The 115,343-nt window shown below is 51.6% G+C and carries 91 protein-coding genes, 1 other RNA gene and 1 pseudogene (1 of these 93 running past the window's edge); 44 read left to right on the top strand and 49 right to left on the bottom strand.

The annotated features are described in order from the left end of the window. A protein-coding gene (locus Q0W37_RS00460; RefSeq protein ID WP_297697718.1) for a hypothetical protein crosses the window boundary here: on the top strand, positions 1-60 show its end. The gene continues 852 nt to the left of window position 1, outside the view; 60 of the gene's 912 nt are visible here — the last part of the coding sequence; its start codon lies off the left edge, out of view; its stop codon occupies positions 58-60. A gap of 91 nt (positions 61-151) precedes the next feature. After that, positions 152-580 carry a hypothetical protein gene (locus Q0W37_RS00455; protein WP_297697716.1) on the top strand — a complete coding sequence of 143 codons (429 nt, stop codon included), beginning with the start codon at positions 152-154 and terminating at the stop codon, positions 578-580. A gap of 11 nt (positions 581-591) precedes the next feature. On the opposite strand, the gene Q0W37_RS00450 is transcribed toward Q0W37_RS00455, so the two are convergent. From Q0W37_RS00450 to Q0W37_RS00440, 3 genes are all read right to left on the bottom strand, one after another. After that, positions 592-2,184 (bottom strand): hypothetical protein, encoded by a 1,593-nt coding sequence (locus Q0W37_RS00450; protein ID WP_297697714.1) that lies wholly within the window; start codon positions 2,182-2,184, stop codon positions 592-594. Beyond that, entirely contained in the window at positions 2,184-3,218 is a 1,035-nt protein-coding gene (locus tag Q0W37_RS00445) for a hypothetical protein (RefSeq protein WP_297697712.1), read from the bottom strand. The genes Q0W37_RS00450 and Q0W37_RS00445 overlap by 1 nt, the downstream gene beginning before the upstream one ends. Before the next feature lie 68 nt (positions 3,219-3,286). Beyond that, positions 3,287-4,141: an outer membrane protein assembly factor BamD gene (locus tag Q0W37_RS00440; protein ID WP_297697710.1), complete on the bottom strand. Its 855-nt coding sequence runs from the start codon at positions 4,139-4,141 to the stop codon at positions 3,287-3,289. Between the two features lie 65 nt (positions 4,142-4,206). Between Q0W37_RS00440 and Q0W37_RS00435 the strand changes: the two genes are divergently transcribed. The 9 genes from Q0W37_RS00435 (at position 4,207) to Q0W37_RS00395 (ending at position 15,896) form a co-directional block, all read left to right on the top strand. Then, complete coding sequence (locus tag Q0W37_RS00435; RefSeq protein ID WP_297697708.1) at positions 4,207-5,619, top strand: LptF/LptG family permease; 1,413 nt, start codon at positions 4,207-4,209, stop codon at positions 5,617-5,619. After that, positions 5,616-6,755 carry an LptF/LptG family permease gene (locus Q0W37_RS00430; protein ID WP_297697706.1) on the top strand — a complete coding sequence of 380 codons (1,140 nt, stop codon included), beginning with the start codon at positions 5,616-5,618 and terminating at the stop codon, positions 6,753-6,755. The genes Q0W37_RS00435 and Q0W37_RS00430 overlap by 4 nt, the downstream gene beginning before the upstream one ends. A 10-nt stretch (positions 6,756-6,765) precedes the next feature. Further along, on the top strand, positions 6,766-8,586 hold the full coding sequence (locus Q0W37_RS00425; RefSeq protein ID WP_297697704.1) for a sensor domain-containing diguanylate cyclase: 1,821 nt from the start codon (positions 6,766-6,768) through the stop codon (positions 8,584-8,586). A 92-nt stretch (positions 8,587-8,678) separates the two neighbouring features. Beyond that, a complete protein-coding gene (locus Q0W37_RS00420) occupies positions 8,679-10,184 on the top strand; it encodes a sodium:solute symporter (protein WP_297697702.1) in 1,506 nt (501 codons plus the stop codon). Beyond that, entirely contained in the window at positions 10,174-10,956 is a 783-nt protein-coding gene (locus tag Q0W37_RS00415) for an SIMPL domain-containing protein (protein WP_297697700.1), read from the top strand. Before Q0W37_RS00420 ends, Q0W37_RS00415 begins: the two co-directional genes overlap by 11 nt. Positions 10,957-11,356: 400 nt before the next feature. Beyond that, entirely contained in the window at positions 11,357-13,687 is a 2,331-nt protein-coding gene (locus tag Q0W37_RS00410) for an anaerobic ribonucleoside triphosphate reductase (RefSeq protein WP_297697698.1), read from the top strand. Positions 13,688-13,778: 91 nt separating this feature from the next. Next, the gene (gene nrdD, locus Q0W37_RS00405; protein ID WP_144264974.1) at positions 13,779-13,925 is read left to right on the top strand and encodes an anaerobic ribonucleoside-triphosphate reductase; all 147 of its coding nucleotides are present in this window, start codon (positions 13,779-13,781) and stop codon (positions 13,923-13,925) included. Position 13,926: 1 nt separating this feature from the next. Next, positions 13,927-14,496 carry an anaerobic ribonucleoside-triphosphate reductase activating protein gene (gene nrdG, locus Q0W37_RS00400; RefSeq protein ID WP_297697696.1) on the top strand — a complete coding sequence of 190 codons (570 nt, stop codon included), beginning with the start codon at positions 13,927-13,929 and terminating at the stop codon, positions 14,494-14,496. A gap of 113 nt (positions 14,497-14,609) precedes the next feature. Continuing rightward, positions 14,610-15,896, top strand: a complete 1,287-nt coding sequence (locus tag Q0W37_RS00395) for a hypothetical protein (RefSeq protein WP_297697694.1) — start codon at positions 14,610-14,612, stop codon at positions 15,894-15,896. Positions 15,897-16,090: 194 nt separating this feature from the next. Here the strand turns inward: Q0W37_RS00395 and Q0W37_RS00390 are convergent, their stop codons facing one another. Continuing rightward, complete coding sequence (locus tag Q0W37_RS00390) at positions 16,091-16,732, bottom strand: hypothetical protein (RefSeq protein WP_297697692.1); 642 nt, start codon at positions 16,730-16,732, stop codon at positions 16,091-16,093. Between the two features lie 172 nt (positions 16,733-16,904). Here Q0W37_RS00390 and Q0W37_RS00385 point away from each other — a divergent pair, with 172 nt between their 5' ends. The 4 genes from Q0W37_RS00385 to Q0W37_RS00370 all read left to right on the top strand — a co-directional run bounded on the left by Q0W37_RS00385 (position 16,905) and on the right by Q0W37_RS00370 (position 21,128). Next, positions 16,905-18,101, top strand: a complete 1,197-nt coding sequence (locus tag Q0W37_RS00385; protein ID WP_297697690.1) for a hypothetical protein — start codon at positions 16,905-16,907, stop codon at positions 18,099-18,101. A gap of 201 nt (positions 18,102-18,302) precedes the next feature. After that, on the top strand, positions 18,303-19,136 hold the full coding sequence (locus tag Q0W37_RS00380) for a TIGR02147 family protein (protein WP_297697688.1): 834 nt from the start codon (positions 18,303-18,305) through the stop codon (positions 19,134-19,136). After that, positions 19,129-19,941 carry a hypothetical protein gene (locus Q0W37_RS00375; protein ID WP_297697686.1) on the top strand — a complete coding sequence of 271 codons (813 nt, stop codon included), beginning with the start codon at positions 19,129-19,131 and terminating at the stop codon, positions 19,939-19,941. The genes Q0W37_RS00380 and Q0W37_RS00375 overlap by 8 nt, the downstream gene beginning before the upstream one ends. Continuing rightward, on the top strand, positions 19,938-21,128 hold the full coding sequence (locus Q0W37_RS00370) for a hypothetical protein (protein ID WP_297697685.1): 1,191 nt from the start codon (positions 19,938-19,940) through the stop codon (positions 21,126-21,128). Before Q0W37_RS00375 ends, Q0W37_RS00370 begins: the two co-directional genes overlap by 4 nt. Here Q0W37_RS00370 and Q0W37_RS00365 read toward each other — a convergent pair. Continuing rightward, on the bottom strand, positions 21,125-21,790 hold the full coding sequence (locus tag Q0W37_RS00365; protein ID WP_297697684.1) for a hypothetical protein: 666 nt from the start codon (positions 21,788-21,790) through the stop codon (positions 21,125-21,127). The genes Q0W37_RS00370 and Q0W37_RS00365 overlap by 4 nt on opposite strands. Before the next feature lie 212 nt (positions 21,791-22,002). On the opposite strand from Q0W37_RS00365, the gene Q0W37_RS00360 reads away from it, so the two are divergent. The 3 genes from Q0W37_RS00360 to Q0W37_RS00350 all read left to right on the top strand — a co-directional run bounded on the left by Q0W37_RS00360 (position 22,003) and on the right by Q0W37_RS00350 (position 28,803). Then, positions 22,003-25,161, top strand: coding sequence for an FISUMP domain-containing protein (locus Q0W37_RS00360; RefSeq protein WP_297697682.1), 3,159 nt, complete (start codon positions 22,003-22,005; stop codon positions 25,159-25,161). Between the two features lie 273 nt (positions 25,162-25,434). Further along, positions 25,435-28,356: a fibrobacter succinogenes major paralogous domain-containing protein gene (locus Q0W37_RS00355; RefSeq protein ID WP_297697681.1), complete on the top strand. Its 2,922-nt coding sequence runs from the start codon at positions 25,435-25,437 to the stop codon at positions 28,354-28,356. 228 nt (positions 28,357-28,584) lie between these two features. Continuing rightward, on the top strand, positions 28,585-28,803 hold the full coding sequence (locus Q0W37_RS00350) for a hypothetical protein (protein ID WP_297697679.1): 219 nt from the start codon (positions 28,585-28,587) through the stop codon (positions 28,801-28,803). A gap of 374 nt (positions 28,804-29,177) precedes the next feature. On the opposite strand, the gene Q0W37_RS00345 is transcribed toward Q0W37_RS00350, so the two are convergent. Continuing rightward, positions 29,178-30,716 (bottom strand): RNA-binding domain-containing protein, encoded by a 1,539-nt coding sequence (locus tag Q0W37_RS00345; RefSeq protein ID WP_297697677.1) that lies wholly within the window; start codon positions 30,714-30,716, stop codon positions 29,178-29,180. A gap of 525 nt (positions 30,717-31,241) precedes the next feature. On the opposite strand from Q0W37_RS00345, the gene Q0W37_RS00340 reads away from it, so the two are divergent. Together Q0W37_RS00340 and Q0W37_RS00335 are read left to right on the top strand one after the other, a co-directional pair. Then, a complete protein-coding gene (locus Q0W37_RS00340; RefSeq protein ID WP_297697676.1) occupies positions 31,242-31,904 on the top strand; it encodes a hypothetical protein in 663 nt (220 codons plus the stop codon). Positions 31,905-32,051: 147 nt separating this feature from the next. Then, positions 32,052-32,624 (top strand): BspA family leucine-rich repeat surface protein, encoded by a 573-nt coding sequence (locus tag Q0W37_RS00335; protein WP_297697674.1) that lies wholly within the window; start codon positions 32,052-32,054, stop codon positions 32,622-32,624. A gap of 78 nt (positions 32,625-32,702) precedes the next feature. Here the strand turns inward: Q0W37_RS00335 and Q0W37_RS00330 are convergent, their stop codons facing one another. After that, positions 32,703-35,837 (bottom strand): GH116 family glycosyl hydrolase, encoded by a 3,135-nt coding sequence (locus tag Q0W37_RS00330; protein WP_297697672.1) that lies wholly within the window; start codon positions 35,835-35,837, stop codon positions 32,703-32,705. A 286-nt stretch (positions 35,838-36,123) separates the two neighbouring features. On the opposite strand from Q0W37_RS00330, the gene Q0W37_RS00325 reads away from it, so the two are divergent. Both Q0W37_RS00325 and Q0W37_RS00320 read left to right on the top strand, forming a co-directional pair. Beyond that, positions 36,124-36,885 (top strand): hypothetical protein, encoded by a 762-nt coding sequence (locus Q0W37_RS00325; RefSeq protein WP_297697670.1) that lies wholly within the window; start codon positions 36,124-36,126, stop codon positions 36,883-36,885. 3 nt (positions 36,886-36,888) lie between these two features. Then, positions 36,889-37,770: a hypothetical protein gene (locus tag Q0W37_RS00320; protein WP_297697669.1), complete on the top strand. Its 882-nt coding sequence runs from the start codon at positions 36,889-36,891 to the stop codon at positions 37,768-37,770. 279 nt (positions 37,771-38,049) lie between these two features. On the opposite strand, the gene Q0W37_RS00315 is transcribed toward Q0W37_RS00320, so the two are convergent. From Q0W37_RS00315 to Q0W37_RS00235, 18 genes and pseudogenes are all read right to left on the bottom strand, one after another. Beyond that, entirely contained in the window at positions 38,050-39,483 is a 1,434-nt protein-coding gene (locus tag Q0W37_RS00315; RefSeq protein ID WP_297697667.1) for an NADH-quinone oxidoreductase subunit N, read from the bottom strand. A gap of 6 nt (positions 39,484-39,489) precedes the next feature. Continuing rightward, positions 39,490-40,986, bottom strand: coding sequence for a NuoM family protein (locus Q0W37_RS00310; protein ID WP_297697665.1), 1,497 nt, complete (start codon positions 40,984-40,986; stop codon positions 39,490-39,492). Positions 40,987-41,000: 14 nt separating this feature from the next. Further along, positions 41,001-42,956 (bottom strand): NADH-quinone oxidoreductase subunit L, encoded by a 1,956-nt coding sequence (gene nuoL / locus Q0W37_RS00305; RefSeq protein ID WP_297697663.1) that lies wholly within the window; start codon positions 42,954-42,956, stop codon positions 41,001-41,003. Beyond that, positions 42,949-43,254 (bottom strand): NADH-quinone oxidoreductase subunit NuoK, encoded by a 306-nt coding sequence (nuoK, locus tag Q0W37_RS00300; RefSeq protein ID WP_072798596.1) that lies wholly within the window; start codon positions 43,252-43,254, stop codon positions 42,949-42,951. The genes nuoL and nuoK overlap by 8 nt, the downstream gene beginning before the upstream one ends. Further along, positions 43,251-43,832, bottom strand: a complete 582-nt coding sequence (locus tag Q0W37_RS00295) for an NADH-quinone oxidoreductase subunit J (RefSeq protein ID WP_297697660.1) — start codon at positions 43,830-43,832, stop codon at positions 43,251-43,253. Before Q0W37_RS00295 ends, nuoK begins: the two co-directional genes overlap by 4 nt. Beyond that, on the bottom strand, positions 43,832-44,305 hold the full coding sequence (locus Q0W37_RS00290; RefSeq protein WP_297697658.1) for a 4Fe-4S binding protein: 474 nt from the start codon (positions 44,303-44,305) through the stop codon (positions 43,832-43,834). Before Q0W37_RS00290 ends, Q0W37_RS00295 begins: the two co-directional genes overlap by 1 nt. Positions 44,306-44,339: 34 nt before the next feature. Next, entirely contained in the window at positions 44,340-45,458 is a 1,119-nt protein-coding gene (locus tag Q0W37_RS00285) for a complex I subunit 1 family protein (RefSeq protein WP_297697656.1), read from the bottom strand. A gap of 3 nt (positions 45,459-45,461) precedes the next feature. After that, the gene (locus Q0W37_RS00280) at positions 45,462-46,604 is read right to left on the bottom strand and encodes an NADH-quinone oxidoreductase subunit D (protein ID WP_297697653.1); all 1,143 of its coding nucleotides are present in this window, start codon (positions 46,602-46,604) and stop codon (positions 45,462-45,464) included. Continuing rightward, positions 46,601-47,011, bottom strand: coding sequence for an NADH-quinone oxidoreductase subunit C (locus Q0W37_RS15370; protein WP_367186217.1), 411 nt, complete (start codon positions 47,009-47,011; stop codon positions 46,601-46,603). Before Q0W37_RS15370 ends, Q0W37_RS00280 begins: the two co-directional genes overlap by 4 nt. A gap of 366 nt (positions 47,012-47,377) precedes the next feature. Further along, positions 47,378-47,860: pseudogene (locus Q0W37_RS15365) on the bottom strand (NADH-quinone oxidoreductase subunit B); the annotation flags it as partial. Between the two features lie 4 nt (positions 47,861-47,864). Continuing rightward, a complete protein-coding gene (locus Q0W37_RS00270; protein WP_297697649.1) occupies positions 47,865-48,245 on the bottom strand; it encodes an NADH-quinone oxidoreductase subunit A in 381 nt (126 codons plus the stop codon). A 30-nt stretch (positions 48,246-48,275) separates the two neighbouring features. Further along, a complete protein-coding gene (locus tag Q0W37_RS00265; RefSeq protein WP_297697647.1) occupies positions 48,276-48,869 on the bottom strand; it encodes a hypothetical protein in 594 nt (197 codons plus the stop codon). Then, a complete protein-coding gene (locus Q0W37_RS00260) occupies positions 48,866-51,016 on the bottom strand; it encodes a bifunctional (p)ppGpp synthetase/guanosine-3',5'-bis(diphosphate) 3'-pyrophosphohydrolase (RefSeq protein WP_297697646.1) in 2,151 nt (716 codons plus the stop codon). The genes Q0W37_RS00265 and Q0W37_RS00260 overlap by 4 nt, the downstream gene beginning before the upstream one ends. A gap of 451 nt (positions 51,017-51,467) precedes the next feature. Next, entirely contained in the window at positions 51,468-52,628 is a 1,161-nt protein-coding gene (locus tag Q0W37_RS00255) for an FISUMP domain-containing protein (RefSeq protein WP_297697644.1), read from the bottom strand. Between the two features lie 51 nt (positions 52,629-52,679). Further along, positions 52,680-54,071: a hypothetical protein gene (locus Q0W37_RS00250; RefSeq protein WP_297697642.1), complete on the bottom strand. Its 1,392-nt coding sequence runs from the start codon at positions 54,069-54,071 to the stop codon at positions 52,680-52,682. 170 nt (positions 54,072-54,241) lie between these two features. Further along, positions 54,242-55,318: a TIGR04133 family radical SAM/SPASM protein gene (locus tag Q0W37_RS00245; protein ID WP_297697640.1), complete on the bottom strand. Its 1,077-nt coding sequence runs from the start codon at positions 55,316-55,318 to the stop codon at positions 54,242-54,244. 48 nt (positions 55,319-55,366) lie between these two features. Further along, positions 55,367-56,185, bottom strand: coding sequence for a hypothetical protein (locus Q0W37_RS00240; RefSeq protein WP_297697638.1), 819 nt, complete (start codon positions 56,183-56,185; stop codon positions 55,367-55,369). An 18-nt stretch (positions 56,186-56,203) separates the two neighbouring features. Continuing rightward, complete coding sequence (locus Q0W37_RS00235) at positions 56,204-56,953, bottom strand: hypothetical protein (RefSeq protein ID WP_297697636.1); 750 nt, start codon at positions 56,951-56,953, stop codon at positions 56,204-56,206. A gap of 494 nt (positions 56,954-57,447) precedes the next feature. Between Q0W37_RS00235 and Q0W37_RS00230 the strand changes: the two genes are divergently transcribed. The 4 genes from Q0W37_RS00230 to Q0W37_RS00215 all read left to right on the top strand — a co-directional run bounded on the left by Q0W37_RS00230 (position 57,448) and on the right by Q0W37_RS00215 (position 62,723). Beyond that, entirely contained in the window at positions 57,448-58,896 is a 1,449-nt protein-coding gene (locus tag Q0W37_RS00230) for an anthranilate synthase component I family protein (RefSeq protein ID WP_297697634.1), read from the top strand. Between the two features lie 174 nt (positions 58,897-59,070). Further along, the gene (locus Q0W37_RS00225) at positions 59,071-60,666 is read left to right on the top strand and encodes a bifunctional anthranilate synthase component II/anthranilate phosphoribosyltransferase (RefSeq protein ID WP_297697632.1); all 1,596 of its coding nucleotides are present in this window, start codon (positions 59,071-59,073) and stop codon (positions 60,664-60,666) included. Positions 60,667-60,878: 212 nt separating this feature from the next. Next, positions 60,879-61,166 (top strand): helix-turn-helix transcriptional regulator, encoded by a 288-nt coding sequence (locus tag Q0W37_RS00220; RefSeq protein ID WP_297697630.1) that lies wholly within the window; start codon positions 60,879-60,881, stop codon positions 61,164-61,166. Continuing rightward, positions 61,167-62,723 carry an SO_0444 family Cu/Zn efflux transporter gene (locus Q0W37_RS00215; protein WP_297697628.1) on the top strand — a complete coding sequence of 519 codons (1,557 nt, stop codon included), beginning with the start codon at positions 61,167-61,169 and terminating at the stop codon, positions 62,721-62,723. 26 nt (positions 62,724-62,749) lie between these two features. Here Q0W37_RS00215 and ispD read toward each other — a convergent pair whose 3' ends face one another. Further along, positions 62,750-63,439 (bottom strand): 2-C-methyl-D-erythritol 4-phosphate cytidylyltransferase, encoded by a 690-nt coding sequence (gene ispD / locus Q0W37_RS00210; RefSeq protein ID WP_297697626.1) that lies wholly within the window; start codon positions 63,437-63,439, stop codon positions 62,750-62,752. Positions 63,440-63,473: 34 nt separating this feature from the next. Continuing rightward, positions 63,474-64,913 (bottom strand): sodium:alanine symporter family protein, encoded by a 1,440-nt coding sequence (locus tag Q0W37_RS00205; RefSeq protein ID WP_297697624.1) that lies wholly within the window; start codon positions 64,911-64,913, stop codon positions 63,474-63,476. Between the two features lie 117 nt (positions 64,914-65,030). Between Q0W37_RS00205 and gltX the strand changes: the two genes are divergently transcribed. The 4 genes from gltX to queA all read left to right on the top strand — a co-directional run bounded on the left by gltX (position 65,031) and on the right by queA (position 69,901). Continuing rightward, a complete protein-coding gene (gene gltX, locus Q0W37_RS00200) occupies positions 65,031-66,503 on the top strand; it encodes a glutamate--tRNA ligase (RefSeq protein ID WP_297697622.1) in 1,473 nt (490 codons plus the stop codon). Positions 66,504-66,621: 118 nt separating this feature from the next. Then, entirely contained in the window at positions 66,622-67,860 is a 1,239-nt protein-coding gene (locus Q0W37_RS00195) for a BON domain-containing protein (RefSeq protein WP_297697620.1), read from the top strand. Positions 67,861-67,869: 9 nt separating this feature from the next. After that, the gene (locus Q0W37_RS00190) at positions 67,870-68,853 is read left to right on the top strand and encodes a WYL domain-containing protein (protein WP_297697618.1); all 984 of its coding nucleotides are present in this window, start codon (positions 67,870-67,872) and stop codon (positions 68,851-68,853) included. Position 68,854: 1 nt separating this feature from the next. Next, positions 68,855-69,901, top strand: a complete 1,047-nt coding sequence (gene queA, locus Q0W37_RS00185; protein WP_297697616.1) for a tRNA preQ1(34) S-adenosylmethionine ribosyltransferase-isomerase QueA — start codon at positions 68,855-68,857, stop codon at positions 69,899-69,901. Here the strand turns inward: queA and Q0W37_RS00180 are convergent. The 4 genes from Q0W37_RS00180 to Q0W37_RS00165 all read right to left on the bottom strand — a co-directional run bounded on the left by Q0W37_RS00180 (position 69,890) and on the right by Q0W37_RS00165 (position 72,751). Then, entirely contained in the window at positions 69,890-71,212 is a 1,323-nt protein-coding gene (locus Q0W37_RS00180; protein WP_297697614.1) for a phosphotransferase, read from the bottom strand. The genes queA and Q0W37_RS00180 overlap by 12 nt on opposite strands. 15 nt (positions 71,213-71,227) lie before the next feature. Further along, positions 71,228-71,575 (bottom strand): hypothetical protein, encoded by a 348-nt coding sequence (locus Q0W37_RS00175; protein ID WP_297697612.1) that lies wholly within the window; start codon positions 71,573-71,575, stop codon positions 71,228-71,230. A gap of 17 nt (positions 71,576-71,592) precedes the next feature. Then, on the bottom strand, positions 71,593-71,724 hold the full coding sequence (locus Q0W37_RS00170; RefSeq protein WP_297697610.1) for a hypothetical protein: 132 nt from the start codon (positions 71,722-71,724) through the stop codon (positions 71,593-71,595). Between the two features lie 205 nt (positions 71,725-71,929). Next, positions 71,930-72,751 carry a nitrilase-related carbon-nitrogen hydrolase gene (locus tag Q0W37_RS00165; protein WP_297697609.1) on the bottom strand — a complete coding sequence of 274 codons (822 nt, stop codon included), beginning with the start codon at positions 72,749-72,751 and terminating at the stop codon, positions 71,930-71,932. A 124-nt stretch (positions 72,752-72,875) separates the two neighbouring features. Between Q0W37_RS00165 and Q0W37_RS00160 the strand changes: the two genes are divergently transcribed. Further along, the gene (locus Q0W37_RS00160) at positions 72,876-75,236 is read left to right on the top strand and encodes a hypothetical protein (protein ID WP_297697607.1); all 2,361 of its coding nucleotides are present in this window, start codon (positions 72,876-72,878) and stop codon (positions 75,234-75,236) included. Beyond that, positions 75,237-75,956, top strand: a complete 720-nt coding sequence (locus Q0W37_RS00155; protein ID WP_297697605.1) for a M15 family metallopeptidase — start codon at positions 75,237-75,239, stop codon at positions 75,954-75,956. A gap of 61 nt (positions 75,957-76,017) precedes the next feature. Here the strand turns inward: Q0W37_RS00155 and priA are convergent, their stop codons facing one another. After that, positions 76,018-78,306, bottom strand: a complete 2,289-nt coding sequence (gene priA, locus Q0W37_RS00150; RefSeq protein ID WP_297697603.1) for a primosomal protein N' — start codon at positions 78,304-78,306, stop codon at positions 76,018-76,020. 127 nt (positions 78,307-78,433) lie between these two features. Between priA and Q0W37_RS00145 the strand changes: the two genes are divergently transcribed. Then, entirely contained in the window at positions 78,434-81,358 is a 2,925-nt protein-coding gene (locus tag Q0W37_RS00145; protein ID WP_297697601.1) for a DUF349 domain-containing protein, read from the top strand. A 91-nt stretch (positions 81,359-81,449) separates the two neighbouring features. Beyond that, on the top strand, positions 81,450-82,409 hold the full coding sequence (locus Q0W37_RS00140) for an L-threonylcarbamoyladenylate synthase (protein ID WP_297697599.1): 960 nt from the start codon (positions 81,450-81,452) through the stop codon (positions 82,407-82,409). Here the strand turns inward: Q0W37_RS00140 and gmk are convergent. After that, the gene (gene gmk / locus Q0W37_RS00135) at positions 82,406-82,969 is read right to left on the bottom strand and encodes a guanylate kinase (RefSeq protein WP_297697597.1); all 564 of its coding nucleotides are present in this window, start codon (positions 82,967-82,969) and stop codon (positions 82,406-82,408) included. The two genes, Q0W37_RS00140 and gmk, sit on opposite strands and share 4 nt — an antisense overlap. A gap of 69 nt (positions 82,970-83,038) precedes the next feature. Between gmk and Q0W37_RS00130 the strand changes: the two genes are divergently transcribed. Then, complete coding sequence (locus Q0W37_RS00130; protein ID WP_297697595.1) at positions 83,039-84,298, top strand: hypothetical protein; 1,260 nt, start codon at positions 83,039-83,041, stop codon at positions 84,296-84,298. A 9-nt stretch (positions 84,299-84,307) separates the two neighbouring features. Continuing rightward, on the top strand, positions 84,308-85,789 hold the full coding sequence (locus tag Q0W37_RS00125) for an FISUMP domain-containing protein (protein WP_297697593.1): 1,482 nt from the start codon (positions 84,308-84,310) through the stop codon (positions 85,787-85,789). Positions 85,790-85,848: 59 nt separating this feature from the next. Here the strand turns inward: Q0W37_RS00125 and Q0W37_RS00120 are convergent, their stop codons facing one another. From Q0W37_RS00120 to Q0W37_RS00110, 3 genes are all read right to left on the bottom strand, one after another. Continuing rightward, complete coding sequence (locus Q0W37_RS00120) at positions 85,849-86,763, bottom strand: glycosyltransferase family 2 protein (RefSeq protein WP_297697591.1); 915 nt, start codon at positions 86,761-86,763, stop codon at positions 85,849-85,851. A gap of 8 nt (positions 86,764-86,771) precedes the next feature. Then, positions 86,772-89,342 carry an NPCBM/NEW2 domain-containing protein gene (locus Q0W37_RS00115; RefSeq protein ID WP_297697589.1) on the bottom strand — a complete coding sequence of 857 codons (2,571 nt, stop codon included), beginning with the start codon at positions 89,340-89,342 and terminating at the stop codon, positions 86,772-86,774. Between the two features lie 87 nt (positions 89,343-89,429). Beyond that, positions 89,430-90,512 (bottom strand): hypothetical protein, encoded by a 1,083-nt coding sequence (locus Q0W37_RS00110; RefSeq protein ID WP_297697587.1) that lies wholly within the window; start codon positions 90,510-90,512, stop codon positions 89,430-89,432. 210 nt (positions 90,513-90,722) lie between these two features. On the opposite strand from Q0W37_RS00110, the gene Q0W37_RS00105 reads away from it, so the two are divergent. The 5 genes from Q0W37_RS00105 to Q0W37_RS00085 all read left to right on the top strand — a co-directional run bounded on the left by Q0W37_RS00105 (position 90,723) and on the right by Q0W37_RS00085 (position 97,740). Beyond that, a complete protein-coding gene (locus Q0W37_RS00105) occupies positions 90,723-92,795 on the top strand; it encodes a transketolase (protein WP_297697585.1) in 2,073 nt (690 codons plus the stop codon). Positions 92,796-92,951: 156 nt separating this feature from the next. Next, positions 92,952-93,395: a transcriptional regulator NrdR gene (gene nrdR / locus Q0W37_RS00100; protein WP_072977912.1), complete on the top strand. Its 444-nt coding sequence runs from the start codon at positions 92,952-92,954 to the stop codon at positions 93,393-93,395. A 152-nt stretch (positions 93,396-93,547) separates the two neighbouring features. Continuing rightward, entirely contained in the window at positions 93,548-94,501 is a 954-nt protein-coding gene (locus Q0W37_RS00095; protein WP_297697583.1) for a class I SAM-dependent methyltransferase, read from the top strand. Between the two features lie 52 nt (positions 94,502-94,553). Beyond that, positions 94,554-97,190: an FISUMP domain-containing protein gene (locus Q0W37_RS00090; protein ID WP_297697580.1), complete on the top strand. Its 2,637-nt coding sequence runs from the start codon at positions 94,554-94,556 to the stop codon at positions 97,188-97,190. A gap of 25 nt (positions 97,191-97,215) precedes the next feature. Next, on the top strand, positions 97,216-97,740 hold the full coding sequence (locus Q0W37_RS00085; RefSeq protein WP_297697578.1) for a PD-(D/E)XK nuclease family transposase: 525 nt from the start codon (positions 97,216-97,218) through the stop codon (positions 97,738-97,740). A 95-nt stretch (positions 97,741-97,835) separates the two neighbouring features. On the opposite strand, the gene Q0W37_RS00080 is transcribed toward Q0W37_RS00085, so the two are convergent. From Q0W37_RS00080 to Q0W37_RS00055, 6 genes are all read right to left on the bottom strand, one after another. Further along, positions 97,836-98,807 carry a hypothetical protein gene (locus Q0W37_RS00080; RefSeq protein WP_297697576.1) on the bottom strand — a complete coding sequence of 324 codons (972 nt, stop codon included), beginning with the start codon at positions 98,805-98,807 and terminating at the stop codon, positions 97,836-97,838. After that, a complete protein-coding gene (locus tag Q0W37_RS00075; protein WP_297697574.1) occupies positions 98,800-100,320 on the bottom strand; it encodes a phosphopantothenate--cysteine ligase family flavoprotein in 1,521 nt (506 codons plus the stop codon). The genes Q0W37_RS00080 and Q0W37_RS00075 overlap by 8 nt, the downstream gene beginning before the upstream one ends. A gap of 240 nt (positions 100,321-100,560) precedes the next feature. Beyond that, positions 100,561-102,324, bottom strand: coding sequence for a 30S ribosomal protein S1 (gene rpsA / locus Q0W37_RS00070; RefSeq protein WP_297697572.1), 1,764 nt, complete (start codon positions 102,322-102,324; stop codon positions 100,561-100,563). Between the two features lie 35 nt (positions 102,325-102,359). After that, entirely contained in the window at positions 102,360-103,028 is a 669-nt protein-coding gene (gene cmk / locus Q0W37_RS00065) for a (d)CMP kinase (RefSeq protein WP_297697570.1), read from the bottom strand. A gap of 183 nt (positions 103,029-103,211) precedes the next feature. Beyond that, a complete protein-coding gene (locus Q0W37_RS00060) occupies positions 103,212-103,760 on the bottom strand; it encodes a TlpA disulfide reductase family protein (protein ID WP_297697569.1) in 549 nt (182 codons plus the stop codon). A gap of 330 nt (positions 103,761-104,090) precedes the next feature. After that, entirely contained in the window at positions 104,091-105,848 is a 1,758-nt protein-coding gene (locus Q0W37_RS00055) for a hypothetical protein (protein ID WP_297697567.1), read from the bottom strand. 71 nt (positions 105,849-105,919) lie between these two features. Between Q0W37_RS00055 and rnpB the strand changes: the two genes are divergently transcribed. Then, positions 105,920-106,307, top strand: an RNA gene (gene rnpB, locus Q0W37_RS00050) — RNase P RNA component class A. Positions 106,308-106,599: 292 nt separating this feature from the next. Beyond that, entirely contained in the window at positions 106,600-106,905 is a 306-nt protein-coding gene (locus Q0W37_RS00045; protein ID WP_297697566.1) for a hypothetical protein, read from the top strand. On the opposite strand, the gene fliB is transcribed toward Q0W37_RS00045, so the two are convergent. From fliB to Q0W37_RS00025, 4 genes are all read right to left on the bottom strand, one after another. Then, a complete protein-coding gene (fliB, locus tag Q0W37_RS00040) occupies positions 106,902-107,870 on the bottom strand; it encodes a flagellin lysine-N-methylase (RefSeq protein ID WP_297697564.1) in 969 nt (322 codons plus the stop codon). The two genes, Q0W37_RS00045 and fliB, sit on opposite strands and share 4 nt — an antisense overlap. Before the next feature lie 68 nt (positions 107,871-107,938). Next, on the bottom strand, positions 107,939-108,694 hold the full coding sequence (locus tag Q0W37_RS00035) for a fibrobacter succinogenes major paralogous domain-containing protein (RefSeq protein WP_297697562.1): 756 nt from the start codon (positions 108,692-108,694) through the stop codon (positions 107,939-107,941). Positions 108,695-108,765: 71 nt separating this feature from the next. Then, positions 108,766-110,319, bottom strand: coding sequence for an SLC13 family permease (locus Q0W37_RS00030; RefSeq protein ID WP_297697560.1), 1,554 nt, complete (start codon positions 110,317-110,319; stop codon positions 108,766-108,768). 56 nt (positions 110,320-110,375) lie between these two features. Next, complete coding sequence (locus Q0W37_RS00025; protein ID WP_297697559.1) at positions 110,376-111,281, bottom strand: hypothetical protein; 906 nt, start codon at positions 111,279-111,281, stop codon at positions 110,376-110,378. Positions 111,282-111,404: 123 nt separating this feature from the next. On the opposite strand from Q0W37_RS00025, the gene Q0W37_RS00020 reads away from it, so the two are divergent. Beyond that, positions 111,405-112,310: an MBL fold metallo-hydrolase gene (locus Q0W37_RS00020; RefSeq protein ID WP_297697557.1), complete on the top strand. Its 906-nt coding sequence runs from the start codon at positions 111,405-111,407 to the stop codon at positions 112,308-112,310. Between the two features lie 8 nt (positions 112,311-112,318). Here Q0W37_RS00020 and Q0W37_RS00015 read toward each other — a convergent pair whose 3' ends face one another. The 3 genes from Q0W37_RS00015 to Q0W37_RS00005 all read right to left on the bottom strand — a co-directional run bounded on the left by Q0W37_RS00015 (position 112,319) and on the right by Q0W37_RS00005 (position 115,188). Further along, a complete protein-coding gene (locus tag Q0W37_RS00015) occupies positions 112,319-112,939 on the bottom strand; it encodes a formate/nitrite transporter family protein (protein WP_297697555.1) in 621 nt (206 codons plus the stop codon). Between the two features lie 148 nt (positions 112,940-113,087). Further along, on the bottom strand, positions 113,088-114,194 hold the full coding sequence (locus Q0W37_RS00010) for an iron-containing alcohol dehydrogenase family protein (RefSeq protein WP_297697554.1): 1,107 nt from the start codon (positions 114,192-114,194) through the stop codon (positions 113,088-113,090). A gap of 67 nt (positions 114,195-114,261) precedes the next feature. Then, positions 114,262-115,188 (bottom strand): DUF4421 family protein, encoded by a 927-nt coding sequence (locus Q0W37_RS00005; protein ID WP_297697552.1) that lies wholly within the window; start codon positions 115,186-115,188, stop codon positions 114,262-114,264. Between the last annotated feature and the right edge of the window lie 155 nt (positions 115,189-115,343).

The raw sequence follows: 115,343 nt of genomic DNA, 5'->3' as shown, positions 1-115,343 counted from the left end.
TTCAAGAGCCAGGTGACGCTTGAAAGACTTTACACGGTGAAGAAACCAGAAGGAAATTAAGAATTAAAAATTAAGAATGAAGAATTGATTTCATTTTTAATTCTTCATTTTTCATTTATTGAAGTTTATGCGTAAGTTTTTTTGTGCACAATTGTTTTTCTTAGTAACCCTTATCCTGGTGGGGTGTGCGTCTCATCCTTCCCCGCAGCAGACGATGGTGGATGACCGTTACATGGTCTATAAGGAAATGGAAAAGGCGTACCGCGCCGCCGAAGAGGATTACTTGAACCTGCTCTTCAACATCGAGCGTATGCCCGAAGAAGAGGAACTGTGGATCATGAAGCGCGACAGGATGCTTGAGCTGATGCAACTTAAGGAGCTGATGCTCAATGCCCGTGCGGAACTGGACCAGGCGATGCAGGAATGGGAACGTCACATGATCGACCTGCAGGCTGAACAGAAAAAGGCGAAGGTCAAGCAGTTCAGTCCGAATTTGAAGGGAAAGGATGCGGAACGTACCAGCCCCGGACAGTTGCTCCCAAGCGACATGAAACCTAAGGAAAAGTACGGCGAACTTTAATTGAAATGCGGCTAGAGTACGGCGGCCGATGTCAGGGCGAATCTGCCCGAAGCCGTTTCGCATTCTGCGCGCAAGTAGGCGAAATTGTCCGCATAGACTGTAATGTCAGTCTTCTCGGGGGCGGCGACTAGGCTTTCCATGCAGAGGGTTTCCTCGGTAGCCAACTTTCCGTTGGCGGCTCGGCGGCGCCCGTAGATGCGGATGTAGCGGAACGCGCCGCCGAAATCTGCGGTGTTACGCGCGTGGAATATGATTTGCTTTTCGCCACGTTCCCACCAGAGGGCGGGCCCGTCGGTAATGTAGCAGTTGTCGCCCGCGAAGGCCTCGTTTATGGCGGCGAGCGTGAGCGGTCTCTCGTCTAACTTCACAACTGTTCTGACTTTCCCGAAAACATGATCGCGGCTATGCCTGAGCGAAAACAGCGGCATACTGACGGATGTTGTGTCGTTCATGTCTCCGTGGGCGTCGTTTCCTCCAATGGGGAGTAGGTCGTTTCCCTTGCCGAGTTCCTCGATCCACCATTCATATCCGAGCTTGAAACCTTCATCGCGGATTCCGTTCCAGAACTGGATGCCGCGAATTTTATGAGGACGGTCTAGGTTTAAATCCTTGTGACTCCAGTAACCGCGTCTGAAGATGAACTTTTCGAGGTAGCCCATGGGTTGCATCGGGTGCGCCGCGAAACAGTGTGCCGTTGTCATTTCCAGATGCTTTGGAATTTTGAACGTGGGCTTGTTGTTGAGCCAGTTCCGTCCGCAGTCGCCGAGTCCGGGGAGGTATCCCTCGGGGCCAAGGACTGTCATGTGGACGTTTTCGCCTTTTGAATTTCCTGCGGAAACCTCTTCGCTTGCGACCATGAGCGGCATTCCTTCGGCCTGGTTCAGCGCTTTGATTTCTTCGCGGAGGGAATCGAAGCGGGGAAGAGGCGAGTCCGCTTCCTTGGTGTAGTCTTCCGTTGTATAGGCGAAATCGTAGGCGTGGTCGGTGCAGCTCACAAAGTCGAGTCCGACGGCTTTTGCCGCGTGCTGCAAGACTTCCGGTGAGGCTCCGTGTTCCACGTGGTCTGCCGAATAATGTGTATGGCAGTGCATTTCCCCGGCGACAAATCCCGGTGCCTTGGGAAGAACTTCGGCGAGAACCTGAATTCTTAACGGGGCGGGCTTTAATCCGGGGTAGTTCCAGCGGCTAAACTTTTTGGAGGCCTTTAATGTTTCTCCTTCGCTTTCTCGGCGTACGGTCAGGGTACTGGCGATTTCGTAGTTTCCGGGAGGGAGTGCGCCGATTTTTAGGGGGTGAAATTCGAACTGCTCCTTGGCATGAATCTGAAGGTCGATGGTCTTGCGTATAACCGTTTCTTCCTTAGTCTGCGATATTCCGCTAGGATCACTGACGCTCTTAATGGATAGCTCCATTTCTTCGAGAAGTGTCGGAAAACGGTGGGCATCGCGAATGACGATCCATAAGGTAGGTTCTGTTCCGGGAACGAACTGAAACGGGGCGTCCACAAGTATTTCGGGCCACGGTTTATAGAGAAGCGACCAGGGAAGCTTGAACTTGAAATGCGTCTCGGCGTAGTGTAGCCGTTCTCCGGGAAGAAAGCTCATTATTCCTCCGGGGAATTCTTGTCGGTCGAGGGTGCTGCGGTCGGCTCTTTTTCTGCGGCGGGTTCGTTCTTTTCTACAGGTTCTTTTGCTGCCTGTTCCACGGGTTCGCTGGCAGGCGGTTCTGCAGGTTTTGCGCTTTCGCCTGTGGTTGCTTCGTCTACGGAAGCATTGTTTCCGGGCGGTGGCGGCGGCAACGTTGTTTGGGTAACCTTTTCGGTCGTCTGTTCCGTCGGCTTGTCGTTATCGTCATCTTCTTCGATGGGTTCAGGTTCGTTCCAAAGGCCAAAGCCTATGCGCACCTGCATCGTAAGTCCTCCGATGTTCCACTTCGCCTTCTTTTCGGGACCGTCGGGAACGATGTCGGAAAACATTTCGTTGGATTGCACCTTGATGGAACTGTAGCCGATATCCCCGTAAATGTTGAAGTTCTTCCAGTTCGCGATAAGATAGCCGATGCTTACGCCAAAGCCTGCTCCAAGTAGGGGCGTTTCCGCTTCGAGCCCACCCCAGGTGGTGTAGATTTCTGTGCCGGGAAGCACCCAGTACCAGCGCACGGCGACGCTGAACAGGCTTTCTCCCGAAAGGGTCATGAGATTTCTCGGAATGCCGATCCTGTATTCCAGGAAAAGGGGCATGCCCTGAATGGTGTAGCTGTAGTTGTGGGAACGGCTTTTGCGGTCCGTAAGGACCACCGATTCGTGGTCGTAGATAAAGCTTACCCCGACGCTTACGAAGTTATCCGGAAAAATCTGGTACTGGAGTCCGGCCGAAAGGGGAAAGCAGAAATTCACCTTCTGAAAATCCTGCTTTGCGACGTTTAGCGATTCGCTTTCGGTCAGGGCGTCTTCCTTAAAGCTGTAGTAGAGCGTATCGACGGCGTTCTGGAAATATTCACGTTCGGGAAAATCCAAAAAGGAAACGGCGGGCTGCAAAAAGACGGACAGCTTGGAACGGTCGCGAGTCGAAGTCTCTTCGTCGGCCATGACTGTTGCGGCTAAGACTGCCACAAGGAGAATGTGTAAAAGAATTCTCAACTTCTTAGATCCTTCGACTCGTTACACTCGCTCAGGATGACACTCCAATATTTTCAATCCGAATTCCCTTAGTTCTGCATCTGCCGGTCTTCTTTCCAGAATCTCTTCTTCTGCGAATCCTTTTTCATGCGCTTGGCGAAGGCGATTTCGGACTTGTTGATCGCCTTTTCGTTCTTTTCGATTCTCTTCTGGATGTCCTTGTCGTCGGGCGAGGCCTCGTTGCGCGCAATGTTCAGGTAGAGTTTTGCCGTTTCGAACTGGTCGAGTTCGTTGTAGGCCTCGGTAATCATGAACAGGGCTTCGGTGTGGCGCTTGCTGTTGGGGTAGGTTTCCAAAAATTCCTTGAGGTATATGACTGCAGCCTGGTACTTGTCCATTCGCATATAGAGCCTTGCGGTCTGGAATTCCTTTTCGGCGAGGCGCTCCACCAGCAGGTTGTAGTAGTAGTTCACCGAGTCACGTAACGGGGATTCGGGGTAGTTCGACAGATAGCGTTCGAAGTCCTTCATGGCAACGGTCGTATTCGCTTCGTCGCGGCTCACGCGGAATTCCATGTTGAACGAGGAAACGGCCTTGCGGAATTCGGCGGTCTCGATAAAGGGAGAACCCGGGAAGTTCAAGATGAAGCTACCGTATTCGCCACGCGCCTCGATCCAGTCTTCCATGTTGAAATAGCTTTCTGCCATCAGGAACTGGGCCTGTTCCATGTATCCCGTGCCGGCACAGGTCGAAAGAATTTCTTCGAGTTTGTCTGTTGTACGTCCGTACTTTCCTTTCTTGAAAAGTTCTTCGGCGTTTTCGAAACGGATCCTGCACCATTCGGTATGTTTCATTTTGGTCTGTCCGCTGGAGGAACAGCCGATCAGGGCTACGGCGGACGCCAAAAGGTAAAGGAATAGGGGGATATTCTTGAACAGCTTCATTTTTTTTCTTTGGTTAATTCTAATTTTACACCCGTAAAGTAGAAAATTTTGTAATTCAAGAAAAGATGATTCTAGTCCGCTATGTGTTGAAAGAGCTGATAGCCCCATTTTTGGCGGCCCTTTTCGGCATAACGTTCCTGTTCGTGGTGGACTTCCTTGTAAAAATCCTCGACAACGTGCTTTCCAAGGGGCTTCCGGCCTCGACGGTTCTTGAAATTTTTGCCTTGAACCTCGCCTGGATGCTTTCGCTTTCGATTCCGATGGCGGTCCTTGTGGCAAGCCTTATGGCGTTTGGACGTCTTTCGGGAGACCAGGAAATTACGGCCTGCAAGGCGGCGGGCGTTTCGCCTCTTTCGCTGATGCGCCCGGTGCTGATTGTCTCGATGTTGATATCGGTCCTGATGGTGGTCTTTAACAACTGGGTGCTGCCCGAGGCAAACCACCGTTCGGTGGAACTCATGAATGCCGTGTCGCGAAAGAAACCGCACGTGTTTATCGATGCGGGTAGGCTTATCACTCAGTTTCCCGATGTACAGCTGTGGGTGAGCCATATCGATCCGGTGTCGGGAACTTTGTACGGAATCCAGATCTTTGAAATGGAACGGCGCGGGGCTCCGCGCATTGTGTACGCCGATAGCGCGACCATGGAATATGCCGATAACGGGGCAACGCTCATGCTCCGCTTGCGCAGTGGCGAAACGCACATGACCGATGCGGACAACCCCGAAAACTATTTCCGAATCCGCTTCTTCTCGCAAGACCTCGCCATGAAAAACGTCGATGACCGCCTGGAACGCCGTAGCAGGAACTACAGGAGCGACCGCGAAATGCCTATCGAAATGATGACGGAAGTCGTGGAAGATGCCGAAAAGAAATACGACGAGGCCAAGACGCAGGCTCTCGAGTCTCGCTTGAGTACGCTAGTTGCAATGAAGGAAAATATCCTTGGGGATTCGATTGTCCCAAGCGAGGTGAAAAGCGGCGTAGCCCTGGATTCCATCCAGCGTCGCAGGTCCTTGCAGCGCATTCGCATCCAGGAAATTTCTTCCCTTCGTACCACGGAACGCCTGTACGGTCGCATGGAAGCGGAACTCAAGCGCAAGGCGCAGTACACGGTCGAAATCCACAAGAAATACAGTACGGGCTTTGCCTGCTTTATCTTTATCCTAATCGGGGCGCCTCTCGGTATCATGGCTCGCAAGGGTGGCATCGGTACGGGTATCCTTTACAGTCTTTCGTTCTTCGTGATTTACTGGATTTGCCTGATCGGGGGCGAAAATATGGCGGATAGGTTGCTTATCAATCCGATTCTTGCCATGTGGGCGTCGAATATCATTATCGGTTCGTTCGGTATATTCATTACGATTGCGATGGTTCGTGACCGGTTCTCGGGGGATTCCAAGTTCTTCAGGGCGATTCGTGCCGTGGGGCGTTTCTTCAAGAACATCTTCGGCTTTTTCGGCAGGAGGTTCGGATGAAGTTCACCCGTTACATGATGTGGAACTTCATGAAGATGTTCCTGCTGGTGCTTCTGGGCGCAATCCTCATGTTTGCGGTCATTGACTTTGTTGGAAATATCAAGACCTGGCTTGCCCGCGATACCAAGGATGCGGTAGAATACTATGTAAGCTACATTCCCTACATGGTGTACCTGATTACGCCGGTCGCCCTTTTTATCGCCGTGCTGGCCTCGGTGGGGAATATGGCGCGTCACCTGGAGACGAGTGCCATGCAGAGCTCGGGGCAGAGTCCCCTGAAAACGCTTTTCCCGATTTTTATTTTCGGTGTCCTCGTGTCGATAGGCTCCTACGAAATGAGCGAACTCTGGCTCCCTGACGCAAACCACAAGCGCCTCGAAACGATGGAAACCAACGCCCAGAAAAAGAAGAATCCGCGCATCAAGGAAAAACGCGATTTTACCTTTATCGATAGCGAACGCGCGAGCTGGTTCTTTAGGCATTATTCGGGCAAGAGCCGCCTCGGCCGTGACGTGGTGCTGCTCTTGAGGGACCAGGGGCGCCTGCAGGAACGCTATGACGCCAAGATGGTCCGTTGGGTAGAAACACCCCCTGCCGATTCCCTCGACTCGCTGGCGAGGCTCGAAAGTGTTGACCCGCCACCGGGATGCTGGCAGTTCGAAAAGGGGAACCGTCGCGAATTCAACAAGGACGGCTCGGTGAACGTCTACCCGATTACGCATGAAAAGATTTGCAATAAGGTAGGAACCCATCCGAACGACCTGATTAACGAGCGCCAGACGGCAGACGAAATGGATTCCAAGATGGTGAAGGCGCGAATCAACGTGCTGCGCCGTTCCGGTGAAGATACGCGTGCCATGGAGACCGCCCTTGAGTTTAAGAGATCCGCTCACTGGATGAATTTGATCGTTCTTTTGATCGGGGCCGCCCTTTGCCACCGGTATAGCCGTTCTGGGGGCCTTTCCCAGAAGTTCGGGGTTGGCCTGTTGATTGTTTTTAGCTATTATATCCTTGAAAGAATTGGTTTAAAGATGGGAGAAAATGGTGCACTATCGCCTTTCTGGGCGGCGTGGATTAGTCACTTTGTTTACGGTGGCGTATCTGTCGTGATGCTGTATCGTTCTTTCCGGTTATAATGGGATAAATATGGCTGTTGCTGAGGTATTGTTCGTCGTTGCGGGGCTCTTTATTGGCCTTGCGTTCCAGGGGGGAATGCTCCTGTTCTTGATTCCCTTTGCGGTGGTGGCCTTTGTGCTTGCCTGCCTGAACCGTCCGCGCCTCGCGGGTCCGTCGTCGACGGGTTCCCTTCCGATGATTATCAAGGGACGTGCGACGGGGGCCATTCCCGAGGTTGCCCCCGATCTGCGTTCGGAATTCCGCAACAGTAACGGCATGGCGAACGAACCCGAGGCCGCCCTCAAGGTGAGCCAGGTGTGGGCGCGTGCCAATGCCGACATTAACCGTGCGATGACCGATATGCTCCTCGCCCTCAAGTCGGTCGTGCCCCATGTGAATTCCGCTCTGGTTTTTACCCAGTTCGACAACCCCAGGGAATGGGGGGTGCGTAACTTTGTGAACGACAAGGAAATCTCGGTGAACCCCTCCGCCCGTATTTCGGAAACGTCCGGGCTCTTGAGCCAGCTTTTCCGTTCCGGTGTGACAAGGCTCCTTGAAGGGGATTTGCCGGGAGCGAAAAGCCTGCAGTATTACGTGGATTCGACCCCGATCAAGTCCGTGGTGGCCGTTCCCCTGGTGGATCACGGTAGCGGCATCCGCGTAGGTGCCGTGGTGCTGGATTCTACTTACCCGAATGCCTTTAATGACATGACGGCGCGTGCACTCAGCTTTGTGGCTAGTGCCATCTCCATGCTCGACTACAAGGGATTCTATTCGGCGCAGAAGCATATCGCCCTGCAGCAGTATAGTGGACTTTACAACTACTTGCGCAAGTTCTTCAAGACCATGTCAGTCAAGGATATCTATAAGGAAATCATCAATTACGTCAAGGCGAATATGGCCTACGACCGCCTGACGATTCTTGCTCTCGACAAGGACGAAGAGATGAATGGCCGCGTGGTCTTCTGTGACGGCGTGGATTCCGAACAGTTCCTGAACAAGCGCTTCACGCTTTCGGACAAGGGCATTTTCGTGCTGTCGATCATGCGCAACCGTCCTATAGAACGTAGCTTTGCGCCTGGGTTCAAGGATTACGTGCCGCGCCTGAACGATTCCGAAAAGAGGAACCTGAACCTGCGCCAGATTTTTGTGATGCCTATTGCGGCAAAGCACGATGCCGAAATGGCCGAAATCGCGATTTGCCTTGAAAGCAGCAGCCCCATGCCCTATAACGATCATGAAAAGGAGCTGCTCAAGGCGTTTGCGAGTGTGGCAGGCTTTGCATACGACCGTGCCTGCAAGTTTGAACAGGGCTGTGAACAGGCCATGCGCGACGGACATACCGGGCTTATCAACAAGAAGACGATGTTCGAAAAGCTGCGTGCCGAAAAGAGCCGCGCGGACCGCAACCAGTACAGTATCGGTGTTTTGATGATGGATATTGACCATTTCAAGAGTGTAAACGATACGTACGGGCATCCGATTGGCGATGTGGTCATCAAGGGAATTGCCGACACCATCAGCAAGGAAATCCGCGGCGATATCGACATCGTGGCGCGTTTCGGTGGCGAAGAATTCGTGGTTGCCCTGATCGACACCGATGCCGAGGGGATGGTCGAAACGGCTGAACGCATCCGTAAGTCGGTGCAGAAACTGGTCTTTGACGTGCACCAGGCGGAACCTTTGCGCGTAACGGTGAGTATCGGTGCGTTCCTTCTTTCGCCGGGCTTTAACGGGGACTTGCAGAAGGCGGTCAACAATGCCGACCAGGCGCTTTACCGTGCCAAGGAAGGCGGCCGTAACCAGGTAGTGCAGTTCCAGGCCACTGAACCCGAACCTGCGGCAGTTTAACTAGAAACGTCATTCTCGACCGCAGGGGAAAATCCTGTGCTGGATCCCGTTGCTGCGCTCCAGGATGACATCCTTAATTCCTACTTCCAACTATGTTTACCCTTCTCGATTGGATTGTTCTTGTCCTTTACCTGTTGCTCTCCGTTGCCATAGGCCTGTTCGTCTCTCGTGGCAACAAGAACCTTAAGGAATACATGCTCGGCGGCGGTTCCATTCCGTGGGTGGCCGTGGGCATCAGCCTGATTGCAACGTCGGTGAGCGCGACGACTTTCCTCGGGGCGCCTGCCGATGTGTATGGCGACAACATGACGTTCCTGATGTTCCAGATAGGAGCGCTTATCAGCATCGTGGTTGTCGGCTTCGTCTTTATCCCCCGATTCCGCAGTTCGGGAATCAATAGCGCCTATGAGCTGTTCGAGGTGCGTTTCTCGAAATCGGTCCGCAGGCTTGCTGCCGTTTTCTACTGCCTGCATTTGCTACTCCGTACGGGAATCCTTTTGTTTGCTCCGTCGCTGGTGCTTGCGCAGATTCTGCATATCGACCTTAAACTTGCCACTATCGTGTCTGCCGCGGTGGCCATATTCTATACGTGGTTTGGTGGCATCAAGGCGGTCATCTGGACCGACGTGATGCAGTTCTGCGTGTTCTTTGGTGGCGGCGTCCTGGTGCTTTTGGTGATTGCGAATTCTGTCGGCGGATTCGGCGAAATGGCCACACTCGCCTCCGAGGCGGGAAAGACCAAGTGGTGGGATGCCTCGATGGATATTTCGAATGCCCGTACGCTGGTGTCGGCGGGGCTTGCCTACGCGATTCTTGAAATTGCGATCCGTGGCTGCGACCAGCAGTTCGTGCAGCGTTACCTCAGTTGCAAGGATGTCAAGGCGGCGAACCGTTCGAGTGTGCTTTCGATGGTGCTCGGCTGTGCGGTCTCTATTCTCTTTTACTGGGTGGGCGCCGCCCTCTATGTCTACTACCAGAAGGCGCACGTGGCAAGCCTTCCCGAAGGTCTGGGACAGAACGACGTCTTTCCGTATTTCATTGTGAACGGGCTTCCGGCGGGCGTTACTGGCCTTATCGTGGCGGCGATTTGTGCCGCGGCCATGAGTAGCCTTTCGAGTGCCATCAATTCGCTGGGGAACACCTCCGAACGCGATATCCTGGGCTGGGGTGAAAACGAGGGAATTGGCGGCCTCAAGCGAGCTAAGATTTGGACGGTCGTATGGGGTGTTCTCGGTATCTTTTTTGCACTTTTTGCCGCAACCCAGCAGGGGAGTCTTCTCAAGAATGCCCTGTTCTTTACGGGGCTGTTCACGGGGCCGCTCCTGGGCATGTTCCTGCTCGCCTTCTTTGGCGATAAGCTCTTTGGCGTAGGTATGAACAAGCTTCGGGGATGGGTCGTGATTGTCGCTGTTCTTTGCGGCATGGGAAGCCTGATTCTTGTGCAGGGGATTCCTGCGTTTGGAGTGCCTGCCGTGTTGGGCGGAATCTTCAGCTGGCCCTGGATGCCCTTTATCAGCATGACGACGACTGTCGTTGTTGCTATGCTTGTCAATGGAATTGCAAATCTGTTTAACAATAGGAGTAACCATGTCCAATAAGTTGCTGCCCTTCGTTATTGTCCTCTTGATTTTTGTCGCCTTCATCGTGGTTTCGGTGGATAGGGATGATTCCTCTGCGGAAAGGCTTTCGCAGATGATTCCGCGTATGGGGAACTCCTCTGCGGTTCCTTCTGTCGAGGTACAGGTGTCGGAATCCAAGAAGTACGAGGCGAACGAGTTCGTGACGGTTGCCATGCTGGAGCTGCATGGTAAGGACAAGGAACTTCTGTTTAAGCAGTTGACTAGCCGCCGTGCGTCTATCTTTAGTCAGTTGAATAGCCTGGACGTTACGGAAGGGGACATTGAACAGAACAGTGTCGAAATGCGTAAGGAATGGTCCTATGACAAGGGGACGCGCAGCCTTACGGGCTATGTCGTGTGTCAGTATTTTGCTATCAGGACTTCTTCCAGGGTAACGGCGGCTGCCGTTATTGCGGTGCTTTCTGCCGAACTGGATGTCGAAATCAACCATACGACGGCATCTCTCAAGAACGAGGCCGAACTGAAAAGGGAAATTATCCATACGGCCGGGAAAAAGGCGCTTGAAAAGGCGACCAGCTATGCCGAAAGTGTGGGGGGCAAGTTGGGACGAGTCCTTTCGGTGAGTGAAAATGGCCCGAGCGGGGTAGTCTATGGACGTTCTCTCATGGGAAATGTTCTGGGTGCGAAATACGCGTCCTTTGATGCGGCCGGTGCCGACAACCTTACTGCAGTGGCGGATTCCGTGGAAATCCGTGCGTCGATTCATCTGGTTGCAGAATTGCTCCAATAGGGGTGCTAAAACAAGTTTTTGATTTTGTCAAGATGTAACATACAAAAAACTTTCATTTTTCTGTTGATAAACATTTGTTTTTGTCAAGATTGCTAACTGCTTATAAATAAAGGGGTTAGCTTTTTTTGTCGTTGAATTTATCAAAAGTATCGCCGGGGTCCGTTGTTCGGATTGTTGATAAGTTGCTTTTTGTAAAAATATTTTTTACTTAAATTTGATAAAAATCGCGAAAAATACCTTCCATTGACTTAGACATTTATTATATTGTTTTCCATATCTTGTGTTTATGAAAGCTTCAAAGGCACAAGATATAGTAAAGAATGGAATTGAAAGAAAATTGTATGTTCGATACGGAATTTGCCCACAGGGGGCCGATTCCGCCGGACTCAAGGATTGGTAGATGATTGTTTCTGTAAGGAAGCGTGACGGCCGTGAGATGCCGTTCAACATTGAAAAAATCGCCGATGCTATTGTCAAGGCTTTCCGCGCCTCGGGTGAACTTGATGAACAGATCAAGGCCGCCCAAAGTCAGTTAAATTTGTTGGGTAGCGATGACGTGCTTACGAGCACGGCTCTCAAGGTGTCTGCCGATGTAGTGGGCAGGCTCGAAGCCGAGGGCAAGACCGTTCCCGAAATCGAAGAAATCCAGGATGCTGTAGAAAAGTCTCTTACCGAAGGCGGCTACGCCGATACCGCGAAGAGCTACATCTTGTACCGTGCCGAACGTACCCGCGTGCGCGAAGTGAACACTCGCCTCATGCATACGCTCCGCGACATTACTTTCAGTTCTGCCAAGGAATCCGACCTTAAGCGTGAAAACGCGAACATCGATGGCGACACCGCCATGGGCACCATGCTCAAGTACGGTTCCGAATCGGCCAAGCATTTCTACACGATGATGATGCTCAAGCCCGAGCACAGCCGTGCCCACATGGAAGGCGATATCCATATCCACGATCTGGATTTCTATTCCCTTACCATGACCTGCTGCCAGATTGACCTCAAGAAGCTTTTCAAGAACGGCTTCAACACCGGTCACGGTCATCTGCGTGAACCCAAGGATATCCGTAGCTATGCCGCATTGGCCGCTATCGCAATCCAGTCTAACCAGAACGACCAGCACGGTGGCCAGTCCATTCCGAACTTTGACTACGCCATGGCCGACGGCGTGCGTATCACGTACCGTAAGAGCTATTTGGCCAACATGGTTAAGGCTCTTATGCTCCTGACTTCCAAGACCGAAGAAGAAATTCTGCCGGTCGTCAAGAAGCTCCATTCCGAAATGGCCGAAATGGGCATGGTGGCAACACTCGTGCCGAACGAAAAGTTCCAGGATACCGAAGCCCGTGAACTTTCCAAGACTTATGGCGAAGAGGTGGTGATCAACGCCCAGAAGTTTGCCGAAAAGATGGCTTACGAAGAAACCGACAAGGCGACCTTCCAGGCCATGGAAGCTTTCGTCCACAACCTGAACTCCATGCATAGCCGCGCCGGTGCCCAGACTCCGTTCTCTAGCATCAACTACGGTATGTGCACGGAGCCCGAAGCCCGCATGGTCATGAAGAACTTGCTCCTCACGACCGAAGAAGGCCTCGGCGGTGGTGAAACGGCTATCTTCCCGATTCAGATTTTCCGCGTCAAGGAAGGCATCAACCTGAACCCGGAAGACCCGAACTACGATTTGTTCAAGCTGTCTTGCCGCGTGAGCGCCAAGCGTCTGTTCCCGAACTTCAGCTTCCAGGATGCCCCGTACAACCTGCAGTACTACAAGCCGGGCCACCCTGAAACCGAAATTGCCTACATGGGCTGCCGTACCCGCGTGATCGGTAACCACTACGATCCGTCCCGCGAAATCAGCTTCGGCCGTGGCAACCTGAGCTTTACGTCAATCAACCTTCCGCGTATCGCCATCAAGATGAAGTCCGTGGACCTGTTCTTCAAGGAACTCGACCGCATGCTTCAGCTGGTGAGCGACCAGCTCATGGAACGCTTTGCCGTCCAGAGCCGCCGCAAGGTCAAGAACTTCCCGTTCCTTATGGGACAGGGCGTGTGGATTGATTCCGACAAGCTCGGCTGGGAAGACACCGTGGGCGAAGTCATCAAGCACGGTACGCTTTCGATCGGCTTTATCGGACTTGCCGAAACGTTGGTGATGCTCACGGGCAAGCACCACGGCGAATCCGAAGAATCCCAGAAGCTCGGCCTCAAGATTATCGGCCACATGCGCGAATTCTGCGACAAGGAATCCGAACGTCTCGGCCTCAACTTCAGCTTGCTCGCTACGCCTGCCGAAGGCCTGTCCGGCCGTTTCGTGCGCATGGACAAGAAGAAGTTCGGTATTATCCCGGGCGTCACCGACCGCGACTACTACACCAACTCTTTCCACATTCCGGTGTACTACAAGATTTCCGCTTTCAAGAAGATTTCGCTGGAAGCCCCGTACCACGCGCTTACCAACGCTGGTCACATCAGCTATATCGAACTTGACGGCGACCCGACGCAGAACCTGGATGCATTCGAAAAGATTGTGCATCACATGGCGAAGTCCGGTATCGGTTATGGATCCATTAACCACCCGGTCGACCGCGACCCGGTGTGCGGATTCGTGGGCGTCATCGGTGACTGCTGCCCGCGTTGCGGCCGTACCGAAGGTCATGCGATTGCTCCCGAAAAGATCGAGGAACTTCGCAAGCTGTACCCCGGCATGCCCGTATTCAAAGGAATCAGGTAAGTTTAGAATGCGGAATTCAGATTTCGGAATTGAAAAATAATTCTGAATTCTGAAATCCGAAATCACAATTTTCTAGCAAGGAGAAACAACAATGTCCGAAAAAGAACTGAACAAGTATGGTGAAGGTGTTGGATTCGAACGTATCCGCCGCATCACGGGTTACCTCGTCGGTACCGTCGATCGCTTCAACAACGCCAAGCGTGCCGAAGTGAACGATCGCGTGAAGCACGGCGTATAGTATGGACGAATACCCTCGCTTGCGGATTGCCGGAATCGAACCCGAATCGTTCGTGGACGGTCCCGGAATCCGCATGACAATCTTTACTCAAGGTTGTCACCATAATTGCCCCGGGTGCCAGAACCCGCAGACCCACGATTTTAACGGGGGTCATTTTATTGATATTGAAGAAATCCTCGATATGATCGAGGAAAACCCGTTGCTCGACGGCATCACGTTTAGTGGCGGTGATCCGATGGACCAGGCGGCAGCCCTGATCCCTTTGGCGCGTGAAATCAAGGAACGGGGCATGAACCTGGTGATTTTCACCGGCTACACCTACGAACGCCTGATGGAACTGACGCACGAGCGTCCCGAAATGTTCGAACTCTTGACTTTTGCGGACATTTTGATTGACGGCCCGTTTATCTTGGCAAAGCGCTCCCTGGAACTCAAGTTCAGGGGCTCCAGCAACCAGCGCATTATCGATGTGCAACAGAGCCTGCTTGAAGGCCATGTAGTGCTTCACCAGATTCAACTGGACGAAATGAAGGCCCGCCCCGACCTGGTTCCGGAGTTCGCCACCTGTTGATTCCATTTTAAGTAGAAATGCTAGGAATCGCGCCCTTTTCGGGGCGCGATTTTTGTTGACGGGGAGTACTTTGTTTGTTATATTTTGTGCGTATTTTTTATGTAGGAGGACAAATGCGTTTTTATCATGCATTTTCTTTTGCTGCCGCAACGGCATTCCTGGTGGCCTGTGATAGCACCGTGACCAATGTCAACGACGATGCTAAGAATACGGGTACGATTACAATCAAGGCGGTCGATAACCATTCCGGTGCAGCCCTTTCTGGCGTCACGGTCTATTCCGTGGTAGACGACGAAACTGTTGTTTCCGATGAACTTGGCCTTTCCGTGTGGAGCGACCAGCTCCTGGGCGACCATAGCTATCAGGTTTCCAAGGATGGCTATGCTACGGTTCATGCCTTCGTTACCCTCCAAGAACAGGGTAAGGGCGATGTTCCTCGCGTGGGCGATGTCATTGCGACCGTTCCGATGTACAAGGCCGGTGTGCAGGCTAAGGGTATCGTTCTTTATCACGACGACAAGGGCAAGCTGAAGGCCGCCTCGGGCGTGACCGTCTATGCCAAACTGCCCGACATTTTCGTTCCGTCCGAACTTACGGAAAAGACGACTGAAAGCGGTGAATATTCCTTCAACAACCTTCCTGAAGGTACCGAAGTTTCCATTTATGTGGGACAGGAACAGATCGATTCCAAGAAGTATGTCGGCGGCGAGGCTATTCTCATTGGCGGCGAAACCTTTAGGGCCGGTGATGTTGTCAACGTGGCATCCATCAACCTCTCCAAGAGCACGCAGCAGGTGGTCCGTGTTGCTGACAACACTACCGAAATTGACACGACCTCCGATGTCACCTTCACCTATGCAACCGAACTCGAACGCGATTCTGTTACGACTGCGAACTGGAGTGTTGAAACCAGTGCTGGCAGGAACGTGCTGATTTCTGTATCGCTGAGCTCCGACAAGCGAACGGTCTCTGTTTCTCCCTACTCCGGCAAGTGGACCAAGGGTAGCTCCTACACCGTTACCGGTACCGTTTACTCTGTCGATGGCGCCTCCTCTAAGGTGAGCACCTCGTTCGTGGTGGGTCAGCACGCTAGCAGCGAAAAGCCCGATAACGTCAAGGGCTTGAAGATCGAACCGGATGAATTCTACGATGACGAAGTCGTTCTCTCCTGGAATGAATCTAAGGAAGATGTCTATCGCTACAACATCTATCGCAAGACGAACGTGGCGAATGACTTCTCCTATGTCACCTACACGACCGATACGACCTACACGATCGATCTGGATGACTTCAGCTCGTCCGTGACGACTCTGTACTACATTGTTCTTCCGGTCAACGATGAAGGTGTCGAAGCCGATATCGAAGACGCAGAATTCGTGAAGTACACGATCGAAAAGTAGCAAGCCTCATTTTTACTCCTTAGACAAGAAGGCCTCCGGATATTCCGGAGGCCTTTCCTTGTTATACACAAAATTGCTATGCCCAGAATTGTTATGCACAAAAAAATCCTGGCGAAGCTGCCAGGACTTTTCAATAGAAGATGGATTGTTGCTTGTGTAGCAGGAAACCGTTCCTGTGGTTCTAGTCGAATCCGTTAGTCGTTTTCGTCAGGAATCGGCTCGCTAGAATCCGAACTTCCAATGACCTCTTCTTCTTCGCTGGAGCTAGATTCCAGTTCTTCTTCTTCGGAGGAGGAACTTTCGATTTCTTCCTCTTCGCTGGAGCTGGATTCTAATTCTTCTTCTTCGGAGGAGGAGCTTTCGATTTCCTCTTCTTCGCTGGAGCTGGATTCTAATTCTTCTTCTTCGGAGGAAGAGCTTTCGATTTCTTCCTCTTCGCTGGAGCTGGATTCCAATTCTTCTTCTTCGGAGGAGCTGGACTCTAACTCTTCGGACGAGGAACTTTTAGGAGCGGTGCTTGCGCTGGAATCGTCAAAGTCTTTCTTCTTGGCGCTGGAACTGGATTCGTCCTTGATTGTTACGGTGCTGGACGAGGCCGGCTTTTCCTTAAACCAGCCCTGTTCGACCCATTCGCCGCCTTCGCAACGGTAATAGCTGCCCGTCGCGATGACTTGCATAACGTTGCCGCTGGAACCGCTGCAGGTACCCAGGTCGGCGACCGTCTTGACGACTCCGTCGGGCATCGGTGCAGAAGCAACGGACTCGGTATCGGAGTCTCCACAACCGGAGAGAATTGCCATGGACACCATGGAGGCGCTCAACAAAGCTTTTTTCATTCTGTTCTCCTTTATAAATTTCCCAAGAGTGTTTAATTTGTAGCAAAGATAAAAAAATGTATGGCGGTAGGCAAGCCGTGCCTTAATTTGGATGGAAAAAATGCCTGTTCGTGAGGATTATGCTTGTAGGGGCGACTTTTTTTGTGTAGATTTGTAAGGAAAGGAGGAATTTATGAAAAAGAAATCTTTGGGAGCTTCCGTTGTAGCCGCTCTGTCTGTCGCATCGCTTTCGCTTATGCTCTGTGCGTGTGGTGACGAATCGTCGTCGAGTGGACCGGATAATTCTGCCGTGGGTGGGGAAAGCTCCGCCGCAGAAGACCGCATGTCTTCTAGCGAAATGCCGATAGATACGACTTGCTGCAAGATCAAGGATAAATCTTCGTCAAGTGCAAAAGATAAGTCCTCTTCGTCTGTATCGCCAAAGTCGAGTGAATCCCATGGACATTCTTCGGAGGCTCTCGTTTCCTCTTCGAGTGCGGAGTCCGGCGAGACAGATAAATCTTCTTCTTCGGTAAACCTTCCGCATCAGCAGGCGAAAGATCTTTCTGCTGAATGTGACAAGGACTTCGATGACGGGCGAATCCTTAGCAATACCGCTCCGACAGGAAAGAATTCCTCGGATTTTGTAGTTGACCTGAATGATTTGCTCGATGTTTCCGCCGAAACGCTTCCGGTTGCAAGGAAATACGTGGGCGAAGACGGTTTCGTGACGATTGTCGTGGAACAGGTGATGATGCCTTGCGCTTCTGTCTTTGAACGCATCGATGTCTATGCAGGGGGCGATACGCTTTACGTGGATCCCGTGCTGGATCAGTCCGGGCCGGTGACTAACTGCCTTTGTCAGACGCGAGTCTCCTTTAAGATTGAAAAGGATGGCGACTTTACCGGGGCTACTTTCCTGATGTATGATCGTGGCGAGAATCTTGTCTATCAGTTGCAGGATGGTTCCTACGAATCGGACGAAATGAATCAGCTGAAAAAGTCCGGGTTCGTTTTAGGAACATGCATGAATGATGCTGACCTTGGCGATCATGGACCTAAGGCTGGCGCGCCAAATGAGGCTTCTAGGAAAGCCGCTCCTGTGGAACTTCCCGAAGCGACCTTGACTTCTTATGCGAGCGGGGAATCTGTTCTGGAAGTGAACAACGTAATGGACTATTGTAAAGTGACGGCGATGGTTTCGCAAAAGATGAGCGGCGATACCCTGTTCCTGGATTACTATAACATGGGCGCTGTTGCGAAATGCATCTGTTTGTTTGATTCGCACAAGTTCCTGATTGCGCCGGAAAATACGGGAGCGAAAATAGTCTCGTTTAAGGGAAGTTTCTTCAAGGTGGTGCGGAAAGAAGATTCCGCTGTACCGGAGTAAGACCTCCGAAGTCCCGTGTGCAAATCTGATGCATGAAAGGGTGTTCCTTAGGGAATGCCTTTTGGCTAATTATACGGTTTGTATTATATGAGAAAAATATTTGCGAAATATTGATAAAAATTGCGTAATTTTGCTTAAAAATGTTATTTTTGTATAATAAATTTGTTGACTGGAGCACGCGAATTAGGTATATTCCTAGGTATGAAATCGGTCCTTGAATACAAAGACTATCACCGCTATATGCAGGATTACTACGACGAACGCAAGCGTCTGGGTGCGTTCTCGTGGCGTGAGTTCTGCAAGAGTGCCGGTTTTACTTCGCCGAATTTCTTGAAACTGGTGTGCATGGGCCAGAGTAAGCTCAGCAAGGTCAAGGTGGGCGATGTGGCAAAGGCGATGGGACTTGTCGGTTTTGAAGAGGACTATTTCCGTGAAATGGTCGTCTTTTGCAATGCCGAAAAAGATGACGTCAAGAAGGCTGCTCTCCTTGAAATGCAACGGATTGCGCAGGAGCACAAGGTGCGCGTGGTCGATGGCGACGCGTTTCAGTATTATGAATCCTGGAAGTATCCGGTTCTAAGGGAACTCATTCCGATGATGCCGGGGGCGACTCCCCGCGACATAGCCGACGAATGTAAGGAGCATGTGTCCGCCGAGGAGGTTCGCGACGTTCTGAATTTCTTGGTGAAGGCCGGTTTCCTGAAAAAGGAGGGCGAAAAGGTCTATTCGCAGACGGAACAGACCGTAATCGGTTCGAAGGAAGCCTTGCCCATTGCGATTCGTGCCATGCACAAGGAAATGGCGAACATGGCCGCCCGCGCCATAGACCGTTATTCGGCAAGCGAACGCTACTTTACCGGAGTGACGCTCAGCGTGAATCAAGAGGCGAGTGCTCGGATTGCAAAAGAACTCGATGTCTGCTGCAGGAAGGTGCTTTCGATAGCGAATGAATACAAGGACCAGGATCAGGTCTGTAGAATCAATTTTCAGTTTTTCCCGGTAACGGACAAAATCAAAGAGGGGAGCCATGCTTAGGAAGTTTGCTTTTATCGCGGAAAGTTTTCTGTTCCTGTCGTTCATTGCCTGCGGCGGTGGAGAAACGACGGCCGGTGGGACAATCGACCCCAATACCTTTGCCGAGATGAGTAGCTCATCTGAAATGATTTCTTCGTCGACGGTTCCCGATGAGAGCCGGTCCTGTTCGTCGAAGGATGATCCTGAGAAAGTTCTGAGTTCCTCGAGCGAAAACGGGGGCGCGCATACGCCACAGATTGAATCCAGTTCGTCAATGGAGCGTATAAGGGATGTCAGTAGCAGCTCGTTGAATGATGGTAGAGGCTTGGATCCGATTCCCGTGTCGTCTTCGTCGTGGATCGATGATGTCATAAATCCGAGTAGCCCCTTGGTCCAATGCGTGAGCGAAATATTTGCGCTGAACAAGGATGCTTCTGGGGACGAAACGGGTATGGTGACGCCTTCCGCCTACAAAATTGTGGAGAAGGATTGGGTTCAGGTGACCTTGAGTGATGTCGGTCTCGAAGTTCCATGCGATGCTTCTAGGCGGGAGTTGTTCTTGAAAATGCTGAGCTCCGGGAGCCATATTCAGGTAAATCTTGAAGGCGATACGTTATATGTTGCCGATACGCGTAGTGATGAAAGTCGTGGTAATGAATCTACGTACGGTTGTGTTTGTGCGGCCAGGGTAGAGTTTATACTGGATAAGTGGTATTCAGACTTTGACTATACGGTCTTTAATCGAAAGGATGCTTTCCCGGTGGATGATTCGACGTCTGTTCCGGAGAAACCTCAACAGAATAAACAAGAGGGAGGAGTAATATGAAAAACAAAAAGTTTCTTACCGGTATTGTAACCGCATCGATCACTGCAGCACTCTCGTTTGCGCTGCTCGCTTGCGGCGACGATTCGTCTTCGACGGCGCCGGAGCCTTCGGTTTCCGATGGTGGCAGTTCTGCTGTCGAGGAATCGTCTTCTAGCGAAATGCCGACGGATACGACCTGTTGCAAGGTGAAGGATTCTTCGTCTAGCGAAGGAAAGGGCCTTTCGTCAGCGGGCGAACCGGAGAGTAGCTCGTCTTCTAAAACGGAACCACTTTCGAGCGCAAATGCCGAATCGTCTTCGTCGCAAGGTGAAAAACTTGTCCAGGTGGCAGACGATATTTTCGGCCTCTGCCGTGATACAAAAAGCCGAATTACCGATGGGGTTGAATGTCCCGAGGGGGCATCTTGCCAGCAGCCGGTAGTTGATTGGGCGCTCCCGCCGATTGCCTATATGAGTGTCGATGAAAATCCTGACTCAGCGGTGATTATAGTGGATAATGTTTCCCTGTCGTGTATGGCAATCAGCGGAACCGCTAGCGTGATCCGGCAACCGTCCGTCCGCAGCGCCGAACTTACCGCTTCTGGCGATACGCTATATATGAACTTGGAAGTCGATTCATCGGCCACCCAAAATGAATGTCGCTGTCAGTCCCGAGTCGTTTTCAAGATCAAGGCTGATTCCGCTTTCCTGAATGCAACGCTTCTGGTGGTGGTGCGTGGCGATGATTGGGGTGACAGAATGCAAATCCTGAGAGAGATGCCTCCTGATGAAGATTCTTACCCCGTAAAACAAGATACTGTAAACCTGACGGAACTGGAATTGAACGGTTATGAAAGGGGCCAGTGCCAGAATGATGATTTTGCCGCGAAGCCCGTTGCGAAGATGGCGCCCTCGGAACTTCCCGAAGCAACGCAGATTACCTATATGAACGGCAATACCGTCTTGACGCTGAAAAACGTAATTGATTATTGCGGGATAGATGCGAAGGTGTCTCAAAAGATGGTCGGTGATACCCTGAAACTGGAGTATTACAACCAATTGAATATGACCCGGTGCATCTGCACCTTTGATAAATTCGAATTCTTGCTTGAACCGGAGAATACTGCTGCCAGGTACGTCCAGTTTAAGGATGTCGTCTACGCAGTCAACGTGATTACGTATGTGGTTGACCCTAATTGGGAAAATTAGAACGGCAAGTTGTCTAATTCGTCTTCTTGCGCCTGCTTCAACTGTTTGCGGAGTTCTGCAGCGAACTTTCTTGGAACGGGGCAGGAAGGCGGAAGAACCTTGACTGCAGGCATGTTCCACTCGGCATAGCTTGTCTTACCGTCTTCCGTCATGGCGAAATCGATGATTTTGTATTGGTCGTTGTGGGGACTTTCGTTGAGAAAACTCCATACGATTCCTAGCCTTACATAGCCGTGGTCCTCGAATTCGACAAAGTCGCCTTCCTTAAAACGAATCGTCTCTGGATTGCGACCTTCGAAAGGCGTCCTACTTTCTAGCCAAAGGGAGCCGTCTCCGAAATAGCGACGGCATGTGATAAAGAGATACGGGTCTTCTAGCTTGTTCAGCGGTCTTTCGCCCACGAAGAAACCGTAGATGTCCCCCTTGTTTTGCTTGGCGACCTTCTGAATTTCTTTTTCGGCGTCGGCGAGAGTCTGATAAAATCCGAGTTCTGCATTTTTTATCCAGAATCCGGGGCTAACCGCTTGACAAAACAGGAAATCGTTCTTCTCAATCCTATAACTGTGTTTTTCGTTCCTGAGATAGCGCAAAACGCGCAAGGTGAAGACACTTTTTGTATGTTCCTGTTGCTTGGACTGTTGTCTGGATGTTTTTGGGGACATGGTGACCTCGCTTTGAAAGTGTCTGGTGCTCCGTTAAATATATAAAAAGATGGTGTCATAAAATGACAATTTGATAGATTTCACGTGAATAAGGTCCCTGAGCCTGTCGAAGGGCCGAATGTGTGATCCACATAGAAGTGTCATCCTGAGCGAGTGTAACGAGTCGAAGGATCTATAATAATTTAAATTGTAGGGGAAAAAGGTGCTTTCTTATGAAAAAATTTTCTTCCCCCGTCACGTCATCCTCGAACTATAGGTCCCTGAGCCTGCCGAAGGGCTGTTTTGCCATGGCAAGATCCATACAAAACTGTCATCCTGAGTGGTACACTGAGCCTGCCGAAGTGCAAGCGAAGCGCGTCGAAGGATCTCTAGCAGCGTTTCTTATTGCCGTCCTCCTCACGGCTTGCGGCGAAAATACCACTACCGAAAAAATCGTGGAAGTGGCTACCGGCGGCACCGAAATCGTTTCCTCGGTGAAAGACCTCCCCAAATGCACTAAGAACAATCAGGGTGAATTTGCTTATGTGAAGGGAGAACCGTCCGCAAGAATTTGCGTAGATGGCAAGTGGTTTGCGACAGTCGCGAAGGATACTTCTGCTGATTTTAGCTGCACGACCAAGGAACTCAAGGACAAGAGCGGACTTAAGATTATCTGTAATGGCGATTCCATTGGTGTGGTGCTGAACGGTGCAAATGGAAAAGATGGAGCCGACGGAAAACAAGGTCTTCAGGGGGAACCAGGTGTTGCCGGTAAAGATGGTGCCGATGGTGAACAAGGAATTCAAGGTGAAAAAGGTGATACCGGCGAAAAGGGCGACCCTGGTGCAGCCGGCAAAGATGGTAAGAACGGAACTAACGGAACGAATGGAACCAATGGAAAAGACGGTACCGGTTGCACGCTAGCCCAGAAGGGGACGAAGGTTACGATTACCTGTGGTGAAAAATCGACGACAATAGATATCGGCTCGGGGAGTGGCTCGGTTGTGGATACTGTTGAACTCGACTCTGAAAAAGTTTCTGTTTCGCTCGATTCCGTTTCGGGCGTATCGCAGAAGGGACCGTTCCTTTCTGGTTCCAAGGTGCAGGTGAAGGAACTTGAAAGCGGTCGCACCTTGGCTCAGACGGGTAACAATTTCGATGGAAAAATTTTGAATGATAAGGGCGAATTCAGGATTCCCTCGCGCATGATGGTGAGCCAGTACATGATGCTGGAGGCCTCGGGGTACTACCGCAACGAAGTGACCGGCGAAGAATCGAAATCGCCGTTAACTTTGTTTGGCGTGACGAACGTGTTGCTCGGCAATGTCGTGAACATCAACTTGCTGACGCATCTGGAATACGAACGCGTCATCTACCTAGTGGTCCACGAAAAGATGACTGTTAGGCAAGCGAAGGAACAGGCGCAGAAGGAAATCTTCGGTTTGCTGGACATTGATGCGACGGGCTTCAGCAATTCTGAGCGCTTGAGTATCGCGGGCTCTAGCGATGAGGACGGAGCTTTGCTTGCCTTTTCGATTATGTTCCAAGGCGACCGCTCCGTGGCTCAGTTGACAGAACTCTTGACGAAAATTTCGACGGATATGGAAAAGGACGGTACGTGGGATGATGCGAAGACCCGTATGGATATCGCGGACTGGAGTGCCGATACGGATAGCTCTGGCCGCCTTGCGACAATTCGTGGCAACGTGGCTGCTTGGGGACTTTCTGCCATGGTCCCGAATTTTGAACAATACATACGTCATTTCTGGACAACCGAATATGGCCTCGATAGCTGCAATGCAAAAATGGCGGGAACGGTCAAGGCTGCGACCGCAGGCAAGCGCAAAGGCTCTAAGACGCGTTTCATCTGCAAGGATATTGACGGCCTTGGTGATATGCGCTGGGCGATTGCCTCTGATTTTGAAAAGGATACGTACCAGTGGAAAGCGGGGAAGGACGGTGCGCTCAAGAATGGCGATGTAACCGATGCGAAGTATGTGTACGATAAGACCGGCAGCTACAATGGCACCGTGGGTTGGCGTATGGCGGTTGCCGTGGAAAACGTCTATGGCGGTTGCGTAGAAGCCCTTTACGATTCTATCCGTAGTTATCGCGGTGCGAATGAGGCTGGTTACTACCAGTGCCAAAAGGCTACGCATACTTGGGTGCTTACAAATAATTACCTGATGATCGATACGCAGGGCTGGGAGAACGGAACAGATGGTCTTGCCAAGAGGGGGGATAGCACAGGCTTTTGCTACGTGTATGATACGAGTGCAGTTTATAGGGGCTGGCGTACGGGAAACGATGATGATTGTTCACTTGGGTTGCAGGGATGCACTAAGGGCTATGTGGGGATAATGAAACTAGGGCTTGTAGAAGATATTTATTTCGTTTGTGATGCGGATGAATGGAGACCGGCTACTCCTCAGGAGGAAATTGCCTGTCGTAACAAAGGCGTGTGTCGCTTGTGTACGGAAAGTATGCAGGGATTTACGGAAAAGCGAGACGGTGTCTTCTATGTATGCGACAAGCAAGACTGGCGCGAGTTTAACTGCGCCGAAAAGAAAATGGGGCTGTGCATGGCGAACGACAGTTCCCTTGTGGAGGCCTGCGAAACGGTTGGAAGCTTTAAAATCGACTATGTATGCTCCGAAGATCATTGGCATGCGGTAACAAGTCCGTTTGAATATACGCTTGATGCATGGAACGCAAAGCGTGATGCCTACAATGCGGCAATGGTAAAAGCTGGGGTGAATTCTGATTCGATAATTACAGACCCGCGTGATAACAATACTTATAGAACGGTTGTCATCAACGGAAAACGTGTGTTTGCCGAAAACTTGCGCTATGCGGATAGTGCGACTACGGTTAATTTGAAGGGCCAGACATGGTGTTATAATAACGAAATGAAAAACTGTAAAATAGGTGGACGCTACTATACATGGACTGCGGCGGTGAATTTAAATAAACAGTGGCTAAGGACCAGTGCGTCCGCCTTGATTAAGAATCCTCATCAGGGAATTTGTCCTGAAGGCTGGCATTTACCGAATGATATAGAATGGAAGACTTTGTTTAATACAGATTGGTATACTGGGGTAAGTGACTATGCTGTGCAACAGATGAGGGGTTTTTATGGTTGGACTGAGGCTACGGACTCTAGTGGATTCTCCGCGTTCCCTGCAGGCCTCTACTATGAGGGCTCTTTCTACGACATTGGCTTAAACGTACATTTTTGGAGTGCCACTGAGGATGGTAGCCTTAGCGCTTACTTCTGGTCCTTGGATGCAAATACTGCGACCCTCGACTATTACTCGAGAGGCAATTACAACCGCTACAAACACCATGGTTTCTTTGTCCGTTGTTTCCAGGACGATCCTGCAGCTCCCTAGCCATCTTCCTACAAAAGGACTGCTCCCATTTGGTAAGTCAGCCTTTTAAATAGAAAACAGCCTTGTCCACGGACAAGGCTTTAATGTTTTGAGAAAGAAAAACAGAGACCCCGCTGGAGCGTCTGTTTTAATTTGGAAAGGTTCTACACTTGAACTTTTGCAAATAAAAATTTAAATTGTAGTATACGGAATTGTCTTTCCCGCGAAAGACCTTCCTACGTCATCCTCGCGAAGGCGAGGATATTCCTGCATTTATAATCCGAGGGAATCTTTATGAAAAATCCTTCCGTAGAAAAACACGTCGCGAATTTGCTGAAAGCATGCGTGGCGGCCGCACTATGTTTATTCTTTGCCGCGTGCGGCGGTGATTCCAGCGGCACCGACAGCACTCCGAAAATCAGCGATGCCGACTACGAGGCGGATTCTTACAGGGGGCTTCCTTCGTGTACGGAATCCCGTGATGGTGAAACAGCCTACGTGGTAGACCAGGACCAGGGTTACGTTTGCAAAAATGGCAAGTGGGTTGAAGACGATGAAGCCGTTGAAACCAAGAGTTCCAGCAGTGGCAAGGCGGATCAGAAGGGAAAATCCAGCTCCTCGAACAAGTCGGTTATCGACACGGTTATTACCGTGGACCCTGAAACGGGCGATACCATTATCTCGCTGGACACGTTGGCGGGCATCGATTCCACGCTTCGCAAATGTGCCCCTGAGTTTGATGACAAGTACATGACCTACAACGGTACGACCTATCGCTGCTACGACGATTTCTGGCGTCCGGAGAAGAACCCGCCCAAGGACACGGATGCTCAGGTGATTTGTCTCAAGACGACTGACCCGAACGCTCCGCTCAAGTGCTACCTTGATACGGCCATCTGGAGTAGTTCCAGCTACGTTGCCGACCCAGAAGATTTTGTGGACCAAGGCGTCATCAAGATCAAGGACGGTTCCATTACGGGTGTGGCGCAGAAGGGCCCGTATCTGCAGGGTTCTACTTATCGCATCATTCCGCTCGACGGCAAGACGCTCAAGCCCACGGGCGACACGCTTACCGACCAATTCAACAATAGTATGGGTACCTATACCTTCTGTGACTTGAATCTACCAAGCCAATATGCAATGATCGAGGCGAGTGGTTACTACCGCAGCGAACTCACAGGTAAGAAGAGTAACTTGCAGATGACTATCGGAGCCATTGTGGACGTGCAGAAGGGTGCGAACATCAACATGATTACGAACTTGGAATATGAACGTGTAAAGTATCTTGTTCAAAACGAGGGCTACAATATCGCGGGCGCAAAGAAACGCGCTCTCACCGAAGTCCTTTCAGCATTCCATATCGAAAATGTGACGGGCTCTGCAGAACAACTCGACATCACGAAGGACGGCGAAGCGAATGGTGCTTTGCTAGCCATTTCTATCATGATTCAGGGCGTTGCGGGATCGGAATTCAACGTGATTGACATGATGAAGGACTTCCGTGAAGACTTGAAGGAAGACGGTCAGTGGACGGGAAAAACGGCGCGTACCGTGATCGCTGATTTTGCCTACGAAGCGGATAGCTTGGGGAGTCTTGGAAGCTATCGCAGTAATGTCGCTAGCTGGGGCCTTTCCAACACGGTTCCTGCCTTTGAACGATATATCAAGGATTTCTGGGGGCTTGAATACGGCATCGGTCGCTGCACCGAAGACCGCATTGATGAAATCAAGAAAAATCAGAATTCTGCAAGCGAACATAAGGACGATTATTTTGTCTGCGAAAGTAATGGTTGGCGTTACATTGGAGAATTTGAATACAACACCAAGAACAACGTATGCGATGTCGCTGGGCTCGTAATTCCGGGCAATGTCGATAAGGATAAATACTATATCTGCGGTAATGGCTGGCGCGAAGCGACCGCTGTCGAGGTCGATAAATACTATACCGAATGTACTATGGATGGTAAACTGCATAAATTCAGTGACGGAAAATACTATAAGTGCTCCAATGATGAATTTGTTCTGGCAGACCCATTGGATACTGCTTTAGGGCAAGTTTGCGTTAGCTACTTAGAAGGCAAATCGTTTGACCGTAAAAACGACATTCATACCTATACTTGTAAGAATGGCTCCTGGAAGGTTGGCTGGGCGACTGGCAACTGCACGAAGGATGGAAAGATTGCTGAAATGTTCTTCGAAGCCTCGGACAAGAAAAAAGGCTATGTCTGTGATGCAGATACATTCCGTGTGGCAACGGCAAACGATTCGCTTTATAATTTTGCTTGCGTCAGTTACACTGATGGAAAATCTGCGGAACGCCAAAATGCAATCCATACCTACACTTGCGAAAAAAATGTTTGGAAAATAAGTGATGCTTGGTCCAAGACAAACTGCGCCAAGGATGGCTCTATCCAAACGCTGATTTACGATGAAACTGGCAAAACCAAAGAATTTGTTTGCGATGCCGATACGTTTAGGGTTGCAACAAAAACGGATACTTCGGTAGTTGATTTCTATGGCTCGGTTTGTGTAAGTTATTTGGATGGTGTTGAAATTCAGTTATTGACAGGTCTTCAGACGAAATGCTTGAATGGAGAATGGAGTGGTTCTTTAAAAGATTCTCGCGATGGTAAAATATACAAGATTGCTGCGATTGGAACGCAAATCTGGATGGCTGAAAACCTGAACTTTGATTACAAGGTGGACGGTTCTTCATATGGTACCTATACCAATGCCGATAATGGCGAAACATACGGTCGCTACTACACTTGGGCTGCGGCAATGGATAGTGCTGGAATTTATTCCGAAAACAGCAAGGGATGCGGTTATGGCAAAACTTGTACCGTAAAGACTCCAATCCGAGGCATCTGCCCTAAGGGTTGGCACCTGCCTAGTTATGCTGAATGGCAAACTTTGATCACTGCGGTGGGTGGTTCATCTACGGCAGGTAAGGTTCTTAAGTCTCAGACGGGATGGAAGGTGGGTAATGGAACGGACGCCTATGCCTTCTCGGCGATTCCTGCCGACCTCCGCGGTGAAAACGGCTTCAGAGGTGTCAGTTACACTTTAGCTGTCTTTTGGAGTGCATCAGAGCACTCTGTAGACACCGCCGATCTCATGAGTTTGAGCGACAGCGACGCTGCGTTCTTGAATGACAACATTCCTTTCACTAAGGACTTAGGGTTATCCGTTCGTTGCCTCCAGGATGCTCCGTAGGCCATCCTGTGGCACTCGGTCATGTAAAACATTGTATTTCTTGCAAACAACTGTTTGTAGAACAAACAACCGCCTCGGTTATACCAATATGAGCAAGCTCGTTTGGTGTAACACTCGGCTTGGGGCTGTTTGCAAAATGAACGGTGAAAAGCTTGCCCCCTTGTTTTTGATTTTATAAGAATCTATATTACAGATACCACCCCCATTAGGTGTGTTGCTGGGTTCAATATGGCTAGACCCATTAGAGAAACGCCTATCCTTTTCGGTGAAGATGCTCGCCGGTTTCTTGCTCGTATGCAGGAAAATCGCAAGGAATCTCCTGAAGCGCGTGCAAGACGCCTTAAAAATTACGAATTCATGAAAAAGGCTTATGAAATTGGCATGGCCGAAAAACGTGCCCGCGAGGCCGCTAATGGAGGTGTGGATCCGTGCTTCAAACAGGTGTAAAGTAATACCAAATGCTTAGAAGATTGGAATAAAAAACAGATGCCCCGCAGGGACATCTGTTTTAAGTTATAGATTCTTCGGATTCACGCCTTACGGCGTTACGCTCAGGATGACAATTGTGGGGCGTTTGCTGCCTTATTGGCATTGCAAAAGCGAAGGAGATGACTTTGCTAAGCGAGCATTCGTTGGCCGAAGGCCAAGGCCATGCGAGCGTGTAAAGTAGTCTCCGTAGCGTTTGGTACTAGTACAGCAGTGCGAACACCATGCCGGGGCGGAAGTACTTACCAGCGGTGTACTTGAGAGCCGTGCTGTGGAGCTGCATGAACAGAGCGCTTGCTTCAACCTTGTTCGACTTCGCGATGCTGTAACGACTCTCATTTCAGCAATTGCCATTCGCCTTTAACCTTCGAGTGTTCCGAATTGATGTAGCCCATTTTTTTGAGGTCGTCAATGGCTCTCTGTATGGTTCGTTCACTTACACCTAGATTGTCTGCGAGCCATGAATATTTTGCTTTTCGGTTTAGCTTAAGAGCCTTGAAAACATTCTCAACGACTTGTGACGGAAATTCGGGAATGATGAATTTTGGCTGTTTTTTTGTCTGTTTTTCTGTCTGTTTTTTTGACGGTTTTTTGCTCGAAATTGCCGTTTTTACGCTGGTTTCGACATTTTCGGTCAAGTAGCCATTAGCGACGGCTTCAGCCATCATTCGTTCCCCAAGTGGCGATTTATTTTCCCGCACAAGGACTGCGGTCTGGTAGCCGAAATCATAGATTGCTTCGCCATTTTCATTGGCCTTCAGCTCCTTTTGCACCCTTAACACGCCTCGGCTATGGCGGTTTACAAAGCCCAAAACCTTCATCGCTTCGGCGACCACGATGTTCCTGTAATCGTTCACGTTGGGGAAATTGCTCTCGTTGGCTCGACCATACAATCCGCCGTGGTTCATAATCTCGATGCGGTCGTCATACTGGTAAAATTGTATCGGTCCGTTTGTTGAATAATCCCTGTGGCAGATGGCGTTCATCAATAGCTCTCGCGTAGCCCAGTCGGGGTAATCTACTACCTGTTCTTCGCGCAGTGCGCTGACGGGTATGGGACGGCGATTTGCAATAGCCGTCTTGATGAAAGTGTCAAGTTCTGGCAAAGTCGTGCAGAGGTTTGCTTTGAACTCATGTTCCGTCAGAATGTCGCCAGAACGGTCCTTTCCTGCGAAACGGACGTATTGGATGTATGCTCCGGGAATAAACGTTCTTAGGTTCTTTGCGAAGAATAGCATTGCTGCGTTTGTTGGACAATCACGAAGAAGGTCGAAAAAACCGAATACAGTTAGCTGGTGCTTGATATCGCGATTTTCTCTGCTTTCTGCTTCGAGCTCTTCATCTGTCATCGCCTTGGGCAAAAAGTAATGCTTGAACAGGCCTAGATCCAAATCGTCAATGGTTGCGTTAAGGCACGGAGCCGAATCAAACGAGGTAACTTTAGCCCGACGTTTTTCCATTAGAATGTGTTCGTCGTTTTCGTTCGCAACCCCTTTGCGTGGGCCAATTCTTACCCAAATGCGCCCCTTGTATCTGACGGGCGGGAATATCGAAGGTTCGACCTTTACCATCACGATATCGCCTTCGTCCATCGAAACCTTTTCGACAGTCATGGAGGGTTGCGGTTGAATATTCCCGTCGGTGCGAATTGCGGCCACATTTTTCAGGATGGCGTCAGTAACGTCTATCCCTTGGACTTTCCCGTCATCGGTTACGCCCAGGAACAGATACCCCGGCTTCCGGTGGTATGGCAAGTCGTTGGCAAAAGCACAAATGGCTTGACCGAACTTGTCGGTGTTTGTTGTCGAAATGGTGCGCTCGATATGGTCGCTTTCCAAGTCGCTGAATAGTGCTTTCAATTCGTCTTTTGTCATCGTGTGTCGTGCTCTTTTGGGCAATAATATACAATTATCCGATGAATTGCGCAAGTGGGGTGGGATTTAGGACTGCTTCCGTGCCTTGCTTGCCGTGTGACTGTTGCCACGACATTCACCTTTATGTATATTTTCGTTGACATGTTGAATTAGAGTAGTACTCTTGTTCCCACTTTGAAAAGTCTGGTAAACTTTTGAGAGACTTTTGCTTCGCTACCTGGGAAGAAAACGAACGCTCACACCGATCGGGTGTGGGTCGTTGGGCGGTCGCCCGCGGCTTTGCGCTGCCATCAACGGCAGATATTTGCCGTTGTGCTTAGGGTAGTAGGTTTACCTGAGCCTTCAAAGCATAAGCCGAGCGACACCATGCCTTTTTTGTTTCCTGAAAAATGTATGGAATATCGTCGTTGCGACCTTCGAAGAGGGACGCAATCCATAATCGTCATTCTCGCGTAGGCGAGAATCGTGGGCTTTTCCGAACAAGATCGCTGCTCGCAGACTGCTCTTGGCAGAAAGGGATAAAAAATGGAAGCAGGTGACAGATATTATGAATGGTACGGTCCAACAGGAATCAATACCGAATTAAAACGATTGAATAATGGTAAAGGTTTTTCCGCTGTTCCTTCTTTTATCCCACATTTAGCCTGCAATTCGAAATACAGTGCTGCTAAGCTTAATTTTTATGCGGAACAGTTCCCTGAAGGTAACCAAAATTGGTGGAATGAATTTGAAGGGGTGACGAAGTCAGAGCTTTTGAAAAATTCGAATGACCTGGATTGGTTTTTGAAGAATACAAGAGTTGTACATGAAATATACTCACCCTTGGAGGTTCCAACAAAGCCTGGCGCGGTAGAAAAGACCGGATTATATCATCCAGAAAACATTATTCGAGAAGGCTTCACGACGCGTTTGATTTTTGGCAAACTTTGCGGATGCAAACCCCAGTATGTATTTCTTGGGATATATAAACTTGACGAGGACGCGTCTTTGGCATTTAATAATGCTAATGGTTATAGTGTGGATGCCGCATCTTTTCCGAGAAATTCAGTTCTTGCTGAAATGCGTGTAGATTCTTCCTTTCCGCAGAAAGACATTGCCGCGATTCAGTCGAACTTAATCATTTATCCTCATAGCGTTTGGGTGCGAAAGGAAGACATGTGGGGCGAAAGAACGGTCAAATTCGAATAGTAATTAATTCTCGGAATAAAACAGGAAATACATACTTTGATTAAGGAGTATGTATTTTTTTTTGACCTTTTTTACAAATCTAATCCAAAAGACGATTATATGTATAAAGATCATAAGGACTTCGCCTCCCAAAAGGACTACTAGATTATGGATAAACCGAATAAAAAAATACCCAAGATCGTTCAAAGAATTCTTGATGATTTTGAGGAAATACTGGCCGAAGATGATGTGAACGAAAATGAAGTGAATACTTGCTATGAATTGACCGAATCCGAACGTCAAATAATTGTTATGGCTGTAACTGGTGAAGATGAAAAAGGATATGTCATCAAAGACTGGGACAAAGTAATAAAGCCAATTGTCGCAAAGAATCGCAAACATTTGGATGCTCTAATTGGATTTGTTCGATATATTGCTGAATCGGAAGCTGGTATGGCTCCGCTATGTGCAATAGTTGGAATAAACGGAAATGTTGTTGATTTGGGCGTGACGATAAATTTGAATTTTTTGGATGTATCCAAGGTGACGGATATGAGTGGCTTGTTTAAGAATTTTGATGTGTCGCCGAGTCCCCAAAAAGGTTGGTTTTGTAAAATCCGCTTGGACATAAGCAAATGGAATGTATCGAACGTGACCAAAATGGCACATATGTTTGATTGCAAGAATGTGGATTTTGGAGACTTGAGTAAGTGGGACTGTTCGAAGTTTGCTGACTGCTAGATAAATTGTGGGATAAGGTTCAATCAAAAACAGGTGCCCTGCTTGGGACACCTGTTTTAATTTTTGCAGGTTGATGTACTAGTACAGCAATGCGAACACCATGCCGGGGCGGAAGTACTTGCCGGCGGTGTACTTGAGTGCCGTGCTGTGGAGCAGCATGAACAGCGCGCTTACTTCGACCTTGTTGGCCTTGGCGATGCTGCCGAATGCCTTCGTAAAGGCGGGCAGGTTGCGGGGGAGCTTCGGGCTGATGCGGCTGTCGGCAAGGAGGGCGCCCTTCTTCAGGAGTTCCTTGTGCATCTTGTCGGCGGCGGTAGCGCTGAGGCCGAATGCCTTCACGAGGGCTTCCGGGTGCAGGCGGCAAGAACCGTTGAATCCTTCCGGTGCGGCGAACGGGATGCGGGCTTCTTCGTAGAGGTTGCGGATCATGGAGTCGCCCATGTCGGCAGCCTGCTTTTCGAGGCCGTGGTGCATCATGGCGCACATAATGCTGTACTGAATGCCAATCCACACGTCGTGAGCCTGGAAGTTGAATTCATCGAGCGGAGAGCCGTCCTTACGCACAAGGTTGGCGGCACCGATGAGCGGGCTGTTGGCCTTGTAGTTCGTGTTGAATACACGGAGCAGGTTGGCCTTGGCCTTCTTCTCGTCGCTGATGGGCTTGAGGCCGAGCAGGCGCAGGTACGTGTCGGCGAGCATCGTGTCGGCGAATACGTCATCGCAGTCGTTTGCAATCTTTGCGTTCCAGCTGGCGGTAAAGGCGTCCTTGCACTGGGCGGTGAGCCATGCCTTCTTGAGGCCGCGGAGTTCGTTCTTGGAAAGTTCCACGTCGCTCGGAATTTTGCCGGAGTTCAGCCATTCGTTGATGGTCTTGAGGGCTGCCTTCACGTTCTTGCCGTCGATGACGAGCGTTTCCTTGATGGCGTCGGCGAGTTGCGGGAGCTTGTCAGCCACAACGTCCTTCGCTTCCATCGGGGTCACGAAGAAGTGGTAGTAGCCTTCGGCTTCGTCCCACAGTGCTTCATCGAATTCCTTGTTGGCGGCGTCGGCCTTGGCGTTCCAGGTGTCGGCCTGCGCCTTATCGCCGAGGATTTCGGCAATCTTGGCGGCGGCGCGGAGGCCTGCAATCCAGAGGCTACCGCAGTACACGGAAATGCCGTGGCTGGAGAGGTTGTCGAACGTGTCGTCGGTACCGTGGGTGAGCGGGAAGTTTTCGCCTTCATTCACCATCTTTTCAAGGTACTGCATGGCGGCGTAAACGGCTTCCTTGCAATCCTGCAAGTTCTGCTTGTCCTGCGTCTTCACGTAATGACGGAGAACCATCAGCACATACTTCGGAGCGAGATCCTTCCATTCCTTCACGTTGTGCCAGTCGTAGGCATCGGGTTCAGCGTCGAAGGGGCTTCCGAGGTCGTGAATCACGGCGCCACGCACGGCGCGCGGGCCTTCAAGCTTCGGATCCGGAAGGTCGGCGAACGGGTGGTTCACATATTCGTGGTGACGACGACGGTTGTCGTTTACGGCGAGAATCGCGTCACCGAAGCGCTTCATCACCACACCGTCGAGGCGCGGCATCAGGGCCATCAGGCTGAAGCTGCCGTAGAAGTAAACGTCGAGAGAGTTGAAGAACGGATAGTCGGCGCATTCGCGAACGAGGAAACGGTCTTCCTTGTCCCACACGGTGGCTTCGGCGAGGAAGCTGAGCGTGTTGATGGCGAGGCTCTTGAATTCGTCCTGCTTGGCGGCAGTCTTGTAGAGCTTGGCGACGGCCTTCTTCGGCACGAGGGCTTCGAATGCCTTGAGGCGAGCGTCGAAGTTCTTGTCGGCAGCGAGGGCTTCGACCAGGATGGCGCCCACGCGGCCATAGGCTTCGGGGAAGAACGCGGTGTACTTCTTGGCGGAAGTAAGTTTGTTCAGCTTGATTTCGGGGAAGTCGAGCACCAGGTTGAACTGGAAGCTGACTTTCTGCTTCGGCTTCAAAACGGCGGTAACGGCGACAGCACCGGCCATCGTTTCGCGGCCGCTGTAAACGTTCTTGACCCAGGCTTCGCAAACGCGGCCGCTGCGGAGAGCGCCCTTCAGCACAGAGGCTGCGTCATCCTGGTAGAACATCGGCTTCACGGAAACGTTCAGGTTGTCCTTCTTATTCCAGGCGACGGACACGCCCATGCATCCGTTAAAATCGCTTTCGGCGAGCGGTTTTTCGTTGTAGAATTCGAGGCCGCGGACTTCGCGGTCGCCCACCTGCTTGCTAAACTTGACACCCTTCGGGAAACGTGCAGACGGCACGAGCACGAAGCTAGAGTCCTGAACGCCCTGGCGGTCCTTCTTCGCCATGTAACCGGCGATGCAGTCCTGCACCTGCACGATGGTGATTTCGCGGGTTTCCTTGGTGGTATTTTCGAGAGTGAACACGGTAGCGTTCACCGGGAGGCTGGAGAGGCGTTCATCACCCGGAGTCACGTAGCTGGACTGGGTTTTGGTAATCTGCACGCCCTTGCCTTCGTACTTGGTTTCGCTCACCGGGTAGAGGGCGGCGTATTGCATCTTGGCGGCATCGTAACCAGCCTGGCCCAGGAATTCGCTGTCGTTTGCCCAGGCGGCGGTGAGGGCGCCCTGGCGCACAACCTTTTCGCCCACGACACCGTTGAAGAAGTCGATGACGGCGCTGCGGTTGAGTTCGGCACCGGCCTTGTTCAAGAGAGCTGCGGTGCGGTCGCTCCATTCGATGTGCCAGCGTTCAAAGTCGGCCTTGTTGTTATTGAAAAAGTCCTTCTCGGCGATGGTCTTGTTGAGCTTGGCCTCGGCCTTCTTCTGGTTCGCAAGTTCAGTGGCGCTGAAGAGTGCTTCGCCCTTTGCGTCCACGAGCGGGTACTTGGCGAGCATCTGCGTAAAGCCGGCAAAGTCACCGATTTCAAGCGCTGCCTTCGCGCCAATCACGGATTCGCGGAAGAAGAAGTTGTTGAAGCGGAGGTCAGAGGGCTTCTCGGTGCGGACCTGCACACCCGGCATCACGTTCATCACGGGAGTGGTGCCCGCAGGCGTGGCGGTGAATGTCGAGCCGATACCGCCGACAGCAATACCCGTGGTAGAGGGGGTCGTAGAAAGCGGGGTGTACCAGGGCTGGATAAATTCCACGGCGAGGCCCGGGGTCATCAGCTTCTGGACGGAACCGGCCTGTTTGGCGCCGGCGAGGTAATCTTTGATGCTCATAGTTATTTCCATGAATAGGGTTAAATTTTTACGAGTATAAAGTTACAAATTCTGGGGGCTTACGAATAGCGAAACCTTGCGAAAAGTGTTTACAAAATGGAGCTTTTGTAAATCGAAGCGGGGCGTTACGGGGCCGGCGCCTGAGGCCCCGTTCGAAGGGGTGAAGGAAGATCCGGCGGGAATGTTGACTTGAGATTGAATGGAGCCGGGGCTGAAGGCAGGGGGAGGCTTCCCCCCTTGCCATATTTTTTATATTTGGCCTGCTTTTTAACAAGTGATTAGGAATATGAACAAAAGATTGTTTTCGATTCTGCTTCTTTCTTTGACGGCGCTTGTTTGCGCTCAATCGGCCCCATCTTTTGCTTCGTCTGCTCCGCGTGAACATCGCGGATTTTATAGCAGCGTGTCGTTTGGTGCTGCCTATAACTGGTACAAGTCTAGCAAGGTAAATATTGAGAAAAAATACATCGGTAGTGAAGATTGGGATTCACACAAGGAACGTGAACTGGACCTATTTGAATTCGGTGGCGCAACCTTCCCGACGCTAGAATTTAAGTTCGGAACGGCCCTTGCCAATTTGGTTTCGTTCTATACGGTGTTCAATCTGGGAGCCTTCCCGGGAACGATGGATTATTTTTACGAAGAATACGATGAGATATGTTATACGAAAAATTCCTGTGTTGAAACCGTGAAAAAGGAAGAGTTCAGTGAATCTTCGTCAGATGCCTATAACTTTAGGACTTATATTGGTTTTGGCTCGACCCTATATCCGTTCATCGATAAGGCGTCCCCTTTGAATGGTTTCTTTGTAGGGGGCTCCGTCGGATATGCGTTTTTCGTGTCCGTGATTAACGATGGTGAAAAGGATGCCGCTGCAAACGGGGGCATTGGTTTTCAGGTTGAACTCGGTAAGGAATGGTGGGTGAACGACCATCTTTCTATCGGTGTGGGGCTCGGCTATGCCCGTACCAGCCTGTTTATGTATACGGTCGATTCTCATGCTTCCGACAACGTGATTTCGCTTTCGTTCAGACTCACGAGAGGATAGACCATGAAATTTGCGAAGAGCCTTTTCCTTGCGATGGCGGTAACAGTTGCCGCCTGGTCGCAAGACGATGTGGCGACGGTCGCCATGGAACCCGAATCGGAATTGCCTGGGGAAAATGTCCCGCAGAACCTGAATTCGGTTCCTCAAAAAGTACAAGCGAAGAAGGTGCGCCCTCCCTATGAACATCGCGGATTCTTTTTCAGCATGGGAATCGGATTCTCGTATTTGAGTACAACTTCGGATGAGGATGATTTAAGCTTTAGTTCGGGGGGCGGGTATTCTTATCCAGGGGATAGTTATGTTTATATTCCGCAAAATGAATACTACTATGGTAAGAAAGTTCATGAAGAAATGAGCTGCTTTGGCCTGCCGTATATAGAATATCGCTTTGGAAAGTCTATCGGCAATCTGGTGGTCTTGTACTCTATTTTCTCGGGTAGCCTTTATCGGGGCAATGCTGAGTATTTTAGGACAAATTACGGAATAGAATACTTGTATAATCAGGATGGAGTCCTTACGTCGGTGGATACCCTGAAACAGGATACGACTTTAAGAAAGGAAGAGGCTGTTGGCTTTTCCGTTTCCGCGGGACTTGGCTTGTCTATTTATCCGTTCCGAAATCCGTCTTCGCCCTTGAACGGCTTGTACATAGGGGCTTCCGGAGGTTTCGAGGGATTTGACGCCAATATGGAAGGTAGTTTCTCGATCCTTTCGACCGGAGGAATCTTTTCCCGTTACGAAATTGGAAAGGACTGGTGGGTAAGCGAAACGTGGTCGATCGGTGTGGGTTTCGCCTATATCAATGTCTACGTCATTGAGAGTGGTGAAGACGGTAAAGGTGAACGCCAGTCCATTAATCTCTTTATCAGACTCACTCGCGGATAGTTGATTCGCGAGCAAAATGGGGGCTTGTACAGGCTAATGTTTGGTGGAGCCTTGGTTTAGCCTGTACGCGATGATTGCAGACAATTCGGTCTTACCGTGAACCACAAAGCACCAGGCGTTAAGCTGGGGCGGTGGTGAGAGCGAGCGCTCTGGGGACGCACTTGTGTGATTGGGCGCGAGCGGTCTTACCGTGAGCAAAAAGCGACCCGTATTAACGGGTCGTGTTTGCGAGAGAATCGGCTTCAGAGTAAGGATTCTGTTGAATTTAGCCGATTCGGTCTAAAAAGTAAAGCCGGCGAAAATGTTGTCGCTCAGGAACGGTAGCACACCGAGAACAATCACCGAAATCGTAAGAAGTCCGATAACACCGCGTTGGCGTTTGGTCATGCGGAGCGGATTCAGGTGCTCGTCGGTATCGTCTATCCAGGCGCTCTTAATGAGCTGCAAGTAGTAGAACAGGGCAAGCACATTGTTCAGCACGGCGAATGCCACGATGCCGTAATGGCCGGTCGATGCGCCACTGAAGAACAGGTGGAACTTTCCGAAGAAACCTGCAAGCGGCGGAATACCTGCCAAACTGAACATGGCGACTGCAAGCGCAATGGCAAGCATCGGCTTCTGCTTGGAAAGTCCGCGCAGGGAGTTGAAGGTCTCTTCGCGGTGGTGTCCGATAATGCCGAAAATAAAGAAGGCGAGGTAGTTCGAAACTGCGTACACGAACAGGTAGTAAATGATTGCTGTTTTTGCGGTCGCCGCTGGACCAAGGAGCGCCACCATGATGTAACCGGCTTGAGCTATAGAGCTATATGCCATAAAGCGACGGAGCCTGAACTGCTTTAATGCGCCCAAGTTACCGACAAAGAGCGTGGTTCCTGCAAGGAGTGCGATGAACGGGGCGACCTTTTCTTGAATCGGGGCAAGGGGGCCAAAGACCAATACCACAAGGAAGGCGATGGCTGTTGCCTTGGAGGTCACCGAGAGAATTGCGGTAACAGGCGTCGGGGCTCCTTCGTACACGTCGGGTGCCCAGGTGTAGAACGGGAACAAGGTCAGCTTGAAACCGATGCCTGCAAACAGGAACAGCACCGCGATCCACAATAGGGGAGAGGTGCCGCTTGCAACGGCCTGCTGAATGGCATCGAAATGGATGGAACCTGCAAAACCGTAGAGGTAGCTGAAACCGAACAATTCGAAAGCGGTTGCCACGGAGCCCATCAAAATGTACTTGGTGGCGGCTTCGGAACCGTACTGGTCGCGTTTGTTCCAAGCGGCAAGGGCATACATCGGGATGGTTGCGATTTCAAGTCCTAGGAAGAACGTGAGCAGGTCGCAGGCCGACACGACGGTGAATCCGCCGAAGGTGGCGAATGCCATGGTGCCGATAAATTCTGCAATCTGGTGCATGGCGGGCTTGCCGTCGCCGCCGTGTTCAAAGTAGTCCTTTGCAAGCCAAATGCCAAGGAGGGCGGAGACCATGAGCACTTCGCGCATGAGCACACCGAAGTCGTCAATGTGCCAGTTCGTGATGAAGAATCTGCCGTTGCCGCTTGCGAGCGGAATGAGGTTCAGCAATACGAAAATCAGGATGAAACCGATGTTCGCGATGCGCCAAGGAACCTTCGAACGGTCGGTGCAAAAGAGCCTGCTCCCAATCACGATGAACGGGAAAAGCAGAAGCAGAAGGTCGGGGATGATAAAATAGGGAATATACATATTAAATTACCACCTCATCATAGGTGCAATACTTTGGTCGAGCATATCGGCAATCCATCCGGGGAACACGCCAATCAAAAGGAGGCAGAGCACGAGTACCACGACCACGAGCTTTTCGCGGAAGCAGGCGTCGGTGAGCGTTTCGTACTTGGCGGGCATCTTGCCGTGGAGCATTCGGTTTGCCGTCTGCAAAATGTAGACGGCGGTTGTCGTAATGGAGAGAATCGCAAGCACGGTCACGATGCGGGTGAGCGTAGAATCCTGCTGGAAGGCTCCGATAAAGATGTTGCTTTCGGCGATGAATCCGCTGAAGCCTGGGAGCCCGAGGCCGGCAAAGCCTGCGATCACGAAACCGACTCCGAGGAACGGGAGCTTGCGCATAATGCCGCCCATCTCGGTGATGTCACGGGTATGTGTACGTTCGTAAATCATGCCGATGGTCGCGAAGAAAAGTCCTGTCAGGAATCCGTGCGAAATCATCTGGAGTGATGCTCCGCGAAGTCCCACCGGCGTAAGTGCCGCGAGGCCGAGGAAAATCAGGCCCAGGTGGCTAATGGAGCTGTAGGCCGTAATGTACTTGAGGTCCTTATGACGCAGCGCAATGAAGGGGCCGAGTACTACATTGAAAATCAGGAGCGCCACCACGTAGGGGAGCCAAATCTTGGCGGCTTCCGGCATCAGGAACATTGCGACGCGAAGGCATCCGTAAGCGCCCATTTTCATCATCACACCGGCGGCAAGCATCGAAACTGCGGTCGGTGCGGCGGAGTGGCCGTCGGGGCTCCAGAAGTGGAACGGGAACAGGGAACTCGAAACGGCAAAGCCCATGAACATCAGCGGGAAAGCCCACATCTGGTAATCCATCGGGAGCGTCACCTTGGAAAGTTCCACGATACTCCAGCTGTTGATTCCGCTTTCGAAGTAGAGGCCGAAAAGCGTCGCCAAAATCATCGAGGAACCGAAGGCGAGCGTAAGGGTCAGTTTCTTACCGCCGTAGTCCTTGCGGCCCGAGCCGTAGCCTGCAATCATCAGGTACATGCAGAGTGCTTCCATTTCATAGAATACGAAGAACAGCACCAGGTCCATGCTCATGAATACGCCGTAGACGCTTGTAGCAAGGAGCTGGATGAGTGCGAAGAAAACCTTCTGGTTTCCCTTGATTTTCCAGCTGACCAGAATGCCCGCCCAGACGATGACCGCCGTGAGGAACAGGAGGAACATGTTGAGTCCGTCTGCACCGACAGAGTAGTGGGCGTTGAACGTGTGGATCCAAGGGAGATCCATGTAGTAGTGCAACAGCAACGGGGCCGATTCGGCGCTTGCGGAAGCGATGCCGAGTGTGTAGAGACGGTAAGTCAGGTAGCCCACGAGCAACAGCACCAGGGTTCCCGAAACGGCGTGGATGGTCTTGAGGAGCGATTCCTTTTGCGAGGGAATCGGAACACAGACCAGTACCGTGAAAAGAGGTATTATCCAGATTAAGTTAAAAAGCAAAGTATCCATATTCAAACCTTACCTTACAGCGGGAGTTGTCCCAAAAAACGCCACAGCAAAACGCCTACAATCAGGGTGCCCAGGTAGAAACTCAGGTTGCCGCCCTGCGCGTAACGCACAAGGTCCCCAAGCTTGTGGATGAACCAGATGCAGAATGCGAGGATTCCTTCGATAATGTAGTCCTGGATGAAACGGGCCACGCGGGCGATGCCGCCAATCACGAACTGGCGCACCACGGCGTAGTACATTTCGTCGAAGTAGAACTTGTGGTAAACGACCTTGTAGAGTGCGCTGCGGTTGGATTCGTCGAGGGCGCGTTCCACTTTTGCCTTCGGGCTTGCGTAGAAGAACCATGCAACCAGAAGTGCGACGGCGGCAACAGCGACGGCGACGTACGGGATCCATTCGGCGTGGGGGAGCAGCACCAGCTGCGGCACGCGGAGTCTACCCGGTACAAAGTAGTGCTCGAAGATTCCCTTGCCGAGGATACCGCTCAACAGGGCCGGTACGGCGAGAATCACGATCGGGAGCGTCATGAAGAAGTCTTCGTGCACATGTCCTTGCTTCACCGATTCAGAACGCGGTGCCCCGTGGAAGGCGAGGAAGAACAAACGGAACATGTAGAAGGTGGTGAGGCCGCTCGTAAGGATTGCAAGTCCGAATACTGCGTAATGGTGCCCCTGGAAAGCCGCCAGGATAATTTCGTCCTTGGAGAAAAATCCAGAGAACGGCGGAATGCCCGCGATGGCGAGCACACAGATGAGGCTGCTCCAGTAGGTGAGCGGCATCTTCTTGCGGAGTCCACCCATGGCGTCCAGGTCGTTGGTATGTACCTGGTGAATCAGGGAACCTGCGATGAGGAACAAGGCGCACTTGAAGAAAGCATGCGTAAAGATGTGGAAGGTTGAGGCTGTCCAGCCGGTGGTGATGACTGCGTCGCCGATTTTACAAGCGCCGAGCGCAAACATCATGTAGCCGAGTTGCGAAAGCGTCGAGTAGGCGAGAATGCGCTTGATATCCTTTTGCGTACAGGCGATAACGGCGGCAAAGACCATCGTGAAGGCGCCGACCCACATAATGAGCGTAAGCGAGTTTCCGCACACGGCGAAGAACGGGAAGAGTCTTGCGACCAGGTAAACGCCCGCGACCACCATGGTGGCACTGTGGATGATAGAAGAAACCGGTGTCGGACCTTCCATGGCGTTCGGAAGCCAAATATGCATCGGGAACATGGCGGACTTGCCCCAGCCACCGGTGAATATCAGGATGGATCCGATAATGAGCGCGTCTGCCTTGGAGACGACCATCAGGCCGAGGTCAATCGTTTCCTTTTTGAAGGCGGCAAGCGAAAGTCCGTTCAGCGCAAAGAAGTCGAAACTCTGCACCACGTAGCTCACGATGACGATGCCGAGCAGGAAGAAACTGTCGGCAAAGCGCGTAAGGATAAATGCCTGCTTCGAAGCGCTCACTGCAGACGGCTTATGGTACCAGAAGCCGATGAGCAGGTAGCTGGAAACACCCACGAGTTCCCAGAAGATGAACATCTGGAAAAGGTTGGTGGCGGCAACGAGGCCGAGCATACTGAAACTGAACAGCGAAAGAATCGAGAAGAATCGGCCGGCACTGCGGTCGCCCTTCATGTAGCCGATGCTGTAGATGTTCACGAGGAAAGAAATCACCGTGACGACCACGAGCATCATCACCGAAAGCGGGTCGATCAAGAGTCCGATTTTTGCGGCGAAATTTTCCGCAAAATTCAGGAACGGGAAATCGAACAGGACTGCCTTCTGCGGGGCGAAGGTGGAGCTGAAATAGTGAACCGCGACAATCAGCGCGGAAACCATGGCGATGCCGTTTCCGACGACGGCAAACGCTGCGGCCGCCTTGTCGGATTTACGACCGAGGAAAAGGCCGTTCACCGCGAATACGATAAGCGGCATCAAGAAGATTAAATAGCTGATGGAAACGTCGTTAATCATGGAGGTCCCTCAACTGTTCTACGTCCAGGCTCTTGTAGCGGCGGTACATCGACACGATAATCGCAAGGGCGATAGCCATTTCGCAGGCGGTCACCGCAATCACGAAGATGCTGAAGAGTGCTCCTGCCGTGGAGTCCTTCGCGCTAAAGTAGGCAAATGAAATAAAGTTAATATTCGCTGCGTTCAGCATGAGCTCGATGGAAATCAGCATGCCGATCAAGTGGCGGCGGCGCATCAGGCCCCACACGCCAATGCCGAAAAGCAGGAATGCGAGAATAAGGCAATTCATCAGGGTCATTTTTCTTCTTCCTCCTTGCCTTTGCGGGCGATGGTGATGGCGCAGATGAGCGTCATCAGGAGAAGGATACTCACGACTTCGAACGGAATCACGAATCCGTCTTCGCCGTAGCCAAGCAATCTAAGGGCGAACGCCTTGAGCGATGCGTAACCTTCGGGGGCGAGGGCCGTTCCGCTCGACAGACCTTCAATCGGCAACAGGCACTTGACCATCACCAGCACGAAGATAATCGAGAGCGCAAACGCGGCGAATACTCTCGGAATCTTCACCGCGAAGGCGTCTTCGCCGAGGCGGCTCGTCAAGAGGATGGTGAACACCACGAAAATCACGACGCCGCCCACGTAGACCATCACCTGTGCAAGCGCGGTAAATTCCGCATGCAGGAGCAGGTAGAGAATGGCGGTGGCGACAAAGCTGAAAATCAGGAAAACGGCGCTCTGCAAGATATTCTTGACGGCAACCGTGCAGACTGCGGTGACAAGGATAATAAAGGCTACCAGGTAGAATGCCAAATCCATTCCGCCCATGGGGAAGGCGACATTCTGTGGGATAAGCCCAGCCAACAGATTCTGGATCATTAGCCTTGGCCCTCCTTTTTATTAAGAATCATTTCGAGCGTATTCGGGTCGGTCGTGGCGACTTCGAATGCCTGGCTCATGCGTATAGCGCCAAACGGACAGGCTTCGACGCAGAGCCCGCACTGGGTGCAGCTCGCGAAGTGGTAAACATAGCGGCCGAGTACCTTTTTGCCCGCGATGTTCTTGGTCGAAAGCACGTTGATCGAGGCGTTCGGGCAAGCGCGTTCGCACATGCCGCAAGCGGTGCAGTGGTTGTTTCCGTCGGCGTCCTCGATCATTTCGAGGCGACCGCGGTAGCGTTCGTGCATCTTGAGTGTCTTCCTATTTTCAGGATACTGCTCGGTCACGATGCGTCTGGGGTCAAAGAAATACTTGAGCGAAACAGACAAACCGCAAATCAGGCTCCATGGGCCCGTAATGCAGCGTTTCAGGTAACGCTTGATGTATCGGCGTGTTGAAATTCTTTCTTGCATATTATAAAAGGTATCAGGTACCAGGGATCAGGTGTCAGACAAGAATCATATAAACGGCGCCGGCGGCGAGGAGCACCAGGTTCACCGGCAAAAGGAATTTCCATTCAAAGTCCATGAGCTGGTCCACACGCGGGCGCACAAAGGTCCAGCGCACCATCATGTAGCACCAAATCATAAAGTAAATCTTCGCGAAGAGCCACACGACTCCGGGCACCATCTGCAGGTAGGTGTCGATAGCGGCAACGCCGATACAGGGCGCATGGAATCCACCCAGGAAACAGGTGGCGGCAAGTGCCGAGTTCGTCACCAAGGCGATGTATTCAGCTAGGTAGAACATGGCAAACGGAGTGCCGTTGTATTCCGTGTGGTAGCCACCGGTCAGTTCCTGTTCCGCTTCGGCGATGTCGAAGGGGGCGCGGTTCATTTCGGCGGTACTCGAAATAAAGAAGAGAATGAACGCGATAAAGCCGAGCACCGGAATCTTGAAGATAAACCAGTCAAGAACCGTACCGTCCTGGGCCTGCGCGATATCCATCAGGCTCGTAGAACCCGAAATCATCACGACGAACAGGAGAATCATCGCGAAAGAGATTTCGTAGCTGATCATCTGGGCGCCGCTACGGAGAGCACCGAGCAAGGAATACTTGTTGTTACTGCTCCAGCCGCCGAGCAAAATGCCCAGCACACCGAAACCGTTCACTGCGATAATCATCGGGATGCCCATGTCGATGTCGGCGACAATCAGGTTGTGGTCGAACGGAATCAGGGCTGCGATAATGAACGGGGCAATCAGCACAATCAGCGGTGCCACGTAGAACATCAGCTTGTCGGCGCCGCTCGGGGAATAGACTTCCTTGAAGAGCATCTTGATCACGTCGGCGATGGTCTGAAGCGTACCGTGCCAACCGAGGCGCATGGGGCCCAAGCGGCATTGTACGTGGGCGCACACCTTGCGTTCCATGTAGATGAGGATCGGGGCTGAACCGATGTTCACGGCGCAGACCGCTACGATGCAGATAAGTGCGTTAATCAAGAAGGCGGCGATGCTGTCGAGCGTCTGGGACTGCAGCTGTTCAGGCAAGTATGCCGAAAGCTTCGGAACCCAATCGCGAATAAAGTCGCCTACAGGATGTGTAATAGAAGGTACAAACATATATTACCTGTCAATTTCGGGAATCACCGGGTCAAGCGTTGCCATGATCGTCACAAGGTCCGAAATCTTGTGGCCCTGCGCCATCTTGTTGAGGGCGGCAATGTGCGGGAAACTTGGGCCCCGCGTGTGAATACGGTAAGGCTTTTCGCCGGTTGTCGCGGCCACCACGTATGTGGCGTACAGACCCTTCGCGGTTTCGATTTCGCTGTAGTAGCGGCCGACCGGAAGACGTACCGGCTTTTCCTTGGCGCGCCACGGGCCTTCTTTCGGGAACTTCTCAATGCACTGGTATAGAATACGCATGGACTCGTGGATTTCGGCGATACGCACCGTGTAACGGTCGTAGCAGTCGCCGGTGTAGGTCACGGGCACATCGAACTGCAGCTGGTCATAGATGCTGTAGGGGTTTGCCTTGCGCACATCGAAGTCGACGCCGCTTGCGCGGAGTACCGGGCCGGAGCATCCGTAAGCGATGGCGTCTTCGGCGGAAAGGATGCCGATTCCCTTGCTACGTTCGAGCACGATGATGTTCTTGGAAAGGAACCTTTCGTAGTCCTTCATCGCACCTTCGAGGTGCTTGAGGAATGCCTTCACGCGGTCGATAAAGTTTTCGGGAACGTCGAAGCGGCTGCCACCCGGTCTAAAGAAGTTGGTGGTGAGGCGCGACCCGGTGACTTCTTCTAAGATGTCATGGATCATTTCACGTTCCTTGAAGCCGAACAGCAAGCAGGTCTGTCCGCCCAAGTCGCCGCCGAAGCAGCCGAAGAACACCAGGTGGCTTGCAATTCTGCCCAGCTCCGAAAGCATCACGCGGATGTATTCGCCCTTTTCGGGGACGCCGATGTTCATGCCTTTTTCAAGTGCAATCACGACCCCCAGGTTGTTCTGGATGGCCGTCAGGTAGTCCTGGCGGTCAGACATCGCGATGTACTGCAGGTAGCTCATCGATTCCGCCTGCTTTTCCATGCCGCGGTGGATGTAGCCGAAGTGCGGTACGACTTCAACGATCGTTTCGCCGTCCATACGCAGCGCGAGGCGGAGTGCACCGTGGGTACTCGGGTGCTGCGGACCCATGTTGATGAAAAATTCTTCGGTATTGGTGTCGCGGGTAATCTTGAATCCCGGCGGGAGTCTTGTCATACTCATACGGGCCTCTTGATCATTTGCGGGTGGGTGAAGTCCTTGCGCAAGGGGTAACCTACAAAGTCCTTGTCCAGGAAGATGCGGCGCAGGTCGGGGTGACCTTCAAAGTTGATGCCGAACATGTCGTAGACTTCGCGTTCCTTGACTTCGGCGCCCGGGTAGAGGTGGCTGATGGTCGGAACCGTTCCGAGGAGTGACGTGGGGCGTTCTTCTTCGGGAATGTCGAAGTTCTTCTTGATTTGCACGCAGAAGAACACCTTGTGGCCAAGCTCGATACTGCGGAGCTGCGTTACCATGTCGAAGTGGTCGTCGTAGTCGATTGCCGTAACGTCGATCAGGTAATTCATCTTGAATTCGGGATCGTTTTTGACGTATTCCACGGCGGCGAGGTAGTCTTCTACGCTGATCATCACTTCGAGCGGACGGTCGGCGGGCATGGCGGCGACCACGTCTTCAATCGGGTCTTCGCTGTGCGTATGCACGGTGATGTCCGGGAACTTCGCCTTGAGCTTCTTGTAAATGTCAAGTTGGCTTAAGCCGAAACGCTTGCAGGCAACGCGTGGCACTTCGGGGAAGTCTTCCTTTTTCACGCGCACGGGCTTGAAGCTGCTCTTGTAGTCGGGATTTTCTTCCTTGAACTTTGCGCGGGCTTCGGCCATTTCTTCGTCCTTGATGCGTTCAAGGGCTGCCCAGGTCTTTGCGGCTTCGCGGTAGCGGTCCATGGTCGAAACGTCCTTCGGTTCGCCTTCGTGCCAGGGGTCGCGGCAGGTTTCCTTGAGAATCTTTTCGCGGAGCGTCAAGAGTCCGTGGAACAGCGCTTCGGGGCGAGGCGGGCAACCGGGAACGAAAACGTCCACCGGAATCAGGTTCTGTGCCCCGCGCACCACGGCGTAGTTGTCGTAAATGAAGGGGCCGCCGCTGATGGTGCAGGCGCCCATGGCGAGCACGTACTTGGGGCCGGGCATCTGTTCCCACAGCATCTGCAGTGCGGGCGCCATACGGCGGGTAATGGTTCCGGCGATAATAAAAAGGTCCGCCTGGCGGGGCGAAGCGCGGAACACTTCGGAGCCAAAGCGGGCGATATCGTAGCGGGCCATGGAGCTACTCATCATTTCGATGGCGCAGCAGCTTGTACCGTAGGTAAGCGGCCAAATGGAATTTGCACGGGCCCAGTTGACAACGTAGTCAACTGCATTGACGACGTACTTTCCACCGGGGATCGGGTCTAAAATCTTAGGAGCTAGGTTTATAATTCCCATAGGGTTATTCCCACTTAAGGATTCCTTTCTTCCAGGCGTAGGCAAGTCCCGAAACGAGAATTGCCATGAAAATGACTAGGTCGATAATGACGATCGAGGGGTTGAGTATTGTGCCCCCGGCCATGATTTCCTTGAAGTTCGCCATTACGGGGAACAGGAAAAGCGCTTCGATGTCAAACACCAAAAATAAAAGCGCGAACAGGTAGTAGCCCACCTTGAACTGGATTCGCGCGTTGCCGATGGTTTCCATGCCGCATTCGTACGGCGCCATCTTGTTCTTTGAATTCTTGGTGCGGTAGCCGAGCAGAAGTCCAGTAACGGTGGCCGCCGCCGCGATAAACGCGCCCAAGAAAAGGAAAATGGAAAGGATGATGTACTCTGACATTTCTTGTGTCTCTTGTCTTTCGTCTCTCGTTTAGTAAAAGTTCTGTAGCTCTTGAACCGTTCCAAACAGCGTGTTTCCGATTTGGAATCTGTCTTGTACGTGTCGTAGCAGGTCCTTGAATTCGTCCTTGGTTGCCGCGTTCATTTCGTTCAGTTTTTCTTGAATGTTGTTCACGTAGCCAGAGGCAACGGGCCTAGTCTTTAAATCTTGCATTTCTCCAGCCCAATGCTGAACCATCTGGTCGGTGTCGATTCGTGCAATCACGTAGCGCGTGGTTGAAAGTAGCTCTTGCAAAAAGTGGACTAAAAAGATTTCTTCTTGCAAAATACCCCAGCGCTTGTCCTTGGAATACATCGCCTTGTTTTCGGCCTTGCCGTAAAAGATGGCCGCCTGTGCGTATTCGAGGCAGGTCATGATCAGCCTTTCGTAGCGCTTGATTTCCTTGCTCAGGCTCTGGAACCAGATGGTGTCTGCCACCGGATTCGCTTCTTTGCGCTCTGCGATTTCGTTCGGGAAAATCGCCCTGAAGGCGTAGTACACTTCCTCGTAGTAACGGTTGCGCATACGGCAGTTGAAGGCGCGGTTCTTTAAAGTGTAGTCGCTGTGGTGGAGCTTTGAAATCATGATTTGACCACCTGCTTTACGCCGTTAATATTCTTTATGGCGTTGATAATGGAATCGACCTGTTCCTTGCGGAATGCCTTGAATACGAGTCTGATGCGGCCCGAGTAATGCTTGCTTGCCGAGGTGACCCTTTCGAGGAATACGTTTGCGCGCTTGAGTTCCTGCAGCACGTCGAAGGTGATGTTCTTGCGGTTCTCGGTCTCGATAGTGAGGTGCGCCTCGAACGAATGCTTGATGTCTTCGCTCCATTCGACGGCGATGCGCTGCTCCATGGGCAGGTTCTTGAGTTGCGGACAGTCCGTATTGTGAACTTCGATACCGATTTTCGGACGCAAAACGCCTACAATCGGGTCGCCGGGCACGGGGCTGCAGCACTTGGCGAAATGCACCACCAAACTGGTTTCCTGGCCAATCTGCAGGGGCATCTCGTCGCGGCGTTCGACCTTTGCATCCTTGTTGAACATGGGGAAGAATCGGAGCGAGTTCGACTCCTTGGTCGTAGTTTCGCCGCCGTTCAAGAAACGTTGGATGTCCGCCAGCGGAAGTTCGCCTTGGCCGAGTCTTTCGTAGAAGTCGTCGATAGTGGGCGTTCCGAAATATTTGCAGATGGACTCTTCGGCGGGGCGCTTCGCTTTTTCGATTTTCTGCAGGCGAAGTTCGCGGTCCCAGATTTCCTTGCCGAGGTCGAGCGCCTGTTTCATGATGCTGCTTTTCATCCAGCGGCGCAGTTCCTGTTTGGCTTTCACGGTTTTTACCATGTCGAGCCATTCGGGACTCGGTTCCTGGTTCGGGCTCTTGAGTACCTGGATAGTGGCGCCGTGTTCGACGACCGTATCGAGGTTTACCACCTCGTCGTTGATCTTTGCGCCAATGCAGTGCAGGCCAAGTTCGGTATGAACCGCAAAGGCAAAATCCAAAACGATAGAGCCCTGCGGGAGTTCAATCGAGGTTCCCTTGGGCGTAAATACCGTCATTCCGGTGGGCTTCAGGTCCACCTTCAAGAAGTCGAGGTATTCCTTGGAGTCCGAAATTTCGGACTGGAGCTTTACCATGTGGTTCAGCCATTCCAGTTCCTCGCCCTCGTGCTGGGTTTCCATCTTGTAGGCCCAGTGGGCGGCGAATCCCTTTTCGGCGGTGAGGTCCATGTCCTTGGTGCGGATCTGGACTTCGACCATCTTGTTTTCGGGACCGATCACGGTGGTGTGAATGCTCTGGTAAAGGTTCGGCTTCGGGGTCGCGATATAGTCCTTGAAGCGACTCTGCAGCGGGGTCCACAGGTTGTGGACGTAGCCCAGGGCCAGGTAGCATTCGGGAATGGTTTCGACAATGATGCGAATGGCGAAAATGTCGAAGATGTCTTCGAACTGGCAGCCGCGGCTAAGCATCTTGTTGTAGATGCTGTAAATGTTCTTGGTGCGGCCCTGGATGGTGCAGTCGAAGTCTTCGAGAGCCATCTTGATTTGGAGCGGGCCGATGACCGACTGGATATACTTTTCGCGGGATTCCTTGTTCTCGATGAGCAAGTCCACCAGCTTCTGGTATTCGTCCGGGTTCACGTACTTGAAACTCAGGTCTTCAAGCTCGTTTTTCAGCTTGTAGAGACCGAAACGGTGCGTGAGCGGAATGTAGATGTCCAGCGTTTCCTGCGCGATAATTTGCCGCTTTTCGGGTTTCATGTACCGCATGGTGCGCATGTTGTGGATGCGGTCTGCGATCTTGATCATGATGACCCGAGGGTCTTTTGCCATGGCGACAATCAGCTTGCGGTAGGTTTCCGCTTTTTGGGCTGTCTTGCTAGATTCCTGGGCGGCCGTAATTTTGGTGACGGCATCGACCATGAAGGCGGTGTCTTCGCCGAATTTTTCAGCAATTTCTTCAAGGGAGTGGTCGGTGTCTTCGACCACGTCGTGCAAGAGTCCCGCGAGAACTGTGGACTGGTCCTGCTTTAGGTCGGCAAGGATCTTGGCGACTTCGTAGGGGTGTTCAGTATAGGGCATTCCGCTTTTGCGGTACTGCCCTTCGTGAGCCTCGGCAATAAAGGCTACAGCCTTCGAAAGAATCCCGCGGTCAAGATTGGGATTCTTCTTGATGAGCACGTCTATGATGTGCTCTTGGTTCGATGTTAGGCTCTTTTGCTCCATCAGCATAAATAATATCTAAAAATTGGAGCATTGATGTATGGAAAAATGCGAAATAAGCGAAAAATAAGGGAATTTTGATTTATAAACCGTTGTTCTGGTAAACAACACTTTGTTGCCTTGAGGTATTCCTTTTTATCGATTAAAAACCTATCTTAGAGATAGCTAAATAGGCTAAAACACCTCAGGCTAGGGAGTGGTTTGGATATACCTTGGCTCACGGGATTGTTTGGGGGTTGAGAACAAACCGTGGTCAAGACCCTAGCCCCGACAGGTTTACCTGTCGGGAAAAGCCGTGTCCGACTTGCGAGACACGGCTTTTTTATATAACGACCGCACGAGCTGCAAATGAGTGTATTCTTATACTTGGCTCGTGCTCTCGCGACCGCCCCAGCTTAACGCATGGGGCTTTGTCGCTCACGGGCGACCGGAACCGGCTTTGTTCAACAATGTTCCTTGTTTATTCAGAGTCCTTTAGGCAGCGGATGTGCAAACCACGCCATTTATGTCCGATTTCATCATTGGAAATTTCGGAGATAACGTCGTCGCTTATATTGACACGGAATATGCTGGCGAATTCACCGGAATGTTCGGAGTTTGTGTTATTGAATTCGGTTGAAATCCAAAATGCCGTATACCAACCTTCGTCGTATGTTCCTTGCGCGTGAATGCTGTCGCCTGGGTACCAAATTCCGCTAGCAAGGACATTGAAGCCGTATTCGTCTGTTCCGGGAATGACCCAACCGTCTGTGGCTTTTAAAGATTGTCCGCCATCAGATTTGGAATGTGTGTATTCCAGCAATGTTTCTACTTCCTCTTCGCGAGGTAAGTGCCATCCGTCTGGACATAGTCCCTGTACCGGGTAAGTTGGCTCGCAGTATACGCCGTTTCCGCAACCGAGGCCGTCATTGGTGAAATATCCTGCACTGTCCATGGCAGCAGACCATAAATAATAACGTCCGTATTTGTCGCAGTCCTCAACCGTTTCGTTATAGCAGAAACTGGAGGAATCGAGATCTTCGGTCGGTTGCAGGTAACGGTATCTGAGGTTTTCGGCCATCCAGGTTTGTGTTCCTATGGTAACGGTCTTATAGATGTTGCCATCTCGATCATCGAACAATTCGCCTTCGATAATTGGAAGGATTTCTTTAGAACTGCTGGAACTCCAGTCGTCGAAATCCTCGTCCGAGCTGCTACTGAACCAGTCCTTATAGTTTGAATAAGGCGATACATATTCGTCGCAGTTCTTGAACGAATTATGCTCTTGCCAATATCCCTCGATTGTATAGCCATTCTCTTCGCACGAATAAATAGTCTTGGTGTCTTCGTCGTAGAGCGTGGTGCCAAAATCTTCGAGATAGCAGTGTGGAGCAATTGAAAGACTGCTTACGTAATTGTCGCAGCCCCGAGGCAACTTGGTGGTGCTCGACGATGATTTTCCCTTGTCGTAATCATCATCGTCTTCTCTTTCATCTTCGTCATCGTAGTCGTTGTCGGTGCATTTGACGGTAAAGCAGCGGAGCGAATCGACGCTATTTTCTGTTGAGCAACCGAAAAGTCCCACACTAAAGGAGGCGGCCACAAGGAGGGCTGCTCCAGAGGATAGTTTAAAATGAGTCATGGTGACCTCGCTTTCTAAAAACGGGTGAGATTGTCTTTAGCTTGGGACTGTTTAGAACACAAAGAATATACCTGCGCGCGGGATGATGTTAGGCCCGGTCAGGTTATACATCAGGAATTTTTTATCGCTTTGGGAATCCGATTCCGATCGCCCTTGGTAACTCACCGTCGCCGATTCTTCGTAACCGAAATAGCCGACACCGATCATGTTGCAGGTGACGTCAACACCGGCCATGACGCCAAAGTGCTCGAACACCTGGTAGGCAAGGACGAGGTCGCCACCCAGAACCACGTCGAAAGCGAGGAGCGAAAGTTCCGCTTTATGTTCGTAGTCTACCCCGTATTCTTCCAACTCTTCGATGTCTATGGTATAGCCGTCGTACTCAAAGCTGCCTTTATCGCTGTCTTTGGGGTCGTCCTTGATGGTCGCCGATAGCATCTTGAAATCAAATCCCATAATGGCATGAATTGCAAGAATGAAGTCGCTTGTAAGGGGAGCAAAACCGATACCGAATTTAAGGTTCACGTCGAAACCGCTCAAATCCAAAGTTGAGCTGCCGCCTGCGTCCAGTTCGCTCTTGGCGTAGCCGCCACCGAGACCGAAAATGGAGGAATATCCAGAATTTTCGACCTTGATGCGGTTCCAGTTGCCGTAAACGCCAAAGATGTCTGCATCCATATCGTAATCAGGCTTTTTGACGTTGTAGGTCTCTTTTTCGATAGGGATGGAAACGTTCAGGCTATGAAGTGACCTGGTGTCATCGTGGGCCTTGGGCTGCTCCTGGGGAGGGGGGTAGGCCTGCTGGTTGTATTGTTGCGGGTACCCTTGGGGAGACTGTCCGTAATAACCCTGATTGTACTGTTGCGGATATCCTTGAGGTTGCTGTTCATTGTAGCCCTGGTTGTACTGTTGCTGCGGATACCCTTGGGGCGGCTGTCCGTAGTAGCCCTGATTGTATTGCTGCTGCGGATACCCTTGAGGCTGTTGGTCGTAGTAGCCTTGGTTGTACTGCTGCGGTGGGTATCCTTGGGGTTGTTGATTGTAATAGCCCTGGTTATATTGTTGCGGAGCTCCCTGTTGTGGAGGAATCTGATTGTACTGTTGCGGAGCGGGTTGAGGGGCCGCTACGGCTTGAGGTTGTGCGGGGGATGCCTGCACGGGTGCAGGTTCTGCTTGCGGAGCAGGGGCCGCTTGAACAGGAGTGGGCTCAGCCTGTGGAGCCGGGGCCTCTTGGACAGGGGCGGGTTCAGCCTGTGGAGCGGGTGTTGGCGCCGCTTCTGGAGCGGGTGCTGCAGGAGCTTCTTGCGGAGCGGGTGTTGTCGCTGCCGATTGCGAAACAATTGCCCTTTGAATAGGAGCGGGGGATTGTTCCGGTGCTTGCGCAAATGCTGCGGATACAGCGAGTGCGCCAAACAGGGCGAAGGGAATCTTTTTGTTCAGCATATCGAACTCCTTCTTATAAAAAACTTGTAAAATCCTTTTGCCGTCGGCAAAAAGGGTGCTATGTTGCTATATGTATATTTTATTTTGTTAAAAGCAAGACCCCATTTGAAAAATGGAGCCTTTTTTTATTCCAAGTTGGAATATTCCGAGTTAAAAACTGGTGAATTGGGCTATGCCCCGGCGTCCTCAAGGCGTTTGACGTGGCAGTAGGCGAGTTCCTTCGTTTTTTCATCACGTAAATGCAGGCTGGAGCCTTCGCAGTAGCGCCAGTACTTGCAGGTCTTGCAGTCGCCGATTTTTGCCCAGCTGTGGTCGCGCATCACCTGGTAGCGGTTCTGCCACACGTCCCAGATGTCGTCCTTGTAGATGTTTCCTTGAATGTAGTCGCCGCGGAGGCTTGGACAGGCCGAGATGCTTCCATCGCAAAGCACAGAGGATACGTTCACGCCGGCACGGCAGAAGAACGGGTAATTGCGGGCGTCTTTCTCGTAGCTCCCGAGGAAACCTTCGCAGCCGTAGTTCACGTTGATCACGTTCAGCTTTTTCACTTCGCGGATAAAGTCGAATACCTGGCGGAATTCCTGGTTCGTGAGCTGGAACAGCGGATTGTCTTTGGCGCGTCCCTTCGGGAATACCGTCGCGATTCTCCAGCGTTTGACGCCTATTTTCAGGAGCATATCGAGAATCTTCGGGAGCTCCTTCAGGTTTTGGCGGTTCACGCAGGTCATCACATCGAAGGTCAGACCTTCGGTGTGGGCGGCCATGTCAATGGCCCGCAGCGCTCGCTCAAAGCTATGCGGGTCACCGCGGAAATGGTTGTGACTCTCCTGCAGACCGTCGAGGCTGATGGTGAGCGAGCGGAGACCTGCGTTCAGCAGGCGCGTGTAACGTTCGGGGGTCATCGCAAGCGCGTTAGAAACCATGCCCCAGGGGTAGCCGCGTTTCTTGATTTCTTGCCCGCATTCTTCGAGGTCTGGGCGCATCAGGGGCTCGCCGCCGGTAATCACCACGATAAAGTGCTTCGGGTCGATGTGCGGGGCCAATTTGTCCAGCACGGCCATAAAGTCTTCGCGGGGCATGTCCGGGATGGCGTCCTTGACGCAGTCGCTACCGCAATGCAGACAGTGCAGGTTGCAGCGGAGTGTACATTCCCAGAAAAAATACGTGAGCGGGTGCGCCTTGATTTCGTTGTGACGGTAAAGGCGATAAGCTTCGAGGGCGAGTTTCTTTTTAAGCGAAAGTTGCATAGAATGGGAACAGGTATCTGTGGATAGGAGTCAGGGGACAGGTATTTTTTATTTTCCCTTCTGTTCTTCGGTTTCAGAACTATTGAGGCACTGGTTGACCTGCTGTTCGATGTCCTTTATTTTGTCGTCGTAAATTTGCTTGAGCTCTTCATCCAGGGCGGGCTTGTTCTTTTCCCATTCTTCTTTCATCTTAAGGAACTTGGCGTATTCTTCGCTGGGCCTGGTGGTGCCATCGCTGCAAGATTCTACCGCGTTCGTGATGATGGTCGGGGCGCCATAAAGTGCTACAAACATATCCAGCTGCATACGCAGATTTTGTAGGCAAGTCGGGACTTCCTGTAAAGTCTGCATGATGCTGTCGATTTTGGCAACGCTCGCGTGTTTTGCGTTTTCTTGGGCGTTACGCTTGTAGTGCTCTGCGGAGTAATCCAATTGGAAGTATGCGACGGAAGAATCCACGGGGACGCACGTTACCTCGCTGGAACTGGATTCTCCGAATACGGGTTCATCTCCGTAAACTGGCGGATTGAAAAATTCCTCGCTGGAGCTCGACTTGACCTTGCTTGTTTTGCTGCTTGAACTTTTGGGCTCGGTCGCTTCGGAGGAACTGGAGTCCTTGTTTTTTTGCTCCTTGGAGCTAGAAGAAACGCTTTTGTTGCTAGCGCTTGACGTTTCTTTTGTCTTGCTGGAACTCGACTGGTTCTTCACCCTGGTTGCGCTAGATGAAGCGTCGTTCGAATCGCTACTTTGGTATTCCGGAGGTGGCCCGTACAGGCATTCCGCCTCGGCGGAGGAGGAATCATCGCAACTTGCCCAGAAGAAGGCGGTCAACGTGAGTGCTATTTTTTTCCAGTGTTTGTAGAACATGTCTCCTCCAGGTAACGATTATTCTTCCTTGTCGCCACAGGTGCCGTTGAAAACGCAGGGAGGGCCGTAAAGGGCGGGCTGCATAAAGGAGGAATCCTTAAAGAAGAGGGTGTCGGTAATGGGCTCTACTTTGATAGTGTCTTCCTTTGGCGGGTCTTGGGGATTGCCTTCGATAATCGTTGTCATATAACGGGCTTTGAATTCGGCTTCGCTATAAACCTTTCCGTCGCATTCGTAGGTGCTATCGGAAATTCGCACAATTCCATAATCGGGACAGATTGTGGTGAATTCGCCTTTTTCATTTTTTTCAACACTGCAGGGGGGCGCCATCATTTGCGTGGCGATTTTTTCTGTACAGGTCACGCCGTCGCCGCAGTTTATGGTAGAATCACCTTTTACCTGGGTGCAAATGGTTTTGCTCATTTCGATGCCGTACAACGGCATAATCATTTCGAATTCGTTGCTGGAGCTTTCGGGGTTGGTCGCTTCAGAGGAGCTGGAACCTTGTTTTTTGTCGGTAGCTGCGCTAGAACTGGATTTCCCTTTTTTATCGGTGGCTGTGCTAGAGCTAGAATTCTTTTTCTTGCTGGAAGCTTCGCTGGAACTGGATGCCGGGGTCCGTTTTACGCTAGAACTGGACTTGGGGGTTACAATGCTACTGGAACTAGGATCTTCGGCTTCGTTAGCAGAGGTGGTGTCGTTTTCACAACCTGCCCAAAAGTACCCAGTTAGTGCAAGAGCGATCTTTTTCCAATGCTTATAGAACATACCTCTATTCCTTCCTTGTATCTATAAGAATATATATAAATGACGCAAACCTTGCAACTAAGGGGCAAAAATGTGTGATAGGAGGGTGTACTTTTTTGCCGAATTTGAAAAATAATTTGTTTTTTTACGAAAATTTATGGAGAACCCCTTGCCATCTGCTTTTTTGATTGGTATTTTTATGGTATGATGAACTTTGTGACAACAGCAACCCTTAATCGTCGTTGGTGGCGCGGACTCTAACATAGAGCCCGGTATTTGTCGCAAATCACCCAAGATTTTAAAGCAAAGGCTTCCGGACTCACGGAGGCCTTCCTTTTTTAATATCGAAATCCTCCGGGACCTAAGCCTTTGCGGAACCCTAAACCAAGGAACGCAAAAGTTTAAACAGAATGGATATAGCCCTCGTTGCTCTTGAGATGTCAATTCATTAAACCTCAAAGCGAGCTTGCGAGCGACCTCATACCCTAAACCTTTTTAAAACCAGAGGATTAAAAATGACAACGAACATAAGGCACATTACTGAAAGCCCTAACTTCGAACCCCGTACCGACAGTATCTACGTGGCGCTGCCCGGTGAACGTTACACCCCGTTTTCGCTCGGCAAGAAGCTCGGTGCGAAGGCAATCTTTGAATCCGCAAGTTTCTCCCACGGTCGTAGCCGTTATTCGACCCTGATGGTGGACGAAGGTTTCCGTCTGCGCCAGAATGAAAAGGACGTGAGCATCGTTGTCGACGGTAAGGAAAGCGTGTTCCTGAAGGAAGGCGAGGGCGATATTTTGGACGCCCTGACGCTCATTTCTGCGGAAAATACGGTGCCGCCTAACCAGATTCCTATTCCGTCTTCGGGCGTGGGCTACCTCGGTTACGAATTCTGCGCCCGTTGCGATACCATTCGCCTTGCCCCGCAGGTGGACGAACTCAACATTCCTGAAGCGGAATTCCTGGTGGGTCACATCTACATTGTGTTTGACCACTTTACCGAAAAGCTTCACCTGTTCGCCCTGAACTACGAAGAACACCAGATTGATTTGAAGGCCGCGATTGAAAAGGTGAAGGCTCGCCTCGCTGACCTCGACTTCAGCTACCTCGCCCCGGAACAGCAGTACGGCAAGGGCATCACGATGACCGACCTGGAACAGTCCCGCAAGGAATACGTGGAAAAGGTCGAAGCTTTGCAGAAGCATATCATTGCTGGTAACATTGTGCAGGCCGTGCCTTCTCGCCGCATCCAGTTCGCAAGCGATATCGAAGCGCTTGACATTTACCGCCGCCTCCGCACGGTGAACCCGTCTCCGTACATGTTCTTCCTCGATTACGGTACGCACCAGTTTATCGGTGCTTCGCCGGAAAGCCTGGTACGTGTGCGTGATGGTATCGCGACGATTCATCCGATTGCAGGCACTCGCCGCCGCGGCAAGGATGATGTAGAAGATGAAGCCCTGATGAAGAACCTGAAGGGTGACCCGAAGGAACGCGCCGAACACTTGATGCTCGTGGACCTGGCCCGTAATGACCTTGGCCGCGTCTGCGAAGCCGGTACGGTGGAAACCACCAAGTACATGGAATGCGAAAAGTTCAGCCACGTGATTCACCTGGTCTCTGACGTGCAGGGCAAGGTTTCCAAGACCAAGAAGGCGATTGAAGTGCTGCGCTCCAGCTTCCCGGCAGGTACGGTGAGCGGTGCCCCGAAAATCAGCGCTATCGAAATCCTTTCTGGCCTCGAAAAGGTCAAGCGTCGCTTCTACGCTGGTGCAGTAGGTTACATGGAATCCGACGGCGATTTGGATTTCTGCATCGCTATCCGTTGCTGCCTCAAGCAGGGTAAGACCATCAGCCTGCAGGCCGGTGGTGGCATTGTCGCGGCCAGCAACGCCGACCGCGAATTTGAAGAAACGAATGAAAAGCTCGGAGCAATCAGGGCTGTACTGGAGGGGGAGAATTAGACGAATAGCAGTGAGCAATGAGCAGTGAGCAATGAGTAATATTTTGGCAGCGAAGCTGCGACTATAAAAAGCTCAAAGTGAATGTCGAAGACATGAACGACCTCATACCTCAAAGCGAAGCGGGCTCATACCTCCTAACCACTAATCACTAACCACTAACCACTGAGTTTTACTATGATCGTCATTATCGATAACTACGACTCTTTTACTTACAACGTTTATCAGGCGTTGGCCAAGATTACCACTGAAGAAATCCGCGTGCTCCGTAGCCGCGAATGCACCATTGCCGACATCGAAAAGCTGAATCCGAGCCGCCTCATCGTGAGTCCGGGCCCGGGCCGCCCCGAAGATGCCGGCATATCCGTGGAAGCCATCAAGCACTTTGCGGGAAAGCTCCCGATTTTGGGCGTTTGCCTCGGCCATCAGGCCATCGGTTACGCTTTCGGCGCAAAGATTGTGCAGGCCAAGTTCATCAAGCACGGCATCGCCGAAGAAATCGACCTCGACGGCAAGGGCCTCTTCCGCACCATCGGCAAGAAGAACATCTTCACGCGTTACCACAGCTTGGTCATCGACGAATCGACGCTCTCTTCTGACTTCGAAGTGACCGCCCGCGCGACCGACGGCGACATCATGGGCATTCGTCACAAGAAGCTCCCGATTGAAGGCGTGCAGTTCCACCCGGAATCTATCGCCAGCGGTCGCGCCGACGAATTCTTCAAGGCTTTCCTCAACTACCGCCGTGAACCGCTCGATATCCGCGGAATCCTGAACACGCTTACCGCAGGCAAGGACCTGAGCCGCGAAACTGCCGAAATGTTCATGGAAGACCTGACCGACGGTATCATGGACGAACGCCAGATGGCCGCTATCCTTACCGCCCTTTCCAGCAAGGGTCCCGTGACCGAAGAAATTGCAGGCTGCGCCAAGGTGCTCAGCAGCAAGAAGCGCAAGTTCCCGTACAGCGGTGACGAACTCACCGACATCGTGGGTACCGGTGGCGACGGCAAGGGTAGCTTCAACGTGAGCTCGCTCTCTGGCCTTATCGCTGCAAGCTGTGGCGCCAAGGTGGCCAAGCACGGTAACCGCGCTGTTTCCAGCAAGTCCGGTGCTGCAGACTTCTACACTGCAGCGGGCTTCAAGCTCGACATGACTCCGGAAAAGGCAGCCTCTGTCATCGACAAGACGAACTTCGTGTTCCTCATGGCTCCGGTCTATCACAGCGCCATGCGTTTTGCAGGCCCGGTTCGCGGTGCCCTCGGCGTCAAAACCATCATGAACCTGCTCGGCCCCCTCACGAACCCGGCCGAAGCCAAGTACCTGATGCTCGGCGTTTACAGCAAGTCGATTCTGGAACCGTTCACCAAGGCTGCAAAGTCCCTCGGTGCCAAGCGCGTGATGGTCGCCATCTCCGACGACGGCTACGACGAAATCTCTCCGTGCGTCCCGACGACCATTGCCGAAATCCTCGAAGACGGTGAATATCGCGAATACCGCATCGATCCGAAGGAATTCGGCGTCCCGGCTGTGGACCCCGAAGACCTCGCCGGCGGTACGGGTGTCGACAACTTCAACCTCGCTCTCGACGTGCTGAACGGCAAGGGCCGCCCGGGCATCAAGTACGCCTGCGCCCTGAACGCCGGTGCCGCCCTCTACATCAGCAAGAAGGCAACCAGCATCAAGGAAGGCTTCGACAAGGCCATGAAGGCCATGGAAGACGGTTCCGTCCTCAAGAAGATCGAAGAAGTCGCCACAGCGACGAATTCGTAAGTCGAAAATGCGCTCGGCCTGATTTAGCGAGACTATGATCCCTGATGTAAAAAGTCAGGGATTTTTTTATACACCAAAAACTATCTGCAGGGGGTGTATTACGTTTTTTTTAGAAAAAAAGGGCTTTCCCCTTGACAATAAACTTGAAATTATGTAAATATGTAAATATGAATACTTGTTCATATATTAAAAATGCGAAAAATGAAGTCTCGATGGATGTTCTTTTTGAGCTTTCGGAGTTCTTCAAGTTCTTTGGCGATACCACGCGTATCCGTATTATCCACTTGATGCTTTCTGGGGAAATTTCGGTGAATGACATTGCCGAAAAGTTGAACCTGGAGCAGTCGGTGGTGAGCCACCAGTTGCGTATTTTGCGTACGGCAAACTTGGTGAAGCCGCGTCGCGATGGTCGCAAAATGTTCTATTCGCTCGATGATGATCACATCGGCTTGATTTTCAATACGGGTCTCACGCATATTCTGCACAAGAAGGGTAAGTAAATGCCTGCGGTTTTAGAAATTCTGGAAAAGTTTGTTTGGCAATTCATTACGCTGTTTTCGGAGATGGCGCCGTTCCTGCTGCTCGGCTTTTTGCTTGCCGGCATTTTGCATGTGTGGGTACCGAACCACTTGTATGTACCTAAAATTTCGAAGCCGAACTTTAAGTCGGTGCTTTGGTCGGCGTTGTTTGGGGTACCGCTCCCGATTTGCAGCTGTGGCGTGATTCCGACGTCGATTGCACTCCGTAAAGAAGGGGCGAGCAAGGGCGCGAGCGTGAGCTTCTTGATTTCGACGCCTGCGACAGGTGTGGATTCTATTTTGGCGACATATTCTCTGCTCGGTGGACCCTTTGCGATTTTGCGCCCGGTAGCCGCTTTTGTGACGGCGATGATTGGCGGTGTGTTTACGAATCTGGCGACGAAGGGGGAAACGGACGATAAGGTCGTTGAGCATGGTCGAGGCGACGAGCATCACCACGAACATCATCATGAGCATGAACATTGCGGCTGCGAAAGCGAACATTGTGAAGGCGAACATTGTTCCTGCGGCCATGATGACCACGATGAACAGGAAAAAAAGTCTTTTGCGCAAAAGGTGAAAGAAACCTTTGAATATGGCTTTGTGAACATGATTGGCGATGTGAGCAAGTGGCTGATTATAGGTCTTTTGCTGGGCGCCTTGATTGCCGCCTTTGTCCCGGATGATTTCTTTTTGTTCCTGCACGAATACCCGCTGCTTTGCATGTTGGTGGTGCTGGTGCTTGCTATGCCCATGTACACTTGCGCAACGGGCTCTATTCCGCTGGCTTTGGCTCTTGTTGAAAAAGGCGTTACGCCGGGTGCGGCTCTGGTGCTGTTGATGGCGGGCCCTGCAACGAGTATCGCTAGCATGCTGGTGGTGGGCAAGGCCTTTGGCAAGCGTACTCTCGTGGCTTACCTTGTTTCGATTGCTTTCGGTGCGATGTTCTTTGGCTTTATTGTCGACACGTTCCTGATGGATACGTTCCTTGCATCGATGCTTCCGCATGGTTCTGCAGAATGTCACGGTCATGGTGCGCTCGGTGTATTTGATTATATCTGCGCTGCGCTGTTTGCCGCATTGATTATTTATGCGAAGTTTGCGCATAAGGGCTGTGGCTGCGGACATTGCGGCTGTGGTTGTGGCGATCATGATTGCTGCTGCGATGGCCCTTCGGCAGGCTCAGGGACCTGTGATTGCTGCGAAGGAGAAGATCATTGCGAATGCGAAGAACATCATCACCATGAACATGGCAAGGATGGTGAGCTTGCCGAACCACCTTGCAAATGCGGTCATCATGAGCATCACCATCATGACGAACATGTTGTCGAAACTTATCGCGTGAACGGCATGAACTGCAGTCACTGCAAGGCTTGCGTCGAGAAGGCGGTAAGGGCGCTAGACGGCGTGATTTCGGCTGAAGCTGATGTCTCGAAAAAGGAACTCCGTGTGGTGTGGCATGATGAAGACGATATAAACGAAACCGCCCTCAAGAAGGCGGTTGATGAAGCCGGATTTGAGTTCGGCGGGGAAGTATAAAGAATCCCGCGAAGTGGGGTGGTGGTCTATTTCGCGCGGCTTGCGAAAATCTCGAAGTCTTCGGGAGTCGTAAGCTTGTCGTTTAGGCTGTTTCCCTTGACGATGTAGACGCTTTCGCCAAAGTATTCAAGTATGCTAGCTTCGTCGGTGGGCGTAAAGTTTAAAGGCTCTGCGGCAATACGCCCGTAGAGCTTTTTCAGTAACGCAATCGAGGCCGCCTGCGGGGTCTGTGCCATCCATACGGTATTGCGGTCGATGGTCTGTTGCACACAACCGTCTTTTGCAATCTTGATGGTGTCGACCGCAGGCTTTGCCACAAGACAATTGCCTTTTTCGACAAGTGTCTTGCAGACATCAAGGATGATTTCCTTGCTGATGAACGGACGCGCCACGTCGTGCACCAACACGAATTCGGCTTTGCTCGTAAGCGCATTCACACCGTTTTCGACGGACTGCCAACGCTCTGCACCGCCCACGACAATTTTCAGCTTTTCGTGTGAAAAATCCTTTTCGAAATGGTCCTTCCAGTCAGCGGGTACGGCCATCACGACTTCGGCGATTTCATCCATCGAAAGAAAAGTCTCGAGGCAGTACTGGTAAACGGGTTTACCTCCCAAGAGCATCAACTGCTTGGGAATGTTTCCGCCCATGCGTTTGCCAAGCCCCCCGGCGGGGAGTACTGCCGCAAATCTGCCTTTCAAGTTTGCGTCTGCCATAATCGCGCTCCTTTTTTCTGGATTCCGTCACTCCTTAATCGCCCACATGTCCGTTGTGGAGACGGTCCAAGAAATTCTTGGTTTCGCGGGCGACAATGCCGGAAAGCAGAATCAAGGCGACCAGGTTCGGGAATGCCATCAGGCCGTTAAAGATGTCGGCGCTAGTCCACACGGCACTCACCGTGAGGTACGGGCCAATGAACACGGCGGCAACATACAGCCAGCGGAAGGTGAGAATGGCGCCCTTCTTACCGCGACCCACGAGGTATTCCAGGCAGCGTTCAGAATAGTAAGCCCAGCCAAGAATCGTTGTGAAGGCAAAGAATACGAGTGCCGTCATAAGGATAATGGGGGCAACGCTTGCACCACCGGGCAAGTTTTCGAGGCCGCGAGTAAAGGCTTCCATGGTGATGTTCACGCCTTGGAGACCGAGTTCCGGAGTCCAAGCGCCTGTCACTACAATGGCAAGGCCAGTCATAGAGCAAATGATGATGGTGTCGATAAAGGTACCGGTCATGCAAACGAGACCCTGGCGAACAGGTTCCTTGGTCTTAGCGGCTGCGGCTGCAATCGGGGCAGAACCGAGGCCTGCTTCGTTACTGAAAATACCGCGGGCAATACCCTTTTGCATGGCAATGAAAATTGTACCGACCATACCGCCGGTTACGGCGCTTGGGTTGAAGGCTGCGCGGATAATCATTTCGATAGCGCCCGAAATCTTGGAGAAGTTGAATCCGAGAATCAGCAGGCAGAACAGAATGTAGAAGATTGCCATGATCGGCACAATGTAGAGCGAAACTTTGGCGATGCGCTTGAGTCCGCCGATAATCACCATGGCGGTGAATCCGGCGCAGCAAAGGCCTGCAACTGCGGTGGAAATGGAAACGGAGTTCCCACCGATGTTGACGAATTCGCCCGTGGGGAAAATGGTTGCCACTGCCGACGTGATGCCGTTGACCTGCGTAATGGTACCGATACCGAGAAGGCCTGCGAGTACGCCGAAGATGGCGAACAGAACGGCGAGCCACTTAAAGTTGAGGCCGAAACGTTCCTTGATGCCGGTTTCGATGTAGTAGAACGGACCGCCCAGTACCTTGCCATCGGTGTCGACCTTGCGGTACTTGACCGCCAAAAGGCCTTCGGCGTATTTGGTTGCCATGCCAAAGAAGGCGGCGACTTCCATCCAGAAGAGTGCGCCCGGGCCACCGGTTCCGATAGCGGTCGCAACACCCACAATGTTACCCGTGCCGACTGTCGCTGCAAGGGCTGTGCAGAGGGCTGCAAAGCTAGACACTTCGCCTTCGCCGTGCTTTTCGTTGTGGAGCATGTAACGCAGCGCGTTACCGAGGTTTGTCACCTGAAGTACGCCAAGGCGGCTTGTGAGCAGGATTCCGACAAACAGGATGACCGCGATGAGCGGGATTCCCCACACGTAGCCGTCAATGGTATCTAGGATGGAATTTAAGGTTTCCATAAATAATCCCATGAAAAGGGTGGCTGTTTTAATTAACGGCACCAAAGATAGAAAAGTAGGGAACGGCTTCGTCCTAAATTGCTATTTTTTGACACGGAATAAACAAAAGAGGAAATTATGTGCGAAAATTGCAATTCTAACCGTCCAGTCCGTGTCCGTTTTGCCCCGAGTCCTACGGGTTACCTGCATGTGGGCGGTGCGCGTACGGCCATCTACAACTACTTCTTTGCAAAGCACATGGGTGGCACGTTCTACCTGCGTATCGAAGATACCGACCGCAAGCGCTATAACGAAACAGCTTTGCACGACTTGATGCGCGACCTCAAGTGGCTGGGGCTCCAGTGGGACGAAGGTCCGGGTTGCGAAGGTGACTGCGGTCCGTACTTCCAGAGCGAACGTCTGGACATCTACCACCGCGAAATCAAGAAGCTTCTTGATGCGGGCTATGCCTACTACTGCTTCTGCTCCGAAGAACGCCTGCAGGAAGTCCGCGCCGAACAGGAAAAGACGCATGTGCCGGTGACCGGTTATGACCGCCACTGCCGTAACATCAGCCGCGAAGAAGCCGAAGCCCGCATTGCCGCTGGCGAAAAGGCTGTCATCCGCTTCAAGGTCCCGGAAACGGGCGTCACGGAATTCGATGACATGATCCGTGGCCACATCAGCTACCAGAACGAACTCCTGGACGACCTCGTGCTCATCAAGCGCGACGGTTATCCGACTTACCACTTTGCAAGCGTTGTGGATGACCACTACATGGGTACGACGCATGTGCTCCGCGGTGACGAATGGATCAGCTCCACGCCGAAGCACGAACTCTTGTACAAGGCATTTGGCTGGCAGCCGCCCGTATGGTGCCACCTGCCGGTGATTCTCGACAAGAACGGCGGTAAGCTTTCCAAGCGCAAGGGTGCTGCCTCTGTGGGTGACTTCCGCGACCTCGGCTACCTGCCCGAAACGCTCGTGAACTACCTCGCTCTCCTCGGCTGGAACCCGGGCGACGACCGCGAAGTCATGACCATCAAGGAAATGGTCGACAGCTTCACGCTCGAACGCATCAACCCCAAGTCCGCAAGCTTCGACGAAAAGAAGTTGCAGTGGATGAACGGTCAGCACATTCACCTGTGCGACGACGCATTCCTCAAGGGTATCATGAAGGAAGGCCTCGTTGCGAAGGGTATTGACCTCTCCAACGAACCGGAAGCTCGCCTTGACGAAATCGTAAAGCAGCTCAAGCCGCGTGCCCACTTTGTGCAGGACCTCGCCGACATGGCCGTGTATTTCTTTGTGGCTCCGACCACCTACGATGAAAAGGGTGCCAAGAAGCACTTTGGCGAAGGCTCCAAGGAAGTCGCCACGCTCGTGCGTGACATGCTCGCCTCCATCGAGGACTTCAAGACTCCGGTCATCGAAAAGGGTTTCTACGACCTCGCCGAACGCTGCGGCCACAAGGTTGGTGAACTCGTCGGTGCTCCGCGTCTTGCCGTCTCTGGCGTGACCGCCGGCCCCGGCCTCTGGGAAATGTTCGAAATCATCGGTAAGGAAGAAGTGCTGCGCCGCATCGACGTAGCAATGCCGCTGATGAAATAGTAAAAAGTGATTAGTAAACAGTGGTTAGTAAACAGGAATAGTTGGGCGGTAAAGCCTCGATTATTTAAACCTAACCACTAATCACTAACCACTAACCACCAACCACTAACCACTTCTCATGCGTTCCCAGTTTCCCCATCGTCTTTATTCTCAAAGGCTCTTTTGCCGCCGTTGCCAGAAGGTGACGGAACACGGCATTTTTGCCCGAGAGGCTTATTCGACCTTTGGGGGAATGGATCCGCATATTCCGCTTTTATGTTGTTGCGATACTTGCGACACCATGTTTGTCGCTTTTTCGCATGAATTTATTTTTTGCCGGCACGACTGCGTCAATCAGGACTACACTAAGATTTACGGGTACAACCGTATCATACCAGGTAACTGGATTTATTTCCAAGGGTCGCCAAAGCCTGGAATTGTCAAGAGCTTTTTCCAGGGTCCGAGCAAAGAAATTATTGTCGTAAATTACGATGGCGGCCCCGACCAGAAAATAGAGAAGCCCAAGGTCGTTATCGAATGGGAAGAATCTCCCGGTGGTTATCGTCTTTTGCCGGTGCAGAGTGCCCATACCTTGCTAGGCGATTACATCTACCACGCCATCCGGAACCAGTTTGGTGTGGCCGTCGGTTTTGTGAATGACGGAGAAAAGGATAAGTTGGTGGTCTTGTTGAAAAACGGGATGCTCGTTTTCATTACTTTACCACCTTTGGCGCAGAACCTGCCTAATGACAAATTAAGTGCGATTGTACAAAGTAAGCTTGCACAGGTATTTCCGGATGATTGTGCCAATATTTCAGTCGAAGTCGGGCAGGGCATTGTCTATTTGAAGGGACTGGTCAGAAATTATTCCTTGCAGCAGGCAATCGAAAAATGCGTGAACGCGATTCCCAAGGTTCGTGGTTGCGTCGATTTTACCCGCGTTCAGGTTTCTCCGTTTATTACGGACGCCCAAGTTGAAAAGGATGTCTATGAGCTTTTGGAATCTTCGGGAATGCGCCTGTTCGATTATCGGGTGGATGTCTCTAATGGAAAGGTTCAGGTTCAGGCCTCCTGCATGGAAAAGGATCACCCCAAGGATTTGGAAAATCGTCTGGGTGAAATTCACGGTGTGCGTGATTTAATTTGTCTGGTGACGGATGTCTTTGAACCCGTAAACGAGGATCTTTGCAGGGATGCCGAGGTAGAACTTTCCTCGAATATAATGTTGCAGGACTGCTATATCAGAGTCTCCTGTAATCAGCAGAAATTTTTGCTCGAAGGTCGTGTGCATTCCTCGGTTCAAAAGCAGTGGGCCTTTTTGGCCCTGCTGAAAAAAATTAAGACAACAGCGATCGAGAATCGCTTAAGAATTGTATAGGAGGTGCCTATGGCAACTGGATACGAAAAAATCAATGCGATAAAGAATAAGTTGAAAGTCAAACAGACGGTGAACAGCCTCGCGTACTTGATGAATTGCGGACCGCGTACCATCTTTCGTCACCTGGAGGTGATTGCCAACGAAAACTGCGGCCTTCGCAAGTTCAAGGAAAATGGCGAAACTTTCTATATCATTCAATCCGATAAAGAAGTGACCTTCAATCAGGATGTTGTCAAGCAGCTCGAAAAAATCAAGAAAAACTTGCCTGCAACTTCGGCCCCCGAAATAAAGACCGTCAAGCTTTTGGATAAGCTCATCAAGACGATGCAGACGACCAATCCCGAAGATTTTAAGCCCGATGCCATTTCGACAGACCCGGATTACGTGCTGGATTACGGCCCGTTCAGTGATGACAAATTGCAGGATACCATGGTCAATCGGGTACTCAAGGCCATTCACGACGGCTTTGCGATCAAGATTCAGTATTCCCATGCGACGGACCATTCCTCTGTTCCCGAAGAAGTTAAGCTAGTGAATCCGGTCAAGGTGATTATGCGAATGGATACCTTGTACCTGATTGCCGGCGAAGAAGACGAAAAGGGAAACCAGATTTTCAAGAACTACCTGTTCGAACAGATCAAGAACGTGCAGGAAACAAACCGTGCAATGCCGAAGTTTGTCTTTGATGCCGCTACGCATTACAAGTATGCGTTCGGTAAGTACACGGGAAAAGACAAACCGGAAGACATTACGCTCGAAGTTCGCAACAAGTGGCTGCAGACCCAGTTCGAACGCTCTCATTTTAATCCCGAGATTACGAGGCGTTACGATAAGAACAAGAATATGATTGTGGACATGAAACTCCGCATTACGCCGGATTTTGTTTCTTGGCTCATGGGAGTTGCCACGGATGTTCGCATTTTGAAACCGGCTTCGCTTAAGGAAACCGTCAAGCAGAAACTGAAAGACGCTTTGTCCGAAATGGACCGCTAAAATGGAAGACCATAAACTTTCCGATTATAATTTTGAGTTCCCGAAGGAACTGATTGCAAGCCGCACGGCTGGCAAGGGAAAAACCCGTATTTTGCATTGCCCCAAAGATGGCGGCGAACGCCGTATCATGAAGGCTCCTGAAATTGTGGACCTGTTCAAGCCGGGCGACTGTCTGGTGGTAAACAACACGAAGGTGATTCCTGCCCGCCTTTACGGACATACGTTGCATGGTGGCGAAGTGGAAACGCTTTTGGTGCAGGCGCTGATTCCCTCCGAAGACGGTTCCGCCCGTTACGAGGCCCAGGTACGCCCCGGCAAGGCTTTCAAGATCGGCCGCGAACTTGATATTGCGGGTGTCAAGACGGTTGTCGAAGACATTAAGGAAGACGGTGCGCGAGTGCTCCGCTTTGCGGTGACTCCGGTGGAACTTGAAGCGGTCATGAACCGTGAAGGCCACGTGCCGCTCCCGCCCTACATTGACCGCCCTGATGACGAAGACGACAAGAAGGCGTATCAGACGATTTTTGCGAAGTATTCCGGTGCGGTGGCGGCCCCTACGGCAAGCCTCCACTTTAGCGAAGAAATGCTCGATGCCTTAAAGGCGAAGGGCGTGTATGTCGCTGAAGTTACGCTGCATGTGGGGCCGGGAACTTTCCAGAATATCTCGGTCGAAGACTTCACGCAGCACAAGATGCACGGCGAACATTACGAGCTCACCAAGGAAAACGCCGAAATCATCAACAAGGCGAAACGCGAAGGGGGTCGCATCGTGACGGTAGGTACCACGAGTACCCGCGTTGTCGAGACGATTGCCGATGCGAACGGAATCGTGAAGGCGCAGAAGGGGGTGACCCATGCGTTCTTCTATCCGGGTTACCGCTACAAGATTGTGGATGGTCTCCTGACGAATTTCCACTGGCCGAAAAGTTCGCTGATTCTCTTGGTGTCCGCGTTCTACGGTCGTGAAAATACCTTGGCTGCCTACAAGATGGCTGTAGAAAACAAGATGAAGCTTTTCAGCTACGGCGACGGAATGTTAATTCTTTAGAGCTGCTTCTGGAATCCAGAACCAGTCGGGGCGGCATTCCAGTTCGTAACAAGCTTCGTAGATGGCCTTGCCGAGAACATACGGCTTGGCCTTTTCTTTTAGTTGCTCTACCGAAATTCCTGTTTCTTGGCTGTAGCCTTGCAAAAATGCTTCAGAGGTAATCTGCTCGAAATGGTCAAGAACGCCTTCGTTATTCGACGAACTTGTTTGAAATAAGGTTCCTGCCTGCACTGAGCATGGCCGAAGTGAGCCTGCCGAAGGGACGAAGGACCGCACGGCGTTCGCGTATGCAAAGCTCCTGAGCATTCCTGCGATATCTGCGGCGGGGGACCGCAGGCGACGCCGGTAAGAAAGCGTTTGGATGGGTTCGCCTTCAAAGTCGAGAACGATAAATTGCCCGTCTTTATACAGCAGCTGGCCCAGATGGTAATCTCCGTGAATCCGCTGCGGAACCAATTTGCTATCACTGTTGCTCGATATGTCATTCCCGACGCCTGTCCTCGCTTGACGGGGATGGTCGGGAATCTCCTTTTTTTGTCGGAAAAGCAATTGTTTTTCCTGAACAATCGGCACCAGTTCTTCTTTACCGTTTTCCTTCAGCAGTGTAATAAGTCTGTCGAATGGCGGCGTTTCGGGTTGCGGGGGAGTTCCCTTTAAGTCCTTGAGGGCTTGGTGCATTTTTGCCGTCGTGCGCCCGAGTTCATGAGATGCGTTCCTGAAGAATTCCGCATCCGTGTTTTCCTTGTCCGTGAACATTTCCCATACGTTTTTCGCGTCGGGAATGTGTTCTTCGAGAATTCCAAGGGCGAATCGTTCGTCGTTTTCTGGGCGGCAATACTCTAGGTAACCAAGAATCCTTGGAAAGAAAGCTTTTTCCGAATGTTGTTCGGCGTACTTGGTGAGGTGTTCAAGAATCTCTATTTCGGGATGGTCGAACCCCTTTTGTACTCGCCGGAAAATCTTGAAAAGAAAAATCCCTTTGGAGTAAAAGGCGGAATTGCTTTGCTCTGTGTCAAGGAGTTTTACCGATCGCATGGTCTCTTTAGAGGGCATCCAGGGGCTAAAGAACTTGAAAATCCCTTTCGTTCCTCTAAAAAAATGGGTCTGCCCGTTTCCAAAGCCCTCAGAGAGGATGGACGCAATCTTGATTTCGTCTTTGATGACGGTGTAGTAGTCGATCTGTCCGTCGGTGAATTCGACTTGTAAAAGGGTGAGGGCTGTGTCGCCTATGTTGGCGCTGTCAAATTCGGAAATGTGACGGATCTGTTTTCCTTTGCCAAGGAACCAGCGTTTTTCTGTAATGGAATGCATTTTTTTTGCGCTCACTTACTTTTTCAGTGGCGGAAAATAACCTTGTTTTCTTAAGGTGGCCAAAATTTTCAACTGGTTTTCAAGGGGTTCGCCCAGAAGTCCTTCCGTCACGAACTCGGGAATCCGCTTTTGCGGTACGAATTCCTTGGGGATGTCTTTGTAGTCGCTCAGTTGCCAGTTTACGAGGAGCTTGGGGAGAAACTGTTCCCATGGAAAGCGGTCGCCCGGTTTTAGCGAAAAACGGGCGGGTTTCTTGCCGTCTTTCCCTTCGAGCAACAGGGAGCCGTCCCTGTTACAACTGAAAAGCACAGCCTGTCGTTCCTCGTTCGAGGTCGCGGGCTGTGCTGGAATGACTAACACCATTTTCAAGGTACGAAACCTTAGGCAGTGAGTTCTCGCGCAATTTGCGAATACTGATAACTGGAAATCGACGTGATTTTCAGAATCAGCTCCCGCGTGATGCCTGCCTTGATTAACGCCTTCGCATACTGGAGTCTACTTGTGGATGACATAAATTACCTCACATGTTTAGACGCTGTCAAACCCTACAAAAAAGATACATTTAATTTTCAATAATGCAATACCTCCCTAAAATTTTTTTGGGAACCAACTCTTGGGGAAATGAATCTATCTTGTTGATAGACCGTGAGTTAGTGTGATTTTTGAAAATCTGATTTTTTTTATAAGTGGAACGATTTTTCTCGAAAAAATCCCGGCTTAGATGATTTCTCGTAAAACGGGGAATTTTTTGCGGTATTCCTCTTGTGGAGCCGATTCGATGCGTGCATATACAATCCCTTCGCTTTTTTCCTCGCGTTGGGCGATGATTTCGCCTTTGGGGTCTATAATCATGGAACATCCCCCATAAGCGTTTTCTTTCTTTTCGTCCTTTGCGTCTTGGGCGACATTCACGGCGGCGATATAGACCTGGTTTTCTATGGCGCGTGCCTGGAGCAGAGTTTTCCAGTGGGCGATTCGTGCGGCGGGCCATGCGGCCTGTACGGTGATGACTTGGGCTCCTGCCTTGACGGCATCTCGGTAAAGTTCAGGGAATCTGAGGTCAAAACAGATGGTTGCAGCGATATTCCATTGCTTTATTTTGAATAAATTAACTTTATTCCCGGCATCGAATTTCCCCTGTTCCATAAAGAAGGGGTGGCGCTTGTCATAATGGGCGTATTCCTGAGGGCATCCTGGTAAATAGATGCTGCTACGGTTTAGCAACAGCTTGCTGTTCGTATTGTCTTGTAGCGTGTTTTTGGCGATGCCTGCACCCATGACGGCGCAACCCGTTTGGTTGGCGAGCTCGTAAAGAAAGTTTGCGGTCTTGCCGGAATCCTTTGTCGAAAAATCCTCGGCGACACTTTCCGGGTGCAGTGGCAAGTAGCCCGTGGCAAACATTTCGGGGAGAATGATCAATCCCGCAATGGGGGCGTCTTTTTCCTTGTGCGTATTCGCCGTAAGTTCGCGCACCTTGGCGAAATTTTTTTCCTTGTCGTTAGAAACGACGCCCATCTGTACTAGGTAGATATCGAGCATGTTCTAAATATAGTTACAAGTTCCCTATTATTAATCATCTGTTCCTAATTACAAGTTGCTAGAATGGAGTTGTTGACGGAATTCTTTTTACTGCGTGCTACTGGTTTTTACTATTTTAAACGATATGAAATTTCGTTCCCTGCTCGTTTTTGTCCTGCTCTTTGCGACGTTCCTGTTTGCGGCCACCCCGACCTTGATTGTGGGTGTGGTTCTAGAATCCGAAACGGACTTGCCGATAAAGGATGCGACCATTACCTACGTGTCCGGGAAAAAATTGGGAAATACGGATTCCGATGGCCGTTTTGAATTGACGGTTGATTCCAAGAATGCCATATTGGTCTTTAAGAAAGACGGATTTGATAGCGTACAGGTGGAGTTGCAGGATTTTGCCGACTTGTTTGACATGGTGATTACGATGCAGACGACTGCCGATATTCGTAACCTGGGTACAAGTACCGTGATAGGCGGTGGCGGAGACAAGGTCCAGTGGACTTTTGAACGCAAGGTGAATCTCGACAAGCTTGAAGATGCCGCCGGTATGCGCTTTGACGTTGCCGAACATCTGAGCCAGATGCCCGGAATTTCGGGGCAGAAGGATTTTAGCAGCGCGCTCTACTACGAAGGTTCGCGTGCAGGCGATGTGGCTTACCATTTAGGCAGGCTCCGTATTCCGAATATGCGTCATCTGGATGTCGGATTTCCGGGAAACCTTTCGGTGATCAATCCGCATATCCTGAGCGCAATCGAAATTCATGACCATTATGGTGAAGGGCCTATCGGTCAGGGGCTTGCGACGTCGGTTCAGTATATTCCCGAACAGACCAAGGGCGGCTGGGGGCTCAAGGGAACCGCGGGCCTTACGCTTCGAGAGGTCGTTGTCGATGCCCCATGGCTCTTTTGGGATAGTTTCCGCTTTTCGTTCCGTATGCTCGACAATGACCTGCTTGAAAACCTGGGTGAGAAGTTCTTTACCGAATTCCGCAAGCAGCGTGATGCTGAATGTGTAGATGACTGTAAGGTGAAGTCCTCGGATTCGTATGACTTGTCGGCCTACGATCTCTATGCGCAGTTTAACGGCTCTGACAGCAGCGGAAATACCTGGGCATTGCGTACCTTGTACAGTTCCGATGAGTATGGCATTCATCAGGATACGTCGAAAGCTGTCGACCAGGTGAGTTCGATTGACATTCTTGAAGGCAAGCAACAGTACCTGGTGATTGGCGCCGAATACAATTCCCGATTCGGAACGTCTGCTCATGCAGGCTTTGTGCGCGAGGTGCTGGCCGATACGCTCCGTGATACGACGGGTTTCCGCAACACCACAGAAGTGGACGAGGCGAAGCCCTTTATCGATGCCTACGAGCAGACGCATACGACTTTGACTGCCGGTCTCGATAAGAATTTCAAGGGACACATTCTGGGGTCCAAGTTGAGTGGAGCTTTGCTTTATGAACACCACATCGTGGAACGCGGGTATCCCGAATTTGGAGGAACGCAGTCCGACGATTTCCAGACGGGTGTGCTTTCGGGTGTTGGCCGCTTGAACTGGAATGACGGTTATTCGCAGAAAATCCTTTCTGTGGGGGCGGTCGCCGACGCCATTGACCGCCACGAAGCGGCTCCGACGGCCTCTATTGATTTCGACAAGAATCTTTCTAGGGTGGACACGGCGTTCTGGAGGTTGATTGCAAATGCGGCTTACAGGAGTGACTGGAAACCTTACTACGATGATGGCGAACTGACGGGACGTCTCGAATCGGGCCTTTCCGCGAAGCTTGGCCTGGGCTACAATTCCAAGTACCTGATTGCGCAGGGTTCTGGTTTTGGCCGCTACTATCCGGACCCGTTATTGCCGATGCCCAAGGCGTACGCCCAGTACGATGATGTGACCCCGATCGATTTCGCCTGGGTGGCGGGGGTATCCGGTACGCTTGAACTTAAGACCTCGCATCATTTCTCAATGGCGACGAACGTAAGTTCGGTGTACGGTGAATACGAGCTCACGCAAGGTCACTCGATTCCCTGGGAAGCGAATTCCCGTTTGGACATCTTGTCGCACTTCCGCTATTACCCGCGTAAGGACTCGATTGTTTCTGTGATTATTACGCATCATGCCGCCTTGCACCGTCCGCTTTATTACTACGAAGTTCGCCCGGCTGAATCCGAAGATCAATCTAACGGAACCCGTCGCCTTAAGGACTATCACGAATTTACGGACATGTTCCGTACCGATGCCCGCGTGAACTTGGACTTGATTAGCAGTAAGTACGTCTTTAAGAGTGTTCGTTTCTATGTAGGTGTAGATAACATCTTTGCTGACTTAGAAATGGGTGCCCTTAGGTTCTTGGGAAGCGAGAATGCCCGCGAACGTTCCTGGGTGACCCGCGACGAAAACAAGGATTCTTCCGATGGCTACGATCTGGTTCCCTTTATGGCGAAGGGCATGGGCCGCTTTGTAGATTTCGGCGTGGAAGTGCAGTTCTAGGTGCCGTTCTTCTTTCTCATTATTTTTCTGGCGACTCTTTCGTTCTCGCACGAGACGGATTCGCTCTTTGTTCCGCCGAAACCGGAAAAGCCCTTGCGTTATTGCAGTTCTGTCAAGAAGTGGATTGCGTTTGCGACCGCCGATTCCAACATGGTAGAAATCACGCATTTGAAGGGCGTTCGGATGGACTTGCGCTATGCGACTTTTGAAAACGTGACGGGGCATGACTTGTACTGTGGGGTGCAGCGCGCCTTTGTGCATAAGGATGCTGCATCAAAGCTTCGCAAGGCAATCAAGATGATGCAGCGTGAAATGCCTGGCTCGGAACTCGTCATTTTTGATGCATCGCGCCCGCTGTATGCGCAGGAGGCGCTGCGCGAGACGGTGCGTGGAACTCCGTATTCTGCCTATGTGTCGTCGCCTGCGACGGGTGGACTCCATAACTTTGGTTTGGCGCTTGACTTGAGTATTACCGACAGTACCGGGGCCTTGCTTGACATGGGCACGGACTTTGATTCTTTTGAACGCTGTGCCGGTGAAGTGGGCGAGGCCGAAGCCTTAAAGAGCGGTCGCTTGACTCAACAGCAGGTTGATAACCGCAACAAGCTCCGCAAGATTATGCGCGGGGCGGGTTGGGTGCCGCTTGGCAGCGAATGGTGGCATTTTAACGCCTACCCGAGCAAGTACGTTCGCGAAAACTATCCGAAGTTCCCGCTGTAATTGCGAACTTGTCATGCCCGCGTAGGCGGGCATCTCCCTTTTAGTTGCACAGGGAAGACGATTACTCGATTTCTACTTTGATTTCTACGTTTTGCACCCAGGGCTTGGGTGCATTTATAATCGGATGCAGAATCTTGCGGACAGGGGCGAGGTCTTGTGTCTTGATGTAGAGTTTTGCCCAGTGGACATTTTGGACAATGGGCACGAAGGCGTCCACAGGGCCGAGCACCATGAGCTTCTTGTCGGCGCGTAAGAGTGATTCCAGTCGCTCGACGGTGTGCCGCAGTAGATCTTCGTCGCGGCTACCGCAGCTGATTTCCACAAGCTTGCAGAAGGGTGGGTAGAATGCGGCGCGCCGGTCTTCCATTTCCTTGTTCGCAAATCCGTTGAAGTCGTGGTTCACGGCGAACTGCATTACGGGTTCAGAGGGCTTGAGCGTTTGGATAAGCACCAAACCTTCTCCGCCTGCACGACCCGCGCGCCCAGCGGTTTGGCTGAGGAGCTGGAAAAGTCTTTCGGTGGAGCGGAAGTCGGGAATGCCGAGACCGCTATCGGCGCCAACGACCCCGACGAGTTGCACACCCGGAAAGTCGTGGCCCTTGGCGACCATCTGCGTTCCAATCAGAATATTGTATTCGCGGTTGCGGAAGGCGTCAAGAATCTTTTCGCTGGCGCCAACGTTCTGCGTGGTGTCGCGGTCCATGCGGATGACTTTCGCGTTTGGAATCCATTCGGCGATTTCTTCTTCGAGCATCTCGATGGCGCCGCCCACAAACTCGTAGGTTTCGGCGCCGCAGGCGCTACACGGTGTGTTCACCGGGTAAAGGGCGGCGCAGTAGTGGCACATCAGCGAACGGTATTGCTTGTGGTACACCAGCGGAATGTGGCAGTGCTTGCAGTAAAGCGTCTCGCCGCATTCGGTACACACGCGCATCTTCGAAAAGCCGCGGCGGTTCATGAGGATAATCGCCTGGTCCCCGCGCTCCATGCAGTCGGTCAAAGCTTCGCGGAGCGCGGGCGACAGAAGAATTCCCTTTTGCTGGCGCATCTTGCCCATGTCCACGATTTGCACCTTCGGAAGCGGCGCCTGCGTAGCGCGTTCCTTGAGCGTGACGGTCTTTAAATTTTTCGCCTGCGCGTTATAGAAGGTTTCAAGGCAAGGGGTGGCGCTCCCGAGAACCACGAGGGCTCCGTACTTGTATGCCAAATGGAAAGCCATTTCTCGAGTATGGTAACGAGGCGCCGGGTCCTGTTGCTTGAAGGAGGTGTCGTGTTCTTCGTCGAGAATCACCAGGTCGAAATCGAACGGCGCAAGAATCGCGCTGCGGGTGCCGAGAACCACTTGCGCATCTCCCCTCAAAATCGAAAGGTAGCCTTCGCGTTTCTTGGGTGCAGAAAGGGCGGAGTGCAAAACCACAATCGGAACTTGCAGAAAATCTTCGAAGCGCTTGAGCGTCTGCGGGGTAAGCCCGATTTCGGGCACGAGGATCAAGACTCTCTTGTTCTGCTGGAGAGCCTCTAGGGCGAGTTCCTGGTAAACGCGTGTCTTGCCCGAGCCCGTGACGCCGTGGAGCAACACGCCGCGGAAGCCCGTCTTGTTCAATTCTTCGCAAAGCGTGTGGAATGCGTTAGTTTGTTCTAACGTTAGTGCCGGAGCATTTCTTTCGTCTTTGACGCCTTCGGCGTCCGGTGCTACGGCTCGGTCATACCGACAAGCGAACTTGTCGATGCGACTCTCGCCTTGCAACCTTTTCGTCTGTAGGCCCATTTGGGCCGTTCTCTCGTCTAGTATAGGGGGCGTTGCGGGGGTGTCCCCCGCTGTAGGGGTGCTGTAAGACTCGGCGAAAGCCTGACCGCTAAGCGAACATTCGTCAGCCGAAGGCTGAGGCCATGTTTGCGTGCGGTGCAGGCCGAGCTGAGGCTGAAGGCAGGGGGAGGCTTCCCCCTTTGTAAATGCCAAGGCATCCAGATATTTCTCGAAATCGCTAGGCCAGAACACGAACAGGGCCTTCATGGGCGTACTTATATAGTAGCGTGCGGTCCATTCGAGCGTTTCCATGTAGCGTTCGCTAAAGCGGTAGTGCGACTGGTGCGGGTAGGCGGGGCGCACATCGAACGGGGGGCGGTCCTTGTGGACGCGTGCCACGACGGCGAGTGCCGGTTTTTTACGTGTGGCGAACTGGACCCATACAACGTCGCCGCGTACGAGACTTGTTCCTGCAGGAACCCCGTAAGTGTACATGTCGGGGGCCATGGGGATGTAGACTTCGCAAAAGTCCGTAAGCGTGGCGGACTTGAGCTTCTGATGTACTTCTTCGGGGGCGTTTAGTTTGGGAATTCGCTTTGTCACGGCCTAAAAGATAGTTAATACCGCAAAATGCGCCTGTTTTTCAATCTTTTTTGTTTCAAAAAACTTTTTTTGTTAGATTATAGGGTGCAAAACCCCTTTGGGCTTTGCCATACTATTGGAGATCTCTATGAGTGTATTTGACGTCTTTAAACCGAAATGGCAGAATTCTAACCCCGCCAAGCGTCTCGAAGCTATTGCCGAACTGGGTGCCGACAATCAGGATATCCTGGATCGCATCGCCAGTTCCGATACCGATGCTTCCGTAAGGAATGCCGCCATTAAGAAGCTTTCCATTATCCCTTCGTTGCTCAAGATTTCGAACGAAGATAATGATGCCGATGTAAAGCGCCTTGCCAAGAGCCGCTATTTGGATGAAGTTGTCAAGAAACTCAAATCCGAGGCTCAACCGAGTGCCGAGGACCTGTCTTATCTGAAGGACCTCAAGGATACGCACTATGCCGAAGATTTGCTCAAGGGAGCAAATACTTCCGAGGCCGTGCGCATGGAACTGGTGAAACTTTGTGAAAAGCAGTCTATTCTTGCTCTTGCTGCATCGCGCGACGCAAGTGCCGAAATTGCGATGGCTGCGGCCCGCAAGGTGACCTCCGATACTCTGCTCCAGGATATTGCTAAGAATTCCAAGCAGTCCGAAGTTCGCAAGGCCGCAAGCGAAAGGATTCGCGCAAGAAAGGATGCCGAAGATAACGGCAAGAAGGCTGCAGAACTTTTGGCAAGCAAGCGCGAAGCTCTTGTAAAGCAGGCTCATTTCTATGCGGCACAGAAAGATCCCCTGGCCGTAAAGGCTCAGTTTGAAGCCTTGATGGAAGAGGCGAAGAACCTTGGCATGGGCGACAAGCAGGCGACGATTGACGAAGTCTATGCAAGCTTCAAGAAGTTCTGCGATGAAGCCGACGCTGCCCGTATCGCCGCCGAAAAGGCCGAAGCCGAAAAGCAGGCGAAGGTGTCCGCACTTGCGGCAAGCCTCGAAGAACTCGAATTGATGATTTCTGAAAACAAGACGGCTGACAACGCTGAACGTGTCGAAGCCATTCTTGCGGAATGCAACGAAGGCAAGTCCTTGATGGATGCCGCCTGGATTAAGCGTTTCAACAATGCGTTCTTCAAGTTGCAGGAATTGAACAAGGCGAAAGAAGTTGTTGTCGATGTTCCCGAAGGAAATGACGAATCGGTTCGACCGGAACTGCTGGAACGCCTTAAGGCTCTTGCCGATACAGACGTGAACGAGATGACGAAAAAGCATTTGCACGCCATTGTGCGTGAATGGGAAAAGCTTCCGCTGCTGGAAGGCGAAGACCCGATGCTGCAGTCTTACAATTCTCTCCGCAACACGCTTTCGGTGAAGATTTCTGCCTTTGACGAAGATTCCCAGAAGCGCTTCGAAGAAAATTCCGAAAAGCTCAAGGCTATTATCGAAAAGGTAAAGTCTCTCGACGAAAACGATGATTTCCGCGAACTGAACAAGAAGGTTCGCGACTTCTACCAGCAGTGGAAGGAAATCGTTGGCGACAACAAGTTCAAGTACCACGACCTGTGGCAGGAATACAAGGCTGCTACGGCCCGTTTCCAGGAAATGCAGCAGTGGGAAAACTGGTACAACGAAAAGGACCGCGATGACCTGCTCCTTGAAATGGATGCGCTCACCAAGGAAGAAGGTAGCCAGGCCGTTCTCACGAAGCTTAAGGAAATTACCAACCGCTGGAAAGAAATCGGACCTATTTCTGCGGCCAAGCTGCAGGAATACCGCGACCATTTCCAGAGCAATTACGAAAAGATCAAGGAAAATTGCGCCGCCTTTATCGAAGAGATGAATGTGGAACGCCAGAAGAACTTGGCCGATAAGGAAGCCCTGTGCGCAAAGATTGAAGAACTTGTTCAAAATGCAGAAATGTTCTGGAAGGACAAGTACAAGGCGATGCAGGAAATCCAGGAAAACTGGAAGAACATCGGCATGGTCCCCAAGGACAATGTGGCTGCCCTGACCGAACGCTTCAAGGCGGCGACAAGCGCATTCTACGCCCAGCATAAGGAAAACCTGAAGCATGAGGACGAATCCCGCGAAGCCAACTACGAAAAGAAGGTGGCTCTCTGCATGGAAGCCGAAGCTCTTAAGGAATCCAATGACTGGAATGCGACTTCGAACAAATTAAAACAACTCCAGGATTCCTGGAAGTCTGTCGGTCCTGTACCCAAGAGCAAGTCCGACGAAATCTGGAACCGCTTCCGCACCGCCTGCGACAGCTTCTTTGAAAAGAAGCGCGCCCACTTTGAAGAAATGGATGCTTCGAAGCAGAAGAATCTGGATGCAAAGAATGCCCTGTGCGAAAAGCTCGAGGCGTTGGATGCAAACGGAGCGGGTACGCTTGAAGACCTCAAGGCGATGGAAGAGGAATGGAAGAATATCGGTATGGTACCCAAGGATGCCATCGAGACGATTAGCAACCGCTATAATACGGTTTATAACAAGATTCTCGATCGTCTTGCCCATACGGATTCTACGCTTGCCCAGGGACTTGATGTAATCAAGGAAAAGAAGACGGCGATGATCGACAAGGTGCGCCAGTTTGCCGAAAGCGCTGGCAGTAACCAGCTTGCCGATGCCGTTCGCGAACTCCAGAAGGAATGGCGTGAACTCGGATTCTGCGGTCTTGAAGATATGGACCTGTACAAGAAGTTCCGCGAAGCCTGCGATGACTTCTTTACCCGCCGTCGCGATCAGCTCGACATTCAGGAACAGGCTCGTCAGAACAACCTGCAGAAAAAGCTCTTGCTCTGCGAACAGGCCGAAGACCTGCTCACCGACTTGAACGAACAGACGGTAGTGGCTTCGATGAACAAGGTGAAGCATCTGCGTCGTTTGTGGAAGGAAGTCGGGGCTGTGCCTCGCGAACATTCCGAAAAGACGTGGCACCGCTTTAACAGCGCCTGCGACAAGGTGTTTGCCTTTGGCCGTAAGGATCAGCCCGAAGGCGATGCTGCTAACGCCTCCCAGGATGCAGCTCCGTCTGCTCCGGAAGCCCCGGCAGAAGCATAGCCTTTGAAGTCATCCCCGCGAAGGCGGGGATCTCCTTTTATCAATTTTTGATCGCGAGCATGTCTCGCGATTTTTTTATTTTTGGTCTATCATGCAATTTCCTCCTTGGACAAGTATTGACGATGCTGCGCGCCTGCTCCACGATGGGCAGGTGGTGGCGATTCCGACCGAGACCGTTTACGGCTTGGCGGGAAACGCCTATTTACCGTCGGCCCTGGCGCAGATTTTTGCGATTAAGGAACGTCCGACTTTTGACCCGCTGATTGTACATATTTGCGAAATCGCACAGCTCTCGGATATTGCCGAAAATATCCCCGATGCGGCCTTCGCCTTGGCAAAAGCCTATTGGCCGGGCCCGATGACGATGATTCTCCCTAAGAAGGAATGTATTCCTGACCTGTGTACGAGCGGACTCCCGTCTGTAGCGGTGCGCTTTCCGTCGCATCCGGTGGCGCAGGAAATCATCTGGAAGGCGGGCGTGCCGCTTGCCGCTCCTAGCGCGAACTTGTTCAAGCATGTAAGCCCGACGACCGCCGAACATGTGGCCGCACAGCTGGCCGACCGCGGCCTTGCGGGAATCGTGGATGGCGGCCCTTGCAACGTGGGCGTAGAAAGTACGATTGTCTCTTTGGTGGGCGAGCCGACTGTGCTTAGGCCGGGGGCGATTACGCCCGAGATGATTGCAAAGGTCATCGGTGACGTGAAAATCAAGGAGTCTACCTCGAAGCCTGGGCAGGCGATGGCTGCGCCGGGGCAGTGCGATACGCACTACCGCCCGCAGGTACCGCTGCTTTACGGTAAAATCCCCGAGGGCTTTGAACTGCCGAAAAACTGTGTGCGGATTGCCTTTGGCAATTGCCCCGGCGTGATTCCCGCGACGCTTAATTTGTCTGAATCTGGCGATATGCTAGAAGCAACGGCGAAACTGTACGCCTATATGCACGACCTGGACAATCCTAAGTACGACTTGATTCTGGTAGACCCGATTCCGAATGTCGGAGTCGGTATGGCCTTGAATGATCGCCTCAAACGGGCGAGCATCAAGCTTTAGTCTTTCTTCTTTAAAATTTCGCGGAGTTCGTTCGCGGCGCGCTGCAAGTCGTCGTTGATGATGACGTATTCGTACTTGCCCTGCGTCTTTGCGAATTCCATTTCTTTCTTGGCGTTCTTGAGACGCAGCTGAATCACTTCTTCGGAGTCGGTTCCGCGACCACGCAGGCGCTTTTCGAGTTCCTCTTCGCTCGGCGGCAGAATCAGGATGCCAGTGGCGTCGGGGTAGACCTTGTCGAAGTTCACCTTGCCAAAAACGTCGAGGTCGAACAGGACGCGGTTTCCTTCGGCAAGGGTTTGCTCCACGAAACTCTTGGGTGTTCCGTAGTAGTTACCGTGGACTTCGTTCCATTCGATAAGTCCGTTTTCCTTGATGAGTTTTTCGAATTCTTCCTTTGTCTTGAAAAAGTAATGGACTCCGTTGACTTCGCCTTCGCGCGGGGCGCGAGTGGTGGCCGAGATGGAATACTTGATGTCGGGAAAATCCTTGATGACCAAATCCTTGAGGGTGGTCTTGCCTGCGCCGCTTGCGGCACTCATCACGAATAACTTGTTACGCATAGCGCAAATATACTTTTTTTAGGCGGTACTGTGCATTGTAAGTTTTTCGCAAACTACTATATTTAAACTATGAAGTCTTATGTTTCCTTAATATTGTTGTGGAACTTGATTTTTGTGGGGGTAGCGCTTGCCGACCCGACCGTTTCGATTTTTGTTAAAGACGCGTCCGAGTTTCAGGCGATACAGAATGACTTGCAACAGTTGAAGGCGGGAATCGGTAGCGATAATCCTGAATTGGATTCGTTGATTCACCGGGCAAACCGCATTGCGAAGATGAATGACCGCTGCGGAATGGTCTCTATCAACGATGTGCTGGACGAGGAATGCGGACACTTTTATGCCGTGGATCTCCCCGAATTCGAGGCTCGCTACATGGAAGTGACTGGCGAACTTCGCTTGGGCGTGGTGACGATGGCGAATGACCTGGAACAGCGTACGCAGCAGATTGACGCCTGTACCGATGCTTTTTCGAGAATTATCGCTTCTAAGGAAAACCTTTTGAAAATCGAGGGTGGTGTAGACTTGGAACCGCTTTCGCATTCGGGAGCCTTTGACGCGTCGTACAATTTCAAGCTCCGCTACGATGAACGTCGAATGGACCAACAGAAACATTTTACGGAACTTTGGCTTTCCAAGTGTGGAGACATTGTGCTCCGTAAGTCCGGTGACGAATTTGCGCCCCTCTTTGAACACGCTCTAGCGCGCATGAACGATTCGCTTTTGCATACGAAGACGAATTTGAAGGTGGTGCTCGATACGGCGGATCTTTCCCTTTATCTCGACTTGAACCGGCCTGTGGCGGGTGCGTACTATTTGAGTGGTGCCGAACTTTTCAACGTGACGCAGATTCCCGACGGAAAGGATAACGCGCACCTGCTCGTGAATATGAAGGACAAATCTGTCGTTTTCCCGAAGGGGCGCGATGGTGAAATGGCGACTTACAAGGGCCGTGTGGAATTTGAGAAGGCGAGCGACGATTTGGTGGGTCGCTGGATTTGGAATCGGGATTCCTCTGCGATCAAGGCGATGCCGAAGATGGATTCGAAAATTGTTGGCGACAAGGTGAATTCGGAAATTCCTGAGGCGAAAAAGGGCGATGGCCCGCATTGGTTGCTGATTGGAATTTCGTCTGCGGTGCTTGTCGCGGGTACGACACTTGCGATTGTCTACAACAACAAGGCGAAAAATGAAAGCGAAAAGAAGCCTGCCTCGCAGGATGAATACGATAGCCGCCACGATGACATCGGCGCGTATCAGACGGTTCGTACGGTCGGTATCGGAATTGCGGTTTTGGGTGGAATTGGCCTTGGCCTGAGCATCGCGTTCTAGGAGGAGCTTATGTTAGACGAAAGATTTAAGACGAGAATCGGGAGAATGGCGACAGCGGCAATCGCTAGCCTTCTTTTTATGCTTTTCACTGCCTGTACCGATTACCAGGCGGAATTCGACGATGCCTTTGGCGGAATGGAATATGCGGACGTCTCCGGCGACCTAATCTCCGGAAGCTCCGATGTCCAGGATCCAGAAAGTTCCGATGCTCAGTCCCCAAAAAGTTCGAATGGCAACGGGGCTTCTTCCGGGAAGACATCCGAGTCCTCCAGCTCCGTGAAACATTCATCCGCGAGTTCTTCGTCCATCCCGACATCGAGCGGAATCGAGCCGCAGTCTTCTGCGGTTGTGCCTGCATCGAGTTCTGGAGAACCGCCCAGAAGTTCTGCGGAATCAAGTAGTTCAATGATGTCCTCATCTTCGGTGAAGTCTTCGTCTTCATTAGCATATCACTTCCAATTACGTATTCCAGAAATCCTATACAATGTAGTGACTATCGGTAAGCAGACCTGGATGGCGGACAATATGGCTGAGGAAAAGCCCACATTTTTTTACCCTGATGGCGATCGTAACAAATGGAGATATGGTAGACTTTACGACTGGTCAACAGCAAAAGAGATTTGCCCCGAGGGCTGGCACCTGCCGGATTCGTTGGAATGGCAAACCTTGTTTGATGCTGTCGGTGGAATAGAGGTCGCGGGTGGGGTGCTCCAATCCCAAAACGTGTATGGAACGGGTAACGAAATGTTTGCTGGCTATAGGAATTCCGCTGGTAAATTCATCTTTTTTGATAAAGTTGCTGATTTTTGGATTAAAGATGATAGTGGAGTCAAATTTGTCGAGTTGCGGAGAGGAGCCCCCCAAGCTTTCTTTATGCCTAATCCAGAATTGTCTGATGACCTTACTGGCTATGCTTACTCCGTCCGCTGTATAATGGATTATATTACGGATGAACGCGATCGCCAGACTTACAGAACGGTCAAGATTGGTGACCAGGTATGGACGGCAGAAAATATGAATTATAAAACCGAAAACAGTTTCTGTTTCAATGATAGCCTAGATTATTGTGAAAAATACGGACGTCTTTACAAGTGGGATGATGCTATGAGCGTTTGCCCGAATGGCTGGCATTTGCCGAATAAAGACGAATGGGGTCAGCTAATTACAACTGTGGGTGGTGCGGAAAATGCAGGTAAGGCTCTCAAAGCAACGACTGGCTGGAAAATTAGCCACGGCGGTGGTAACGATAGTGATGGTAGTGGTACGGATTCGTATGCTTTTTCTGCATTGCCTGCGGGCGAGTGGTATTACGATTTTGTAAACTTCTATGAATTAGGATATACAGGATTTTTCTGGAGTTCTTCTGAAGTCGACAGTGACTCGGCGTATGTTTTTACATTGAGAGGGAAAAAGGATTCCGCGACTAATGAAGACCGTGACGATAAGGATGACATCGCGTTTTCTGTTCGTTGCGTGGAGGGCGAACCCTAGTCCAGCAGTCAGGTGACCTCGTATGAAAAACCGGCTGTAAGGCCGGTTTTTTGTAATGGTTAGTTCTTCTTGTCTTCGATATACAGCGGACGCTGCTTGACTTCGTCGTAAATGCGCCCGATGTATTCCCCGAGGATGCCGATTGAAATGAGCTGCACTCCCGCGAAGAATACGATGGCGGTCATGAGCGATGCCCAGCCTGGAACTGTAGTAGATGGACTGAGGATCTTTTCGAGAATCGACCAGACGAAAACTCCGAAACCTACGATGGCGGCGAAAAGTCCCAGGTAGAAGCTGAGCTTGAGCGGTGCGGAACTGAATCCGGTGATGCCGTCAAAAGCAAGGCGGACCATTTTCTTGAGCGGGTACTTGGAGGTGCCAGCGGTGCGTTCGGCGCGGTCGTACTTGACGCCGATTTTCTTGAAGCCAACCCAGCATACGAGCCCGCGCAGGAATCGGCTGCGTTCGGGCAGGTTCGTGAGCTGATTTACCACGCAGCGGTCCATCAGGCGGAAGTCGCCGGTGTCAGGCGGAATGTCGATGCTTGTGAGCTTTCCTATCAGACGGTAGAAAGCGAATGCGGTAAAGCGCTTGAAGATGGTTTCGCCTTTGCGCTTGTTCCTCTGGGCGTAAACCACCTGGTAACCTTCGCGCCATTTTTCGAGCATTTCGTGAATCAGGCTCGGCGGATCCTGAAGGTCACCGTCGATAATCACCACCGCGTCTCCCTTGGAATGGTCAAGGCCTGCACTGAATGCCGCCTGGTGCCCGAAGTTGCGGCTGAAGTTGATAATCCTGTTGTTCGGGTTTCCCGGGAGGAGCCCCTCGACGATTTCGCGCGTCTTGTCCTTGGATCCGTCGTTCACGAAAATGAGCTCGTGCTCGACATCCTTGAGTTCCTCTTCGAGGACGCGGTAAGTTTCCGCAACGATTTCTTCTTCGTTAAAGACAGGAATGATGACTGACAGGAGCATGGGTTCGCCTATGGGATAAGTGCCGGGTTCACGATGTCGACGTGGTCGCAGTCGATGTTTTCGAGCGAAAGCGTCTTGAGGGTGAGCGTCTGGACGTTTTCGATGTTCAACTCCGCAGTACGCAGGGTTTCGTACGAGAATTTTCCGCTGTCGTAAACCTTGTTGCCGTCGGCAAAGATTTGTAGCTCGGCTCCGTCGCTACAGAGTGATTCTTCGTCAAGTCCGTAACCCATCTTGAGCGTCTTGTACTTGCCGCCGATTTTGAAAGTCGTTTCGGAGGATGCATGGGTGCCGAAACCGTCGGCTTCGTAGATTTTACCGCCGATCTTGAAGGCGTGAGCTTCGATGCTTTCGTTCTTGTGCAAATTTCCCCAGCCTTGTTTATGGCTTGCGTAGGGAATGGAAGTCATTTTAACGGCGCCGCTCTTGTCGTTGAAGTAGAATTTCTGGATGTCGGCTAGGACTTTCTTCTTTTCGAGATCATGGACGATAAATTCCACCTGGTTGTAACCGGGGAGAAGCTTTTCTTCTTGGACTTTGCCGTTGAATTTCCCGTAGGCGTAAGGTGCGCGGGAATTGATGGCTCCGTTGACTTGCACGGAATAGATCCAGCGTCTTGCGATAGAGGCCTTTTCGTTGAGGCTGAAACTGTACTGGAGCGCCGATGTAGTTGAGAGCGAGTCTTCGGATGTTTCCTGTACGAGTTCGAGGTCGTTGACGGCGATGACGTTTTTGGGGTTGAATTCCTTGCGCCCGTTGAACTTGGCTATCTGCACCCAGTAGTTGTTGGTAATCAGGATGTTCTTGACGCCTTCCAGGTCCATATCGCGTTCAAAGATGTCGCAGGTCGTGGCAATACGGTGTTCTACGGCCTTCTTGTGGTAGGTGTGGCTGTCCCAGCAGTCGAGACCGCGGATGTAGTAAACTTCGCCTTCGTACTTGTCGACGAGTTTTTTGAGTTCTTCGGAACTCATTTGGCGGGCTCGGTCATAGTGAATGGAGGACATGCCGTAACCGACAAAATGCCAGGGACGGCCGTAAATAAAGAACCTGTTCTTCTGGGGCTGTTCCGCGAGCCATCCGAGAATTTCGTGTTCCTCGGTGGTGAGGTGGTTTCGGTTGTACATGATGTTCTTGTTGAAGTCTTCCTTGTAGTGGAATGTCCAACCGGTAAAGAGGGTGGCGGTAATAAACGTTGCGATGGCTGCGGTGAGGGCGTTCTGCTTTGCGTCTTTTCCGCTCATCGATTCAATCGTCAACCTTACGAGGTGTGCCACGGGGAGGGCGCCTACAAACGCCATGGACGGAAGCATCACCAGGCTGTAGCGCTGGTTAATCTGGATGCTGAAATCGCCCGAGACGTTTTCGAGAATGACGTATGTCTGAATATGGTACAGGAGCAGGAAAGCAAGAATTTCGAGATAGAAAAAGTCCTTTTTCTTTATTCCCCAGAAGGCGCGTACAAGCAGGTCGATGGCGCCAATGGCAAAGAGGTAGTTGAAATAGGTGAGGAAGGGGTTTTCGAGTTCGCCGTTCTTGTTGAGTGGCTTGGTCATTTCGGTCCAATTGCGCGAAAGGTCTTCGAGGAAATGCCCGTGGGCCTCGAATTCGCCCCCCTGGAAACCGAATCCCTGGAAGTAGCTGATGGTAAGAAGTGCCGGAACCGAGAACAGCGAAAGCGTTACAAAGAATGTGGGGGCCTTGGCGCTCTTGCTGTCGAGAATCTTGGGGAGCGCAAACACGATAAAGGCGAGCAGGCAGAAAGCGGTTTCTTGACGGGTCTGCGCAAAGAAGGCGAGCGAAAGGGCGAGAAGAGCCCAGTGCTTGACGGTGTTACGGTCGTAGGCCCATTTGAAAATCAGGAGCGAAAGGGCGGAAAGGAAAATGTAGAGCGGTTCTACGGACATGGCGCGGAATTGGAAAAGCACCGTGGGCTGTAATGCCGTGAGGAGGGCTGCAAAGAAGGCTAGCAGGGGCTGCCTTGTCCAGGCGACAATCGCAAGGAACATCAGGAGTACCGCGAGCGGAAGCATCAGGAGTTCCATGTGGAAAATCCAGTGCAGGTCGTTTCCTAGAAGCGGCATGCCGAGCAGGTACAGGAAGGCGAGTCCCTTGGTCTTGAAACTGTTGGAGGTCGCGATGCATTTCAGTTTGCCATCTTCGAAATATCCTTGGTTGCAGGTGGCCGATTCATGGTTGTAGTACATGTTCTGGGCAACCGACATGAACACGCTTTCGTCGCTTTGTACACGGTGACGGGCCTCGATCTGGGTGGCCGCAAAAATCGTAATGACCGCCGTGAAGATAAGCATTAAAATCGAAATTTTCTTTTCGGGGAGGATTCCCTTGAGCCATTCCCTGAAATCCTTTTGCATCAGGGCGAAAAGGACGATTCCTGCGATAAGCTGTACAATGAACAGCGGAAGCGGTAAATAGAGGTCTAGGTTTCTGATGGTCGATTTGTGGCCGACATTTGGACCTAGGTAAATGAGGAAGGGAATCGCGATAGAGACCAGGAGGCCGATAATGGTGCCCGGGTGGGCGAGATTTTTCAAAATTCCGAGAATGTAGGATTTCATGGGCTAAATATAAAATAAAGCAGCAGGAACCTGCTGCTATTGGATCTTAGAATTTAGAGATTAGATGATACTTCTAAATTCTACCAACTATTTTTTCTTCTTTGTTGCCTTTTTGCTCGACTTCTTGGAGGACTTCTTTGTAGATTTCTTGGTCGATTTTTTGCTGGATTTTTTTGCGGCCTTTTTGGCAGGCTTTGCTGCGGGCTTGGGTTCTTCCACCGGGGCGGGGGCTGCTTCAGGTTCGCTCTCCGCTACGGTTTCGGCGGCGCTTTCTTCTGCGTTTTCGGAAACTTCTTCAGTAGGGGCTTCTGCAGGAGTTTCTTCGACGGGAGCGTCTTCTTGAGGCTCGGTTGCAACGGTGTCTGTTTCGGTGGCGTTTTCTTCTGTCACGGACGCTTCGGCGGGGTCGGTTTCTGAAGGAGCTTCGCTTGCCGTGGAATCTGCCGTGTTGGTGTCTTCGCTTGTAGAATTGTCCATTTCGGTTTCGAGTGCGGACCAGGTGTTTTCTTGAGTTCCTTCTGCGGGGGTGTTACTTTGTGCGGAATCTTTTGGGCTGTTCTTGGTGCTGTTTTCGGTGGGCTTTGCGTCGTCGCCGAGGCTAAACCCGACGGATAGCTGGATGCCTATGCGGCCCGAAGAGACGCGGTATTCTTTTTCGATGCTCTTGAAGGACTTCTTGAGGGAGGAATAGTCGTAGACGACTTCGAGACCGATGCCGTAGGGGAATATGGCACCGACTCCTCCGCTTACAAAGTAGTTGAGGGGGCTTTCCCACCAGTTGCCGTCGCTACTGAGGGGGGCGAGGGTGCCGAACCTTACTGCTGCGTACGGCTGGACAACCGCTTGTTTGTTGAACAGGCCGAATCCGGCGGACAGCCATACGGGAATGGCTCCGGGGGCGGCTGTTACGCTCCCTTTCTTTTGAGGGCTCTTGTAGGCGAGGCCTGCTCCGTAGCGGATATAGTTGGTGTACCACAGAAATTCGGAGCCAATTTCGTATACCAGGTCGGCGTCCATTTTGGTATTGTCTTTTTTACCGTGGATTTCCCATGCGACATTGGTCTTGGCTGGGAACTGGATTTGGGCGAGGGGTCTGATTTCGATTGCCTGGGCAGAACAGAACATGCCTGCGAGCAGTATAATAATGGGCTTGATCAATCTTTTGGACATAATTTTTCCTTGCGGCTAAAAATAGATAATTTTTTGTATGTTTTCCATAAGTAACACTTATTTTTCATTTGGCAAATTTTTACATATTTTTGGCTTTTTTACGGTGTTTTGCGTCTTATAACCTTGAGAGGGCTGTGTAAAAAAACTAAATTTGGGGCGCTTATTTTATGGGCGGCTCATCGCCCGACATTATAAAGAGAGGTTAAAAAAGTGGAAGACAGGCTGGTTACAAAAGCGGCTGACAACATTCGAATCCTTTCCGCTGCCATGGTGCAGAAGGCAAAGTCCGGTCACCCGGGTGGAGCCATGGGCGCAGCAGACGCCATTACGCTCCTGTATTCGGAATTTCTCCGTTTTGACCCCGAAAATCCCTACTGGGAAGCCCGTGACCGTTTCTTTATGGATCCGGGCCACATGTCCGCGCTCCTGTATGGCGAGCTGGCCATGCTCGGCAACCTCTCGATGGATGATCTCAAGAATTTCCGCCAGCTCGGCTCCCGTACGCCGGGTCACCCCGAAGTCGAAGTCGCCCTCGGCATCGAAAACTCCTCGGGCCCGCTCGGTATCGGTCATGCTGTAGCCCTCGGTAACGCAATTGCCGAACGCTTCATGGTCGAACGTTTTGGCGACATTCTGCAGCACAAGGTCGTATGCCTCGTGTCTGACGGCGGCCTCGAAGAAGAAATCGCTTATGGCGTGGGCCGCATTGCCGGTCACCTCAAGCTTTCGAACCTCATTTTCTTCTACGACGCCAACCAGGTGCAGCTGTCCTGCAGGGTTGAAGACGTGATGAGCCACGACTTCAAGAAGCAGTACGAAGCATGGGGCTTCCGCGTGATTGACGTGGCCGATGGTCACAACATTGCAGAACTCCGCAAGGCTTTCAAGGCCGCCTGGGCCGAAACTGAAAAGCCGACCATCATCATCGGTCACACCACCATGGCCAAGGGCGCTATCGCCGAAGACGGCAAGTCCTTCGAAGGTGCCGTTTCTACTCACGGTCAGCCGCTCAACGCAGCAGGTGCTTCTACCGATGCTACCGTCAAAAACCTCGGTGGCGATCCGGCCGATGCATTCAAGATCTTTGACGACGTGAAGGCTGGCTTCGAAGCTCGCAAGGAAGAGCTCCGCAAGCAGGTTGCCGAATGGAAGAAGGCCAAGGCCGCTTGGGATGCCAAGAACCCCGAAAAGTCTGCCACCCTCAAGGAATGGCTCTCGGGCAAGGCTCCGAAGATCGACCTTTCTGGCCTCGAACTCAAGGAAGGCGTCGCTACCCGCGTGACTTCCGGCACCGTGCTCGGCTACCTCGCCGAAAACGTGAAGAACTGCATTTGCAGCTCTGCTGACCTTTCTAACTCCGACAACACCCAGGCCTTCCTCAACAAGACCGGCATCTTCCGCGCAGGCGACTTCAAGGGCGCCTTCGTTCAGGTGGGCGTTGCCGAACTGACCATGGGCGCCATCTGCTGCGGTATCGCACTGCACGGCGGCCTCTATCCGATTTGTGCTACATTCTTCGTGTTCAGCGACTTCATGAAGCCGGCTATCCGTATGGCTGCCCTCATGAAACTTCCGGTCAAGTTCATGTACACGCATGACAGTTTCCGCGTGGGCGAAGACGGCCCGACGCACCAGCCGATTGAACACGAAACCCAGATCCGTTTGCTCGAAGGTCTCAAGCGCGAAGACGGCAAGTCCGAAATGCTGGTGCTCCGTCCGGCCGACGCCTTCGAAACCGTGACTGCCTGGGAAATGGCTTTTGAAAACAACGATCGCCCGACCGCGATCATCCTTACCCGCCAGAACGTGAAGACGCTCCCTGGCGACAAGCGCTACGAAGCCTCCAAGGCATGCCGCAAGGGCGCCTACATCGTGAGCGACAACTGTGGCTCCGCACGCCCGGACCTGACCTTCGTGTCTAACGGTTCCGACGTGCTCCTGACTCACGACGCCGCCGAAATCCTCCGTGGCGAAGGCCTCAAGGTCCGCGTGGTCTCGATGATCAGCCCGGCCCTCTTCATGGCTCAGGATAAGGCTTACCGCGAATCCGTGATTGTTCCTTGGACTCCGGTGTTCGCGAAGTCCAGCGGCCTTCCGCTCCTGTTCGCCCAGATTGTGGGTGGCTTCGGCAAGGTCTCTGGTCTCGAACGCTTCGGCGCCTCTGCTCCGGCTGCAGTGCTCGAGAAGGAATTCGGTTACACTCCGGAAGCCGTCGTGGCCGCCGCGAAGGAATACCTTGCTGAATTCAAGGCAAACGTCGAGGAATTTAAGAAGAACAACTAGCGATGAGGTCGCCTTGCTTTGCAAGGCTTTGAGCTCTGAGGTCGGTGCTACGCACTTTTGAGGTTCAGCTAGAATAATTAAATTTCTACTAAAGCCTCAAACCTCAAAGGGAGCCGAAGGCGACCGCGCTCAAATCTCAGACCTACAATAAGTGATATGATTTGCCCGTTCTGCAAAAAAGATAACGACAAGGTGGTGGACAGCCGCGTGAGCGGTTCGTCTATCCGTCGCCGTCGTGAATGCTGCGAATGCGGCAAACGCTTTACCACTCGAGAATACATCGAAGTCCAGCCACTGACCGTAATCAAGCGCAGCGGCGAACATGAACCGTTCCAGCGTGAAAAGCTCCTGCGCGGTATCATGAACTCCTGCAAGAAACGCCCCGTTTCGGTCGCCGATATCGAACAGCTTGCGACCAACGTGGAAAACGCCCTGACCGTTACCGAAAACTTCGAAGTCAGCTACGAACAGATCGGTAACCTGGTGATGCAGGAACTCAAGAAACTCGATGCCGTCGCCTACGTGCGCTTTGCCTCGATTTACCGCGAATTCAAGGAAGTCGGCGAATTCGTGGACCAGATTAAGAGCATGGACAAGTAGCGCTGCGCGCCGATGAGTTTTGAGCGCGTTCATAAACTCACACTTTGAGGTCGGTGCTACGCACCTTTGAGGACTCAGTTAGGAATAAAAATTTATTTTTTGACTAAGGCCTCATTCCTCATAGGGAACTGAAGGCGACCGAGCTCATACCTATGAAAGATTTAATCAATAATTTGGATGCGGCTTATAAAAGACGTGCTCCGTTGTTCGAAACGACGGAGGCTTTCCGCATTGTGAACGGGGCACCTGATGGTTTCCCAGGCATGACGCTCGACAAGTTCGGCGACCGTTACCAGATTCAGTTTTTCGGTGATGAACTGCTCCGCGAAAAGTGTGCTATTGCCGATGCGATTGCGCAGAAATTTTCTCCCGTTTGCCTTGTCGTCAAGGAACGCCTTTCTCGTTCCGGCAAATCGCTTGAAAACCCGCCGATGGAAGTGCTGGTGGGCCGCCCCGAAGATTCTATAGGCGTTGTCCGCGAAGGTTCTGCGAAGTTCCACATCGATTTGCTCGATACGGTGAATCCGGGGCTGTTCCTCGACATGCGTGCGATTCGATTGGAAATGGGCGAACGCGCTGCTGGGCGTCGCATGCTTAATTTGTTCAGCTACACCTGCGCATTCTCGGTGCATGGCCGCCTCGGTGGCGCTGAAATCTCGGCAAACGCAGATATCAGCGCAAAGATTCTGGACAAGGGCCGCGAAAACTACGCGCTCAACGGGCTCGAACCCAAGCAGGGCGAATTTTTCAGGGGCAACGCCGTCGAATATGTTCACTGGGCGCAAAAGAAAGGCCTCAAGTTCGATGCCATCGTGCTCGACCCGCCGAGCTTTGCTCGCTTCAAGGGCAAAAACTTTAACGTGCGCGAACACCTGATGCCGCTCGTCGCCGACTGTGCGACTCTCCTGAACAAGGGTGGCCTCTTTATGGTGAGTTCCAACTATAGCGAATTTAATTTGTCTGCTTTCTCGCGGAATGCTCTCGCATCGGTTGCGTCCGTTCATCCGAAAGCGAAGACTCTTTGGAACAAGTCGCAGGATATCGATTTCGTCGGCTCCGGCCATACCAAAGACAGTTGCTTAGTCGCTACGCTCATTGAAGTGTAGAGAAATAATTATTTTATATTTTCAAATATTCAGCCTTATTTAGGATTTTCCTATGAAAAGTTATTCGGTTCTTGCGAAGTATTCTTTCTTTGCATCTCTAACGGCGCTTGCTTTATTTTCGGCTTGCGGTGAAAATACTACTACTGAAAAGATTGTCGAAACCGCTACGGGGGGTGTAGAAGTCGTTGAGTCTGTCAAGGATCTCCCGAAGTGTACCAAGGAAAACGAGGGGGAGCAGGCGATTGTGAAGGGCGAATCCTCGGTGCGTATCTGTATCGATAAGAAGTGGTTTGCGACAAAGGAATCGGCCAGGGATACGGTTTTCATGGAAGGTGATTTCAGTTGCACCACCCAGGAACTCAAGGATAAGAGCGGACTTAAAATTATCTGCAACGGGGACTCTATTGGCGTTGTTCTGAATGGCTCGAAGGGCGATAAGGGAGATGCCGGTAAGAATGGTGAAAATGGTGTTGCCGGTAAGGATGGCAAGAACGGTGCCGACGGAGAACAAGGCCTTCAGGGCGAGCCTGGTGAAAAGGGGGAGCAGGGTGAAAAAGGGGATCCCGGCGCGAAAGGAGACAAAGGCGATTCTGGAGAAAAAGGTAAAGACGGCGTAGGCTGCACGATTGTAAATCAAACGGATTCTTCTGCGACCATCAAATGCGGTGACTCTACAATGACGCTGAAATTTAGGGTTGGAGGTTCATCGCAAGATTCCGTACCGGGTGACACTTGGGAACTTGATTCCGAAAAAGTTGCAATATCTCTTGATACTTTGTCTGGATTTTCTCAGAAGGGGCCTTTCCTCAAGGGGTCAACGGTATACCTGTATGAACTTTCCGATGGACGCACCCTTAAGCAGACGAATGGCAATTTTAGGAGCGTGATTACCAGTGACAGCGGCCGCTACAAGTTCCAGTCTCGTGATTTGGTGAGCCAATATGCGTTGCTCGTAGTAGAAGGCAAGTATCGTAACGAAATCACGGGATTACCGACGGCGACATCTATTAGTCTAGAGGCTTATACCAATATGCTTTCGCGCAGGTCTGCAAACGTGAATCTGCTGACTCACCTTGAAAAAGACCGCGTGTATTTCTTGGTGACAAAGGAATCGAAAACGGTAAGGGCCGCCAAAAAGCAGGCTCAGACGGAAATCTTTGATGCGTTCCATATCGATGCGAGCCAGTTTAAGATGGAATCCGAAGACCTCGACGTGTTTGGTAAGACGGATGCCGATGCGGCTTTGCTTGCGATATCGATTCTTTTGCAGGGAAATGATTCCGAAACGGATTTGTCTGTCTTGCTGACAGAATTTTCAAACGATATGGCGCTTGACGGAACCTGGGATGATGCCTCGGCTAAGGTGCGGATTGCTGATTGGGCGGCTATTGCGGATACGGCTGGTAAGCTTGCCTTATACCGCAGCAATGTGGAAAAGTGGAAACTTTCGAAAAAGGCTCCGGAATTTGAAAAGTTTGTTCATAGGTTCTGGAGTGTGGAACTTGGCTTGGGCGTATGTGGCAGTGACAGCGTTCCTGTAGGGATGGTGAAGAATGTTTCGAATTCAGGATCCGGTTTTTATGCTGAAAAATATTTGGATACGGAGCATAAGGGCGGTATGCTGCGCTTTACCTGCGCTGACGATGCTAAGTGGCGATTGGCTAGTGATCTTGAAAAAGATCGATATGGCTGGAAACCGAAGAAGAAAAAAGATGGTACCTTGTTGACAGGCCCGATAACGGGAAAGAAAATGGTATGGGATGCAGATACGCTTAGGTATGCAAACGATAAAGAAATTGAATTTAACAGAGGATGCGTAAGCTATATCCTCGATGAGACTATTGTACCGAATGGTATGTTCTCTAACTATAAATGCACCGAGTCTGGTTGGGTATGGTCGTTCCTCTTGGATGGGAAATTGAGTACGTTTAAGGATTCTCGCGATGGCAATGAATACCAGATTATAGATTTTTCAAAAGGCGTTGCTGTGATGGTGGAGAACCTGAGGTATGAATACAAGATAAAGCCCGAAGATAGCGATGATTCTGTAGCTTACGGAAATATTTGCAATAAGGATAATTGTAAAAAGTATGGACGCTATTATTCCTGGGCCGCCGCCATGGATAGTGCGGGCGTGTTCTCTGAAAATGGAAAGGGATGTGGAATTAATTTGGATTGTTCGCCCGAGTATCCTGTTCGGGGAATTTGCCCTGAAGGTTGGCATTTACCCACGGAAACGGAGTGGAAAGGGCTTTTCGATGCAATCAGATATTCTTATGAGGATGACGTTATCAATGAGCGTGTCGAAAGCAATATTTCTCCTTTTGGTGATTACGACAGATGGAATGCTCATCTTGACAGCGTGGTAGCTCATGCATTGCAGTCCGTTGGCTATAAAGAATGGCTCAGAGCGTCAAATACGAGTCACATTTCGGCAATTCCTGCGGGCTATTGCACATCGCAATGCTCTCGTACTGGCAATTGCTCATCGGAATGTACTGATACCGATTTGTATGCCATTTTCTGGACATCGACGTGGTATCCGACACCGGAATACGGTGAATTGCGACCGAGTGCCAAGGGAATATTCATTCATACGGATAAAGTAGATATCGATGATTTCAACAATTCATTTTTTGGATTGAACTATTTGTTCTCGGTCCGGTGCTTTGCGGACGGGCAGGATTAGCGGTCTCTGTTAGTAGTATGACCGTTTGGTTCTTTATGTGGCTCGTCTTACGAGCGCTATGGAAAAGGTTGGACAGTTTACGCGCCTGGAAAACTTGCATGTAGTCAGTTTCCAGTTCTTCGATGCGTTCAAGAAATCCCCGAATTATCGTCATAAGGTGCAGTTGCGCAATCAAGAGCAGCGTGTGTATTTCGATCGGCAGACGGTGACTCTCATCGAAGTGAACAAGTTCCTCAAGCAGAAGGAAAAGTTCGAAGGCGACAATAGCCGCATTGCTCAATGGCTTCGTGCCATCGATACGCTCAACCGTGAAGCCGATTTTAGCGAGTTTGCAGCCGACCCCGTATTCAAGGTCTTGCAAAACGAGGTGAAGTTGTGTAATTTTAGTGCTAGGTATATGCGTTGCGAATTGATGAAAGACTTTGATGAAGCTTGGCTAAAACATCAAACAGCCTGCGAAATTGCGAAGAACCTGCGCGATAATGGCGTTGATATTTCCGTTATAAAGGAAGCTACTAAGCTTTCCGAAAAAGAAATTCGCGAACTTTAATTGCTTGAATAAAAAAACTGAATAAATTTCGCCAGCCCTCCTCGGGCTGGCTTTTGTATTATCATTTCAGAACTTTATCTGTAATCAACGAAAAGTTATTTAGCTGCTACGGTAAACATTCCGCTGCGCGGGATGTGAACCTTCCAAGTGAGCCATTTCATCTGCTTGTCATTCACCATGGCATACGGATCTACGAGAGCAACGCTCTTGGTCCCTGCAAAATCCATCGCGGTACCTGCGTTGTCGTCGAAATTCTTGCCCTTGCCGAAGACCTGGTAGAAGAGCGGCTGCCCGAAGGTCACCATGATTTCGGGCTGGATGAAGCTTAATTCCTTGGTGAGCATCTTGCGGAGCGCAGCTTCGAGAAGCGGCGCGAGCGCACGTTCAGTCGACTTGAAGAAATACGTGATGCCGATGTCCTTTTGTTCGATGCTTAGGCTTGCGAACAGGCGCGAAAGCATCTGTCCGACAGCTGTCCCGAAGAAAACGTCGGTGCTTGTCGCAGAGATGTTTGCTGCCTCGGCCATTTTAATGGCGGGGAGCAGGAAAAGCAATTTCGGCTTGGCGGGGCCTGTGTAGTGGGCGAGTGCTGCTTCTTTTGCGTATAGGGCTTCGCCCTTGATGGCGTCGTAGAAGGCGTCAAGGGTTCCTGCTGATTCGTATGCGGATGCGGTGCGCTTGACGGTACGTGCGGTCGGCATATTGGCGGCAGGAATGGCGGTTGCCTTGGAGTCGACGGCACCGAAAAGGGACGGTGCGAATCCGGTGGTATCCGGAATCGGGGCCTGTGGAATATCGGCGGGTGCGCTGGAGGCGCCGGGTACCGTGCTGTTTGGAAATTGTGGTGGCAGGTTGCGCGGCACCGGGCGTACTGCGGAGGCAGCGGCCGGAGTCGGCGGAACAGGTCGAGGGGCTGCCGCTGGGCGTGCAGTGGGTGCGGACGCTCCTGGTGCTGCAGGCTTGCGCGTAAGCGTCCACGGCTCGTCTAGCAAGAGTTCCGCTTCGCCCAGGTCGATTTGTCCTGAAAGGTAGTTGCGCAGTTCGCTAAAGTCAAATTCGTCAGCCATTCAGGCGCTCCAGGCAAAAGTTCAAAATCGTCTCGGCCAAATCGACCTTTTCGCCCATGGCGAGTGGTGGAACGGGACTTCCCTTTTTCACCAGGGCGAAGCGTACGCAGTCGCGGCCAAAGCCCGAATCGGCGGCCACGGGTGCGTTTAGTAGAAGTGCGTCGGCGCTGCTCTTTTCCAATTTTTCAGCGGCGTGTTCTTCGAAGTGGTCCGTTTCAAGAGCGAATCCGATAATCACCTGCTTATGCACCGCGTTTCCTGATGCGGATTCGGTGTTTGCCTTGCGGGCGGCGGTGCAGTCGCGGAGAATGTTTGGATTCGGTACAAGTTCTATAGTCAGCTGGCTGCGGCTATCCTTGATTTTCTCGGTGGCGGCGTGGGCGGGGCGGTAGTCCGCTACCGCTGCGCAATGCACGACGGCGTCTGCATCTTGGAGTCGCTCCATCACGGCGTCGTGCATGTCCCGGGCGCTTTTCACGCGGGTCACTTTCACTCCGCCCGGGAACGCCGCCTCCATCGGGCCCGCGACGACTTCGACGCTGAAACCGTTGGCGTAGAATACCGAGGCGAGTGCGACGGCGGTCTTTCCGCTGCTGCGGTTGCTGATGTAGCGCACCGGGTCGATTGCTTCTTCGGTGCGGCCAGCAGTCAACAGGACTTTCTTGCCGTAGCCGGGGAGTGTCGCGTCTTTCGTCGGGGCGATGTCCTTTGCGACAGGACAAGCTGGCGCGGGGGCGTTACGGGGGTGTCCCCCGTTAGATGGGGTAGCGGAAGACGCGCAAGCGGCTGCAGCGAGGGGCAGGCTTGCCCCCTTCTCGGCAGCGTTCATTTCGGCAGGCTCTGTGAACTTGTTTGTTGCCGAATTCCTACTCTCGTCTCTCGTCTTTGGACAATCGCTTCGCTCTTGTCCCAAATGCTGATCTCGGTCATGCCCAAGCAAGCTTGGTCGCGACACTCGATCTACGCATTTGTCGTCTCTCGTCTCCAAATAAGCGACAATTTCTGCCGGTTCCATCAGGCGACCTTGTCCGACTTCGCCACAGGCGAGTTCCCCTGCAGGCGATTCCAACACGGTCGTGTTTTCAAATCCGCGCAAAATCTCGAGGTTGCGCTTTACCGCCGGAGAATTGTACATGGCCACATTCATCGCAGGCGCAATCACCCGCGGGCACGTGCAGCTCATAAAGCAAAGGCTCACCGGATCGTCGGCAATGCCGCAGGCAAATTTACCGATGACGTTCGCTGTCGCGGGCACCACTAGGTAAAGGTCTGCCCATCGCGGAAAATCAATGTGCTGGAAAGGGCGCGCCTCGACGGCTCCGTTCTTCAGGTACACGGGGCACTTGGAGAGGCTTGCAAAAGTCAGCGGCGCTACGAACTCTGTCGCTGCGTCGGTCATGCACACGCGCACTTCGGCGCCCTTCTTTTGCAGCAGGCGCAACAGCTCGCAGCTCTTATACACGGCAATGCCGCCCGAGACTCCGAGCAAAATTTTCTTTCCAGCGAGATTCATGCTACCTAAGATAGAAATTTCATTCCCCCACGCTCTGTCATTTCGTGAGCAACAAAGCCCTCGGGTGTTAACCGAGGGCGGTTGCGAGAGCGAGGCGATATCACATTCTTGTTCGTGCGATAGAGCCGAGCGGTCATATAAGAAACCCCGCGGTTACCCGCGGGATTCCTTAAGCTTTTATTTAATGCTTGCTAGAGATTGCTTCACCCTTTCGGGTTCGCAATGACGTAGTTGCTCTAATTAAGCTTCAGCTTCGTCAGCCTTCTTCTTGGAAGCCTTCTTCTTCGGGGCGGCGGCTTCACCGATGGTGGTGCCAGATTCGCCCGGCTTGTGAGCGTCCATCCAAGCCTTCAGTTCGGCGGATTCGCGGCTCTTGAAGTAGTCAACCACAGAGAGGAAGATCTTACGGTTGTTCTGATCGATTTCGGTCACGGTAGCCGGAACTTCGTCGCCAACCTTGAATGCATCGGCCGGAACCTTGATGTATTCGGTGGTGAGCTTGGAAACCGGGATGAAGCCTTCGATGCCGTCGGCAAGTTCAACCACGACGCCGCGGTCGAGCATGCGAACGATCTTGCCCTTCACTTCGCTGTTCACCGGGTAGGTGGAATCGATGGTGTCCCACGGATCTTCGGTGAGGTGCTTCATGGACAGAGAAATGCGACGCTTTTCCTTATCGACAGCGAGCACGACGCATTCGACCTTGTCGCCCTTCTTGACCATTTCGTTCGGGTGAGTGATCTTCTTGGTCCAGGACATGTCGGACACGTGGATGAGACCGTCCACACCTTCCTTGATTTCGACGAATGCGCCGAAGGAAGCGAGGTTGCGGATTTCGCCAACGACGCGTGCGCCCGGCGGAAGTTCGGTTTCGATGGAATCCCACGGATCGGATTCGAGCTGCTTCATGCCGAGAGAGATGCGTTCTGCATCTTCTTCAACCTTGAGCACGACAGCTTCCACTTCCTGACCCACAGCGAGGATCTTGGACGGGTGCTTGACATGCTGGGTCCAGGACATTTCGGAAACGTGGATGAGGCCTTCGACGCCGCTATCCAGTTCAACGAATGCACCGTAATCGGTAATGGAAACAACCTTACCCTTAACGATAGCGCCTTCCGGATAACGTTCGGCGATATCCTTCCACGGATGCGGCTTAAGCTGCTTCATGCCGAGAGAGATGCGTTCCTTCTTGTCGTTGAAGTCGAGAACCATAACTTCGACTTCCTGGCCGAGCTGGAGCATTTCGGTCGGGTGGTTGATGCGCTTGTAGCTCATGTCGGTGATGTGGAGGAGGCCGTCTACGCCGCCGAGGTCAATGAATGCACCGAAGTCGGTGATGTTCTTGACGATACCCTTGCGGACCTGACCCTTCTCGAGAGTTTCGAGAACGTCGCCACGCTGCTTGTTGCGTTCTTCTTCGAGAACGACACGGCGAGAAACGACGATGTTGCGACGAGCCTTGTTGACCTTGATAACCTTGAGGTCGAATTCCTGGCCGATGAGAGCGTTGATGTCCGGGATCTGACGGAGGTCGATCTGGGAACCCGGGAGGAAGGCGTCGATGCCGAACAGGTCGACAACCACACCGCCCTTGATACGCTTCGTGAGCGTACCGCGCACGACTTCGTTGTTTTCGAATGCAGCGTGGATGCGATCCCACACGCGCACGAAGTCGGCCTTCTGCTTCGAGAGGATAAGACGGCCGTCTTCATCTTCGAGCTTTTCGACAAACACTTCGATTTCGGAACCGATTTCGAGGGAGTCCGTGTCCTTGAATTCAGCACGGTCAATGACACCTTCGGACTTGTAGTTCACGTCGATCAGGACTTCCTGGTCGTTCACCTGGCTGATCTTACCGGTGACGAGCTTGCCCTGTTCGAGGCAATCCATGCCAGCGTAAACGTCAGCGTTCTGCTTACGGAAGTCGGGGCTGCATTCGCCCTGAGCGGCGAGGATTTCAGCGAGATCTTCAGCGGTACCGAATTTGAGATTTTGAGACATATTGTTTAGTTGGGTTGTGGAACAAAAAATTCAGGCTACGCCACTACACCTACGTAGTCGAGAATCTTTTGAACCTGTTGTTCGATTGAGATGTGTGTAGTGTCAATTTCAATAGCATCGTCCGCCTTTTTCAACGGGGCGGTCGCACGAGAGGAGTCCAGGCGGTCGCGTTCGACCAGATTATTGAGGACTTCTTCGAGGGTAACTTTTTCGCCTTTTTCAAGGAGTTCCTTGTAGCGGCGTTCGGCGCGGACCTTTACGTCCGTCACCATGAAAAACTTGTACTTGGCATCGGGGAAAACGACTGTTCCGATATCGCGGCCATCCAGGATGCAGCTCTGCTTCTTGCCGATTTCGCGCTGCTGCGTTGTCATGGCGGCGCGAACCGACGGGAGGGCGCAGTAGATGCTCACGTTGCTAGAAACGCGCATCCCGCGGATTTCAGATTCGCGGCAGATGCCATTAATGAGGATGCGGTTTTCGGAGTCGAACCCGAGGGTGAGGCCTTTGAGCAATTCGTCCATTGCGGGGCCTTCTTCGGCGCTGAGTCCTGCGTCGAGGGCGGCAAGCGTCACGGCGCGGTACATGGCGCCTGTGTCGAGGTAGGTAATACCCAATTTCTTGGCAATGATTTTTGCGGTGGTACTCTTACCGGTACCGGATCCCCCGTCAAGGGCGATGACAAAGTTTTCAGAATTACTCATGAGTGGGGACAAATATAGCTTAAGGTGAGAGTCGCGTCAATCGTGCTTGCACGAATTGACATGACCGAACCGTGCTATATGCGCCCAGAAAGGGCGCCAATTTAGCTTAAGGCGAGAGTCGCGTCAATCGTGCTTGCACGAATTGACATGACCGAACCGTGCTATATGCGCCCTTTTAGCCGTTTATTTGCCGAACATCTTGTTGAGCGTTGCGCGCATGTGGTTCATGTTTGCTTCGTTCAGGGTTTCGTAACGGTAGAAAGTGCCGTCTTTTTGCACCACGAAGACCACCGGAATGTAACCTGTTCCGTAGGCAGGCCCGAACTTGTAGTCGCTATCCTGGAATACGGGAATAGATACATGGAACTGGTCGATAAAAAGGCGAATGTCGTTTTTCTTGATGCCCCCGCCAAGGCCAATGGCTATCCCCGTGAGGCCCGCCGGTTCGTATTCCTTGACCAGGTCCTGAATTTCGGAGATATGGCGTTGACAATGCGGGCATTTGGGGCTGAAGTAGTAAATCAAAAGCGGCTTGTTGGCGAAGTGGCTGAATAAAATACCCGGATCGCTAATGCCTGTGAGTGGCTTGGAAAAGTCCATCTTCATGGGCTGGTTTGTTGAGCTGTCCTGCATCAGCTGCACATCCGCCATTTGGGGCTCAGGGGCAAGCTGCGCGAAGGGGACTACTGTGGCAACGGCTATAACACTCAATAACTTCGATACAAATCGCATTTTCGATACCTTTCAAAGACAAAACACCAGGGGCTAGCGCTTGCTGGACCCGACTTCATTAAAATACGAAAAAAATGCCCCGTAAGACGGAAAAACTTCAAAAAAAATCAAATTTTGTAAAAAGAAAGCCTCGAAATCGGCCAAAATGTGAAAAAAAACACGCTGCTCAGGAACCTTATTCCTGGATCCCGTCGCATCGCTTCAGGATGACTTAATTCGCAGAGTCATCCTCGACCAACGGGAGGGGATCCATCAAAGCTTTTCTGCTAGAGATCCTTCGACTCCGGGCATTGCCCTCCGCTCAGGAAGACACGTTCGTGTCACTATCTACTACAAGTTATACGTCGTGATGATGGAGTAGTGGGGTTCGCCCTTGCGTTCTCCGTTCAGGGGGATGCTCACGTCTATCTTGTTGATGAGTCGGCTGATGGACTTGGTCTGGGCAAAACGTACGCCGAAGCCCGTAAGGTAAATCAGGTCCTTGCGGTTGATATCGGAAAGGTCCCAGGCGGTTTCGCCGACGCTTTCGAAAATGACGAAGACGGGGCGCAGGGTGGCAAGTTCAAAGTCAAAGAAATAGCGCTGCTCCAGGTTCGCGAATACGCGCGCCTGTCCTGCATAGAATCCGGTGGGGAATCCTGCAAAACCGTTGATGCCGCCGAGTGTGACCTGCTTTCCGTAGCGGGCGTCTTCATAAAAGTCGGCAAGACCGGAAAGGGCCGTCGAGAAAGTATTGCTCGGGTGGAAAATGTATTCGCCCGAAATTTTTCCGTAATAGTCGTGGCTTTCTCCATGATCGAGGTAAAAGTTCATCTCGGTCGAAAGCGTCAGATGGTGCATGTGACGCCCGAGCATCAGGTTTGTCCAGAAATCTAGACGGATGTCATTGTCGGTTGCTCCGATTTGCTCGTAATTCTTTGAAATTTGCGCCTTGACTGAATAGCCTTTCTCGATATCTTCGGTCCACTTGACATTGTGAAAGTTCTTGATCTTCTCGTAGCGGATGTTGGATACCATGAGGTAAAGTCCGAGGCGGGAATCCCTCTGGTCGGGGAACCATTCGTTGTAGGCAAATGTTGAATCTATGACGTAAGTGGTGTCGCCGTCGGTAAACCGGGTGGGGATAAATGTCCCTTCACTTGCGGTGCTGTAGTGGTAGTCGTAGGTTGCGCCGATGTAGAGCTTGCGGTAGGTGCCGCCAAAGGAACGGCTGAGCCTAAGGCTGAGCGAGTCGTTGATAAAGTCGTTCACTCTCATCAGCTGCATCGCCTTCTTGCCGTTGTAAAGCGGGAAAGAGTCGAGCATCGCTTTCTTGGTGTTGTATATGGGAATTTGTCCGAATTTTTCTCTGGCGTCGTACAGGACTGCTCCCGGCGGGAGCTTACCGCTGCCGTAGTAGTAGGCCGTTCGCTTGTTCTTGATTCCTTCGATGGTGTAGGCCCACTGGTTTACGCTCCGGCTGAGGAAGGGCATGTACATTTTCCAGTAGGCGAGGTAGCCGTCGGTATTTTTGCTGTACAGGAAGTCGAGGTGGTTGTAGCGGAACAGGAAATGCGGGTCGCCGTATTCCACCTGCCACATGTCGCGGAATTCGTCGTGGCCGAAATAGAAACCGAGCTTTTGCCCGAGTCCGAGGAAATTGCTTTCCTGGATGCCGATGCCGTAGCTAAGATTGTCGTAGTTCCATTCGCTGCCGGAAAAGCCGAAACTGACCGGTACGGCAAGTGTCCAGTTGTCGCTCGTGGTGACCGTTGCGATGTTCTTGCCTTCTTCGCTAGAAATGTCAATGCTTGCGTCCGAAAGGAAATTCTGGCTACGCAAGAATCGTTCGGCTTCTTGTACTTGGAGCTTGGTGACGGTGTCTCCCTGATTGAAAAGCAACAGCTTTCTGACGGTTGATTCGCGGGTTTCGATATGGATTCCGTTCAGGAGGTCGTAGGCCCACTTGTCGTACTTGGTGTGGTACTTGGAGTCGTCAAAGGCGTCGCCGATGTTGTATCGGATAGAGTCGATCTTGAATGCACCGGGGGTGTCTTGTGCAAGGGCAACGAAGGGTACAAGCAAGAGAATGAACAAAATAATCGGCATGACGCGGACAATATAGAAAAATGCATCTGCCTAAGACTTGTACTAGATGCTTCGTTTTTCTATATTTGAGGGTGGAGTGGCGGATGGCCGCTGGCTGAGAGCAATCGAGGCTGGAGGAAAGTCCGGGCACCGCAGGGCAGGATGCTGGATAACGTCCAGGCGTGGAAACACGACAGAAAGTGCAACAGAAAGTAAACCGCCTCGTAGGGTTTCGGCCCTGCGCGGTAAGGGTGAAATGGCGAGGTAAGAGCTCACCGCACACCTGGTGACAGGGGTGGCATGGTAAACCTCATCCGGTGCAAGACCAAGCAGAATTCCGTTCACGCAAGTGAACCTGGGGCGGCCCGCACCAGCTGGAATTCGGGTAGGTTGCTTGAGGCGGTCGGTAACGATTCGTCCAGAGAGATGGTCATCGCCCCGCAAGGGGAACAAAACCCGGCTTACAACTGCTCCTTTATGAAGGCCTCTGCTTTACGCAGAGGCCTTCCCCAACAAGGGAAGGCTCCGCCCTCCCTAACACCCTCCTTTCCCAAATTCAGCGAGCCTCCGCTTTACGCAGAGGCCTTCCCCAACAAGGGAAGGCTCCGCCCTCCCTAACACCCTCCTTTTCCAAATTCAGCGAGCCTCTGCTTTACGCAGAGGCCTTCCCCAACAAGGGAAGGCTCCGCCCTCCCTAACACCCTCCTTTCCCAAATTCAGCGAGCCTCCGCTTTACGCAGAGGCCTTCTCCTTTTTTATATTTCAGCAAGATATGAATAGGGAAAAGCTGAATAGGTTAGTTTTACGTATCGGAGTCGTTATCGGCGTTATCGCCATGCTTATGGGGATTGCGCTTACCGTGGCCGTGTGGAATCAGGGCTACTACGTGGGTGCGATGATGATGATCGTGACTGGTGCGATCAGTGTGTTTCTCGGTTTCAAGGAACTTTTGCAGCCCTCAGACCACGTTTTCCACTGGCTTCCGCTTTTCTACAAGATTGTCCGTCGTACGTTTTTCTTTTTGAACGCGGTGCTCATCGGGCTTGTCATTTTGACGGTTGCCCCGATGATTTCCTAAAGCATATCCAGGGTGCTTTCGATTAGCGTCATGTTTTCTTCGCAGTATTCCAACTGCCTTGAAAGAATCTTGACGGCGTTTATCTTGATTTGCTCAGGAGAACATTCCCCGGCAAGTTCGCGAGCAAAGAACCTTACCGTATTCCAGAAAAACAAGGGGAACAGTCGCTTTCCTTGTTCGTAGCCTTCGAAAAGGCATTTGGCGTAATGCCGGTAAATAAGGTAGGCGAGTAGGCGTGCGCCCTCGTTTTCGGAAAAGTATCCTTCGTCCTCGATTTCAGCTGCTTGTTCCGAAGGGCTTGCCTCGATGCGATTACGGATTCGTGCAAGGGCGTCGTCCCATGCGGGGCCGAAACTTTCTGTCTTGGAAAGGAGTTCCAGATAGGCGTCCGCATTCTTTAGCGGCGCGAAGGGGTTTTCGGGGGTGTAACCGAAGGCAACGTAGAATCTGTCGGCAAGAGGTTTCGTGGAATCGGCTAGGGCGCTAAAAATCTGTTCCCGTTCGTAAAAGACCTGGTTGCGGATGTCGATGTCGTCTTCGCTCAGTTCGTCCTCGATTTCGTCACATTCGCAGGCGGTGAACTGGAGTGGCCCTTCGCCTGTAAGCAAAAGCCTGGCAGCCTCTTCGCAGCAGAGTCCGAGTCCACGTTCCATGATGTCTCCGTAGACTTCTACGAACCGCGGGTGTTCCGTGCAGATTTCGCACAGGGCGCCTTCGCCCAGGTGGGTGTATATTTCGCAGAGATTGTCTTTGGTAAGAAAAGGGCAACGATCGTGGGGGAGCAACTTGAAATGCCCGTCTTCGATGTTTTCGCGAAGCTTGTCGCCGAATGTTCCCGCTACTTTGCGGTAGGCGTCCTGCGAGGCCTTGTCTATGTCGATTTCCCAGCCGACACAGCATGTGTCGCTGCAGCGCTCGGCGATACACTTGAATTTGTCGTAAAAGTCTGGCTTGCGTAAAATCATTCGATAATCCGGTTATAAAAAATCCTTCACGGGAGTCGTGAAGGATGCTGAAAAATCGCGAGTAGAGGTTAAACGTTTTTCACGCAACGTACCGAGATGGCGTCGGACCTGTAGACGCCTTCGATGTCCATGGAATTGATGGTGAGGCTCAGGCGGTAGGCGTTAGACTTGCCGTATTCGTCCTTGCACCAGAAACGGGCGCGCTTGCCGAACTGGCAATAGGTGCCGTTGTCGAAACGGTATCCGGCAGGGAGCGCGAAGAATCCCAAGGAGTCGGTACCGGGGTTCAGCCACGCGCTTTCGCTGCGCAGTTCTTTTCCGCCAGACTTTGCGGGGAGGTTGTCCATCAGCTGTTCCCATTCCTTGAGGCTCGGAATGTGCCAACCTTCGGGGGCGATACCCTGGTAGTTGTCCTCTTTTATCTTGTGGTACATGTTGAGGTCTTTTGCCGGGGACTGTTCCGTGTATTCCGACGGAATGTTCAGGGCTGCCGTCCACGTGTAGAGGCGTCCGTAAGTCTTTACGTTTTCTTCTTCGTTGCCGGGGGCGTAGCTGCCTTCCGTCTTGAAACGCAGGTTCTCGACCATCCAGACTTGGTTGCCGATTTGTACGGTGTGGTAGGTCTCGCCGTCACGGGCGTCCGTGAACGTTCCGTATTTGAACTTTTCATTATTCTTGGCGAAGCTTTCTTCGGGGGTTACCTTGTTCTGGGCTTCGGGGGCTTCTCTTTTGGAAGCTTTGCTGACTTTCACACCAATGCGGAATGCCGCAATGACAATGATTGCAAGGCCGATGATGTTGAACACGACGAAGGATGTATGCATGGTTTCTCCTTTCTTGTTGATACCTTGTAAATGTAAAAAAATCTAGGCTTTACGCAGGGGTTGGGATTTGTTTAAAACGGGAAAATGATCAAGGTTATGAAAATGTTGGCCGCAAGGATAATGAAGTTCATGGGAAGGCCAATTTTTATAAAATCCGTAAAGCGGTAGCCGCCTGCACCGTAAACGAGCATGTGGGTGGGCGAACCGATGGGGGTGGCAAAGCTGCTGCTCACGGAAATCATCAGGGCGATGCAGAAGGTCATCGGGTTTACGCCGAGCGATGTCGCTGCGCTAATTGCGATGGGGCAGAACATGGCCGCCGTGGCGGAGTTGCTGATGAATTCTGTGATGATCGTTGCAACAACGCACATACTGATAAGCGCTATGTAGGGGTTGCTTCCGCAGAGAGTCAAAAGAGCGTCTGCAATCGCTTTGGCAACACCCGTATCTTCAAATGACTTGCCTATGCAGATACTCCCTGCAAAGACGATAAGGATCGACAAGTTGATGGAATCCATTGCTTGTTGGCTTGAACAACAATGGAAAATAATCATGGCGGCGGCAGCAAGCATACATGCCGAAAGAAGGGGCAGTACTCCGAAAGCCGGCAACAGCACCATGGCAATCATGATGATTGCCGAGATAAGAGTCTTTTTCCCGATTTTATTGCTTGTCGAATTTTCGAGGATGCCGTCCAGGTGTTCGTTTTTCAGGTTTAAGTTGTTGCAAATCCACTGGAGCGTTTTCGGCTTGCCGGAAACAATGATGTGGTCTCCGCCCATAATGAACGTATCTGGCGTGGCGACTTCGACTTCGTTGTCAAAACGGCGGATAGAAAGGATGGAGTTTTTGTCTTTTTGGAAACCTTTCGGATTGTTTTCGTAGATTTCCTGAAGGGTCATGCCGATGAACGGATGCTTGGAGGGAACCCGGAGTTCCATGGTCAATTCGTCATCTTCGCCACTGCTGAGGGGGGAGGTGCATTTCGGTAGAAGTTTTTGCATGGCGATTACCGAAAGGATTCCGACAGCCAAGCAGAAAAGTCCGCAAACCGTTGTCGTAAAGATACTCAGATGGACTCCCGTTTTATCGGTGTACATTCCCGAAATAATAAGGTTCGTGGGGGTTCCGATCAAGGTGCAGATGCCGCCCATTCCCGAGGCGTAGCTCAGCGGAATCAAAAGCTTCGATGGAGAAATCCCCAATCGTTTCGACCAAATTTTTACGACGTCGATGAAAAGGGCGACCACTGTTGTATTGGTAAGGATAGAACTGAGCAGGGCGACAGGAAGCATGGTGCGAACGATAGCGCCAGTCGTCGTTTTGGGAGACCCCATCATGTGCTTTACAATCCAGTTGAGGACGCCCGTGTGGTTAAGGCCTGCAATGACGGCGTAGAGGGCCGCGATGACAAGCACCGAGGGCGAAATGAATCCGCCGAAGGACTCGGTGATGTTCAGAACGCCGCTTACAAAGAGTGCGCACATCCCAGCAAGAAAAACGATGTCCGCCTTCAGTTTCGTAAACATCAGGGTTGCAAAGACGGCTAGTGCAACGGCAATTGAAAACCACGCGTTTCCGGACAGTCCGCAGAATTCAATGGAAGATAGTAAGCCTTCTATCATATTTTTTTACCTTAATTGTTTCGAAAAATCTAGTAAATGTTTACAAAACGGGCAAATTAGAACAAATCCAGCGAACTGTCCAGGTAGATTTCTTCACGTACCTTGAGCTGGTACTCGGGCTTGGTCATGTAGTAGAGCAGAAATTCCAGAATGAGCGCGCTGCCGAGGCTTCGACCCTCGATTTTAAAGTGGCGAAACCTGGCGGGAGCGTACGTGTTCTGGATGTCTTCGATTCCGATAAAGCCGGGATTTTTCATGGCGTCGGAGAACCGGTAGCCCCTTTGTGCTGTGGGTGAGACGCAGATGTGGTCGGAAGAGTCTTCTCCGAGGGATTTCTGGCTCACGTTCTCGTAGCATTTTTTCCGGTCAAAGCAGCCGAACCAGCAACATTCATTGCACAGGAATTCGACCTTTTGCTTCTGGGCATCCGTAAGTGCGTTCAACTTGTCGAATTGCTTGTTCAGCCTGAAATCGGGAACGACGTAGCGGAATTCTTCGCGATTCAGCTCTGCCTTGAACTGTTCGAAATCGGTAATGACTTTTGTAGTGGATGAAACGAAATAAAAGTCGGGATATTTGGCCTTGAGGTAGTTCAGCAACAGGTCGGAATGAACGATGATTCCGCTTTGTGGTGCGTCGGGGGTTGCGCCGTCGGTTTTAAAAAGTCGACATAAGGCGTTGCACCGTGCATCGGCAAGGTGTTCTTCGCGGAGCAGGGAATTGCTGAAAGTAAGCCGCGCTGAAATGCCGTATTCCTTCACGAGGGCTGCAACCGCTTCGGGATCGGCGTCTCCGAAGCCTACGCGCCCACCTCCCCAAATACAGTCGCTGGGCGCTCCGTATATAGAGCCGATTTCGCACCAGTCGTAAAAGAATTCCCGGTACTCGCGGAATAGCGGCAAAAACGCCTTGTACAACTCGTAGAATTCAAACAGTCCGGGAAGGTGGTAGTAGATAGTCATTAGGAGTCTCTTTTGCGCTAAAAGTAAAAATCATGGGGGAGGGTGTCTAGAATAGATTCAAGATTATTATATTTCAAAAGTATAGCGATGCATAAATATTGCAAAAGAATTTGAGGAGTTTATATGAAAAAAGCCTTTGCTTCTTTATTTGCGGTTGCGCTGGCCTTGACAGTGGCTGGTTGCAGCGATACGAAAACGCTTAAGGAACCCGCTAAAACAAGTGCGGTGCCCGAAACCACAAAAAAGGCCGAGCCTGTTGCTGAAACTGTAGAGGCCGTTGACGGGACGAAAACGGTTTCGCTCGCGAATGGGGCGAAGGTCACCTGGATTCAGGACAATATGGGCGAAAAGCGAATGCAACGTGAACTTTTCAGCGATGCGAGTGATTCCCTTTACGAAAGCCTGAATTTGCCGTCAGGAATTCCCGCTTCGGTCAGTACCTTCCTAGTGCAGGTTGACGGCGAATACATCTTGTTTGATGCGGGCCTTGGCACCTTTGGGGGCCAGTTGATGAAACGCCTTGCTGCTCTGGGTGTAAATCCGGATTCTATCGGGCTTGTCTACCTGACGCATTTCCATGTGGATCATATTGCGGGGCTCGTGAAACCGGGCGCTGCCGGAAAACTGGAAAAAATTTTCAATAATGCCGCAATCTATGCGGGTAAAGTCGAGTATGACGCTTGGATGAACGATATTCCGAAGAATGATTTGCAGAAAAACGTCATGGAACTTTACAGGGATAGTCTTCACTTGTTTGCTTTCGGCGACACGCTCCCGCATGGCGTGCTTGCGATGGATGCCGTGGGCCATACGCCAGGCCATACAGCGTTCCAGATGGCAAACCTACTTGTGGTGGGCGACCTGATGCATGGTTACGCCTTGCAGAAGGATCACCCCGAAATCAATTCCAACTACGACATGGATAAGGAAAAATCTGCCGAAAGTCGTAAGCGCCTAATGCAGTACGCCCGCGACAACAATCTCCTGATGGCAGGAATGCACCTTCCGCCTCCTGGATTCGTGGAGTAGACCTGCGGTCATCCCCGCGCAGGCGCGAATTTTCTCGCCAGCGGAATGAGTCCGCCGCCAATGGAATTTCCCACGGTAATTACGATTAGGGATTTAAGCATCAGTGCTGAAAAATCTCCGGCGAGCGAGAAGTAGAACATGTCGGCGATGCAGTGCTCAAATCCGCTCAAGATAAAGACCATGACTGGGAGAAAAACGGCAACGACTTTTCCGACTTGGTTCTCGATGTTCTTGTAACCGTCGGCAGCAATGAACATCAGCATTCCGCAGAAAATACCCAGTACGAGGAGACTTACGATGCTGTCACCATCCTTGACGAGGCAGAGGGCGTTCGCCTTGGCTTGCAGGGTGGCACCGTAACGCGTGGCTGCAATCATTTTGGCAAAGAGGAATGTCCCGATAAAGTTGCCGAGCCATACGATTCCGAGGAATCCCCAGTAGCTGGGCTTGTTGTTGACGAAATAGCCGACTTTACCCGTGAAAAGGTTGAAGCCGAAGTTTAGGATGGTAAAGAGCCCGAGACCGAAAAGGAAGGAACCTAGAATCTTGTTGTCGCAAGAAAGGTAGACTGTTCCGCCAAGACCGATGCAAAGGCCTGAGTAAATCGATAGAATAAGATTTTTAATCACGGACGGCAAATTTAGAAAAATTTATACCCGTGTCTAACTTTTAAATGAAATAATTTTTTCTTTCTTTATTTTGGAATTTACGGATTTTGTCGATACGACATTTTCCGTAAAACAATGCGGTGGGCCCGACGGCGCGTTAACGGAAAAACTATTCCACGACTAGGGACTTGTCGTAAATAGAGTCGACTTCTTCGGGCGTGATTCCGCCGGGGACAAGGTCGAGCTTGGAACGGTTCACCTTCATGGCGGCGGCGAACTGGTCGCGCATTTTGCGAGAAACCTTGCATTTGCCGATGAGTTTGTCAAGCATTTCGGTGAAATCGGCGGTGTTTTTGAGGCCTAAAAGTGCCAAGATGCGCTTGACATCTTCGGGAACTTTCTTTTCGCAGACTTCTACGTAGGCTGCGAGAAAGTAGCCGACGGCGGGGCCGTGCGGCACGCCCTGATGAAGCGTGAGATCGTAGCTCATGCCGTGCGGTACGGAGGTACTGGTATGCGCGATGGACATGCCCGCGATAGTCGAGGTGAGCATGAGTTTTTCGTAAAGGCATTCGTCGACGGGAACGTCGGAAAGGAGCGCGTCCTTGAATTCACCCCAGAGTTTGAGACCGTATTCGGGACACATGCGGTTGAATGCGTTGGAATAGACGTTCAGGATGCTTTCGATCATGTGGGCGAGCGCATCGACCGCGGTGTTGATAATCAGCGTTTTCTTGGCTGAAGCGAGGTACTTGCCGTCGACAAGTGCGAGTGCGGGGAAAATGCGGTGCGGAATGCTCTTTTTTAGGTGAATCTTGTGATTCGTGATGATGGCGACTGGAGTTGCCTCGGAACCCGTTCCGCAGGTAGTCGGAACGGCAACGACGGGTACGTGGCCGAGCGGCTTTTCGGGAGCCTTGTGCAAGTTGTCTGCGTCAACACTCGGGTTTGCAAGTAGTAGTGCGGCGGCCTTTGCTGCATCGATAGCGGAACCGCCCCCGATGCCGATGATGTAATCGGCGCCGAATTCGCGGGCTTGTTTTGCGGCGTTTCCCACGGTATCGGTGGATGGGTTTTCTTCGACCTGGTCAAAAACCTGGTATGGCACATGGCCCGCATCCAGAACGGAGGTAACATCGTTTAGAGAACCATTCCGTTTGGCAGAAGTCTTGCCCGTCATGATGAATGCGCGCTTTCCAACCGTAAGCAAGTTCTGCGCATGGTTCTTCACGCAGTCTTTTTCAACATAGATATCCGTAGGGACGTAGAAACGCATAGAATTGTCCTGAAGTTATGATAGTATGCAAAAAAAATAGTAAATCGAGGTTGGAATATTTTGCAGGCTAGAACCTGCGTACCACAAGGATTTCGAAGGCCGCTATGTATTTTTGTTCCAGGTGCTCGCCAAACGCGATGGCGGAATACCCGCTTTTAAGAACGATGTTCCATGCCCATTTTTCGCCGATGTAGCCAAAAGCGGTCTTTATGTCCGATTCGGGTAAGAGCAGGTTGCCGTCGTCTGCGTGTTCGCGGCCGTACGCGATGCCTACAACGCCCCAGAGATTCCAGAAATACCCGTTGCTGAAAACGAAGGTGTAGGTGTATCCGACGTCACCCCAGATGGAGGTGATGTCGCGCTTGTCGTTTTCGTAGCCGAGAACCCCGTCGTTGTCTTCGGCAATGTTTCGCTGCAGTCGCCCGCCGATAATCAAACTCCCGGCTGATTTCTTTTGGCGGCGATCCAAAAAGTAGGCGCTCCTGGGTGCGAAATTTCCTTTCGCGGTCGCCATCCAGAGCATCGAGAAATACATGTCCGCAAACCAGAGATCAATGAATTCCTGCTCCTTTTCGCCGTCGTGTTCGACTTCCGTGGTAAAGCCGCTGTAAAAGCGGAGCTTTGCCGCAAGCCACCAGTTTCCCGGGAAAAAGTCGAGTCCCGTCTCGAAAGCCTGGGTGTCCGATTTCCCATTCGAGGTGGTAAAAGGGAGGCTGTACTTGAAATCGGCGGACACGTCCCACGAAATTCCGAATGTGGTAAACAGACTGTCGTAACCGACGCCGAGGCCCACATCGACCGGGCGGTTCGAATTGAGCATCGAGTTGTTGTAGGCGGAATTCCAGATAGCCACGAAATTGTAATCGCACAAGAAACGCAGCGAGAACCGTTCACGGAACTTGGAAACCGAGGGCTCGTCGCTGTCTTGCGCTTTGGCAAAGGCAAACCCTGCGAACACCAGGGCAAACAGGAATATTTTCAGGACGCTCTTCATCAGGGACCTTGAAAAGATAATAACATAAAGAGCCCCTATAAGATTTTACGGGTATTTCGCTCCGGGAATATCTTTCAGGATTTCTTTCACAGAAAGAATATAAAAATTTTCTAATCCTTTTTAGGTTGCTTGCAGAATCGGGCGCGCCATGCCTT

It is taken from the genome of uncultured Fibrobacter sp. (assembly GCF_947166265.1).
Taxonomy (GTDB): Bacteria; Fibrobacterota; Fibrobacteria; order Fibrobacterales; family Fibrobacteraceae; genus Fibrobacter.
The sequence above is the reverse complement of the archived record's forward strand: the minus strand, read 5'-3'. Positions and strand labels throughout refer to the sequence as shown.

What these genes read in the sequence shown, in the direction of transcription:
- Q0W37_RS00030 (WP_297697560.1), bottom strand. Translation starts at nt 110,319, where the DNA reads ATGATAGAAGGCTTACTATCTTCCATTGAATTCTGCGGACTGTCCGGA.
- Q0W37_RS00045 (WP_297697566.1), top strand. Translation starts at nt 106,600, where the DNA reads ATGAATAGGGAAAAGCTGAATAGGTTAGTTTTACGTATCGGAGTCGTT.
- Q0W37_RS00330 (WP_297697672.1), bottom strand. Translation starts at nt 35,837, where the DNA reads ATGAGCATCAAAGATTACCTCGCCGGCGCCAAACAGGCCGGTTCCGTC.
- Q0W37_RS00215 (WP_297697628.1), top strand. Translation starts at nt 61,167, where the DNA reads ATGCCTGCGGTTTTAGAAATTCTGGAAAAGTTTGTTTGGCAATTCATT.
- Q0W37_RS00385 (WP_297697690.1), top strand. Translation starts at nt 16,905, where the DNA reads ATGAAAAAGAAATCTTTGGGAGCTTCCGTTGTAGCCGCTCTGTCTGTC.
- Q0W37_RS00240 (WP_297697638.1), bottom strand. Translation starts at nt 56,185, where the DNA reads ATGTTCTACAAACACTGGAAAAAAATAGCACTCACGTTGACCGCCTTC.
- Q0W37_RS00355 (WP_297697681.1), top strand. Translation starts at nt 25,435, where the DNA reads ATGAAAAATCCTTCCGTAGAAAAACACGTCGCGAATTTGCTGAAAGCA.
- Q0W37_RS00190 (WP_297697618.1), top strand. Translation starts at nt 67,870, where the DNA reads ATGGCAACTGGATACGAAAAAATCAATGCGATAAAGAATAAGTTGAAA.
- nuoL (WP_297697663.1), bottom strand. Translation starts at nt 42,956, where the DNA reads ATGATTAACGACGTTTCCATCAGCTATTTAATCTTCTTGATGCCGCTT.
- Q0W37_RS00360 (WP_297697682.1), top strand. Translation starts at nt 22,003, where the DNA reads ATGAAAAAATTTTCTTCCCCCGTCACGTCATCCTCGAACTATAGGTCC.
- Q0W37_RS00230 (WP_297697634.1), top strand. Translation starts at nt 57,448, where the DNA reads ATGACAACGAACATAAGGCACATTACTGAAAGCCCTAACTTCGAACCC.
- Q0W37_RS00035 (WP_297697562.1), bottom strand. Translation starts at nt 108,694, where the DNA reads ATGCATACATCCTTCGTCGTGTTCAACATCATCGGCCTTGCAATCATT.
- Q0W37_RS00440 (WP_297697710.1), bottom strand. Translation starts at nt 4,141, where the DNA reads ATGAAGCTGTTCAAGAATATCCCCCTATTCCTTTACCTTTTGGCGTCC.
- Q0W37_RS15370 (WP_367186217.1), bottom strand. Translation starts at nt 47,011, where the DNA reads ATGATCAGCGTAGAAGACTACCTCGCCGCCGTGGAATACGTCAAAAAC.
- Q0W37_RS00125 (WP_297697593.1), top strand. Translation starts at nt 84,308, where the DNA reads ATGTTAGACGAAAGATTTAAGACGAGAATCGGGAGAATGGCGACAGCG.
- Q0W37_RS00260 (WP_297697646.1), bottom strand. Translation starts at nt 51,016, where the DNA reads ATGCTGATGGAGCAAAAGAGCCTAACATCGAACCAAGAGCACATCATA.
- Q0W37_RS00270 (WP_297697649.1), bottom strand. Translation starts at nt 48,245, where the DNA reads ATGTCAGAGTACATCATCCTTTCCATTTTCCTTTTCTTGGGCGCGTTT.
- Q0W37_RS00250 (WP_297697642.1), bottom strand. Translation starts at nt 54,071, where the DNA reads ATGCTGAACAAAAAGATTCCCTTCGCCCTGTTTGGCGCACTCGCTGTA.
- nrdG (WP_297697696.1), top strand. Translation starts at nt 13,927, where the DNA reads ATGGACGAATACCCTCGCTTGCGGATTGCCGGAATCGAACCCGAATCG.
- Q0W37_RS00425 (WP_297697704.1), top strand. Translation starts at nt 6,766, where the DNA reads ATGGCTGTTGCTGAGGTATTGTTCGTCGTTGCGGGGCTCTTTATTGGC.
- Q0W37_RS00180 (WP_297697614.1), bottom strand. Translation starts at nt 71,212, where the DNA reads ATGCATTCCATTACAGAAAAACGCTGGTTCCTTGGCAAAGGAAAACAG.
- Q0W37_RS00225 (WP_297697632.1), top strand. Translation starts at nt 59,071, where the DNA reads ATGATCGTCATTATCGATAACTACGACTCTTTTACTTACAACGTTTAT.
- Q0W37_RS00220 (WP_297697630.1), top strand. Translation starts at nt 60,879, where the DNA reads ATGGATGTTCTTTTTGAGCTTTCGGAGTTCTTCAAGTTCTTTGGCGAT.
- Q0W37_RS00375 (WP_297697686.1), top strand. Translation starts at nt 19,129, where the DNA reads ATGCTTAGGAAGTTTGCTTTTATCGCGGAAAGTTTTCTGTTCCTGTCG.
- Q0W37_RS00005 (WP_297697552.1), bottom strand. Translation starts at nt 115,188, where the DNA reads ATGAAGAGCGTCCTGAAAATATTCCTGTTTGCCCTGGTGTTCGCAGGG.
- nrdR (WP_072977912.1), top strand. Translation starts at nt 92,952, where the DNA reads ATGATTTGCCCGTTCTGCAAAAAAGATAACGACAAGGTGGTGGACAGC.
- Q0W37_RS00370 (WP_297697685.1), top strand. Translation starts at nt 19,938, where the DNA reads ATGAAAAACAAAAAGTTTCTTACCGGTATTGTAACCGCATCGATCACT.
- Q0W37_RS00265 (WP_297697647.1), bottom strand. Translation starts at nt 48,869, where the DNA reads ATGATTTCAAAGCTCCACCACAGCGACTACACTTTAAAGAACCGCGCC.
- Q0W37_RS00160 (WP_297697607.1), top strand. Translation starts at nt 72,876, where the DNA reads ATGAAATTTCGTTCCCTGCTCGTTTTTGTCCTGCTCTTTGCGACGTTC.
- Q0W37_RS00450 (WP_297697714.1), bottom strand. Translation starts at nt 2,184, where the DNA reads ATGAGCTTTCTTCCCGGAGAACGGCTACACTACGCCGAGACGCATTTC.
- Q0W37_RS00410 (WP_297697698.1), top strand. Translation starts at nt 11,357, where the DNA reads ATGATTGTTTCTGTAAGGAAGCGTGACGGCCGTGAGATGCCGTTCAAC.
- Q0W37_RS00140 (WP_297697599.1), top strand. Translation starts at nt 81,450, where the DNA reads ATGCAATTTCCTCCTTGGACAAGTATTGACGATGCTGCGCGCCTGCTC.
- Q0W37_RS00165 (WP_297697609.1), bottom strand. Translation starts at nt 72,751, where the DNA reads ATGCTCGATATCTACCTAGTACAGATGGGCGTCGTTTCTAACGACAAG.
- Q0W37_RS00380 (WP_297697688.1), top strand. Translation starts at nt 18,303, where the DNA reads ATGAAATCGGTCCTTGAATACAAAGACTATCACCGCTATATGCAGGAT.
- queA (WP_297697616.1), top strand. Translation starts at nt 68,855, where the DNA reads ATGGAAGACCATAAACTTTCCGATTATAATTTTGAGTTCCCGAAGGAA.
- Q0W37_RS00280 (WP_297697653.1), bottom strand. Translation starts at nt 46,604, where the DNA reads ATGAGTATGACAAGACTCCCGCCGGGATTCAAGATTACCCGCGACACC.
- Q0W37_RS00120 (WP_297697591.1), bottom strand. Translation starts at nt 86,763, where the DNA reads ATGCTCCTGTCAGTCATCATTCCTGTCTTTAACGAAGAAGAAATCGTT.
- Q0W37_RS00390 (WP_297697692.1), bottom strand. Translation starts at nt 16,732, where the DNA reads ATGAAAAAAGCTTTGTTGAGCGCCTCCATGGTGTCCATGGCAATTCTC.
- rpsA (WP_297697572.1), bottom strand. Translation starts at nt 102,324, where the DNA reads ATGTCTCAAAATCTCAAATTCGGTACCGCTGAAGATCTCGCTGAAATC.
- Q0W37_RS00055 (WP_297697567.1), bottom strand. Translation starts at nt 105,848, where the DNA reads ATGCCGATTATTTTGTTCATTCTCTTGCTTGTACCCTTCGTTGCCCTT.
- fliB (WP_297697564.1), bottom strand. Translation starts at nt 107,870, where the DNA reads ATGATTTTACGCAAGCCAGACTTTTACGACAAATTCAAGTGTATCGCC.
- Q0W37_RS00310 (WP_297697665.1), bottom strand. Translation starts at nt 40,986, where the DNA reads ATGGATACTTTGCTTTTTAACTTAATCTGGATAATACCTCTTTTCACG.
- Q0W37_RS00290 (WP_297697658.1), bottom strand. Translation starts at nt 44,305, where the DNA reads ATGCAAGAAAGAATTTCAACACGCCGATACATCAAGCGTTACCTGAAA.
- Q0W37_RS00320 (WP_297697669.1), top strand. Translation starts at nt 36,889, where the DNA reads ATGAAATTTGCGAAGAGCCTTTTCCTTGCGATGGCGGTAACAGTTGCC.
- Q0W37_RS00090 (WP_297697580.1), top strand. Translation starts at nt 94,554, where the DNA reads ATGAAAAGTTATTCGGTTCTTGCGAAGTATTCTTTCTTTGCATCTCTA.
- Q0W37_RS00315 (WP_297697667.1), bottom strand. Translation starts at nt 39,483, where the DNA reads ATGTATATTCCCTATTTTATCATCCCCGACCTTCTGCTTCTGCTTTTC.
- Q0W37_RS00175 (WP_297697612.1), bottom strand. Translation starts at nt 71,575, where the DNA reads ATGGTGTTAGTCATTCCAGCACAGCCCGCGACCTCGAACGAGGAACGA.
- Q0W37_RS00325 (WP_297697670.1), top strand. Translation starts at nt 36,124, where the DNA reads ATGAACAAAAGATTGTTTTCGATTCTGCTTCTTTCTTTGACGGCGCTT.
- Q0W37_RS00075 (WP_297697574.1), bottom strand. Translation starts at nt 100,320, where the DNA reads ATGAATCTCGCTGGAAAGAAAATTTTGCTCGGAGTCTCGGGCGGCATT.
- Q0W37_RS00170 (WP_297697610.1), bottom strand. Translation starts at nt 71,724, where the DNA reads ATGTCATCCACAAGTAGACTCCAGTATGCGAAGGCGTTAATCAAGGCA.
- Q0W37_RS00255 (WP_297697644.1), bottom strand. Translation starts at nt 52,628, where the DNA reads ATGACTCATTTTAAACTATCCTCTGGAGCAGCCCTCCTTGTGGCCGCC.
- Q0W37_RS00115 (WP_297697589.1), bottom strand. Translation starts at nt 89,342, where the DNA reads ATGAAATCCTACATTCTCGGAATTTTGAAAAATCTCGCCCACCCGGGC.
- Q0W37_RS00145 (WP_297697601.1), top strand. Translation starts at nt 78,434, where the DNA reads ATGAGTGTATTTGACGTCTTTAAACCGAAATGGCAGAATTCTAACCCC.
- Q0W37_RS00420 (WP_297697702.1), top strand. Translation starts at nt 8,679, where the DNA reads ATGTTTACCCTTCTCGATTGGATTGTTCTTGTCCTTTACCTGTTGCTC.
- Q0W37_RS00295 (WP_297697660.1), bottom strand. Translation starts at nt 43,832, where the DNA reads ATGATCCAGAATCTGTTGGCTGGGCTTATCCCACAGAATGTCGCCTTC.
- Q0W37_RS00435 (WP_297697708.1), top strand. Translation starts at nt 4,207, where the DNA reads ATGATTCTAGTCCGCTATGTGTTGAAAGAGCTGATAGCCCCATTTTTG.
- Q0W37_RS00340 (WP_297697676.1), top strand. Translation starts at nt 31,242, where the DNA reads ATGGAAGCAGGTGACAGATATTATGAATGGTACGGTCCAACAGGAATC.
- Q0W37_RS00235 (WP_297697636.1), bottom strand. Translation starts at nt 56,953, where the DNA reads ATGTTCTATAAGCATTGGAAAAAGATCGCTCTTGCACTAACTGGGTAC.
- Q0W37_RS00095 (WP_297697583.1), top strand. Translation starts at nt 93,548, where the DNA reads ATGAAAGATTTAATCAATAATTTGGATGCGGCTTATAAAAGACGTGCT.
- Q0W37_RS00025 (WP_297697559.1), bottom strand. Translation starts at nt 111,281, where the DNA reads ATGACTATCTACTACCACCTTCCCGGACTGTTTGAATTCTACGAGTTG.
- Q0W37_RS00430 (WP_297697706.1), top strand. Translation starts at nt 5,616, where the DNA reads ATGAAGTTCACCCGTTACATGATGTGGAACTTCATGAAGATGTTCCTG.
- gltX (WP_297697622.1), top strand. Translation starts at nt 65,031, where the DNA reads ATGTGCGAAAATTGCAATTCTAACCGTCCAGTCCGTGTCCGTTTTGCC.
- Q0W37_RS00110 (WP_297697587.1), bottom strand. Translation starts at nt 90,512, where the DNA reads ATGTCCAAAAGATTGATCAAGCCCATTATTATACTGCTCGCAGGCATG.
- Q0W37_RS00130 (WP_297697595.1), top strand. Translation starts at nt 83,039, where the DNA reads ATGAAGTCTTATGTTTCCTTAATATTGTTGTGGAACTTGATTTTTGTG.
- Q0W37_RS00205 (WP_297697624.1), bottom strand. Translation starts at nt 64,913, where the DNA reads ATGGAAACCTTAAATTCCATCCTAGATACCATTGACGGCTACGTGTGG.
- Q0W37_RS00010 (WP_297697554.1), bottom strand. Translation starts at nt 114,194, where the DNA reads ATGCGTTTCTACGTCCCTACGGATATCTATGTTGAAAAAGACTGCGTG.
- cmk (WP_297697570.1), bottom strand. Translation starts at nt 103,028, where the DNA reads ATGAGTAATTCTGAAAACTTTGTCATCGCCCTTGACGGGGGATCCGGT.
- Q0W37_RS00345 (WP_297697677.1), bottom strand. Translation starts at nt 30,716, where the DNA reads ATGACAAAAGACGAATTGAAAGCACTATTCAGCGACTTGGAAAGCGAC.
- ispD (WP_297697626.1), bottom strand. Translation starts at nt 63,439, where the DNA reads ATGGCAGACGCAAACTTGAAAGGCAGATTTGCGGCAGTACTCCCCGCC.
- Q0W37_RS00395 (WP_297697694.1), top strand. Translation starts at nt 14,610, where the DNA reads ATGCGTTTTTATCATGCATTTTCTTTTGCTGCCGCAACGGCATTCCTG.
- Q0W37_RS00080 (WP_297697576.1), bottom strand. Translation starts at nt 98,807, where the DNA reads ATGGCTGACGAATTTGACTTTAGCGAACTGCGCAACTACCTTTCAGGA.
- Q0W37_RS00350 (WP_297697679.1), top strand. Translation starts at nt 28,585, where the DNA reads ATGGCTAGACCCATTAGAGAAACGCCTATCCTTTTCGGTGAAGATGCT.
- Q0W37_RS00245 (WP_297697640.1), bottom strand. Translation starts at nt 55,318, where the DNA reads ATGCAACTTTCGCTTAAAAAGAAACTCGCCCTCGAAGCTTATCGCCTT.
- Q0W37_RS00365 (WP_297697684.1), bottom strand. Translation starts at nt 21,790, where the DNA reads ATGTCCCCAAAAACATCCAGACAACAGTCCAAGCAACAGGAACATACA.
- Q0W37_RS00415 (WP_297697700.1), top strand. Translation starts at nt 10,174, where the DNA reads ATGTCCAATAAGTTGCTGCCCTTCGTTATTGTCCTCTTGATTTTTGTC.
- Q0W37_RS00285 (WP_297697656.1), bottom strand. Translation starts at nt 45,458, where the DNA reads ATGTTTGTACCTTCTATTACACATCCTGTAGGCGACTTTATTCGCGAT.
- nrdD (WP_144264974.1), top strand. Translation starts at nt 13,779, where the DNA reads ATGTCCGAAAAAGAACTGAACAAGTATGGTGAAGGTGTTGGATTCGAA.
- Q0W37_RS00335 (WP_297697674.1), top strand. Translation starts at nt 32,052, where the DNA reads ATGGATAAACCGAATAAAAAAATACCCAAGATCGTTCAAAGAATTCTT.
- Q0W37_RS00020 (WP_297697557.1), top strand. Translation starts at nt 111,405, where the DNA reads ATGAAAAAAGCCTTTGCTTCTTTATTTGCGGTTGCGCTGGCCTTGACA.
- nuoK (WP_072798596.1), bottom strand. Translation starts at nt 43,254, where the DNA reads ATGACCCTGATGAATTGCCTTATTCTCGCATTCCTGCTTTTCGGCATT.
- Q0W37_RS00060 (WP_297697569.1), bottom strand. Translation starts at nt 103,760, where the DNA reads ATGCGATTTGTATCGAAGTTATTGAGTGTTATAGCCGTTGCCACAGTA.
- Q0W37_RS00195 (WP_297697620.1), top strand. Translation starts at nt 66,622, where the DNA reads ATGCGTTCCCAGTTTCCCCATCGTCTTTATTCTCAAAGGCTCTTTTGC.
- gmk (WP_297697597.1), bottom strand. Translation starts at nt 82,969, where the DNA reads ATGCGTAACAAGTTATTCGTGATGAGTGCCGCAAGCGGCGCAGGCAAG.